The 113,085-nt window shown below is 74.6% G+C and carries 105 protein-coding genes, 1 tRNA gene and 1 pseudogene (2 of these 107 cut by a window edge); 48 read left to right on the forward strand and 59 right to left on the reverse strand.

The features are described 5' to 3' along the window. Positions 1-196, reverse strand: the 5' portion of a protein-coding gene (locus tag AB2U05_RS11890) for a VOC family protein (RefSeq protein WP_045699824.1). Its footprint begins 194 nt before the window's first position; the window shows 196 of its 390 coding nt (coding positions 1-196); the start codon lies at positions 194-196; the stop codon falls past the left edge of the window. A gap of 100 nt (positions 197-296) precedes the next feature. Between AB2U05_RS11890 and AB2U05_RS11895 the strand changes: the two genes are divergently transcribed. From AB2U05_RS11895 to AB2U05_RS11925, 7 genes are all read left to right on the forward strand, one after another. Then, positions 297-1,073, forward strand: a complete 777-nt coding sequence (locus AB2U05_RS11895) for a TetR/AcrR family transcriptional regulator (protein ID WP_045699822.1) — start codon at positions 297-299, stop codon at positions 1,071-1,073. Positions 1,074-1,394: 321 nt separating this feature from the next. Beyond that, positions 1,395-1,853: a hypothetical protein gene (locus AB2U05_RS11900; RefSeq protein WP_052706692.1), complete on the forward strand. Its 459-nt coding sequence runs from the start codon at positions 1,395-1,397 to the stop codon at positions 1,851-1,853. Next, positions 1,840-2,640, forward strand: a complete 801-nt coding sequence (locus AB2U05_RS11905; protein ID WP_244178897.1) for a class F sortase — start codon at positions 1,840-1,842, stop codon at positions 2,638-2,640. Before AB2U05_RS11900 ends, AB2U05_RS11905 begins: the two co-directional genes overlap by 14 nt. A 129-nt stretch (positions 2,641-2,769) precedes the next feature. Further along, positions 2,770-3,579, forward strand: a complete 810-nt coding sequence (locus AB2U05_RS11910; RefSeq protein WP_157882167.1) for a hypothetical protein — start codon at positions 2,770-2,772, stop codon at positions 3,577-3,579. Beyond that, complete coding sequence (cseB, locus tag AB2U05_RS11915; protein ID WP_369183184.1) at positions 3,576-4,382, forward strand: two-component system response regulator CseB; 807 nt, start codon at positions 3,576-3,578, stop codon at positions 4,380-4,382. The genes AB2U05_RS11910 and cseB overlap by 4 nt, the downstream gene beginning before the upstream one ends. Further along, positions 4,379-5,578 (forward strand): sensor histidine kinase, encoded by a 1,200-nt coding sequence (locus tag AB2U05_RS11920; RefSeq protein ID WP_369183185.1) that lies wholly within the window; start codon positions 4,379-4,381, stop codon positions 5,576-5,578. Before cseB ends, AB2U05_RS11920 begins: the two co-directional genes overlap by 4 nt. Positions 5,579-5,686: 108 nt before the next feature. Then, complete coding sequence (locus tag AB2U05_RS11925; protein ID WP_045705359.1) at positions 5,687-6,091, forward strand: tautomerase family protein; 405 nt, start codon at positions 5,687-5,689, stop codon at positions 6,089-6,091. A 12-nt stretch (positions 6,092-6,103) separates the two neighbouring features. Here the strand turns inward: AB2U05_RS11925 and AB2U05_RS11930 are convergent, their stop codons facing one another. Then, positions 6,104-7,039: an oxidoreductase gene (locus AB2U05_RS11930; protein WP_045705361.1), complete on the reverse strand. Its 936-nt coding sequence runs from the start codon at positions 7,037-7,039 to the stop codon at positions 6,104-6,106. Positions 7,040-7,121: 82 nt separating this feature from the next. Here AB2U05_RS11930 and AB2U05_RS11935 point away from each other — a divergent pair, with 82 nt between their 5' ends. Then, the gene (locus AB2U05_RS11935; protein WP_045705363.1) at positions 7,122-7,730 is read left to right on the forward strand and encodes a TetR family transcriptional regulator; all 609 of its coding nucleotides are present in this window, start codon (positions 7,122-7,124) and stop codon (positions 7,728-7,730) included. A 6-nt stretch (positions 7,731-7,736) separates the two neighbouring features. Here AB2U05_RS11935 and AB2U05_RS11940 read toward each other — a convergent pair whose 3' ends face one another. The 9 genes from AB2U05_RS11940 to AB2U05_RS11980 all read right to left on the reverse strand — a co-directional run bounded on the left by AB2U05_RS11940 (position 7,737) and on the right by AB2U05_RS11980 (position 16,730). Further along, positions 7,737-7,976 carry a hypothetical protein gene (locus AB2U05_RS11940; RefSeq protein WP_045710732.1) on the reverse strand — a complete coding sequence of 80 codons (240 nt, stop codon included), beginning with the start codon at positions 7,974-7,976 and terminating at the stop codon, positions 7,737-7,739. Between the two features lie 671 nt (positions 7,977-8,647). Next, positions 8,648-9,214, reverse strand: a complete 567-nt coding sequence (def, locus tag AB2U05_RS11945; protein ID WP_078861136.1) for a peptide deformylase — start codon at positions 9,212-9,214, stop codon at positions 8,648-8,650. A gap of 139 nt (positions 9,215-9,353) precedes the next feature. Continuing rightward, a complete protein-coding gene (locus AB2U05_RS11950) occupies positions 9,354-10,340 on the reverse strand; it encodes a tetratricopeptide repeat domain-containing protein (RefSeq protein WP_045705370.1) in 987 nt (328 codons plus the stop codon). Between the two features lie 257 nt (positions 10,341-10,597). Beyond that, positions 10,598-11,935, reverse strand: a complete 1,338-nt coding sequence (locus AB2U05_RS11955) for an HD-GYP domain-containing protein (protein ID WP_369185941.1) — start codon at positions 11,933-11,935, stop codon at positions 10,598-10,600. Between the two features lie 101 nt (positions 11,936-12,036). After that, the gene (locus tag AB2U05_RS11960) at positions 12,037-13,527 is read right to left on the reverse strand and encodes an HD-GYP domain-containing protein (RefSeq protein ID WP_369183186.1); all 1,491 of its coding nucleotides are present in this window, start codon (positions 13,525-13,527) and stop codon (positions 12,037-12,039) included. A 380-nt stretch (positions 13,528-13,907) separates the two neighbouring features. Beyond that, positions 13,908-14,291, reverse strand: a complete 384-nt coding sequence (gene rsrA / locus AB2U05_RS11965) for a mycothiol system anti-sigma-R factor (protein WP_045703738.1) — start codon at positions 14,289-14,291, stop codon at positions 13,908-13,910. Further along, on the reverse strand, positions 14,288-14,926 hold the full coding sequence (locus AB2U05_RS11970; RefSeq protein WP_045703751.1) for a sigma-70 family RNA polymerase sigma factor: 639 nt from the start codon (positions 14,924-14,926) through the stop codon (positions 14,288-14,290). The genes rsrA and AB2U05_RS11970 overlap by 4 nt, the downstream gene beginning before the upstream one ends. A gap of 399 nt (positions 14,927-15,325) precedes the next feature. Then, positions 15,326-15,961, reverse strand: a complete 636-nt coding sequence (locus AB2U05_RS11975; protein ID WP_369183187.1) for an alpha/beta family hydrolase — start codon at positions 15,959-15,961, stop codon at positions 15,326-15,328. 22 nt (positions 15,962-15,983) lie between these two features. Further along, positions 15,984-16,730 (reverse strand): SOS response-associated peptidase, encoded by a 747-nt coding sequence (locus AB2U05_RS11980; RefSeq protein ID WP_369183188.1) that lies wholly within the window; start codon positions 16,728-16,730, stop codon positions 15,984-15,986. A gap of 132 nt (positions 16,731-16,862) precedes the next feature. Here AB2U05_RS11980 and AB2U05_RS11985 point away from each other — a divergent pair, with 132 nt between their 5' ends. From AB2U05_RS11985 to hisN, 5 genes are all read left to right on the forward strand, one after another. Continuing rightward, positions 16,863-17,591 carry a M50 family metallopeptidase gene (locus tag AB2U05_RS11985; protein WP_369183189.1) on the forward strand — a complete coding sequence of 243 codons (729 nt, stop codon included), beginning with the start codon at positions 16,863-16,865 and terminating at the stop codon, positions 17,589-17,591. A gap of 68 nt (positions 17,592-17,659) precedes the next feature. After that, positions 17,660-18,991, forward strand: a complete 1,332-nt coding sequence (aroA, locus tag AB2U05_RS11990) for a 3-phosphoshikimate 1-carboxyvinyltransferase (RefSeq protein ID WP_045703730.1) — start codon at positions 17,660-17,662, stop codon at positions 18,989-18,991. A 15-nt stretch (positions 18,992-19,006) separates the two neighbouring features. Then, on the forward strand, positions 19,007-20,062 hold the full coding sequence (gene rsgA, locus AB2U05_RS11995; RefSeq protein ID WP_045710734.1) for a ribosome small subunit-dependent GTPase A: 1,056 nt from the start codon (positions 19,007-19,009) through the stop codon (positions 20,060-20,062). 118 nt (positions 20,063-20,180) lie between these two features. After that, a complete protein-coding gene (locus tag AB2U05_RS12000; RefSeq protein ID WP_045703726.1) occupies positions 20,181-20,504 on the forward strand; it encodes a multidrug efflux SMR transporter in 324 nt (107 codons plus the stop codon). 32 nt (positions 20,505-20,536) lie between these two features. Further along, positions 20,537-21,334, forward strand: a complete 798-nt coding sequence (gene hisN / locus AB2U05_RS12005) for a histidinol-phosphatase (RefSeq protein WP_045703724.1) — start codon at positions 20,537-20,539, stop codon at positions 21,332-21,334. A gap of 98 nt (positions 21,335-21,432) precedes the next feature. Here hisN and AB2U05_RS12010 read toward each other — a convergent pair whose 3' ends face one another. The 4 genes from AB2U05_RS12010 to AB2U05_RS12025 all read right to left on the reverse strand — a co-directional run bounded on the left by AB2U05_RS12010 (position 21,433) and on the right by AB2U05_RS12025 (position 28,622). Further along, positions 21,433-22,908, reverse strand: a complete 1,476-nt coding sequence (locus tag AB2U05_RS12010; RefSeq protein WP_045703722.1) for a catalase — start codon at positions 22,906-22,908, stop codon at positions 21,433-21,435. Positions 22,909-23,084: 176 nt separating this feature from the next. Further along, entirely contained in the window at positions 23,085-25,076 is a 1,992-nt protein-coding gene (locus tag AB2U05_RS12015) for a sel1 repeat family protein (protein ID WP_369183190.1), read from the reverse strand. 372 nt (positions 25,077-25,448) lie between these two features. Beyond that, a tRNA-Met gene (locus AB2U05_RS12020) sits at positions 25,449-25,522 on the reverse strand. A gap of 64 nt (positions 25,523-25,586) precedes the next feature. Further along, positions 25,587-28,622 (reverse strand): UPF0182 family protein, encoded by a 3,036-nt coding sequence (locus AB2U05_RS12025; RefSeq protein WP_369183191.1) that lies wholly within the window; start codon positions 28,620-28,622, stop codon positions 25,587-25,589. Positions 28,623-28,799: 177 nt separating this feature from the next. Between AB2U05_RS12025 and AB2U05_RS12030 the strand changes: the two genes are divergently transcribed. After that, complete coding sequence (locus AB2U05_RS12030; RefSeq protein ID WP_045703720.1) at positions 28,800-29,372, forward strand: PPA1309 family protein; 573 nt, start codon at positions 28,800-28,802, stop codon at positions 29,370-29,372. A gap of 12 nt (positions 29,373-29,384) precedes the next feature. Here the strand turns inward: AB2U05_RS12030 and AB2U05_RS12035 are convergent, their stop codons facing one another. From AB2U05_RS12035 to AB2U05_RS12050, 4 genes are all read right to left on the reverse strand, one after another. Beyond that, complete coding sequence (locus tag AB2U05_RS12035; protein ID WP_045703718.1) at positions 29,385-30,512, reverse strand: PDZ domain-containing protein; 1,128 nt, start codon at positions 30,510-30,512, stop codon at positions 29,385-29,387. A gap of 58 nt (positions 30,513-30,570) precedes the next feature. Further along, complete coding sequence (locus AB2U05_RS12040; protein WP_045711491.1) at positions 30,571-30,762, reverse strand: hypothetical protein; 192 nt, start codon at positions 30,760-30,762, stop codon at positions 30,571-30,573. 213 nt (positions 30,763-30,975) lie between these two features. Continuing rightward, positions 30,976-31,416 carry a molybdenum cofactor biosynthesis protein MoaE gene (locus AB2U05_RS12045; protein ID WP_244179030.1) on the reverse strand — a complete coding sequence of 147 codons (441 nt, stop codon included), beginning with the start codon at positions 31,414-31,416 and terminating at the stop codon, positions 30,976-30,978. A gap of 96 nt (positions 31,417-31,512) precedes the next feature. Then, positions 31,513-32,562, reverse strand: a complete 1,050-nt coding sequence (locus AB2U05_RS12050; protein WP_045703745.1) for an NAD-dependent epimerase/dehydratase family protein — start codon at positions 32,560-32,562, stop codon at positions 31,513-31,515. 299 nt (positions 32,563-32,861) lie between these two features. On the opposite strand from AB2U05_RS12050, the gene AB2U05_RS12055 reads away from it, so the two are divergent. Both AB2U05_RS12055 and AB2U05_RS12060 read left to right on the forward strand, forming a co-directional pair. Continuing rightward, positions 32,862-34,385 (forward strand): zinc-dependent metalloprotease, encoded by a 1,524-nt coding sequence (locus AB2U05_RS12055; protein WP_045703742.1) that lies wholly within the window; start codon positions 32,862-32,864, stop codon positions 34,383-34,385. Further along, positions 34,382-34,969: an NUDIX hydrolase gene (locus AB2U05_RS12060; RefSeq protein WP_369183192.1), complete on the forward strand. Its 588-nt coding sequence runs from the start codon at positions 34,382-34,384 to the stop codon at positions 34,967-34,969. The genes AB2U05_RS12055 and AB2U05_RS12060 overlap by 4 nt, the downstream gene beginning before the upstream one ends. 73 nt (positions 34,970-35,042) lie before the next feature. Here AB2U05_RS12060 and AB2U05_RS12065 read toward each other — a convergent pair whose 3' ends face one another. Continuing rightward, a complete protein-coding gene (locus AB2U05_RS12065) occupies positions 35,043-35,672 on the reverse strand; it encodes a M48 family metallopeptidase (protein ID WP_045703710.1) in 630 nt (209 codons plus the stop codon). Between the two features lie 324 nt (positions 35,673-35,996). On the opposite strand from AB2U05_RS12065, the gene AB2U05_RS12070 reads away from it, so the two are divergent. The 3 genes from AB2U05_RS12070 to AB2U05_RS12080 all read left to right on the forward strand — a co-directional run bounded on the left by AB2U05_RS12070 (position 35,997) and on the right by AB2U05_RS12080 (position 39,898). Continuing rightward, positions 35,997-37,085, forward strand: coding sequence for a ThiF family adenylyltransferase (locus AB2U05_RS12070; RefSeq protein WP_052707710.1), 1,089 nt, complete (start codon positions 35,997-35,999; stop codon positions 37,083-37,085). A gap of 507 nt (positions 37,086-37,592) precedes the next feature. Next, positions 37,593-38,198, forward strand: a complete 606-nt coding sequence (locus AB2U05_RS12075) for a dihydrofolate reductase family protein (protein WP_369183193.1) — start codon at positions 37,593-37,595, stop codon at positions 38,196-38,198. 242 nt (positions 38,199-38,440) lie between these two features. After that, positions 38,441-39,898 (forward strand): ABC1 kinase family protein, encoded by a 1,458-nt coding sequence (locus tag AB2U05_RS12080; RefSeq protein WP_369183194.1) that lies wholly within the window; start codon positions 38,441-38,443, stop codon positions 39,896-39,898. A 114-nt stretch (positions 39,899-40,012) separates the two neighbouring features. Here AB2U05_RS12080 and AB2U05_RS12085 read toward each other — a convergent pair whose 3' ends face one another. From AB2U05_RS12085 to AB2U05_RS12100, 4 genes are all read right to left on the reverse strand, one after another. Beyond that, a complete protein-coding gene (locus AB2U05_RS12085; RefSeq protein WP_107073200.1) occupies positions 40,013-40,411 on the reverse strand; it encodes a hypothetical protein in 399 nt (132 codons plus the stop codon). Next, positions 40,408-40,725: a WhiB family transcriptional regulator gene (locus tag AB2U05_RS12090; RefSeq protein ID WP_341846055.1), complete on the reverse strand. Its 318-nt coding sequence runs from the start codon at positions 40,723-40,725 to the stop codon at positions 40,408-40,410. The genes AB2U05_RS12085 and AB2U05_RS12090 overlap by 4 nt, the downstream gene beginning before the upstream one ends. Positions 40,726-40,944: 219 nt before the next feature. Next, the gene (locus tag AB2U05_RS12095; protein ID WP_045710585.1) at positions 40,945-41,406 is read right to left on the reverse strand and encodes a hypothetical protein; all 462 of its coding nucleotides are present in this window, start codon (positions 41,404-41,406) and stop codon (positions 40,945-40,947) included. Between the two features lie 319 nt (positions 41,407-41,725). Further along, positions 41,726-43,894, reverse strand: coding sequence for an ATP-dependent helicase (locus AB2U05_RS12100; protein WP_045705212.1), 2,169 nt, complete (start codon positions 43,892-43,894; stop codon positions 41,726-41,728). A gap of 287 nt (positions 43,895-44,181) precedes the next feature. On the opposite strand from AB2U05_RS12100, the gene AB2U05_RS12105 reads away from it, so the two are divergent. After that, the gene (locus AB2U05_RS12105) at positions 44,182-44,439 is read left to right on the forward strand and encodes a mycoredoxin (RefSeq protein ID WP_045705197.1); all 258 of its coding nucleotides are present in this window, start codon (positions 44,182-44,184) and stop codon (positions 44,437-44,439) included. 40 nt (positions 44,440-44,479) lie between these two features. On the opposite strand, the gene AB2U05_RS12110 is transcribed toward AB2U05_RS12105, so the two are convergent. The 6 genes from AB2U05_RS12110 to AB2U05_RS12135 form a co-directional block, all read right to left on the reverse strand. Continuing rightward, positions 44,480-45,346 carry a GntR family transcriptional regulator gene (locus tag AB2U05_RS12110; RefSeq protein ID WP_045705199.1) on the reverse strand — a complete coding sequence of 289 codons (867 nt, stop codon included), beginning with the start codon at positions 45,344-45,346 and terminating at the stop codon, positions 44,480-44,482. A gap of 284 nt (positions 45,347-45,630) precedes the next feature. Further along, a complete protein-coding gene (gene nudC / locus AB2U05_RS12115) occupies positions 45,631-46,581 on the reverse strand; it encodes an NAD(+) diphosphatase (protein ID WP_045705201.1) in 951 nt (316 codons plus the stop codon). Positions 46,582-46,668: 87 nt separating this feature from the next. Beyond that, positions 46,669-48,072, reverse strand: a complete 1,404-nt coding sequence (locus tag AB2U05_RS12120) for a dipeptidase (RefSeq protein ID WP_045705203.1) — start codon at positions 48,070-48,072, stop codon at positions 46,669-46,671. A 134-nt stretch (positions 48,073-48,206) separates the two neighbouring features. Continuing rightward, positions 48,207-51,122: an FtsX-like permease family protein gene (locus tag AB2U05_RS12125; RefSeq protein WP_369183195.1), complete on the reverse strand. Its 2,916-nt coding sequence runs from the start codon at positions 51,120-51,122 to the stop codon at positions 48,207-48,209. Further along, positions 51,119-51,883, reverse strand: a complete 765-nt coding sequence (locus tag AB2U05_RS12130; RefSeq protein WP_244179053.1) for an ABC transporter ATP-binding protein — start codon at positions 51,881-51,883, stop codon at positions 51,119-51,121. The genes AB2U05_RS12125 and AB2U05_RS12130 overlap by 4 nt, the downstream gene beginning before the upstream one ends. A 122-nt stretch (positions 51,884-52,005) precedes the next feature. Further along, a complete protein-coding gene (locus AB2U05_RS12135) occupies positions 52,006-52,698 on the reverse strand; it encodes a PadR family transcriptional regulator (RefSeq protein WP_045704242.1) in 693 nt (230 codons plus the stop codon). A 76-nt stretch (positions 52,699-52,774) separates the two neighbouring features. On the opposite strand from AB2U05_RS12135, the gene AB2U05_RS12140 reads away from it, so the two are divergent. Continuing rightward, the gene (locus AB2U05_RS12140) at positions 52,775-53,749 is read left to right on the forward strand and encodes an endonuclease/exonuclease/phosphatase family protein (protein ID WP_063773601.1); all 975 of its coding nucleotides are present in this window, start codon (positions 52,775-52,777) and stop codon (positions 53,747-53,749) included. Here AB2U05_RS12140 and AB2U05_RS12145 read toward each other — a convergent pair. The 4 genes from AB2U05_RS12145 to AB2U05_RS12160 form a co-directional block, all read right to left on the reverse strand. Next, a complete protein-coding gene (locus tag AB2U05_RS12145; protein WP_369183196.1) occupies positions 53,746-54,936 on the reverse strand; it encodes a PP2C family protein-serine/threonine phosphatase in 1,191 nt (396 codons plus the stop codon). The genes AB2U05_RS12140 and AB2U05_RS12145 overlap by 4 nt on opposite strands. A 190-nt stretch (positions 54,937-55,126) precedes the next feature. Continuing rightward, positions 55,127-58,339 carry a UvrD-helicase domain-containing protein gene (locus AB2U05_RS12150; protein WP_369183197.1) on the reverse strand — a complete coding sequence of 1,071 codons (3,213 nt, stop codon included), beginning with the start codon at positions 58,337-58,339 and terminating at the stop codon, positions 55,127-55,129. Between the two features lie 57 nt (positions 58,340-58,396). Then, positions 58,397-61,729: an ATP-dependent helicase gene (locus tag AB2U05_RS12155; RefSeq protein ID WP_369183198.1), complete on the reverse strand. Its 3,333-nt coding sequence runs from the start codon at positions 61,727-61,729 to the stop codon at positions 58,397-58,399. Positions 61,730-61,813: 84 nt separating this feature from the next. Next, positions 61,814-62,191, reverse strand: coding sequence for an MGMT family protein (locus AB2U05_RS12160; RefSeq protein ID WP_045704238.1), 378 nt, complete (start codon positions 62,189-62,191; stop codon positions 61,814-61,816). Positions 62,192-62,329: 138 nt separating this feature from the next. On the opposite strand from AB2U05_RS12160, the gene AB2U05_RS12165 reads away from it, so the two are divergent. Beyond that, positions 62,330-65,131 carry a lysylphosphatidylglycerol synthase transmembrane domain-containing protein gene (locus AB2U05_RS12165; protein WP_244179051.1) on the forward strand — a complete coding sequence of 934 codons (2,802 nt, stop codon included), beginning with the start codon at positions 62,330-62,332 and terminating at the stop codon, positions 65,129-65,131. Between the two features lie 56 nt (positions 65,132-65,187). Here AB2U05_RS12165 and moeZ read toward each other — a convergent pair whose 3' ends face one another. The 5 genes from moeZ to AB2U05_RS12190 form a co-directional block, all read right to left on the reverse strand. Continuing rightward, the gene (moeZ, locus tag AB2U05_RS12170; RefSeq protein ID WP_045704236.1) at positions 65,188-66,366 is read right to left on the reverse strand and encodes an adenylyltransferase/sulfurtransferase MoeZ; all 1,179 of its coding nucleotides are present in this window, start codon (positions 66,364-66,366) and stop codon (positions 65,188-65,190) included. Positions 66,367-66,596: 230 nt separating this feature from the next. Beyond that, a complete protein-coding gene (locus AB2U05_RS12175) occupies positions 66,597-67,607 on the reverse strand; it encodes an NAD(P)-dependent oxidoreductase (RefSeq protein WP_045704233.1) in 1,011 nt (336 codons plus the stop codon). A gap of 122 nt (positions 67,608-67,729) precedes the next feature. Next, positions 67,730-68,890 (reverse strand): hypothetical protein, encoded by a 1,161-nt coding sequence (locus AB2U05_RS12180; protein WP_369183199.1) that lies wholly within the window; start codon positions 68,888-68,890, stop codon positions 67,730-67,732. Further along, positions 68,890-70,497: a DUF3492 domain-containing protein gene (locus tag AB2U05_RS12185; RefSeq protein ID WP_369183200.1), complete on the reverse strand. Its 1,608-nt coding sequence runs from the start codon at positions 70,495-70,497 to the stop codon at positions 68,890-68,892. Before AB2U05_RS12185 ends, AB2U05_RS12180 begins: the two co-directional genes overlap by 1 nt. A gap of 292 nt (positions 70,498-70,789) precedes the next feature. Then, positions 70,790-71,692 carry an alpha/beta fold hydrolase gene (locus tag AB2U05_RS12190; RefSeq protein WP_052706900.1) on the reverse strand — a complete coding sequence of 301 codons (903 nt, stop codon included), beginning with the start codon at positions 71,690-71,692 and terminating at the stop codon, positions 70,790-70,792. Positions 71,693-71,912: 220 nt separating this feature from the next. Between AB2U05_RS12190 and AB2U05_RS12195 the strand changes: the two genes are divergently transcribed. From AB2U05_RS12195 to AB2U05_RS12205, 3 genes are all read left to right on the forward strand, one after another. Further along, positions 71,913-72,572: a TetR/AcrR family transcriptional regulator gene (locus AB2U05_RS12195; protein WP_045700899.1), complete on the forward strand. Its 660-nt coding sequence runs from the start codon at positions 71,913-71,915 to the stop codon at positions 72,570-72,572. A gap of 134 nt (positions 72,573-72,706) precedes the next feature. After that, positions 72,707-72,934 (forward strand): DUF3107 domain-containing protein, encoded by a 228-nt coding sequence (locus AB2U05_RS12200; protein WP_045700901.1) that lies wholly within the window; start codon positions 72,707-72,709, stop codon positions 72,932-72,934. Between the two features lie 138 nt (positions 72,935-73,072). Next, a complete protein-coding gene (locus AB2U05_RS12205) occupies positions 73,073-73,390 on the forward strand; it encodes a hypothetical protein (RefSeq protein WP_369183201.1) in 318 nt (105 codons plus the stop codon). A gap of 6 nt (positions 73,391-73,396) precedes the next feature. Here the strand turns inward: AB2U05_RS12205 and AB2U05_RS12210 are convergent, their stop codons facing one another. Then, entirely contained in the window at positions 73,397-74,125 is a 729-nt protein-coding gene (locus AB2U05_RS12210; RefSeq protein WP_045700905.1) for a ferritin-like fold-containing protein, read from the reverse strand. Positions 74,126-74,823: 698 nt separating this feature from the next. On the opposite strand from AB2U05_RS12210, the gene AB2U05_RS12215 reads away from it, so the two are divergent. From AB2U05_RS12215 to AB2U05_RS12235, 5 genes are all read left to right on the forward strand, one after another. Beyond that, on the forward strand, positions 74,824-76,815 hold the full coding sequence (locus tag AB2U05_RS12215; protein WP_369183202.1) for a DEAD/DEAH box helicase: 1,992 nt from the start codon (positions 74,824-74,826) through the stop codon (positions 76,813-76,815). A 224-nt stretch (positions 76,816-77,039) separates the two neighbouring features. After that, positions 77,040-77,921: an alpha/beta fold hydrolase gene (locus AB2U05_RS12220; RefSeq protein ID WP_045700910.1), complete on the forward strand. Its 882-nt coding sequence runs from the start codon at positions 77,040-77,042 to the stop codon at positions 77,919-77,921. 382 nt (positions 77,922-78,303) lie between these two features. After that, the gene (locus AB2U05_RS12225; protein ID WP_157882214.1) at positions 78,304-78,462 is read left to right on the forward strand and encodes a hypothetical protein; all 159 of its coding nucleotides are present in this window, start codon (positions 78,304-78,306) and stop codon (positions 78,460-78,462) included. 307 nt (positions 78,463-78,769) lie between these two features. After that, positions 78,770-79,408, forward strand: a complete 639-nt coding sequence (locus tag AB2U05_RS12230; protein WP_078860533.1) for a DUF6758 family protein — start codon at positions 78,770-78,772, stop codon at positions 79,406-79,408. A 70-nt stretch (positions 79,409-79,478) separates the two neighbouring features. Next, a complete protein-coding gene (locus tag AB2U05_RS12235; protein WP_369183203.1) occupies positions 79,479-80,354 on the forward strand; it encodes a PHP domain-containing protein in 876 nt (291 codons plus the stop codon). A gap of 98 nt (positions 80,355-80,452) precedes the next feature. Here AB2U05_RS12235 and AB2U05_RS12240 read toward each other — a convergent pair whose 3' ends face one another. Then, a complete protein-coding gene (locus tag AB2U05_RS12240) occupies positions 80,453-81,100 on the reverse strand; it encodes a suppressor of fused domain protein (protein ID WP_078860535.1) in 648 nt (215 codons plus the stop codon). A 431-nt stretch (positions 81,101-81,531) separates the two neighbouring features. Between AB2U05_RS12240 and corA the strand changes: the two genes are divergently transcribed. Then, complete coding sequence (gene corA / locus AB2U05_RS12245) at positions 81,532-82,653, forward strand: magnesium/cobalt transporter CorA (RefSeq protein WP_045700916.1); 1,122 nt, start codon at positions 81,532-81,534, stop codon at positions 82,651-82,653. A 20-nt stretch (positions 82,654-82,673) separates the two neighbouring features. Here the strand turns inward: corA and AB2U05_RS12250 are convergent, their stop codons facing one another. Beyond that, positions 82,674-83,534, reverse strand: a complete 861-nt coding sequence (locus tag AB2U05_RS12250; RefSeq protein WP_369185942.1) for a DMT family transporter — start codon at positions 83,532-83,534, stop codon at positions 82,674-82,676. Positions 83,535-83,730: 196 nt separating this feature from the next. Between AB2U05_RS12250 and AB2U05_RS12255 the strand changes: the two genes are divergently transcribed. The 4 genes from AB2U05_RS12255 (at position 83,731) to AB2U05_RS12270 (ending at position 87,544) form a co-directional block, all read left to right on the forward strand. Then, positions 83,731-84,270 carry a hypothetical protein gene (locus tag AB2U05_RS12255; protein WP_369183204.1) on the forward strand — a complete coding sequence of 180 codons (540 nt, stop codon included), beginning with the start codon at positions 83,731-83,733 and terminating at the stop codon, positions 84,268-84,270. A 121-nt stretch (positions 84,271-84,391) separates the two neighbouring features. After that, positions 84,392-85,702 carry a CBS domain-containing protein gene (locus AB2U05_RS12260; protein WP_045700981.1) on the forward strand — a complete coding sequence of 437 codons (1,311 nt, stop codon included), beginning with the start codon at positions 84,392-84,394 and terminating at the stop codon, positions 85,700-85,702. Positions 85,703-85,826: 124 nt separating this feature from the next. After that, entirely contained in the window at positions 85,827-86,327 is a 501-nt protein-coding gene (locus tag AB2U05_RS12265) for a DUF1003 domain-containing protein (protein WP_369185943.1), read from the forward strand. A gap of 56 nt (positions 86,328-86,383) precedes the next feature. Next, complete coding sequence (locus tag AB2U05_RS12270; protein ID WP_369183205.1) at positions 86,384-87,544, forward strand: Mrp/NBP35 family ATP-binding protein; 1,161 nt, start codon at positions 86,384-86,386, stop codon at positions 87,542-87,544. A 60-nt stretch (positions 87,545-87,604) separates the two neighbouring features. Here the strand turns inward: AB2U05_RS12270 and AB2U05_RS12275 are convergent, their stop codons facing one another. The 4 genes from AB2U05_RS12275 to sigE all read right to left on the reverse strand — a co-directional run bounded on the left by AB2U05_RS12275 (position 87,605) and on the right by sigE (position 90,945). Beyond that, positions 87,605-88,282, reverse strand: a complete 678-nt coding sequence (locus AB2U05_RS12275) for a hypothetical protein (protein ID WP_045700925.1) — start codon at positions 88,280-88,282, stop codon at positions 87,605-87,607. A 234-nt stretch (positions 88,283-88,516) separates the two neighbouring features. Beyond that, positions 88,517-88,951 (reverse strand): sec-independent translocase, encoded by a 435-nt coding sequence (locus AB2U05_RS12280; RefSeq protein WP_045700927.1) that lies wholly within the window; start codon positions 88,949-88,951, stop codon positions 88,517-88,519. Between the two features lie 117 nt (positions 88,952-89,068). Further along, positions 89,069-90,106, reverse strand: coding sequence for a zf-HC2 domain-containing protein (locus AB2U05_RS12285; protein WP_369183206.1), 1,038 nt, complete (start codon positions 90,104-90,106; stop codon positions 89,069-89,071). Then, positions 90,103-90,945, reverse strand: coding sequence for an RNA polymerase sigma factor SigE (gene sigE / locus AB2U05_RS12290; RefSeq protein ID WP_244178948.1), 843 nt, complete (start codon positions 90,943-90,945; stop codon positions 90,103-90,105). Before sigE ends, AB2U05_RS12285 begins: the two co-directional genes overlap by 4 nt. Before the next feature lie 176 nt (positions 90,946-91,121). On the opposite strand from sigE, the gene AB2U05_RS12295 reads away from it, so the two are divergent. Further along, on the forward strand, positions 91,122-91,754 hold the full coding sequence (locus AB2U05_RS12295) for an O-methyltransferase (protein WP_045700929.1): 633 nt from the start codon (positions 91,122-91,124) through the stop codon (positions 91,752-91,754). A gap of 115 nt (positions 91,755-91,869) precedes the next feature. Here the strand turns inward: AB2U05_RS12295 and AB2U05_RS12300 are convergent, their stop codons facing one another. Beyond that, positions 91,870-92,037: a DUF3117 domain-containing protein gene (locus tag AB2U05_RS12300; RefSeq protein WP_078860537.1), complete on the reverse strand. Its 168-nt coding sequence runs from the start codon at positions 92,035-92,037 to the stop codon at positions 91,870-91,872. 310 nt (positions 92,038-92,347) lie between these two features. Here AB2U05_RS12300 and AB2U05_RS12305 point away from each other — a divergent pair, with 310 nt between their 5' ends. Next, on the forward strand, positions 92,348-93,148 hold the full coding sequence (locus tag AB2U05_RS12305; protein WP_045700931.1) for an enoyl-CoA hydratase-related protein: 801 nt from the start codon (positions 92,348-92,350) through the stop codon (positions 93,146-93,148). On the opposite strand, the gene AB2U05_RS12310 is transcribed toward AB2U05_RS12305, so the two are convergent. Both AB2U05_RS12310 and AB2U05_RS12315 read right to left on the reverse strand, forming a co-directional pair. Further along, positions 93,145-93,741: a DNA-3-methyladenine glycosylase I gene (locus AB2U05_RS12310; protein ID WP_045700933.1), complete on the reverse strand. Its 597-nt coding sequence runs from the start codon at positions 93,739-93,741 to the stop codon at positions 93,145-93,147. The genes AB2U05_RS12305 and AB2U05_RS12310 overlap by 4 nt on opposite strands. Beyond that, positions 93,738-94,172: a DivIVA domain-containing protein gene (locus AB2U05_RS12315; RefSeq protein WP_045700936.1), complete on the reverse strand. Its 435-nt coding sequence runs from the start codon at positions 94,170-94,172 to the stop codon at positions 93,738-93,740. The genes AB2U05_RS12310 and AB2U05_RS12315 overlap by 4 nt, the downstream gene beginning before the upstream one ends. Positions 94,173-94,367: 195 nt before the next feature. Here AB2U05_RS12315 and folP point away from each other — a divergent pair, with 195 nt between their 5' ends. Further along, on the forward strand, positions 94,368-95,180 hold the full coding sequence (folP, locus tag AB2U05_RS12320) for a dihydropteroate synthase (protein WP_045700990.1): 813 nt from the start codon (positions 94,368-94,370) through the stop codon (positions 95,178-95,180). Between the two features lie 7 nt (positions 95,181-95,187). Here the strand turns inward: folP and AB2U05_RS12325 are convergent, their stop codons facing one another. Further along, on the reverse strand, positions 95,188-95,997 hold the full coding sequence (locus AB2U05_RS12325; protein WP_045700938.1) for a TIGR00730 family Rossman fold protein: 810 nt from the start codon (positions 95,995-95,997) through the stop codon (positions 95,188-95,190). Between the two features lie 114 nt (positions 95,998-96,111). Continuing rightward, entirely contained in the window at positions 96,112-97,188 is a 1,077-nt protein-coding gene (gene dapE, locus AB2U05_RS12330; protein WP_045700944.1) for a succinyl-diaminopimelate desuccinylase, read from the reverse strand. 144 nt (positions 97,189-97,332) lie between these two features. Here dapE and AB2U05_RS12335 point away from each other — a divergent pair, with 144 nt between their 5' ends. Continuing rightward, positions 97,333-98,415, forward strand: a complete 1,083-nt coding sequence (locus AB2U05_RS12335; RefSeq protein WP_369183207.1) for a hypothetical protein — start codon at positions 97,333-97,335, stop codon at positions 98,413-98,415. Positions 98,416-98,721: 306 nt separating this feature from the next. Next, positions 98,722-99,519, forward strand: a complete 798-nt coding sequence (locus tag AB2U05_RS12340) for a hypothetical protein (RefSeq protein ID WP_052706683.1) — start codon at positions 98,722-98,724, stop codon at positions 99,517-99,519. Positions 99,520-99,592: 73 nt separating this feature from the next. Here AB2U05_RS12340 and dapC read toward each other — a convergent pair whose 3' ends face one another. Both dapC and fdxA read right to left on the reverse strand, forming a co-directional pair. Further along, a complete protein-coding gene (dapC, locus tag AB2U05_RS12345) occupies positions 99,593-100,750 on the reverse strand; it encodes a succinyldiaminopimelate transaminase (protein WP_369183208.1) in 1,158 nt (385 codons plus the stop codon). Between the two features lie 20 nt (positions 100,751-100,770). Further along, the gene (gene fdxA / locus AB2U05_RS12350) at positions 100,771-101,097 is read right to left on the reverse strand and encodes a ferredoxin (RefSeq protein WP_030061559.1); all 327 of its coding nucleotides are present in this window, start codon (positions 101,095-101,097) and stop codon (positions 100,771-100,773) included. Positions 101,098-101,228: 131 nt separating this feature from the next. On the opposite strand from fdxA, the gene AB2U05_RS12355 reads away from it, so the two are divergent. Further along, complete coding sequence (locus tag AB2U05_RS12355; RefSeq protein ID WP_369183209.1) at positions 101,229-102,242, forward strand: GNAT family N-acetyltransferase; 1,014 nt, start codon at positions 101,229-101,231, stop codon at positions 102,240-102,242. A 73-nt stretch (positions 102,243-102,315) separates the two neighbouring features. Next, a complete protein-coding gene (locus tag AB2U05_RS12360; RefSeq protein WP_369183210.1) occupies positions 102,316-103,212 on the forward strand; it encodes a transglutaminase family protein in 897 nt (298 codons plus the stop codon). A 4-nt stretch (positions 103,213-103,216) separates the two neighbouring features. On the opposite strand, the gene AB2U05_RS12365 is transcribed toward AB2U05_RS12360, so the two are convergent. Beyond that, the gene (locus tag AB2U05_RS12365; protein WP_045700953.1) at positions 103,217-103,846 is read right to left on the reverse strand and encodes a response regulator transcription factor; all 630 of its coding nucleotides are present in this window, start codon (positions 103,844-103,846) and stop codon (positions 103,217-103,219) included. A gap of 63 nt (positions 103,847-103,909) precedes the next feature. Here AB2U05_RS12365 and AB2U05_RS12370 point away from each other — a divergent pair, with 63 nt between their 5' ends. Beyond that, a complete protein-coding gene (locus AB2U05_RS12370) occupies positions 103,910-104,854 on the forward strand; it encodes a MerR family transcriptional regulator (protein ID WP_045700955.1) in 945 nt (314 codons plus the stop codon). After that, positions 104,848-105,327: a GNAT family N-acetyltransferase gene (locus AB2U05_RS12375; RefSeq protein ID WP_369183211.1), complete on the forward strand. Its 480-nt coding sequence runs from the start codon at positions 104,848-104,850 to the stop codon at positions 105,325-105,327. Before AB2U05_RS12370 ends, AB2U05_RS12375 begins: the two co-directional genes overlap by 7 nt. A 21-nt stretch (positions 105,328-105,348) precedes the next feature. Here AB2U05_RS12375 and AB2U05_RS12380 read toward each other — a convergent pair whose 3' ends face one another. Further along, on the reverse strand, positions 105,349-105,672 hold the full coding sequence (locus AB2U05_RS12380) for a hypothetical protein (protein ID WP_369183212.1): 324 nt from the start codon (positions 105,670-105,672) through the stop codon (positions 105,349-105,351). A 125-nt stretch (positions 105,673-105,797) separates the two neighbouring features. Here AB2U05_RS12380 and AB2U05_RS12385 point away from each other — a divergent pair. Further along, a pseudogene (locus AB2U05_RS12385) lies at positions 105,798-106,418 on the forward strand (XRE family transcriptional regulator); the annotation flags it as partial. Positions 106,419-106,521: 103 nt separating this feature from the next. Next, positions 106,522-107,250: a UTRA domain-containing protein gene (locus AB2U05_RS12390; RefSeq protein WP_369183213.1), complete on the forward strand. Its 729-nt coding sequence runs from the start codon at positions 106,522-106,524 to the stop codon at positions 107,248-107,250. Between the two features lie 13 nt (positions 107,251-107,263). Here the strand turns inward: AB2U05_RS12390 and AB2U05_RS12395 are convergent, their stop codons facing one another. The 4 genes from AB2U05_RS12395 to AB2U05_RS12410 all read right to left on the reverse strand — a co-directional run bounded on the left by AB2U05_RS12395 (position 107,264) and on the right by AB2U05_RS12410 (position 112,533). After that, positions 107,264-108,520, reverse strand: a complete 1,257-nt coding sequence (locus AB2U05_RS12395) for a sensor histidine kinase (RefSeq protein ID WP_369183214.1) — start codon at positions 108,518-108,520, stop codon at positions 107,264-107,266. A gap of 8 nt (positions 108,521-108,528) precedes the next feature. After that, positions 108,529-109,251, reverse strand: a complete 723-nt coding sequence (locus AB2U05_RS12400) for an ABC transporter permease (protein WP_045700965.1) — start codon at positions 109,249-109,251, stop codon at positions 108,529-108,531. Further along, on the reverse strand, positions 109,248-110,207 hold the full coding sequence (locus AB2U05_RS12405) for an ABC transporter ATP-binding protein (RefSeq protein ID WP_369183215.1): 960 nt from the start codon (positions 110,205-110,207) through the stop codon (positions 109,248-109,250). The genes AB2U05_RS12400 and AB2U05_RS12405 overlap by 4 nt, the downstream gene beginning before the upstream one ends. 172 nt (positions 110,208-110,379) lie before the next feature. Continuing rightward, complete coding sequence (locus AB2U05_RS12410) at positions 110,380-112,533, reverse strand: prolyl oligopeptidase family serine peptidase (protein ID WP_369183216.1); 2,154 nt, start codon at positions 112,531-112,533, stop codon at positions 110,380-110,382. 313 nt (positions 112,534-112,846) lie between these two features. On the opposite strand from AB2U05_RS12410, the gene AB2U05_RS12415 reads away from it, so the two are divergent. Continuing rightward, positions 112,847-113,041, forward strand: coding sequence for a DUF2304 family protein (locus tag AB2U05_RS12415; protein ID WP_030062563.1), 195 nt, complete (start codon positions 112,847-112,849; stop codon positions 113,039-113,041). Positions 113,042-113,072: 31 nt separating this feature from the next. Then, positions 113,073-113,085 carry the 5' portion of an N-acetyl-1-D-myo-inositol-2-amino-2-deoxy-alpha-D-glucopyranoside deacetylase gene (gene mshB / locus AB2U05_RS12420; protein ID WP_369183217.1) on the forward strand. Its footprint extends 914 nt past the window's final position, so only the first 13 of its 927 coding nucleotides appear in the window; the start codon lies at positions 113,073-113,075; the stop codon falls past the right edge of the window.

Below are 113,085 nucleotides of genomic sequence, written 5' to 3' on the forward strand. Positions count from 1 at the left end.
GGTCGCGGAAGTCCTCGGGGAGGACGTCGAGGCCCCGGCGCAGGTAGATGACGTTCATCCCGGCGTCCTCGCGGCCGAGCGAGACGAAGCCGTCCGCGGCCATCTCCTCCCGGAAGCCGAAGTGGTCGACGAGGAAGGCCGCGGAGGCGGCGGGGTCCTCGACGGTGAGCGAGACGGCAGAGCTGTTGATCTTCAAGACGAGTCCTCTCGGCGGCATGGGCCGCGACAAGGCCAGCAATTCTCCGTACGCCGTACACTATACATAGTACGGAGAATTGCTGTGACAGGATTCCGGCATGGCCACGAACCGGAGCGGAGCAGGAGACCCGGCCCGCACCCTCGCCCTGCTCTGGGGCGTGCCGACCGCCCCGGCCGCCGGCCGACGCGGCCCCCGCCAGGCGCACTCGCCGGCCGAGATCGCCACCGCCGCCGTCGAACTCGCCGACGCCGAGGGCGTCGAGGCCGTGACCATGCGCCGCGTCGCCCAGGCCCTCGGCCTCTCCCCGATGGCGCTCTACACCTACGTCCCCGGCAAGGCCGAACTCCTCGACCTGATGCTCGACACCGTGTACGCCCGGATGCCGCGCAGCACGCCCGCCGACGACGGCTGGCGCGCCCGGGCCACCGCCGTCGCCGACGACAACCTCGCCCTCCACCGCGCCCACCCCTGGATGGCGGCCGTCCCCACCAGCCGCCCGCCGCTCGGCCCCGGGCTGATGGCCAAGTACGAGTACGAGCTGCGCGCCCTCGCCGGCACCGGCCTGGACGACGTCGAGCTGGACGCCGCGCTGACCCACCTGCTGGGCTTCGTCCAGACCTGCGCCCGGATGGCCGCCGACGAGCGGGCCGCCCGGCAGGACAGCGCGATGAGCGACGAGCAGTGGTGGGCGGGCAACGCCGAACTCCTCGCCCGGGTCTTCGACCCGGAGCGCTACCCGACCGCCGCCCGGGTCGGCGCGGCCGCCGGCGCAGCCCACGGCGGCGCGTACAGCCCTTCCCACGCCTACGAGTTCGGCCTCGGCCGGGTCCTGGACGGCCTGGCCGCCCTGATCCGGGACCGCGGCGAGGAGTAGCGGCCGCGCGGCCCTCGCCGGCCCAACTCGCCCTGCCGACCAACTCGCGCTGCCGACCAACTCGCGCTTCCCGCCCGGGAATACGCCCCACCGCAACACCCCCGCCGCGCGCCGTTACACAGCCGATGGGCGGCCGTGACACGACCGGCCGCCGACCGCGACACGGCCCTCCTAACGTCGCTGTCGACGCCCCGGCCGTACCGAGGCCGCAGGGCGTCCGCGACGCGAACGACCGCGTCAGGCGCCGACGACGGACGTCCGCGACCGCGTCACGAACCGCCCTTCCGAGACCGACGCAGCACCCACGAGGAGACCCACCGCATGAGCACGAGCAGGAGCCGCACCTTCCGCTCCCCCGCCCGCCGTGTCCTGGCGGTCTGCGCCCTGACCGGCGCCGCCCTGCTGACCACGACGACCACCGGTCAGGCCTGGGCCGACGGCGCCCCGAAGCCCGTCGCGACCGCCCCCGGCGCCGCCGCCCCCGTCACCGCCACGCCCACCCCGGCCGGCACCCCCACCGCCATGCCCGCCCCGGCCCGCACGGGCAACGCCCCGGCCGTCTCGCCGCCGAAGACCGCCGTCCCCTCGCCGGTGGCGCCGGGCGGCGACCGGCCGCAGGTCCGTGAGGTGCCGAAGGGCGCCGCGAGGGCCGGCGACGGCTCCGGGGCCGGCTCCGACAGCTCCGGCCTGATGCTGGCGGGCGGCGGCGCCGTCGCCGCCGTGGGCGCCGGTGCGCTGGGCTTCGCCGTCCTGCGCCGCCGGGCCGGTGCGCGCGGCTGACACCGGTCCCGAGCCCGCCGGGCACCCCGGCGCCCTTCCCCCGTACCCGGCCGGCGGGGGAAGCGGCGCCGGGGCCGCCCCGCCGGCCGGGACCGGCGGAAGACGCCGCGGCCACAGCCGCAGCCGCGGCCACGGGCGGCGCCGCGCCGCCCGGCCCGCCCCGAGCCCCCTGCGCCGGACGGCCTTCGGCACGGCGGGCCTGCTCTGCCTGGTGCTCGGCACCTCGCTGGCCCTGGCCGGCCGGGGCGAGAGCCCGGTGGTGCGGATCGAGACCTCCGGCCACGGCGCCGCGGACACCCCGCCCCCGCCGGTCCGGGAAACCCCGGCGCCACCGCCCGTCGCCGCCTCGCCACCGACCCGGCTGCTGATCCCGGCCGCCGGGGTGGACGCGCCGGTGACCGGCCTCGGCCTGAACCCGGACGGGACCGTCGAGGTGCCGGCGGCCGACCACGGCGACGAGGTCGGCTGGTACCGCAACGGCCCCACCCCCGGTGAGACCGGCCCGGCCGTCCTGATCGGGCACTACGACACCGTGCACGGCCCGGCGGTCTTCCGGAACGTGCCGAAGCTGAAGCCCGGCGACCTGATCCGGGTCCGGCGCGCGGACGGCGGCACCGTGGACTTCAAGGTCAGCCGGCTGGTCCAGGCCGCCAAGGACCGCTTCCCCACCGAGCAGGTCTACGGCGACACCCCCGCGCCCGCCCTGCGGCTGATCACCTGCGGCGGGCGGATCGGCGCGGACGGCCACTGGACGGACAACATCATCGTCCTGGCGGACCCGGCCTGACCGGGGCCGTACCGCCGGACGCGGAACCTCCGGAGGCGGAACCGCCGACCGCTCCCCGTACGACCTACCACCGAGACGGACGCCCCCGCACCGAGGAACCGCCGCCGACCAGGAGGACGAGCACCGACCGTGGCAGCAGCACCCCGCCCCCGCCGCCGGCCGGGCGCCGTCCCGGTGGCCGTGTCGGCCGCCCTGGCCGGCCTCCTCGCGCTCGCCGCCCTGCTCCTCGGCCGGGAGGCCCCCGGCGGCCTGCGCGACGGCGGCCCCGTCCAGGCCGCCACCCCGCCGCCGGTGGCCAAACCGCTCTGGCCCGGCCTGGCCACCGCCCCGCCGCCGGTCGCGGCCGCCGCCGCCACCCCGCAGGCGCCGCCGCAGCCGATCCCCGACCTGACCGTCCCCGGGCACGACCTCACCACCGTCGACGTCCGCACCCTCCTCGCCAAGGACCCGGCGCTCACCGCGGACGAACAGCGCGCGCTCGACTCCTGCGCCGGGTGCGAGGTCCGCGCGCCGGAGTTCCGCGACCTCACCGGGGACGGCCGGCCGGAGCTGGTCACCGCCGTCGTCACCCCCGGACCGGTCGTGCTGCACGTCTACACCCTCGCCGGGGACCGCGTCCTGCCCATCCTGCGGGTGCGCGTCCAGAGCGGCTTCAGCGCCGAGACCGTCGACTCCGACCTGTGGCTGCGCGAGCCGACCAGCACCACCACCCAGACCCGCACCCACTACCACTGGGACGGCACCAGCCTCGCCCCGCTGGAACAGAAGGTGGACGGGATCGGCCTGCTCCCGCACACCGAACCGGCCGGCGACCCGCCGTACGGCGCCGTGCCCCAGCCGGTCCGCCCCACCCCCAAGGCACCCGGCGCGGTCGTCACCGCCACCCCCTCCCCCGTCAAACCGGCGGCCCCCGCCGTGTCCCCGGAAGCGAAGCGATGACCCCCGCAGCCCCCTCCGCGGCCAACCCCGCAGCCAACCCCACGGCCGCCTCCGCCGCCCCGGCCCAGCCGCACATCCTCCTCGTCGAGGACGACGAGGTGATCCGCGAGGCCACCCGGATGGCACTGGAGCGCTACGGCTTCCCCGTCACCACGGCCGCCGACGGCCTGGAGGGCCTGGAGGCCTTCCACGCCGTCCGCCCCGACCTGCTCCTGCTGGACGTCATGCTGCCGCTGCTCGACGGGGTCGGCCTCTGCCGCCGGATCCGCGAGGAGAGCCAGCTGCCGATCCTGATGATGTCGGCCCGCACCGACCCGGTGGACGTGGTCTCCGGCCTGGAGGCCGGCGCGGACGACTACGTGGTCAAGCCCTTCGAGAGCGCCGTCCTGGTCGCCCGCATCCGTACGGTGCTGCGCCGTGTCCGCGTCGTCCCCACCGCCCCCGACGCCCCCGCCGCCCCCGACACCCCCACCACCGAAGCGCCTGCCGGGACCCCGCAAGCCCCCGCCGCCGCCCTGCGCAGCTTCGACGGCCTCCAGGTGGACACCGACAGCATGGAGGTCCGGGTCCACGGCCGCCTCGTCCCGCTCACCCCCACCGAGCTGCGCCTGCTGCTGGAGTTCACCGCCGCGCCCGGCATCGTGCTGGAGCGCAGCACCCTGCTCGAACGCGTCTGGGACTACGAGTGGGGCGCCGACACCCGCGTCGTCGACGTCCACGTGCAGCGGCTGCGCGCCAAGATCGGCGCCGAGCGGATCGAGACCGTCCGCGGGTTCGGCTACAAGCTGCGGCGCCCGGCATGACCCTGCGCCGCCAGATCGCCACCGCCGTCGCCGCCATCTCCGTCCTGGTCGCGGTGGCCGTGGGCCTGCTGGTCCACCGGGCGATGATCCGTCAGCACGTCGACCAGGCCCGCACCGCCTCGCTCACCGCCCTCGACTCGGCCCTCGCCGGCTACGGCCGCGGCGACGGCCCGGCCGGCCCGGGCAGCGCGGTGGACGACCCGGCCCTGCCCGACCGGCTGCGCGCCCTCGCCGCCGGCGGCCACCGGGGCACCCTGCTCGCGGCGGACGGCCCGGGCGAGTCGATGTGGGCGGCCGCCCCGGTCCGCGACGGCGTGCTCTCCGTCCGGGTCGACTTCACCCAGGACCGCCGGGCCATCGCCGACCTGGACCGGATCATCCTGATCACCGTCGTCGCCGCGGTCTTCACCACCGTGCTGGCCGGCGTCCTGGTCGCCGACCGGATCAGCCGCCGGCTGCGCACCGCGGCCACCGCGGCCCGGGGCATCGCCGCCGGCGGCACCGACACCCGGATCGGCGAACTCGTCGACGGCCGCGACGAGGTGGCCGACCTGGCCGCCGCCGTCGACCTGATGTCCCGCACCCTGCACCGCCGGCTGGAGGACGAGCAGCGCTTCACCGCCGACGTCGCCCACGAGTTGCGCACCCCGCTCACCGGCCTGGTCACCGCCGCCGAACTCCTGCCGCCCGGCCGCCCCACCCAGCTCGTGCGGAACCGGGTCCAGGCGCTGCGCGGCCTGGTCGAGGACCTGCTGGAGGTCTCCCGCCTGGACGCCGACGCCGAGGCCCCCGACCTGTGCGCCGTCCCGCTGGAACGCGCGGTGCGCCGCACGGTCACCCTCACCGCACTGGACGTCGACGTCGACGTCACCACCGACCAGGAGGTCCGCACCGACCTGCGGCGCCTCGACCGGATCCTCGGCAACCTGCTGCTCAACGCCCACCGCCACGGCGCCGGCCCCGTCCTGCTGCGGGTCGATGGCCGCCGCATCACCGTCCGCGACCACGGCCACGGCTTCCCCGACGACCTGCTCCGGCACGGCCCCCAGCGCTTCCGCACCAACGCCCCCGAACGCGGCCGCGGCCACGGCCTGGGCCTCACCATCGCCACCGGCCACGCCCGCGTCATCGGCGCCGCCCTCACCTTCGCCAACCACCCGGACGGCGGCGCCCTGGCGACCCTCACCCTCCCCTAGCCTTCACCGGTCTGACGCCTCGCCAACTCACCATACCTACTAGTATGTACGGGCTGACCGCGTCCGATCGCGAGAGGAATCCGAGAGGAACCCGAGGAGGAACCCGAGATGCCCTTCGTCCGGATCGACGCCCTGCGGGCCGACAGCGCACGCCTGGACGCCCTCGGCCGCGCGGTGCACGAGGCCCTGGTGGAGACGATCGGCATTCCGCCGGACGACCACTTCCAGGTCCTGGTCGGCCACGACGGCGTCCACAGCACCCTGCGCTTCGGCGACTACCTCGGCGTGCACCGCGACGAGGGCATCGTCTACATCGCGATCACCCTGCGCGCCGGCCGGACGCCGGACCTGAAGCGGGCCCTCTACCGGCGGATCGCCGAACTCGCCGAGGCGTACGCGGGCACCGAGCCGCGGAACGTGTTCGTCACGCTGACCGAGAACGGGCCGGCGGACTGGTCGCTCGGCCACGGGCTGGCCCAGTACGCCCCGGCCCCACCGGACCACGGCGCATGACCCCGGCCGCCTTCACCCGGCCGCCGGGAACGGGAACGTGACCCCGGTCAGCCGCTCCGACAGCTCCCACAGCCGCCGCCCCGTCCCGGCGTCGTCGGCCGCCTCCGCCGGCCGTACGACCTTCGGGGCGCCGCGCAGCTCACCCGTCCCGCCCGGGCCGATGAACTGACCGCTCAGCGCCGCCGGGTCGGTCGCGGCGAACAGCTGCGGCAGCGCGCCGCGCTCGGGTGTCTGGGCGAGCGGGGTCAGCAGACGGCCGAAGAGCAGCTTCACCACCCCGACCGGGGAACCGGTCTGCAGGTTGGTGGCGGCGTAGCCGGGGTGCGCGAGCAGGCTACGGACCGGGCTGCCGGCGGCGGCCAGGCGCCGGTGGAGCTCCCGGCCGAAGACGGCGTTGGCGAGCTTGGACTGATTGTAGTGGCCCATCGGCGAGTACCGGCTCCCGCCGTCGAGGTCGTCGAAGGCGATGCGCCCCCGCCGGTGGTTGGTCGAGCTGACGGTGACCACCCGCGGGTCCTCGCCCTCGGCCAGCAGGTCGAGCAGCAGCCCGGTGAGCGCGAAGTGGCCGAGGTGGTTGGCGGCGAACTGGAGCTCGTGGCCCTGCGCGCTGAGGGTGCGCGGCGGCGCCATCACCCCGGCGTTGTTGACCAGGACGTCCGGGCGGACACCGTCCGCGCGCAGCCGCTCGGCGAAGGAGCGGACGCTGTCGAGGTCGGCCAGGTCGAGCCGGCGCACCTCCAGGGGGCCGCCCGGCCGGTCGGCGGCGATCCGCTCGGCCGCGTACCGCCCCTTGGCCTCGTCGCGCACGGCGAGGATCACCCGGCCGCCGCTGCGGGCGATCGCCCGGGTGGTCGCCAGCCCGAGGCCGCTGTTCGCCCCGGTGACGACGAACACCCGCCCGGTCTGGTCCGGAATCCGCTCGGTGGTCCATGCCTGAGACTTCGTCATGCGTCACACGTTGCCTCGCGTGTCACCAAGTGTCAAGGAGGTCATTCGACGCCACAGTCGGCGCGCTGTGTAGCATGACGGGGTGACCACCACCCCCACCGCGAGCCTGGCCGAGCGCAAGCGGCAGCTCGTCGCCGACGAACTGACCAGGGCCGCACTGGGCCTGCTGGCCCAGAAGGGGTTCGACGCGGTCACCGTCGACGAGATCGCGGCCTGCGCCGGCATGTCCAAGCGGACGTTCTTCCGCTACTTCGCCTCCAAGGAGGACGTGGTCGTCCAGTTCCTCGCCGGGCTGGGCGCCGGCATGCGCGCCGAACTCGCCTCCCGCCCGGCCGGGGAGCCGCCCTCCGCCGCCCTCCGGCACGCCGTCCGCGCCTGCGTCGACGCCTGCGCCGGCCAGGCCGAGCGCACCCTGCGCGTCGTCCGGCTGATCCTCGGCACGCCCGCCCTGCACGCCCGCTTCCTGGAACACCAGGCACAGTGGCGCGACGAACTCGCCGCCGAACTCGCCGCCCGGCTGGGCCTGGACGCCGCCGCCCTCCACCCCCGGCTCGCGGCCGGCACCGCCCTGACCGCCTTCGACGTCGTCCTCCAGCAGTGGAGCTCCGGCGACGGCAGCGAGGACCCGGCCGCCCTCACCGACCGGGCCTTCGCCACCCTCGCCCCCGCCCTCGACGCCACCCCGCGGTAGGGCCCGCTACGCCCGCAGCCGCGCCGCCGCACACCCCAGCACGGCCACCGCCACCAGCCCGCTCCACGGCAGCGCGCTCTCCCACAGGCTCCGCAGGTTCCACCCCAGGTCCGGCACCCACCGGTGCCCGGCCAGCGCGAACGCGACCAGCAGCCCCGACGCCGCCCGCCACCCACCCGCGCCGCCACACCGGCACCACGACCGCCCCGCGCCGCACCCCTCGGGCGCGCACCGGGAACCGGACACGGGCCGACCCCGCCTCCCACAGCACGGGACCGCCCCTACCCGGCCGCGTCCGGCAGCTGCGCCGGACACGCCCCGCCGGGGGCCGTCAGCAGCTCGAAGTGCCAGATCTCCTCACCGCCGCAGGCCGCCTCGGCGACCCGTGGCTCATCCACACCGTGCCCGGCGTCGGCTACCGCCTCACCCACCCCGAAGACACGCCGTGACCAGCGACGAAGCCCCCCGGGTCCGCCCCCGCCGGCTCACCGCCCGGATGCGCCTGACCCTCAGCTACACCCTCTTCGCCGTCACCGCCGGCACCCTCTCCCTCGCCGTCGTGTACGTCTGCATGAAGTACATCCCCAACTCCCCCCTCACCTCCGCCAACCCCCGCTACCGCTCCGACGCCCCCGCCCGCCAGCAGATCCTCGACTCCCTCCTCACCGCCTGCGGCTACGCCCTCGCCCTGCTCACCGCGGTCGGCATGGTCGGCGGCTGGTTCGGCGAGCTGCGCCTGGCCCCCGAGCCGGCCGGCGGCCTGCGCGCCGAGCTCACCCTGCCGGCCCGCCGACCCGTCGACCCGCCGACCCGTCGACCCGTCGACCCGTCGACCCGTCGACCCGTCGACCCGCGCAACGGCGAGGGCCGGTGCGGGGGATCCCCCGCACCGGCCCTCGTCAACCGCCGTCGACCGCTTACTCGTTCGGCACCGTGGCGTAGCGCGCCGTGCCCTCGGCCATCTGCCGCAGCGCGTCCTTGCGGTCCCGCTTCGACAGCTTGTCGATGTACAGCGTCCCGTACAGGTGGTCGGTCTCGTGCTGCAGGCAGCGGGCGAAGAAGCCGGTGCCCTCGACCCGGATCGGCTTGCCGTCCTTGTCGACGCCGGTCACCGCGGCGTAGTCGGGGCGCGGCAGCTCGGCGTACGCGGTGGGGACGGACAGGCAGCCCTCGTTGCCGTCGTCGAGCACGCGGCGCCGGTCGGCCGGGTACTCCTCCAGCACGGGGTTGATCACGTGGCCGATGTGGCGCACGCCCTCGTCGTCGGGGCAGTCGTAGACGAAGACCTTCAGGTCGACGCCGATCTGGTTGGCGGCGAGGCCGACGCCCTCGGCGGCGTACATCGACTGGAACATGTCGTCGATCAGCGCGGACAGTTCGCCGTCGAAGGCGGTGACCGTCTTCACCTCGCGGTGCAGCACCGGGTTGCCGACGACGGTGATCGGGCGGGCGGTCCCCTTGGTCAGGTCGGGCTCCTCGCCCATCACCTTCACGGGGGTCTCGGGCGCCGCCCCCTCCACGTCGTGCTCGTGGTCGTGGTCGTGCCCGTGCTGCTCGGCCTGCTCCGCCATGTCTTCCGCTTCCGTCGGTCTACGCGTACCTCACCAGGGTACTCAGCGGGGTTCAGCAGACCTCTTCGAGATCCCGGTACGCCCGGCTGTCCGGCGCGGCCCCCACCCAGCGGTCCAGCAGGGTGCGGACGAGGTGCGCGGGCGCGGCGATCCCGCACTCGCGCTCGACCAGCCAGGACATGCCGGCGGCGCCGCCCTGGCTGAGGTGGCTGAGGTGCCCGGGGTGGGCGGCGTCGCCGTCGTCGTGCGGGTCGTGGTGGGCGGCGAGGCCGTCGTCGGCGGCCATCCGGCTCTCCGAGCAGGCCCGGCACAGCAGCCGCACCGAGGACGTCCAGTCCTCGGCCGCGTACCCGGCGTCGGCGACGAGGCGCTCCAGCGCGTCCCGGTCGCCGGCGGTGGCGGCCTGCAGCAGCACCACGTACGTCGGCACGGGCGAGGGCGCCCACAGCTCGATCTCGTCGAAGACGGGGTAGGCGACCCCGTCGGTGACCCGCTCGCCGTGCGGGGCGCCGTCGTGCAGCACCACCTCGCCCCAGCGGCGGCCGGAGGACGGCAGCGGGATGGACAGCACCTCGATCCGGGCCGGGTCCAGCCGGCGGCCCCAGACCACCTCGGACTCGCCGTCCGGGGAGAGCCGCACCGGGGTGGTGCCGAGGTCGAGGGCGACCGGGCCGGTCTCGCCGGGGCCGCCGGGCAGCCGCAGGCCGTACGCCTGCCAGGCGCGGCGGGCCAGCGGCCAGTCCTGCAGGGCGGTGGCGGTGATGCCGAGGTTCCACCAGTCGGGGGCGCCGTGCTCGCGGTCGAGCAGGGCGACGGCGCGCAGGCCGGCCGAGCGGGCCTGCTCCCAGTCGCGGCGGAACTTGTGCAGCAGGGCGAGGTTGAACCAGGAGTCGGACAGCCAGGGCTCCAGGTCGGCGGCCATCACCAGCAGCGCGCCGGCGTCCTCGTAGCGGCCGTCGCCGATCAGCGTGAAGGCCCGGTCGGTCGTCTGCCGCCAGGTGGCGGACGGCCGGTGCCGTGCCCGGTGGAAGATCCTCACGTTCGTCCCTGCCGTCGTCGTCCGCTCAAGTCCCGGTGCACACCGCCCCGGTGGCGCCCCGTGGTGCCCGGGGCGGCGTACGGAGCCCGGTGCCCCGGGTCGGTGTTCCACGCTACGACCGCATCCAACCACGCCCGCCCCCGCCCGCGCTCCCCACCGCCGAGGTTGGGGTCCGCCCTCCCCAGCCTGCCCGTCCGGGGCCGCCTCCTCAACCCGTGCCGGGTCCCGGGGGCGCGGCGGCCCCGCGGACCGGGGCCTCAGCGGGCCTGGCCGCCGACCCGGGCCAGCGCGTCCACCACGCGCGCGTCGTAGACCCGCCCCCGGCCCAGCCGCAGCACCTCCAGCGCCTCCAGCCGCCCGACCGCCTCACCGACGCCCCGGCCGCGGGCGGCGGTCAGCAGGTCGTCGTGGGCGTTGGCGACCCGGATGATCCGGGCGGCGAGCGGGACGGGCCCCTCCCCGCCGGCCGTCCCGGCGCACGGGTCGGCCAGCCGGGCGACCTGCTCGGCGACCTGCCGGGGCACCCCGGTGCGGCTGATCACCTCGCTGCCCAGGCGGGCGATCCGCTGCTGCTCGGCGCAGGGCAGCACGGCGGTGGCGCCGTCCGGCACCGGTTCGACCAGGGACAGCTGGCCGACGTCGTGCATCAGCGCCGCGTACTCCAGCAGGGCCAGCTCGCGGGTGCCCAGGCCCAGCTCGCGGCCGAGCGCGCACGCCGTGTCGGCGACCCGGCGGGCGTGCCCGTGCGGGGTGTAGCCAGCCACCTCGGTGGCGCGGGCCAGCGAGGCGATGGTCTGCCCGGTGGTGGCGCGCACGGCGGCGGCCCGCCGGAACGACACCTGGGCGAGCAGCAGCGGGGTGCAGAACAGCGGCAGCGCCCACAGCCCGACCTCGCCGGCCGCGAGGCTGACCAGCATCCCGGTGGCGACGATCGCCGAGCCGATCCCGAACAGCGAGCGCAGCTCGTCCTCCAGCGCGGCGGGCAGGCGCAGCCCGGTCGCCGAGCGCCGCAGCACGGCGGCCAGGGTGGCGTCGCACAGGGCGGCGAGCGCGGCGACGGCGGTCAGGAACGCCCCGTAGGCGGGGCCGTCCGGGGAGAACCGGTCGATCAGGCCGCCGTTGTAGAGCGGCTGGAAGATCGCGGCGGCGAAGCCGGCCCCGAGCAGCCGGCGGGCGGCGCTGTCCCGGCGGGCCGGGTCGGCCCACGGCGGGCGCCGGTGCGGGCGGGGGCGCCCGGGGCGGGCCCCGGGGCCGGTCCGGCACCCGCCGGGCGGGCGACGCCGGGCGCGGATCGTCGGACGGGCCCCGGCGAGGCCGGGCAGCCAGGCCAGCGCCAGCCCGGCCCCGGTGACGGCGACCACCTGGAGCGTGCCGTGCGCGGTCGGCAGGCCGCGCAGCGGCCCGAGCAGGGCGTACGCGAGCGCGCCGGCGGCGCCGATGGGCGCCTGCTCGCGGTCCCCCGGAAGGGTGATCCGGACGCACTCGCCGAGCGCGATCAGCGCGGTGAACGCCAGCGCGACCCCGGGCTCCGCGAGCCCGCGCACGGCGACCGCGCCCAGCGCGAGCGCCAGCAGGACGGCCGCCGCCGCGTGCACCGCCCGCACCGCCCCGCCCCCGCCCCCGCCTGCGGCCGCCCGGGCCGCGCGCCCGGTAGGGGCCGTGCGCCCGGTACGGGCCGTGCGGGCCCGCGGCCCGGTCACGGCTGCCCGGCCATCGGCGCGCCCCCGCCCTGGGCGGGCACCCGGCCCGGCGCCGCCCGGGCCGGCTCCGGCACCCCGAGCGGGATGTCCGGCACGGCCCGGATGGCCTCGTCGGGCGGCGGCAGCACCGGCTGCCAGTCGTGCACGGCCAGCGCCTCGATCAGCGCCCGCACCATCACCGGGTCGAACTGGCTGCCCGAGCAGCGCTCCAGCTCCGCCACGGCCTCGGTGACGGGCCGCCCGCGCCGGTAGGAGCGGGTGGAGGTCATCGAGTCGAACGCGTCGGCGACGGAGATGATCCGGGCGAACTCGGGGATCCGCTCGCCGGCCAGGCCGCTCGGGTAGCCGCGCCCGTCCATCCGCTCGTGGTGGTGCAGGATGCCGGCGTGCGCCTCGCCGAGGAAGTCGATCCCGCGCACCAGCTCGTACCCGTACACCGGGTGGACCTCCACCGCCCGGCGCTCCTCCTCGGTGAGGGGACCGTTTCTGCGCAGCAGCTCGGTGGCCACGCCCAGCTTGCCGACGTCGTGCAGGATCCCCGCGAAGCGCAGGGTGCGCAGCCGCTCGGCCTCCATGCCGAGCTGAGTGGCGATCAGCACCGAGGCCCGGCCGACCCGTTCGCTGTGGCCCCGGGTGTACGCGTCCTTGATCTCCACCGCCTGCACCAGCGACTGCACGGTCGCCTGGTGGGCGTCCCGCTCGCGCTGCCCCTGGGCGAACACCCAGGCCGAGATGGACAGCGGCAGCAGCGCCAGCAGCGCGGCGAACGCCCCGTACGGGCCCTGCCACAGCACCGCGACCATCAGCCCGCCGGCCGCGTGCACCAGCACCGGCAGGCCGCACACCGAGCGGGCCCCGCGCAGCAGCACGCCGGGGTGGCGGCCCTCGGTGAGCATCAGCATCCCGCCCACCAGCACCCCGTTGACCAGGCAGAACGCCGCGACGGCGGCGAAGCCGGGCAGCAGCGCGGCCGGGAAGCGGGAGCCGAGCAGCAGCTCCGGGCCGCGCAGCAGGTGGAAGGCGACGGAGGACGCGAAGGCGCACAGCGCGAGCTGCGAGCCGTTGAACAGCTGCCGCCTGCGGGGGCGCGTCTGCCAATTCCAGCCGGGCGCGCGGCGAATGGACAGACACGCCCGGCTGCCCGGCGCGATCGGCCCGCCGAGCAGCGCGGCCGGCACGGCGACCAGCGCGGCGGCGGCCGGCGGGAGCATCAGCACCCCGGCGAACAGCACCGGGAAGAAGGCGTTCGCCCCGGTCCGGGCGGGCGCCCGCTCGGGGAGCGCGGGGCGGAGCAGGGCCCGGCGCACGAGGCGCAGGCAGGGGGTCGGCAGACCCTGGGCGAGCGACTCCCAGCAGCCGTGCAGGAAGGAGAGCAGGGCGACCTTCGGCCAGTCCACCGGGGCGGCGAGCCAGCGCGGCACCCCGGGCGCGAGGGGGGCCGGGAGCAGCGGCAGCAGACAGCACAGGGCCGCCACCGGGACGGCCACCGCGTAGCGCGCCGCCCCGGGCGCCAGGGGTTCGCCTCCACTGTCGGTAGCGATCTCGACCTCCCCGCCGTCCGGGCCCGCGTTGCCTCAGCACGCCGGGCCAACCGGCGGTGAGCGTCCGTCAGGAGGATAGGGCGCTCGTCGCACGCGGGGACGCATGATCGCGCAATGGCGCAGTTGGCGCACCGCCAACTCACCCGAACGAGTGAGGGCGCACGCGAGCAGAACGGGAGCGGCCCCGGGAGCGCATGCTCCCGGGGCCGCTGGACACCCGGTTCGAATCCTCCGGCAGGCGTCACCGACGCCCTGCCCCGCCCGGCCGACCACCCCGCACAGCCGTCACGCACCGTGACCGCGGCGCCGGGCGGGCCCCGCCGGCGTCACTCCGCCGGTGCGCCGGCCTCGACCGGCTCGCCCTCCGCCGCCAGGCTCGGCGCCGGCCGGGCGGACTCGACGTGCACCTCTACCGAGGCCGTCTCCACGACCACCACCGGCTCGCCCGAGCGCTGCCCGGCCCGGATCGAGTCGATCCTGGCCAGCACCTTGCCGCGCAGGTCGGCCGGGGTGTCGTCGCACCCGCAGGAGCGCTTGATCAGCGCCTTGATCGCCTGCTCCAGCCCGTACTGCTTCAAGCACGGCGAGCACTCGTCGAAGTGCTCGCGCAACTTGGCGCAGTCGCCCTCGGCCATCTCGTTGTCGAGGAATTCATAGAGGTGGTCGAGGACCTCGCCACACTCGGTTTCGTGCGGATCGCCGCAGCTCATGAGCCCGAGCCCTTCGCTTCCTGCCCTGCCCCGCTGCCGGCCGGGACGAGCCCGCGCTCACGGGCGTAGTCCTCCAGCATGCCGCGCAGCTGACGACGGCCGCGGTGCAGCCGGGACATCACCGTACCGATGGGAGTACCCATGATGTCCGCGATCTCCTTGTACGCAAAGCCTTCTACGTCCGCGAGATAGACGGCGATCCGGAATTCCTCCGGGATGGCCTGGAGCGCGTCCTTCACGTCACTGTCGGGGAGGTGGTCCAGGGCCTGGGTCTCGGCCGAGCGCAGACCGGTCGACATGTGCGACTCGGCGCGGGCCAGCTGCCAGTCCTCGATCTCCTCCGCCGCGGTGCGCTGCGGCTCCCGCTGCTTCTTGCGGTACGAGTTGATGAACGTGTTGGTGAGGATGCGGTACAGCCAGGCCTTGAGGTTCGTGCCCTCACGGAACTGGTGGAAGGACGCGTACGCCTTCGCGAACGCCTCCTGGAGCAGGTCCTCCGCATCGGCCGGGTTGCGCGTCATGCGCAGCGCCGCCGAGTACATCGGATCCAGGTAGCCCAGGGCGTCGCGCTCGAAGCGCTCCCGCCGGGCCTCCTCGCTCTCCTCCGCCGACACCCGGAAGGTGTCCTCGCCGATCGCCTCGGCCAGCTCCTCACCGGTGAGCGCCTCGCCCGCAGGCAGGGCCTCGCCCGGGCCACGGCCCGGCTCGGCCTCGTGCTCGGTCCCGACGACCGGACCCACCTCCTCGGCATGACGAGCGCGGCCCACGGCGGGCCGCCCAGAAATGGAGGATATCGGGCTGACGGGCTTCTCGCCCGCGTCGAGCCAGTCCGACCACGAGGGAGCGAACGCCGTGGCGGCCTCGCGCTCCTCAGGCCGTTCGGGGCACGCGATCGAACCCATCTGCCCTGCCTCTCACCGGTGACTCGTAGCTGCCGCTCACGCTGACGAAGGCGACAACCACCCGGAGCCCGCAGGCATTCCCGCCCGCACGCACCATTCACTCGCACGAGTGATCGACCCGGTACGTCCCGCTCACCCCAGCCGCAGCACGAAGTCCCCCACCGCCCCGCAGAGCAGGTCCAGCACCTCCTCCTGCCCCACCTCCGCCCGCTTCGGCACCTCGAACCCGTGGTTCCCGTACGGCAGCGCCACCAGCTCGTGCCCCGGCGGCAGCCGCGGGAACTCCCCCGGCCCGCCGAACGGGTCCGCCGGCCCCTGCACCACCAGCGTCGGCAGCCCCGACTCCAGCAGCTCCTCGGCCCGGCTCCGCTCCGGCCTCCCCGGCGGGTGCAGCGGGAACGCCAGCGCCACCACCCCCACCGCCCCGGTCGCCGCGCCCGTACGGCACGCCACCCGCGCCCCGGCACTGCGCCCGCCGACCACCAGCGCCGGCCCCCGGGCCGCCAGCAGCTCGGCCACCGGCCGCCAGCCCAGGTCCAGCGTCCTCGGCGCCGGCGCCACCTTCCGCCCCGCCACCCGCCACGGCTGCTCCACCAGCGCCACGGTGATCCCGCGCGGCGGCAGCGCGGCGGCCAGCGCCACCAGGTCCCGGGCCTCCACCCCGCCGCCCGCGCCGTGCCCCAGCGCCAGCACCGCCCGGGGCTCCACCGCCCGGTGGTACGTGATCCGGGCCTCGCCCGCCTCGGTGTCCACGAGCTCGACGGTCATCCCATGGCTCCCATTCGACAGTTCAGAAGAGTGTGGTCTCGACCTCGGTGTACGGCTCCACGAGCTCCGGGCCGTTGTTGCGGATGCTCCCCACCGCGGGCGACACCGGCGTGGCCAGCAGCGCCCCCGGCGGCGGCGGTATCAGCAGCCCGCGCAGCTCCTCCGGGTCGTCCGCCCCCGGATCCAGCCACGCGTCCCACGAACCCGCGTCCAGGAACAGCGGCATCCGCTCGTGGATCGGCGCCAGCAGCTCCTCCGCCTCCGTCGTCACCACCGCGAAGGTCACCAGCCAGGCCCGCGGATGGTCCGCCGGCACCGTCCGGTCCCGCCAGAACTCGTACAGCCCCGCCAGCGCCAGCGGCGCACCGTCCGCCCGGGACACGAAGAACGGCCGCTTGCGCGCCTTCCCCCGCGCCCCCGGCACCCTCTGCCACTCGTAGTAGCCGTCCACCGGCAGGATGCACCGCCGCGACGCGAACGCCTGCCGGTACGCCGGCTTCTCGTGCACCGTGTCCGCCCGGGCATTGATCATCTTCACCGCGGTCTCCGCCGAACCCGACCACTGCGGCACCAGCCCCCAGCGCAGCGCCCGCAACTGCCGCACCGCCCGCGGCTCGTGCTTCGCCAACCGCTCCAGCACCACGAAGGCACTGTTCGTCGGGGCGACGTTCCAGTTCGGGTCCAGCGTCTCCCCCGGATCCCAGAACTCCACGCCGAACAGGTCGACGAGGTCCTCGGGCCTGCTGCTGGCTGCGAAGCGACCGCACATGCGGGCCAGCTTGCCATGCCCGCCCTCCTCACCACTTCCTCATCCCCCGGCAGAACCACCCGCCCCCGCCCGCCCGTCCCCGCATGGGAGGCTGCCCCGAACGGCCCAACGCAGCGGACGGAGCCAAGGACCATGAGCACGCACCCGACCGACCACACCCTCGGCGACCTGTGGGACCAGGTCACCGGCACCCAGGCCGCCCCGCCCGGCTGGCTCGTCCTCACCACCGGCTGCGCCGCCCTGCTCGCCGTCCTCGCCCGCCCGATCTGGCACGTCGCCCGCAACGCCGTCACCATCGCCCACGAAGGCGGCCACGGCCTCGCCGCCCTCGCCACCAACCGCAAACTCGCCGGCATCCGGCTGCACTCCGACACCTCCGGCCTCACCCTCTCCTACGGCCGCCCCACCGGCCCCGGCATGGTCCTCACCGCCGCCGCCGGCTACACCGCCCCCGCCCTGCTCGGCCTCGGCTGCGCCGCCCTGCTCGCCGCCGACCGCATCACCCTGCTGCTCTGGCTCGCCATCGCCCTGCTGCTCGCCCTGCTCGTCCGCATCCGCAACGCCTTCGGCCTGTTCACCGTGCTGCTCGCCGGCGGCGCCTTCTTCCTCGTCTCCTGGTTCGGCACCGCCCAGATCCAGGCCGGCTTCGCCTACCTCGGCTGCTGGTTCCTGCTCTTCGGCGCCGTCCGCCCCGTCCTGGAACTGCAGCACCAGCGCCGCATCGGCTGGGCCCGCGACTCCGACGCCGACCAGCTCGCCCGCCTCACCCACGTCCCCGCCCTCGCCTGGGTCGCCGTCTTCCTGCTCACCGCCCTCGCCAGCCTCGCCCTCGGCGCCTCCTGGCTCCTCCAGCCCCTGTAGCCGACCGCCCGTCCCGCCATGCGGGCCAGCGCCGGAACGCCCCCGCGCCGCGGCCTAGACTGGCCCCCATGACCGAGACCCTGTGGCCCGCCCCCGTCGCGACCACCCCCGTGGACGCCACCGTCACCATCCCCGGCTCGAAGTCGGTCACCAACCGGGCCCTGGTGCTGGCGGCACTCGCCGACGAGCCCGGCTGGGTGCGCCGCCCGCTGCGCAGCCGCGACTCCCAGCTGATGGCGGACGGTCTGCGCGCCCTCGGCGTCGGCATCGAGGAGCAGGTCAACAACGACTCCGGCGGCTACGGCGGCGGCGAGGCCTGGCGGGTCATCCCCGCCCCCGCCCTGCTCGGCCCGGCCACCGTCGACGTCGGCAACGCCGGCACGGTCATGCGCTTCCTGCCCCCGCTCGCCGTCCTCGCCGACGGCCCCGTGCACTTCGACGGCGACCCGCGCAGCCACGAGCGCCCCCAGCACGGCGTCATCAACGCCCTGCGCGCCCTCGGCGCCCGGATCGAGGACGACGGCCGCGGCACCTTCCCCTTCACCGTGCACGGCACCGGCGGCCTGGACGGCGGCCCGGTCGAGCTCGACGCCTCCGCCTCCTCCCAGTTCGTCTCCGCCCTGCTGCTCTCCGGCGCCCGCTACCGGCAGGGCGTCGAGGTCCGGCACGTCGGCGGCCCGGTGCCGTCGCTGCCGCACATCCGGATGACCGTCGAGATGCTCCGCAAGGCCGGCGTCCAGGTCGACGCCCCCGAGGACGGCGGCGAGAAGGACGTCTGGCGGGTCACCCCCGGCGCCCTGATCGGCCGCGACCTCGTCGTCGAGCCCGACCTGTCCAACGCCGCCCCGTTCTTCGCCGCCGCCCTCGCCACCGGCGGCCGGGTCACCGTCCGCGACTGGCCCAAGCACACCACCCAGCCCGGCGACCAGCTCCGCGAGCTGTACACCCGGATGGGCGGCGCCTGCGAGTTCACCGACGAGGGCCTGCAGTTCACCGGCACCGGCCGCATCCACGGCATCGAGGCCGACCTGCACGACGTCGGCGAGCTCACCCCGGTGATCGCCGCCGTCGCCGCCCTCGCCGACTCCGAGTCCCACCTGTACGGCATCGCCCACCTGCGCCTGCACGAGACCGACCGGCTCGCCGCCCTCGCCAAGGAGATCAACGACCTCGGCGGCGACGTCAGCGAGACCGAGGACGGCCTGCGGATCCGCCCCCGCCCGCTGCACGGCGGCGTCTTCCACACCTACGAGGACCACCGCCTGGCCACCGCAGGCGCCGTCATCGGCCTCGCCGTGCCCGGCGTCCAGGTCGAGAACATCGCCACCACCGCCAAGACCCTGCCCGACTTCCCGCAGTTGTGGGCCGACCTGCTCGGCGAAGCGGCGGCGGGCAGCTGAGCGGAGACTGAAGCCATGCGCCGCTACGGCAAGGACGCCGACGAGGACGACATCCGCAACCGCCCCGCCCGCCGGGGCTCCCGGCCACGGACCCGCATCCGGCCCAAGCACGAGGACGCCGCCGAGGCGATGGTGCTCACCGTCGACCGCGGCCGGCTCACCTGCCTGGTCGACCCGGGGACGAAGCAGGAACGCGAGGTCGTCGCCATGAAGGCCCGCGAACTGGGCCGCAAGGGCGTCGTCGTCGGCGACGTCGTCAACATCGTCGGCGACCTCTCCGGGGACGCCGACACCCTCGCCCGGATCGTCCGGGTCGAGGAGCGCAGCTCCGTCCTGCGGCGCACCGCCGACGACGACGACCCGTACGAGCGGATCGTCGTCGCCAACGCCGACCAGCTCGCCATCGTCACCGCCCTGGCCGACCCCGAGCCCCGGCCCCGGCTGATCGACCGCTGCCTGGTCGCCGCCTACGACGCCGGCATGGAACCGCTGCTCGTCCTCACCAAGTCCGACCTCGCCCCGGCCGAACCGCTGCTCGAGTCCTACGCCCCGCTCGGCATCACCTACGTGGTCACCCGCCGGGACGAACTGGAGACCACCGGCGCCGAGGCCGTCCGCGAGCACCTGCGCGGCCTGTCCACCGTCTTCATCGGCCACTCCGGCGTCGGCAAGACCACCCTGGTCAACTCCCTCGTCCCGGACCGCCAGCGGCAGACCGGCCGGGTCAACGCCGTCACCGGCCGCGGCCGGCACACCACCGTCTCCGCCCTCGCCCTGCGCCTGCCCCCGCCGCCCGGCGCCAAGCCCGGCTCGAAGAAGGCCCTCGACACCGGCTGGGTGATCGACACCCCGGGCTTCCGCTCCTTCGGCCTCTCCCACATCGACCCGTCCCGGGTCATCCACGCCTTCCCCGACCTGGAGCCCGGCACCGTCGACTGCCCGCGCGCCTGCAGCCACGACGAACCGGACTGCGCCCTGGACGCCTGGGTCGCGGACGGCCACGCCGAGGGCGCCCGGCTGTACTCGCTGCGCCGCCTGCTGGCCAGCAAGGAGGCCCGCGAGGGCGACTGACGCCCGCGCCGCCCTCCGGCTTCCCCGCCGTTCGAGGTGTCGGACCGCGCCCGCCTGGTGATCATAGGAAAGTCGGGCCGGCGCGGGCCCGGCCCGTCGATCGACAGGGAGGGCACGGATGGCATGGGCCCTGGTGGTCCTGGCCGGCCTGCTGGAGACCGGCTTCGCGATCAACCTCAAGCTCAGCGAGGGCTTCACCAAGCTCTGGCCCACCGTCAGCTTCTGCGTGTTCGCCCTCGGCAGCTTCGGCCTGCTCACCCTCTCCCTCAAGAGCCTCCCGGTCGGCCCCGCCTACGCGGTGTGGACGGGCATCGGCGCGGCCGGCACCGCGATCTACGGCATGGCCTTCCTGGACGAGACCACCTCGGTGCTCAAGCTCGTCTCCATCTCCCTGGTGATCGCCGGCGTCATCGGCCTCCAGCTCAGCGGCACGGCCCACTGAAGCGGGGGAGGCCCTGGGCTAGGGTTTCGCCCATGGCCGACTACCACGACGATCTCCGACTCGCCCACGTCCTCGCCGACTCGGCCGACTCGGTCACCCTGGAGCGCTTCCGCGCCCTCGACCTGAAGGTCGAGACCAAGCCCGACCTCACCCCCGTCAGCGACGCCGACAAGGCCGCCGAGGAGCTGGTCCGCGGCGTCCTGCAGCGCGCCCGCCCGCGCGACGCCGTCCTCGGCGAGGAGTTCGGCCTGCAGGGCTCCGGCCCGCGCCGCTGGGTGATCGACCCGATCGACGGCACCAAGAACTACATCCGCGGCGTCCCGGTCTGGGCCACCCTGATCGCGCTGATCGAGGACGGCCCGGACGGCGTCGAGCGCCCGGTGGTCGGCATCGTCTCCGCGCCCGCGCTGCAGCGCCGCTGGTGGGCCGCCGAGGGCCTGGGCGCCTTCGCGGGCCGCAGCCTCGCCAAGGCCTCCCGGATCCACGTCTCCGGCGTCTCCCGGATCGAGGACGCCTCGCTCTCCTACTCCTCGCTGTCCGGCTGGGAGGAGCGCGGCCGCCTCGACCCGTTCCTGGACCTGACCCGGGCCTGCTGGCGCACCCGCGCCTACGGCGACTTCTGGTCCTACATGATGCTCGCCGAGGGCGCCGTCGACATCGCCGCCGAGCCCGAGCTGTCGCTGTGGGACATGGCCGCGCCCTGCATCGTCGTCCAGGAGGCCGGCGGCCGCTTCACCGGCCTGGACGGCATCGACGGCCCGGGCGGCGCCGACGCCGTCGCCACCAACGGCCTCCTGCACGAGGAGACGCTGCGGCGCCTCAGCGTCTGAGCGCCCCTTCGGCCCGGAGGCGAGCGGGCGAACAGCAGTGCGGGCCCCTTGACCAGTGGGAGCTGGTCAAGGGGCCCGCGGCCTTCCCGGTCCGGCCGTTACCGCTTGCGCAGCTCCCGGACCGCCGCCTCCAGCCGCTGCCCGTAATCGGCGTCGGCCTTGCGGAAGTTGTCGATCGCCCGCGCCACGATGTCCTCGCGCTCGGCCGAGACCTTGGCTATGAAGCCCGCCAGGTTGGCGATCAGCCGCTGCTTCTCCTCCTCGGAGTACAGCCGGTACAGGGCGCCGGCCTGCCCGAAGTCGTCGTCCTCGGCGTGGGCGGGCGCCGCGTGGGTGCCGGTGTGGCCGTCGACGGCGGTCGCGGCCCACAGCGGGCGGCCGGTCTGGACCGGGCCGCCGAAGCTGTTCGGCTCGTAGTTCTTCTGCCGCCCGTGCCGCCCGTCGTACAGGTACCCGTCGCGGCCGTTGGTGCGGGCCTCGGTGGCGTGCGGGCGGTTGACCGGCAGGTGGTCGGCGTTGATGCCGACCCGGTAGCGGTGGGCGTCGGCGTAGGCGAACAGCCGGCCCTGGAGCATCTTGTCGGGGGACGGGCCGATGCCGGGCACGAAGTGCGCCGGGGAGAACACCGACTGCTCGACCTCGGCGAAGACGTTGTCGGGGTTGCGGTTCAGCTCCAGCCGGCCGATCTCGATCGGCGGGTAGTCGGCGTGCGGCCAGACCTTGGTGAGGTCGAAGGGGTTGAACCGGTAGGCGGCGGCGTCGGCCGCGGGCATGATCTGCACCTGCACCGTCCAGCTGGGGAAGTCGCCGCGCTCGATGGCCTCGCGCAGGTCCCGCTGGTGGCTGTCCGGGTCCTCGCCGGCGAGGGCGTTGGCCTCGGCCTGGGTGAGGTTGCGGACGCCCTGGTCGGTCTTGAAGTGGTACTTGACCCAGAAGTGCTCGCCGGCCTCGTTCTGCCACTGGTAGGTGTGCGAGCCGTAGCCGTTCATGTGCCGGTAGGAGGCCGGGATGCCGCGGTCGCCGAACAGCCAGGTCACCTGGTGGGTGGCCTCGGGCGACAGGCCCCAGAAGTCCCAGACGTTGTCGGCCTCCTGCGAGCCGGTGTACGGGTCCCGCTTCTGGGTGTGGATGAAGTCGGGGAACTTCACGGCGTCCTTGATGAAGAACACCGGGGTGTTGTTGCCGACGAGGTCGTAGTTGCCCTCCTCGGTGTAGAACTTCACCGCGAAACCGCGCGGGTCGCGCACCGCGTCGGCCGAGCCGAGGTTGCCGGCCACCGTGGAGAAGCGCAGGAACACCTCGGTCTGCCGGCCGGCCTCGGCGAGGAACGCCGCCCGGGTCCAGGGCGTCACGTCGGCGGTCACCGTGAAGGTGCCGTACGCGCCGGCGCCGCGGGCGTGCACCACGCGCTCCGGGATCCGCTCCCGGTTGAAGTGCGCGAGCTTCTCGAACAGCAGCTGGTCCTGGACGAGGGCCGGGCCGCCGACGCCCGCCGTCTCGGTGTTCTGGTTGTCGGCGACGGGGGCCCCCGCCTCCGTGGTGAGGGTCGGGCGCAGCTCGTCCTGGGTGGTCATGGGGGTGCCTCCGCGTCATCCGGTCGTCGTGCTGACACGATCCTAACTTAGACATTGTCCAAGTCAACACCGATACCAATCCCCTGGCATGACCCGTCCCGTCCCGGGAACCACCCGCCGCGACCACCGCCGCACCGGCCCGGCCCGCACCCCAACTGCCGCCCCCGGCAGGGAAATCAGGCGCTCAACTCCGCGTGCAGCGCGCCGAGCAGCCGCCCGGCCCGCTCCGCCACCTCGGCCGGCCCGTAGTCGATCGCCCGCCGGCACCAGTTCTCCGCCTGCACCGGCTCGCCCCGGCGCAGCGCCAGCAGCGCCAGACGCAGCGCCGCCCGCCCGTGCCCCGCGTCGGCGGCCCGGGTGTACCAGAGCATCGCCTCCGCCTCACTGTCCTGCCGCGCCAGCAGCAGCCCCAGGTTGAACGCCGCACTGCGGCTGCCCGCCTCCGCCGCCCGCCGGTACCAGCTCTCGGCGATCTCCAGCGCCCCCCGCTCGGCCGCCCGCACGCCCATCCGCACCTGCGCCCGCCGGTGCCCGGCGTCCGCCGCCACCGCGTACCAGTGCTCCGCCTCGGCGTCCGCGTCCCCGCGCCGGTCCAGCACCGAGGCCAGCCGGAACGCCCCCTCCGCCGACCCGCCCGCCGCCGCCTGCCGGTAGCGCTCCAGCGCGCCCGCCAGGTTGCCGCGCTGCTCCTGGACGACGGCCAGCTGCAGCGCCGCCTCGCCGTGCCCCTCCGCGGCCGCCCGCGCGTACCACTCCTGGGCCTGCCGCTGCTCGCCGCGCCCGGCGTGCAGCACGCCGAGGTTGAACGCGCCGTCGACGCTGCCCGCCTCGGCGGCCTTGGAGAACCACGGCTCGGCGCCGGACTCGTCGCCGCGCTGCAGCAGCACGACGGCCAGCGCGTTGCAGGCCTCCCGGTGCCCGGCGTACGCGGCCCGGCGGTACCACTGCTCGGCCTGCTGCTCGCGGCCGGCGCCGGCGCACAGCAGCCCGAGGTTGAAGGCGCCGTTCTGGTCTCCGGCGTCCAGCGCGGTGCGGTACCAGTGCTCGGCCTCCCGGGCGGCGCCGCGCCCGGCGTGCAGGGCGCCGAGCGCGTTGGCGGCGTTGCCGTCGCCGGCCTCGGCGGCCTCCTGCCACCACTCGGCGGCGGCCGTGAGGTCCCCGGAGTCGCGCAGCAGGAAGCCGAGCGCGCAGGCGGCCCGCGCCTCGCCGTTCTGCGCGGACTGCCGGTACCAGCGGGCGGCCTCGTCCAGCAGCGCCTGCTCGCCGCCGGAGCGCTCCTCCAGCAGCACGCCCAGGCGCAGCGCGGCGCGGGCGTGGCTGCGGGCGGCGGCGGTGCGGTACCAGGCCTCGGCGGTGTCCTTGTCGCCGGCGGCCTCGCGCATCCGGGCCAGCCGGTAGGCGGCCTCGCGGTGCCCGGCGTCGGCGGAGACCTTGAACCAGCGCTCGGCCCGCACGTCGCGCCGGTGCTCCATCAGGTCGCCCAGCGCGTAGGCGCCGAGCGGGTGGCCGTGGTCGGCGGCGAAGTGCAGCCAGTACTCGGCGGCCTCCTCCTCGCCCTGGTCGCGCAGCTGCAGGCCGAGCGCGTGCGCGGCCGGGGCGCTGCCGGCGACGGCGGCCTGGCGCCACCACTGGCCGGCCTCGGCGCGGTGGCCCTGCTGGTGCAGCAGCACGCCGAGGTTGTTGGCGGCGGCGCGCAGCCCGGCGGCCGCGGCGCGGCGCAGGTAGGCCTCGGCGTCCTCCAGCTCGCCGCGGCGCAGCAGCAGGGTGCCGAGCCGGCAGGCGGCGTCCGGGTCGCCGCCGTCCGCGGCCTGCCGGTGCCGGGCCTCCAGCGCGGCGGACTCGCGGGCGGCGAGCGCGGTCTCGAAGCTGGTCGGGTCCAGGCCGGCCGGGTCGAGCGCGGCGCCGGCCGGGCCGTCCGCGGCGAGGGCGCCGCCCTGCGGGCCGTAGCTGCCGACCTCGGCGGCGAACTGACGGGTCGGCACGTGCACCAGGCTGTCCGGCCCGGACCCGCCGGTCTGCGGGCGCTCGGAGAGTCCGCTGGTGCGCTGGGCGGGCAGGGCACCGGGGCGGCTCTCGGGGCTCTCGGTGCTCTCCGCCCAGGCGTCGGTGTCCGCCTCGACGGCGGCCGCCGGCTTGGCGCCCGGGCCGTACTTGCCGATCAGCCTCATGCCGACTCCCGCTCCCCCAGAGTGACGCGGCACCGCGCCCCGGCCCGTCGCCGGGGGGACTCCCAGGGGAGGCGCCGGACCGGACGACCGGTCAGCAGCCGTGCACCGTCCCCCATGTGTCCCATCGTCGCATCACCCGCAACCCGCGTACACCTGCCCCGGCCGAATTCGGGCGGGGCCGACCCGAAGCCGACGAAATTGCTTCGGCGCTTTGTCGATTTCCCGACACACCGACCCCACAAACCCCACTGCCGTCCTCCTTGGCGACGGTCGATAGTACCGGAGCGGTTCCCCCCGCTTGCGGGGGAGAATCCCGCGGCGGGAACGCAGAAGGCCCGGAGGACGAATCCTCCGGGCCTTCCGGCTACTGAGTAGCGGGGACAGGATTTGAACCTGCGACCTCTGGGTTATGAGCCCAGCGAGCTACCGAGCTGCTCCACCCCGCGTCGGTGGTTAAACCATAGCACGGTCGCGGGGTGGAACGGAAAACGGTTTCCGCAGCTGGGAGGCCTACGGCCGGGGGCTCGCCGATCCCCCCGCCGCCGGGGCGGCCGGCGGCGGGGGCGCCGTGGTGCCCCCCGGAGTCGGCGCCGGGGCGCCGCCACGGGCCGCCTCGGCGGCCTTCAGCGCGTCCCCGAGCGCCTTCTGCGCGGTGCCGTACGCCGCCCAGTCGCCGTTCTTGAACGCCGTCTGGCTGTCGTTGTACGCCTTCTCCGCGTCACCGAGCGCCTTCTGCAGCTCCGGCGAGATCGTCCCGCCCGGCACCGGGGTGGCCGGCGCGGTGGGCGCCGGCGTCGCCGATCCGGTCGGCGCCGGCGTCGCCGGGGCCGTCGGGCTGGTCGGGGTCCCCGGCGCGGTCGGCGTGCCGCCCTGCGTGGACGAGGTCGACGGCGCGACCGGCGTCACCGGCGGCGTCCCGTCGCCGAACAGCTTCTTCAACGCGTCCTCAAGGGTGTTCTCGAACGCCACGTTGTCGTCCCCGTACACCGCCAGGACCTTCTGCATCGTCGGGTACTTGGCGCCGCGCCCGCGCACGTACACCGGCTCGACGTTCAGCAGCCCGCCGCCGACCGGCAGCGTCAGCAGGTTCCCGTACTCCAGCACCGTGTCGCCGTTCTTCAGCGCGTAGATCTGGTTCGCCACCTCCTTGCGGGAGTTGAACTTCGACTGCACCAGACCCGGGCCGGGGGCACCGGACTCGCCGGTCATCTTCAGCACCCGGATCTTCCCGTAGTCGTCCCCCGGGTCCGCGTTCACCGCCATGAACGCCGCCAGGTTCGGCCGGTCGTTGGGCACGAACGAACTCGTCAGCGAGAAGCTCGCGTTCGCGGCGTCCGGCATCCGCACCGTCACGTAGTACGGCGGCTGGACCTGCTTGGTGTCACTGGTCGGGTCCACCGGGACCTGCCAGATGTCACTGCCGTTGAAGAACGAGTTGGAGTCCGTCACGTGGTACTGGCCGAGCAGGTCGCGCTGCACCTTGAACATGTCCTGCGGGTAGCGCAGGTGCGGCAGCAGCGACTGCGGGATGTCCGCCTTCGGCTCGACCGTGCCCGGGAAGGCCTTCATCCAGGTCTTCAGCACCGGGTCCTTCTCGTCCCACTGGTAGAGCTTCACCTCGCCGGTGTACGCGTCCACCGTGGCCTTGACCGAGTTGCGGATGTAGTTGACCTGGTTGGCGACGGCCAGCAGCTCACCGCGCTGGTTCGTCAGCGAGTCCTTCGTCGCGGTGCCCAGCGTCGTCTTCGACGAGAACGGGAAGCCGTCCGAGGTGGTGTAGCCGTCCACCACCCACACCACGTGCTTGTCCATCACGACCGGGTACGGGTCGGCGTCGATCGACAGCCACGGCGCGACCTTCTCCACCCGCTCCTTCGGCGTCCGGTTGTAGATCACCTTGGCGCCGTCGGTGATCGCCCCCGCGTACAGGATCTGCGGCTCCGCGAAGCGCACCGCGTACGCGGCCCGCGTGATCGGGTTGTCCAGCGAGACGCCGCTCGCGCCCTCGTACGTCGTCTCGACGTTCACACCGGTCTTGACGTCGGTGTAGTCGATCTCCTTGTTCGAGCCGCCGACGATCGAGTACGACGTCGTCTTCTCGCCGTAGTAGATCCGCTGCTCGTAGTCCCCCAGCGTGCCCGTCGCCGGCAGGCCCGACTCGGTGAACACCGGCTGGCCCGTCGTGTCGACCTGGTTACCCTTGGCGACCACCGCGCCGTAGCCGTGGGTGTACTTGAAGTGGTCGTTGATCCAGTTGCGCTGCACCCCGTTCAGGTCCAGCTCGCGCAGGCCGATCACCGCGTCCTGCTTGCCCGCGCCGCTGCCGTACCGGTCCACGTCCAGCGTGCTCGGGAAGGCGTAGTAGTTGCGCTGCTGCTCCAGCGACTGGAACACCGGCGACACCACGTTCGGGTCCACCAGCCGCACGTCCGCGACCGTCTGCGCGTCCGGCTTCAGCGCGTCCGCCGTCGTCGACCCCTGCGGGGTGTACGAGGTGGTCTGCGCGTCCGCGATCCCGTACGCCTGCCGCGTCGCGTCGATGTTCTTCTGGATGTACGGCGTCTCCTTGGCCTGCTCGTTCGGCTTGACCTGGAACTGCTGCACGATCGCCGGGTACAGCCCGCCGATCAGCACCGCCGACAGCACCATCAGGCCCAGCCCGATCAGCGCCGGCGCCCAGGTGCGGCGCACCGGCGTCAGGAAGAACAGCACCGCGCAGATGACCGCCACGAAGAACAGGATCGTCTTCGCCGGCAGGAACGCGTTCGCGTCCACGTAACGCAGGCCCGTCCAGCCCGAGACACCCTTGTACGAGCCGGTCTTCACCGCCAGCGCGTACCGGTCCAGCCAGTACGCCGCCGCCTTCAGCAGCACGAACACGCCCAGCAGCACCGCCAGGTGCCCCTGCGCGCCCGCACTCGCCCGCCGGCCCGGGCCCTGCAGCCGCAGCCCCCCGTACAGGTAGTGCACCATCGTCGACGTCAGCAGCGACACGATCACCGCGCTGAACGCGAAGCCCAGCACGAACTCGTAGAACGGCAGGTCGAACGCGTAGAAGGAGACGTCCATGCCGAACTGCGCGTCCTTCTCACCGAAGGACGTCGAGTTCACCCACATCAGCCAGGTCCGCCACTGACCGGACGCGGCCGCGCCCGCCACCAGCCCGATCACCAGCGAGATCCCGATCAGCGCCCAGCGCTTGAACGGCGCCAGCCCCGCCCGGTAGCGGTCCAGGCTCTGCTGCTCGACCGACATCGCCGACAGCGGCGGCCGCAGCCGGTGCGCCAGCCAGATGTTGAAGCCGACGACGGCCGCCATCAGCAGGCCGAACACCGCGAACAGGCCGACCTTCGTCCACAGCTGCGTGGTGAACACCGACGAGTAGTGGACCGACCTGAACCACAGCCAGTCCGTCCAGAACCCGGCGAACATGACGAACAGCAGGAACAGCACCGCGAGCACGCCCAGGGTCAGCAGGGCGACCCGCGCCCGCCGGGAGGGCGGGCCTACCCTGCGCCGGAAACCCGGCCCTGAGCGTTCCGGCATCTGGAATACCACGGTGGCACCTCAGCTGTGTCGTCTGGAGTCGGTCGGTCTTCAGAGCAACTTAACCAGGCTTTGGCCGAGTTCCCACCGTTAGCAGACGGTTACTACACCCCGCACCCGGCGGCCGCCCCGCCCCACGAGGCGCCCGCGGGCCGCCCGACGTGTGAGGATTGGGGCATGTCCGACGCGTCTGCATTCAGCAACTCCCCCGACGACGTCTCCAAGCTCCCGGCCGCCTCCCCGCTCACCCGGGCCGCGCTGGAGATCGACGAGTACGCCGCCTCCCTCGGCTGGGACCTCCCCGCCCGGCTGTTCGCCCTGGTGGACAGCGCCGCCCTGCGCAAGGCCGACCCGCGCATCGCCAAGCAGCTCGGCCTCGCCGACGACGACGCGGCCGGCCTCACCCCCGTCGAGCAGGAGGAGATCCCGGCCGGCATGGAACTCGACAAGTTCCTCGCCACCATCGCCTGGCCCGACGCGGTGGCCGGCTGCGCCCTCGTCGTCGAGCGGCAGATGCTGCCCCCCGGCGCCGAGCAGTCCCGCCCGCGCGGCGCCAGCGACGCCCAGCTCGCCGAGTGGGTGGCCAACCACCCCCAGCGCGAGGAGGTGCGGATCACCGCCGCCGTGCTGCGCGACGGCAAGAAGGAGATCGCCCTGCGGCTGCGCTCCAAGGACGTCGCCCGCGAGGTGCTGACCGGGCCGGACCTGGTGCCCGGCCTGACCGAAGCGCTGCTGGCGACCTTCTCCTAGCGGGCCTGAGGACTACTTGGCGCAGGACGGCAGCGCCGAGGCCTGCCCGGAGCGGATCTGCTCCAGCGACTTCAGCGCGCCGTCCAGCGTGTCCGTCCTGACCAGGGTCAGCCCGGACGGCACGTTCTTCGCCGCCTCGGCGCAGTTCGAGGACGGGGTGAGGAAGTACTCGGCACCGGCGTCCCGGGCCGCGATGATCTTCATCGCTATCCCGCCGATCGGGCCGACCTTCCCGTCGTCGTCGATGGTGCCGGTGCCCGCGACGAACTTCCCGCCGGTGATGTCACCGCCCGGGGTGAGCTTGTCGATGATGCCGAGCGAGAACATCAGCCCGGCGCTCGGGCCGCCGACGTCCTGCAGGCCGATGTCGATCTGGAACGGGTAGGTGTGCCGGATGCCGGTGCCGATGCCGACCGCCGCGAGGTCGGCCCGCTCCGCCGGGGCCTTCGGGTCCAGGTCGCGGACCTTCACGGTCGGGACGGTGACGTCGGTGCGGGCGCCGGGCGCGGCCGGCTGGGCGGCGGCGGCCGGGCCGCCCGCCGCGTCCTTCACCCGGGGCACCACGGTGAAGACCGCGGACTCGCCCGGCTTGTGCTTGGTGACGGCGGCGACCACCTGGTCGACCGAGGTGACCGCGGCGCCGTCCACGGCGACGATCTGGTCCCCCGCGTGCAGCCGGCCCTCGGCGGGCGCGCCGGCGGTGACCGACTTGACGATCAGCTCACTGCCGACCGGGACGCCCAGCTGCTTGAGCGCGGCGGTGCGGGCGCTGTCCTCGGAGGAGGCGAACTCCTCGGCGTTCTGCTTCTTGGCGTCGGCGTCCGTCTGCCCCTTCGGGTAGACGTTGTCGTGCGGCACCACCAGCACGTCGTCGCGCAGCCAGCCGATCACCGCGTTCACCAGGCTGGGCTCGTACCGGGCCCCGGTCACCTGGACGGTGGTCATGTTGAGGTGCCCGGTCGTCGGGTACGAGTCGTGCCCGGTGATGGTGATCACCGGCTTCCCGCCCTGGTCGCCGAGCGTGTTGTACGTCGGGCCCGGACTCATCTCCGTGTACGGCACCTTCATCAGCACCGAGACGCAGAGCAGCGCTATGAGCAGCAGGGTGGCAGCGAGCATCGTCGCGGAGCGGCGTGGCATGCCTCGACAGTACGGGACGCCGGCGACGCGGCGCCCGCCGGGCCGGGGCTTCGGGCCGCTACCGGCCCGAGTGCTCCCGGGAGGCGGCGGCGCCGGCGGTGGTGCGTTCCATCGCGGCCATGAAGCGCCGGTGCTCGGCGAGCGAGGCCGGGTCCCCCGTGGCCCTCGGGGCCCGCTGGGCCCAGCCGGCCCACACGGCGGCGAGCAGGACGGCGATGACCGGAATGATCAACCAGGCGAGCGCACTCATGTCGGTACTCCCAGCTCGTCGTGTCTACGAGCAGATTAACCACTCCGGCGGACAACGCCGACGGCGCCGTCCGGGTTACGGCACCGCCGATCGGCTCACTTCCAGGGAGTATTCGAGGCCCCCGCCCGGGCCCGTTCGAGTGAGGACCCGGCGCGCCTCACCCGGCGACCGCGCAGCGTGTGCAGAACGCCACCGTCCGCACCCGCCGCGGCCTCAGCACGCCCCGGCGCCGACCCACTCCTCCTCGCCGTCCGCGAAGACCTGGTGCTTCCAGATCGGCACCTCGTGCTTCAGGTCGTCGATCAGCCGGCGGGCCGCCGCGAAGGCCTCGCCGCGGTGCGCGCAGGAGACGGCGACGATCACGGCCTTGTCGGTGATCTCCAGCCGGCCGACCCGGTGCACCGCGGCGAGCGCCAGCACCGGGAAGTCCGCGACGACCTTCTCGGCGACCCGGCGCATCTCCTGCTCGGCACTCGGGTGGCAGCTGTACTCCAGCGCCGTCACCGACTTGCCGCCGTCGTGGTCGCGGACCGTCCCGACGAAGACGGTCGTCCCGCCGGCCGCGTCGTCGCCGACCGCCTCGTACACCTCGTCCAGGGAGAGCGGGGTGTCGCGGACGGCGAGCAGGCGGATGGGGTCGTGGTTCTCGGACATGACCCCATGATTGCCCATCCCCGCCCGCCCACGACAAGGGGTTTCCACATCACGATGTGGCAATTCCGCATCGTGAGAAGCGCCCTCCGCGGTGGGTCAGAACCGACGCCGCTTCCGGGCCCGCCGCACCAGCGCCGCCGTACCCACCAGCGCCACCGTCGCCCCGGCCGCCCCCAGACTCGTCGCCGCCTCCTTGCCCCCCAGCCGGCGCCCCGCCACCGCGTGCTTGCCCGACACCTGCGCCAGCAGCTCCGCCAGCACCTGCTCGTTGGTGAACCCCGGACGCCAACCCGCCTCGTGCAGCCGGCTGCCCGACACCACCCACGGATACATCGTGTACGCCAGATCCCCCGCCGGAGCCGGAGTCAGCCCCAGCCGGTGCAACCGCGCCGCCGTCCCCAACGCCAACGACGCCGGCAACTCCATCCGCCGGATGCCCGACAGCCGCTCCACGTCCTCCTGCTCCAGCCAGCCGTCACAGCCGACCGTCACCTCGCCCTCGACCAGGCCCAGCGCCGCGTACTCCAACGCCCCCGCCAGATCGTCCACGTGGCAGAACTGCCAGCACGGGCGCGAACCCGCCACCACCAGCAGCCGCGGCGCCTCGAAGTGCCGGGTCAGCACCGTGTCCACCCCCGGCCCCACCACCACCGCCGGGCGCAGCACCGTCACCTGCAGCCCCGGATGGGCCCGCGGCGCCCGCCTCGCCAACCGCTCGATCTCCAGCAGGTCCCCGACCAGCGAGGCCTCCTCGGTCGCCCGCAGCTCCGAGTCCTCCGCCAGCGGCACCTCGTTGTCCGCCAGCGCCCCGTAGACCATCGCCGACGTGCACAGCACCACCCGGTGCACCCCCGCCGCCGCGGCCGCCGTCAGCACCGTCTGCGCGCCCCGCACGTTGTACGCGCTGCGCGCCCGCGGATCCGACTCCATCCCGAAGTCCATCGCCAGGTGCACCACCACGTCCACCCCGGCCAGCCGCTCCGCGACCGCGGGGTCCCGCACGTCCAGCACCCGCCACTGCACCCCCGGCACGTCACCGCGCCGGTCGTCCACCGCCAGCACCCGGCGCACGTGCGGCGAGGCCACCAGCCGGGCCGCGACCCGCTCGCCCAGCACACCCGCGGCACCGGTCACCGCCACGGTCAGCGGCCGCCCGCCGTAGGCTGGAGGCGGCGACGCCGTGGTGTCCGGGGCGTCCTCTCCTCCGGTCAGCCCAGAGCGAACGTCCGAAGGCGGGGAACTCACCGGCCATCCTCCACGGTTAGCTTATGTGCGTACGGACGTGTGTCACGTACGTCCATCCTGCCCGAGGCGAAGGCCCCGCGGTGCACCCGGCGCGGGCCTGCCGCACGGGAGCCGCGCACGAGTCCCCCACTGAGCCGGTGCCCCGGGCGGGCAGCACATCCCGCCACACCCGCATGACGGCCGACCGGATCGAGGACCCCGTGAGCGACCTTCCCTTCGGATTCGGCGTTCCGCCCGAGGAGCCCGAGGACGGCAAGGCCAAGCCCGACGACGCGCAGAAGAAGAAGGACCAGGGCCCCACCGAGCCCGCCGCCGGCGGCCAGCAGCCGTTCGGCTTCGGCACCGGAAACCCCTTCGGCGCCCTCTTCGGCATGCCCGGCATGCCCGGCACCCCGGGCGCCCCCGGCGGCGCCGACAACCCCTTCGCCGCGATGTTCGGCGGCCTCGGCCCGAACGACCTGGGCGCCGCCTTCCAGCAGCTCGGCCAGATGCTCTCCTTCGAGGGCGGCCCCGTGAACTGGGACCTCGCCACCAACATCGCCCGCCAGACCGTCATCGCCGAACCCGCCGAAGGCAAGACCAAGGACCGATCGGTCAGCGCCGCCGAACGCTCCGCCGTCGCCGAAGCCGTCCGCCTCGCCGACCTGTGGCTCGACGGCTCCACCGAATTCCCCTCCGGCGCCGGCACCGCCGTCGCCTGGAGCCGCGCCGAATGGATCGAGGCCACCCTCCCGGTCTGGAAGGACCTCGTCGACCCCGTCGCCGAACGCGTCGGCACCGCCATGGGCGGCGTCCTGCCCGAGGAGATGCAGGCCATGGCCGGCCCCCTCATGGGCATGATGCGCTCCATGGGCGGCGCCATGTTCGGCACCCAGATCGGCCAGGCCCTCGGCGCCCTCGCCGCCGAGGTCGTCGGCTCCACCGACATCGGCCTGCCCCTCGCCCCCGCCGGCAAGGCCGCCCTGCTGCCGCAGAACGTCGCCGAATTCGGCGAGGGCCTCAACGTGCCCACCGACGAAGTCCGGCTCTACCTCGCGCTGCGCGAAGCCGCCCACCAGCGCCTCTTCGCCCACGTCCCGTGGCTGCGCGCCCACCTCCTCGGCGCCGTCGAGGCCTACGCCCGCGGCATCAAGGTCGACACCACGCGCATGGAGGAACTCGTCGGCCAGCTCGACCCGAGCAACCCCGAAGCCCTCCAGGACGCCCTCGCCGGCGGCCTCCTCCAGCCCGAGGACACCCCCGAGCAGAAGGCCGCCCTCGCCCGCCTGGAGACCGCGCTCGCCCTCGTCGAAGGCTGGGTCGACGCCGTCGTCCACGCCGCCGCCGCACCCCACCTGCCGCAGGCCGACGCCCTGCGCGAAACCGTCCGCCGCCGCCGCGCCGCCGGCGGACCCGCCGAACAGACCTTCGCCACCCTCGTCGGCCTCGAACTGCGCCCCCGCCGCCTGCGCGACGCCGCCCGGCTGTGGGCACTGCTCGCCGACGCCCGCGGCATCGAAGGCCGCGACGCCCTCTGGGAGCACCCCGACATGCTGCCCACCGCCGCCGACCTGGACGACCCCGACGCCTTCGTCCACCGCGGCAGCGGCGACCTCGAAGGCGGCATCGACTTCGACGCCCTCGACAAGCTGCTCGGCGAAGCCGCCGCCGGCAACACCGGAAAGCCCGACCTCACCAAGAACGACGACGGCGACACCGACGGAAAGGGCGAGCCCACCGCATGACGTCCACCCACCCGGACACCCCCGCCCTGCACGCCGACGCCGTCCGCACCCTGACCGACTGGCGCCCCGCCGAACAGGAACAGGACCAGCTGCGCCGCGACTACCTGGCGCACCTCGACGAGCAGCCCGAAGGCCTCTACCGCGCCTGCCTGCCCGCACACATCACCGCGAGCGCGGCCGTCGTCGACCCGGCGGCCGGACGGGTACTGCTCACCCTGCACCCCAAGGTCGGCATGTGGCTGCAGATGGGCGGGCACTGCGAGCCCGGCGACCCCAGCCTCGCCGCGGCCGCGCTGCGCGAGGCCGTCGAGGAGTCCGGCATCCCCGACCTCACGCTGCTGACGGCGGACGGCGTGCCCGTCCCCGCCAAGCTCGACCGGCACCAGGTCCGCTGCACCGGCAAGGACCGGCCGGAGAACACCCACCTGGACGTCCAGTACATCGCGCTGGCCCCGGCCGGCGCGCAGGCACTCATCAGCGAGGAATCGCTGGACCTGCGCTGGTTCGACTACGACCACCTGCCGGAGCTCACCGACCACTCGGTGCGCGACCTCGTCGCACGCGCCCGGCAACTCACCGGCTGAAGCACGACGACAACGAGGGGCGCGGGCCCGTACGGCCCGCGCCCCTCGCCCGTCCCTCCCCCGATCCCACCGCTCAGCCGCAGGAACCCGCCGGATCCACCCCGGGCCCCTCGCTCCGGGCCCCCGGAATGTGCGGCAGACGGGCCGCCGACACCACACCCTCCAGATAGCCGCGCGCCCGCTCCGTCCGGGGATAGGCCTCCAGCAGCGCCCAGAACGCCGGCCCGTGGTCCGGCACCAGCAGGTGCGCCAGCTCGTGCAGCAGCACGTAGTCCAGGACGTACTCCGGCATCCCCTGGAGCCGGTGCGACAGACGGATCGTCCCCTCGGCGGGGGTGCACGAGCCCCAACGCGAGTTCTGGTTGGTCACCCAGCGGACCTGCACCGGCTGGGCCCGGCCGCCCAGATAGGCCGCCGACAGGTCACGGGCCCGGGCCATCAGGGCATCGTCACCCAGAACCCGCCGCTTCTCCTGGGCCGCGAGCTTCTCCAGCATCTGCGCCACCCAGCGCTGCTCCTCGGCGTGCGACATCCGCGCCGGAATCAGCACCACCGTGCGGTCGCCCTCCCGGTACGCCGACACCGTCCGGCTGCGGCGGGCACTGCGGCGCACCTCGACCCGGCTTCGGTCGTGCGGCTCGGCGGGCCCGGCCCCCGTCTGCTGCTCCTGGTCCGGGCGCCCGCGCGTGCTCGGCGCCGCCACTTGCGACCCGGACGCTGCACGGGCACGCCGACGCGACGCCGATGGATGGGAGTCCCGCTCGGCTGCCATGCCACACGACGTTACCCGCTACCACCGACAGAAGTCCGGTGCCCAGGCCGAAATCTTTCATGGAGTGATCGGGAACGAAAGGCCGACAGCGGGTGTCCGGAAATCGACGCCCGGGGGGATCGCCAGTTATCCACAGGGCCTGCGAACAGATCATGTGATCATGACTCCGGGCCTGTGGATAACTTTCCGCACGACGTCGGCCCGATGGTGTTAGCTGCGATCAGCCGTCCGGAAACGATCGGAAGGAAGATCGCCGTGCGCCTTGCCCTGAAGCCCGCCCTGTCCCGCAGCTGGCGGGACTCCGAGACCCTGCAGTTCGGCACCGTCACCCGCTTCGCCGGCGTGCTCGGCAACGCCGACAAGACACTCTGCGCCTTCCTCGCGCTGCTCGACGGCACGCGCGACCGACCGATACTCCTGGACGCCGGCGAACGCATCGGCCTCGGCCGCGAACCCGCCGCCGCTCTCCTCACCGAACTCGAGGAAACCGGGCTGCTGGACGACGCGGAAGCATCCGGCAACGCGCTCGAACGCTTCCCGAAGGCACACCGGGACCAACTCGGGCCGGACCTCGCCTCGCTCTCCCTCGTCCACTCCAGCCCCGGCGCCGCGCCGACCGTCCTCGCCCGCCGGGCCGACCTGCGGATCGAGGTCCGCGGCGCGGGACGGGTCGGCGCCGCCGTAGCGGCGGTGCTCGCCGCCGGCGGCGCCGGAACGGTCACCGTGGCGGACGGCGGGCGGGTGCTCCCCGGCGACTGCTCCCCCGCGGGCATCCCCGCCAAGGACGTCGGCCGGCTGCGCTCCACGGTCGCCCGGGAGGCGGTGCAACGGGCCTCGGCCCGGCCACTGCTGCCCGCCCCGCGCCGAAAATCCGGCGAGGCACCGCCCGACTTCGTGGTGCTCGCGCCACGGGACGGCAGCGCCGCCTTCGCGGGCGGGACGTACGAGGCCCGCCTGCTGCTGCGGGCCGGCGTGCCGCACCTGTACGTGGGCGTCGTCGAGGAGTTCGGCATCATCGGGCCGCTGGTGATCCCCCGGATGTCGGCATGCGGGCACTGCCTGGTGCTGCGCCGCGAGGACGAGGACGCCGCCTGGCCGCGGGTCCTGGCCCAGCTGGCCCAGAACGGGCCCGGCCGGGCCCGCACCCCGGCCTGCGACACGGCCCTGGCGACGGCCGTCGCCGGCCTCGCGGCGCTCCACGTCCAGGTCTACCTGGACGGCGGGCGGCCGCCGAGCGTCGACGGCTGGTGCGAGGTGTCGGCCGGCGACGGCATGCCACGGCGGCTGCGGCTGCGCGGACACCCGGACTGCGGCTGCCTGTGGCAGCCGCTGCCCCCGGGCTAGAGGAGACGAGGAGGAGAAGGCACGAACGACGACGGGCGCGGTCCCGGCGGCTGCACGGCTCGGCAGCCACCGGACCGCCCCACGGCACCACGGGCACGCCCCGGCCGGACGAGCCGATGGCCGGGCCAGCCCGAGGTCCGATCGCCCCCACGGGGCCGGAGGCCGGGTGCGCCGCCGGAGGGCAGAAGCACGCCCTCACGGCCCGCGCCCTGCCAAGGGCAGGGCGCGGGCCGGCGATGAACCGGGGAGGCACGCCGGGGAGACACGCCGGGGAGCCGCCACACAAGGTACGAGGCGGGCGCCAGGAACGAGCGCGAGCGGTGGGTGGGTGGGTAGGCGGCGTGGCGGCGGGTGGTGGGTGGCGGCGGGCGGGGGGGGAGGGGGGAGGGGGAGGGCCCGGGAGGTGAATATGTGACCTACCTCACGAGTTGCGAGCGATGATTCTCCGAGGGCCAGCCGGTCCACCCCTCGCAACCCCGAACACCCCAGGAAGCCAGAGGAACACCCATGCGCATCGTGATCAACGAGTTCATCAGCCTCGACGGCGTCGTGCAGGCCCCCGGCGGCCCGCAGGAGGACACCGAGGGCGGCTTCGCGCACGGTGGCTGGTCCCACCCGTTCTTCGACCCGAGCACCCTGGGCCCCTTCATCAACGACACGCTGGCCGACGCCGACGCCCTGCTCTTCGGCCGCCGCACCTGGCAGACGATGGCCGCCGCCTGGCCCGGGCGCGCGGGCGACCCGTTCGCCGACCAGATGAACGCCATCAAGAAGTACGTGGTCTCCGACACCCTCACCGAGGCCGACCTCACCTGGACGAACACCACCCTCGTCCCCGGCCCGGAGGCCGCCTCCTGGGCTCGCGCGCAGCGCGCGGCGGACGGCCGCGACCTGCTGGTCATGGGCAGCCCGACGCTGGTCCGCTCACTCCTGAGCGCGGACCTGGTGGACGAGCTGCGCCTCATGGTGATGCCGGTGGTGCTCGGCGGAGGCAAGACGATCTTCCCGACCGACGGCGTCCGCCGCGCCTTCGAGCTGGTCTCCTCCGAGACTGCCAAGACGGGCACCCAGGTGACCACCTACCGCCGCGCCGCCGACGCCACCACCGCCTGACGCCCACCACCCACGTAGGAAGTCGGCCTGTCCGACTTCCTACGCCCCCCGCCCACCCGGTCCCACCGGGCCTCGCCGCCCCCTCCGGCGCCGACCGCGCCACCACCGCCTCCCGGGGCCCCGCCCACGCCCACCTCCCGGCCCGACGAAATACCGGCAGGCCCGGGACGGGGAGCGGGCACAATGGCCTAGTGATGGTGGGGGCCCGTCCGGCGTCGGGGGGCCAAGGATTGGAGGCCCGGGTGAGCGATCTTCCACGCAAGGCAGTGACCCGCACGGCACGGCTCGCCGCCCTGCCGCTGGGAATAGCGGGCCGCGCCACTCTCGGCCTGGGCCGGCGCATCGGCGGCCGCTCCGCCGAGGTGGTGACGGCCGAGCTCCAGCAGGCCACCGCCGACCAGCTGTTCAAGGTCCTCGGCGAGCTCAAGGGCGGGGCGATGAAGTTCGGGCAGATCCTGTCCGTCTTCGAGGCCGCGCTGCCCGAGGAGGTCGCCGGGCCGTACCGGGCCGCGCTGACCAAGCTGCAGGACGCCGCTCCCCCGATGCCCTCCGCCACGGTGCACACCGCGCTCGCCCAGCGGCTCGGGGACGACTGGCGCAAGCTGTTCGTGGAGTTCGACGACCGCCCGGCGGCGGCCGCCTCGATCGGGCAGGTGCACCGGGCGGTCTGGCACGACGGCCGCAAGGTCGCCGTCAAGGTGCAGTACCCGGGCGCGGGCGACGCGCTGCTCGCGGACCTGAACCAACTGAGCCGGGTGGCCTGGCTGTTGGGCCCGCTGATCCCGGGTCTGGACATCAAGCCGCTGATCTCCGAGCTGCGCGAGCGGGTCTCCGAGGAGCTCGACTACGAGCTGGAGGCGCAGGCGCAGCGCCGGCACGCGGAGGAGTTCGCGGACGATCCGGAGATCGTGGTGCCGGCCGTGGTGGCGCAGGCCGACCAGGTGCTGGTCACGGAGTGGATGGACGGCACCCCGCTGGCCGAGGTGATCGCCCGCGGCACCCAGGAGGAGCGCGACCGCGCCGGGCAGCTGCTGGTCCGGTTCCTGTTCGCCGGGCCGTCCCGGACGGGCCTGCTGCACGCTGACCCGCACCCGGGCAACTTCCGGCTGTTGAAGGATGACGGCCCGGTGTCCGGCTGGCGGCTGGGCGTGCTGGACTTCGGCACGGTGGACCGGCTGCCGGGCGGTCTGCCCGAGCCGATCGGGGTCGGGCTGCGGATGGCGCTGGACGGGGACGCGGCGGGCGTGCTGCGGATGCTGCGCAAGGAGGGCTACGTGAAGCCCTCGATCCAGTTGGACGCGGATGCGGTGCTGGACTATCTGCTGCCGATCATCGAGCCGGCTTCGGTGGACAACTTCCACTTCACCCGGACGTGGATGCGCGCGCAGGCGGCCCGGATCGCCGATCCGCGTTCCCCCGCCTACAACCTGGCGAAGCAGTTGAACCTGCCGCCGGCCTACCTGCTGATCCACCGGGTGACGCTGAGCACCATCGGGGTGCTGTGTCAGTTGGGTGCGCGGGCGTCGTACCGGCAGGAGCTGCTGCAGTGGCTCCCCGGCTTCGCCGCGACGCCGCCCGAGGCCCCTCCCGCCAAGGCCGCCAAGACCGCCGGGACGGCCAAGCCCGCCGGCACGGCCAGGAGCCCCAAGAGCGCCGCCGCCGGGACCACCGTGGCCAAGGCCCCCCGCCGCAAGGACTGATGCCTCGCCGAGGCCGCAACGACCGCAGGCCGCTCCCCGCGAACGGGGGGCGGCCTGCGGCACGACAGGGGATGGTCCTGGCGGCGGTGGCGACGGCCACCGCGCGGCGCGGGACTACATCAGGGCGACGGCGAGCGCCTTGCGGGCCCGCATCGAGGCCCGCTCGGCCCGCTGCCGGAGCCTGCGGGCCCGGATGACCCGGGTGACGAGCCGTTGCTCCTCGGCCTCGTGGAGCCTGTCTTGCATATGGGCCCGGGCCAGGGATTCGTGGAGCAGTTGCATTTCGAGGGTCCTGTTCTGGATCTGGAGTTCGGTGGTCTGCTCGGCGCGGACGGTCGGATCGATGGCGGCGGGGGTCATGTCGTGGTCCTGCTCGTGGTGCGTCGTCGGGAAGGGGGCGGTGCGGGCCAGCGCGTCGGTCTTGGCGGCGGCTATCCGTACGGATCGGCGGAGGGCGGTGTCCAGCGGGGGCTGCTCTCCCCGGCGGACGGCCCTGGCGTCGGCGGGATTCACGCCATGACCTCGGTCTTGCGCGGGCGGCCACGCGGCCGCTTGCGGGCCACGACGACGCCCTGGACGAACAGCTCGCCGCCCCAGACGCCCCACGGCTCGCGCCGCTCCAGGGCGCCGGCCAGGCAGGCCTCCTTCACGGGGCAGGTGCCGCAGAGGGACTTCGCGTACTCGACGTCGGCGGGCGTCTCGGCGAAGAAGACCTCGGGGTCGAAGGCGCGGCAGGGGATGGGGAGGCCGAGGGCCTCGGCCTGCTCGATGGAACCGAGCTGCATGGAAAGAACCTCCGGGGGGTCGGCCTGGTCGGCCTTGGTGATCTGGCTTGTCGGCGGTACGGACGGGGTGGGCGGTGTGATGACCGTGGACACTGTTTGCGTCTTCCTCGTCTTCTCAGTGGTTCCGGACCAGTGGACTGGTGGTGCTGGGCCGGAGGCCCCGGGGGGCCTGGGTGGTCTTGCGTACCGGACAAAACAGAAGGGCCGCGGATCCCGGTGTGACGGGTTCCGCGGCCCTGGAGGTGCCGACCTGAGGCTGGCTCAGGTTCGTTCTCTCCAGGGTTCAGGCCCGCGGAAGGCCCGCATCCGGATGGCCTCGGCGCCGACGAAGGCGGCCTTGGCCTGCTCAATCTGCTGCTCGTTCTGCTTCTGGGTGGCTCCGGCACCGATGACCTGCGCATAGCCGCCGTGCTTGGCGGCGGCTACTGCTGCCTTCGGTGCCTGGGTCGGTCGCTCGTCGCGCATCGGACGCGACGTGCCGAACGACTCCGCCCAGTCACGGGACAGACCGGTCTCGACACTGGTGCCTTCGACGTTCCGGCCGCCCGTGACGCAGAGATCAGTGTGTCCAAGGACACTGACAGCGGGGACGACGGAGGCACCGGTGGTACCGAGACCCAGACCGGTTCCACCGAGCTCGGCGAACGCCCGCAGGCGGGCGGCGCGCAGGGAGGCGGCAACAGCGGTCTGGCCAGTCATTTTGGTGATCATGATGTTTCCCACTGAACTCGCCTCCTCTCGGCGTCTCGCGGAGCCTGGTCTCCCTGGCCCCGAATCTTCGGATGTCTGTCTCGGTCAAGCGTGTGAAGCGCGTGAAGCTGTGAAGCGTGTGAAGCTGTCGGGCCCGGGGGATTCGGCACAGGTGTGACCCGTGCGATCGAGTCCCCTTGACCGCTCCGGCAGGCTATTGCGCTCCCGGTACGCCGCGCAAACTATTTTTCACGGCGGGTTTCGCGGTGTGAACCGCGGTGCTTCCCGCGGCGGGCTCCACGCGGGGTCGAAAGCCGTTCGAGCAGTCCCTCAGGACCGTGCCCGCGCCGGCTCACGCCGAGTCGGCCGGTTCGCCGTCCTCGACGGCCTCCGGTTCCTCCTCGGGCTCCTCCCCCGCACACAACGAGAGCACGGCAGCCCCGTACTTGTCCAGCTTCATGGCGCCGACCCCGGAGATCAGGGCCAGTTCCTGGCGGCCGGCGGGCACGTCCTCGGCGATCGCCATCAGCGTCGCGTCGGTGAACACGACGTAGGCCGGGGCGCCCTGCTTCTTCGCCTGCCGGGCCCGCCACTCGCGCAGCCGCTCGTACAGCCCCTCGTCCATCGTGGAGGGGCAGTCCTCGCAGCGGCGCAGCTTGCGCTCGACGGCCTCGGTCAGGACGCGGTCGCAGACCCGGCACTTGACCGGTCCGCGGACCCGCCGGGCGGCGGAGCGCTCGCCGGGTTCGACGCTCCCCCGGCCGCCTCGCCCGCCGGTGCGTGCGCCGGGCGCGGCGGAGCCGGGGCGCAGTCCGTCGAGGAAGCGGCTGGGTTTGCGGCTGGCGCGGCCGCCCGGGGAGCGGGAGAGGGCCCAGGAGAGGGAGAGGTGTTTGCGGGCGCGGGTGACGCCGACGTAGAGGAGGCGGCGTTCCTCCTCGATCTGTTCGTCGGTCTTGGCGTAGATGATCGGCAGGGTGCCCTCGGTGAGGCCGACGAGGTAGACGGCGTCCCATTCGAGGCCCTTGGCGGCGTGCAGGGAGGCGAGGGTGACGCCTTCGACGGCGGGGGCGTGCTGGGCGGCGGCGCGGGCGTCGAGTTCGGTGACGTAGGCGGCGAGGTCGGCGCGGCGGCCTTCGGCGGTGCAGGTGCGTTCGAATTCCTCGGCGAGCCGGACGAGGGCGGCGAGGGATTCCCAGCGGTCGCGGACGGCGCCGGAGCCGGCGGGCGGTTCGGGGGTGAAGCCGCGGGTGGCGAGGACGGCGCGGACCTGGCCGGCGAGGTCGGGGGCGCCGGCGGTGAGGGGGTCGTCGGCGGCGCGGGCGGCGCCGCGCAGCAGGACGCCGGCGTCGCGGACCTCGGGGCGTTCGAAGAACCGTTCGGCGCCCTTGAGCTGGTAGGGGACGCCGAGGTCGGCGAGGGCCTGTTCGTAGACCTCGGACTGGCCGTTGGTGCGGAAGAGGACGGCGATCTCGCTGGCGCGCACGCCGGTGGCGAGGAGGTCCTTGATGCGGCGGGCGGTGGTCTCGGCCTCGGTGGGTTCGTCGTCGTACTCGGTGTAGACGGGTTCGGGGCCGGTTTCGCGCTGGGAGACGAGTTCGAGGCGGTGTCGGGCGGCTTCGCCCCGGGCCTGGGCGAGCAGGCCGTTGGCGAGGTGGACGACCTGGGGGGTGGAGCGGTAGTCGCGGACGAGTTTGACGACGGTGGCCTCGGGGTGGCGGCTGCGGAAGTTGAGCAGGTAGTCGGGGGTGGCGCCGGTGAAGGAGTAGATGGTCTGGCTGGCGTCGCCGACGACGCAGAGGCTGGCGCCGCCGCCGGGGCCGGTCCACTGGTCGAGGAGGCGCTGCTGGAGCGGGGAGACGTCCTGGTACTCGTCGACGGTGAAGTGCCGGTACTGGGCGCGGACCTGGTCGGCGATGTCGGGGCGGTCTTCGAGGATGGCGGCGGTGAGGAGCAGGACGTCCTCGAAGTCGATGTTGCCGCGGCGGCTCTTGGTCTCTTCGTAGACGCGGTAGACCTGGGCGGTCTCGGCGGGGTCGCGGGGGGCGTCGCGGCCGGATTTGGCGACGGCGGCGGGGTAGTCGTCGGGGCCGGTCTGGGTGACCTTGGCCCATTCGATCTCGGCGGTGAGGTCGCGCAGTTCGGTGCGCTGGACGCGCAGGCCGCAGCGGCCGGCGGCTTCGGCGACGAGTTGGACCTTGCGTTCGAGGAGTTGGGGGGTGGGGCCGCCGACGGCGCGGGGCCAGAAGTACTGGAGTTGGCGCAGGGCGGCGGCGTGGAAGGTGCGGGCCTGGACGCCGTCGGCGCCGAGTTGGCGAAGGCGGCCGCGCATTTCGCCGGCGGCGCGGGCGGTGAAGGTGACGGCGAGGACCTGGGCGGGCTGGTAGACGCCGCTGCGCACGCCGTAGGCGATGCGGTGGGTGATGGCCCGGGTCTTGCCGGTGCCGGCGCCGGCGAGGACGCAGACGGGGCCGTGCAGGGCGGTGGCGACGGCGCGCTGTTCGGGGTCGAGCCCGGCGAGCACGGCGTCGGGGCCGGTGGCGGCGCCGGGGTCGGCCCAGTGGTGGGGGCCGGGGTTGGCGTCGTACGGGCTGCCGCTCAAGAGGTCTTCCTGCATGCGTTCCATCCTCTCAGCCCGGGGGGACAACGGGGGCGGGGTTGTCCACAGGCCCGGTGTGATCGCAGGATGATCGCTCCGCGTTCGCGTGCGCCCGGGTCAGCGGGCGGACCGGCGAACCGGCTGGAATGCCCGCCGTGCGGTGGGTGTTGCGGAGACCGTACGACCCACTCGAACCCGAAGGAGCCCTCTCGATGTCCGGCAGCGTGACGATGTACAGCACGACCTGGTGTGGCTACTGCAACCGCCTCAAGAGCCAGCTGGAGCGCGAGGGCATCGGCTACACCGAGATCAACATCGAGGAGGACCCGGCGTCGGCCGCGTTCGTGGAGTCGGTGAACGGCGGGAACCAGACGGTTCCGACTGTGCTGGTGACGCCGGTGGGCGGCGGCGAGCAGGTCGTGATGACCAACCCGAGCCTGCTGCAGGTGAAGAAGGCCCTGGCGGCCTGAGTCGCCGCGAGGCTCCTGGTCCGGCCCGGTTCGGCGCGCGTCACGGCGCGTCGGCCCGGGCCGGTTCCGTGCCGGCGGTCATCCGGCCCGGGTCGACGGGCGCGGCGGGGGCGGGCAGGGTGGTGCGGGCGCCGAGGTCGCCGACGCCGTAGACGAGCCGGCAGCGGTCGGCGGAGTAGCGGGTCTCGATGACCCGGACGGGCCCGCGCCGGTCGTAGGTGACGCGGGTCTGGACGACCAGCGGTACGCCGGGGCCGCCCTGGAACCACTGGGCTTCCTCGGGGCCGGGCATCCGGGCGACGAGGTGGTCGACGGCGCCGATCTCGGTGCGGCCGAGTGCGGCGAGCACGGTCTCGTCGCCGCCGTCGACGGGGTCGGGTTCCATCAGCGGGGTGCCGGCGGCGAGTCCGGCCCGGTAGTGGCTCTCCTCGATGGAGTAGGGCTCGCGGTCGAGCAGTCGCAGTTGGCGGCGGACGACGATGGCTTCGCCGGGGCGCAGGCCGAGGCGTTCGGCGATGTCGACGCGGGCGCGGACGATGGTCATCTCGAAGTCGGTGCCGAGTTCGCGGCCGGCGTCGGCGGCTTCGCCGAGGTAGACGCCGGAGGGGGCGGCGAGGCAGTCGCGGGGCGCGGGGGCGAGGGTGGGGCCGTAGGCGCGGTGGTCGAGGACGGGGTGTTCGCGCAGGTAGGTGCCCTTGCCCTGGAGGCGGACCAGTCGGCCTTCGTTGACGAGGACGTCGACGGCGAGGCGGACGGTGTTGCGGGCGACGCCGTACTGGCGCTCCAGTTCGCTCTCGACCGGGAGGGCGGCGTCGGTGGTGAACTCGCCTTCGGCGATGCGGCGGCGCAGGTCGGCGGCGAGGCGCTGGTATTTGGGGGATTGGGCGGTGCCCCGGGGGATCGTCACGCGAGTGAATGTAGCGAGCGCGGTGACCGGGTTTCAGCCGTTTCCGGCAATGTCGTCCGTGCGGGTTGACGGCGGTTTCCCGGCTGTGCCGGGTGGTAGCAGAACTGGCCCGTCCGGCCACGAACTGATGATGTGATCGGGGATCGTGAAGGAAAAAGGGGGCGCGCGATGAGAATCGCACGCCCCCTCTCCGAACAATCCGGAAATCCTCTGCGGAGCCCGCCGGAATCCGTACGGGAACATCGGGACCAACGGGACTATCGGGCCCAACGGGCCCAACGGGACTACCAGCGCACCGCCGCCGGCAGCGGTTCGCCGTACCAGCGCTCGACCAGGTGCCGGGCGATCGAGATCCCGGACGGCGGCACGATCTCGCCCGCCTCCATCCCGGCCCGCAGTTCCTCGCGGGAGAACCAGCGCGCCTCGGCCAGTTCCTCCCCGTCCACGGTGATCGCGGTGCCCCCGGGCAGGGCCCGGCCCTCGAAGCCGAGCATCAGGCTGGACGGGAACGGCCAGGGCTGGCTGGCGACGTACCGGACGTCGCCGACCCGGACGCCGGCCTCCTCCTGCACCTCGCGGCGCACCGCCTGCTCGATCGACTCCCCCGGCTCGACGAAGCCGGCCAGCGTGGACCAGCGGCCCTCCGGCCAGAGCGCCTGGCGGCCGAGCAGGCAGCGGTCCTGCTCGTCGGTGATCACCATGATCACCGCCGGGTCGGTGCGCGGGTAGTGCTCGGCCGCGCAGGAGGTGCAGCGCCGCACGTGCCCGGCGCCGGCCTTCTCGGTCGGGTGCCCGCAGCGCGAGCAGAAGCTGTGCAGCCGGTGCCAGTGCTCCAGGGCGACGGCGTGCACCAGCAGGCCGGCGTCCCGGTCGGACAGCAGGGCGCCGACCTCGCGCAGTCCGGCCGGGCGGGCGTCGCCGTCCAGCCGGCCGGGCAGGCTCTCGCCGGCCAGCGCGAAGTAGGAGACGCCGTCCTCGTCGGTGCCCAGGAAGTACCGGTCCCCGGTCTGCGGTGCCTCGAAGGAGGGCAGCAGCACGAGTTCGGTGCCCCGCTCGGTGTCGACGACGAAGGCCTCGCCGCCGGCGATCGGCAGCACCCGGGTGGCCGGGTGGCTCCAGGCGGCGGCCAGCCACGGCTCGTCGAACCGGTGCTCGGCCGCCCGGTCCACCCCGGCCCGGGCCAGTGCCAGGTGGGTCGGACGCTCGGTCTCAGGCACGGTGCTCACAGGTTCCATCCCCACGTGGTGAATCATCCGGATGAGTGATCTGACTGCCAGGGCGCGCGGTACGGGTGCGCGCGGTACGGGTGCGCGCGGTACGGGTCACGCGCCGGGCCGGAAGTTCTCGGCCAGGTCGCCCCACAGGTAGGCGGCGGTCTCCACGCCCTTGGCCAGCAGGTCCAGTTCGACCTTCTCGTCCACCGAGTGCCAGCCGTCCGAGGGCACCGAGATGCCGAGGAACAGCACCGGCGCGCCGAGAACGTCCTGCAGGTCGGCGGCGGGGCCGGAGCCGCCCTCGCGGGTGAACAGCACCTTCTGCTCGAAGGCCCGCTCCATCGCGCGCACGGTGGAGCGCAGCGCCGGGTGGTCCAGCGGGGTCAGGCAGGGCCGGGTGGCGCCGGGGAAGGCCAGCTCGTAGCGGATGCCCTCGGGGACCCGCTCGGCGACCCAGGCGCGCACGGCCTCGCGGATCTTCTCGACCTCCTGGCCGGCGACCAGCCGGAAGGACAGCTTGAGGTGCGCGGAGGCCGGGACGATGGTCTTGCCGCCGGGGCCGGTGTAGCCGCCCCAGATGCCGTTGACCTCGGCGGTGGGGCGGGCCCAGATCCGCTCCAGGGTGGAGTAGCCGGCCTCGCCGCGCAGGCCGTGGGACTTGGCGACCCGCAGCCAGCCCTCCTCGTCGAAGGGCAGTTCGGCGAAGAGTTCGCGCTCGCGCTCGGTCAGCTCCACGACGCCGTCGTAGAAGCCGGGGACGGCGACCTTGCGGTCGGCGTCGTGCAGGCCGGCGGCGAGTTCGGCCGCGACGGCCGCCGGGTTGGGCACGGCACCGCCGAAGGAGCCGGAGTGGATGTCGGTGTCCGGCCCGTACAGGTCGATCTGGGCGTCGGCGAGGCCGCGCATGCCGGTGCAGACGGTCGGGGTGGTCTCGGCCCACATGCCGGTGTCCGAGATGATCACGACGTCGGCGGCCAGCCGCTCGGCCTCGCGCCGGACCAGGGCGGCGAAGTTCGGCGAGCCGGACTCCTCCTCGCCCTCGATCAGCAGCTTGAGGTTGACGGCCGGCGCGGTGCGGCCGGTGGCGGCGAGGTGGGCGCGCACGCCGAGGGTGTGGAAGAACACCTGGCCCTTGTCGTCGGCGGCGCCGCGGGCGTACAGCCGCTTGCCGACGACGGTCGGGGTGAACGGCTCGGTGGCCCAGCCGTCCTCCTTGGCGGCGGGCTGCACGTCGTGGTGCCCGTAGACCAGGACGGTCGGCGCGGACGGGTCCCCGGAGGGCCACTCGGCGAACACCGCCGGCAGGCCGTCCGTCTCCCACACCTCGGCGACCGGGAAGCCGGTGTCGCGCAGCTTGGCGGCCAGCCACTCGGCGGAGCGGCGCACCTCGCCGGCGCGGCCGGGGTCGGCGGAGACCGAGGGGATGGCCAGCCATGCGGAGAGGTCGGCGAGGAAGGCGGCCTGGTGCTCGGCGATGTAGGAGCGGACGGCGCTGTCCGGGGTTCTCGTCATACCGACGACTGTAGTTCGCCCGTGCGGGTGCCCGCCCCGGCCGTCGGGTCGCCGGGCGCCGCGACGGCTGTAACCTGCGTCACCCCCGCCGCGGCGCGGGCGCGGGCGGGGGTGGCGCGGGGGCGGGCGGGGGGTCAGCCGGAGCGGCGCAGCAGGGTGATCCGCGAGCGGGTGAGCAGGGTGGCGAGGCCGGCCGCGAGGAGCGGCAGCACCACGACGGTGAGCCCGATGGTGAGCCAGGGCAGGACCACGATCGACCGGTTGGCGAGTTCCTCGGGGCTCATGCCGGGGAAGTCGGGCCGGGAGCCGAGTTTGCGCAGGGCGACGGCGGGGACGAGGCCGCAGACCACGCCGAGCAGGGTGCCCATGGCGGCGATGACTCCGCACTGGAAGCCGGAGAGGGTGCGGCGGATGCGGGGTTCGGCGCCGATGGCGGCGAGGGTGGTGAGGTCGCGTTGGGAGTCGGCGGCGGCGAGGCCGGTGGCGATGCCGGCGGCTCCGAGGGCGACGATGGCGGCGAAGACCTCGAGTCCGATGCTGACGAGGCCGGCCCTGGACTGGTAGCCGCGTTCGATGGTGAGCTGGTCGTGTTCGGTGAGTTTGGCGAGGGCGGCGGTGGTCTTCTGTTCGGCGCCGTCGCCGGGGGCGGTGGCGGGCAGCCAGACGGAGCCGGCGTCGCTGGTGGTGAGGCCGAGCCGGGTGGCGGTGTCGGCGCTGATGACGGCCTGGCCCTGGGCGGGCATGGCGGAGGGTGCGACGACGGCGTCGACGAGCAGTTCGACGGGGTCGGGCCGGGTGGCCGGGGTGCCGGCGGGGGTGGACTGGAAGGGTTCCTCGAGTTCGATGGCGACCTTGCCGTCCTTGCCGAGGTAGCGGGGGTCGAAGACGACGGCCTTGCCGGCGGCGAGGGCCTGGCCGGCAGCGGGGTCGGTGACGCCGTAGAGGTTGTGCAGCAGGGTGGCGTCGCCGGCGGTGAGGTCGCCGTAGTGGCTGCCGCGGCGTTGGGTGGAGTGGCAGCGGCTGTCGGTGGCGAGGATGCGGTCGATCTCGGCGGGGTCGGCCTTGCCGCGCATCTCGAAGACGGGGCAGCGCTGGTCCTTGGGCAGTTTGACCTGGATGTAGCCGCAGGTGCCGCCGTCCGAGCAGTTGCCCTTGTAGTCGACGCGCCGGATGTCGGAGCGCCGGCCGAGGTCGGGGATGGAGTGTTCGACGGCGTCGCGCATCTGCGGGAGGGCGGTGCGGTCCGCGGTGGAGATCCAGCCGCCGCCGAGCATGACGGCGTTGGAGGGGCCGGCGGCGACGTACTCGCGGCGGCTCTGCTCGTCGTAGCTGGCGAGGTAGACGCTGACGGCGACGGATCCGGCGACGGCGGCCATGACGGCGGCGACGGCGGGCGCGGTGCGGCCGCGGTGGCGGACGGAGTCGCGCAGGGCGAGCCGGGGGCCGAGGGTGAGCCAGCGGCCGAGCTTGCCGAACAGGCCGACGAGGAAGGGGGTGAGGACGACCATGCCGAGTTCGGCGAGGGCGGAGCCGCCGAGGACGGCGAAGCTGCGGTTGGCGCTGCCGCCGATGCCGGGGACGGCGGAGCCGGTGTTGGCGCCGCCGGCGGTGCCGAGCAGGGCGAGGGCGGCGCCGCCGGCGACCATCAGCAGGCCGAGGACGGCGAGTTTGCGGCTGGCGGGTTTGACGGTGTCGCGGCTGGTGAGCGCGGAGACGACGTCCTGGCGGGAGGCCTGGACGGCGGGGACGACGGCGGCGAGCAGGCCGGTGACGAGGCCGACGAACAGGATGCCGAGCAGGTCGAGCGGTTGGACGTTGAAGTGGCCGAAGCGGGATCCGGCGTAGTCCTCGGCGTGGTCGCGCAGCAGGGCGACGAGGCCGACGCCGAGGGCGATGCCGACGGCGGCGCCGGTGAGGCCGAGGACGATGCCGCCGCCGAGGACGACGCCGCGGACGTTGGCGCGGTCACCGCCGGCGGCGGCGAGCAGGCCGAGTTGCCGCCGGGAGCGCCTGGCACCGACGGCGAAGGCGGGGCCCGCGAGGAGCACGATCTCCAGCAGGGCCATGCCGACGACGGTGCCGAGGATGACGACGGGGGTGCGGTTGAAGAAGGACGGCTGGCTGCCGGCGCGCCGGTCGATCTCGGTGTAGTAGGGGACGTCGGCGCGGGCGGGCGGGTCGAGCAGGACGGCGCGGGAGGTGGCGGTGAAGCCGTGGTCGTTGAGTTCGAGGACCTTGTGCCAGTCGAGGGTGGCGCCGGCGGGGAGTTTGACGAGCCACCGCGCGGTGGTGGTGGTGGTGGTGTCGCGGAGGGCGGGTTTGGTGTCGGCGCCGGTGGCCCGGGCGAGCGGGGCGATCAGGGCGCCGGGGCGGGCGATGATCTCGGTGGCGCCGAGTTCGCCGGGGTATTCGGCTTCGGCGGTGATGGTGAACTGCCGGTCGAGGCCGCGCAGGCCGGTGCGGTCGCCGAGCTTGAGGCCGGAGCGTCGCAGGAATTCGCTGGTGGCGGCGATTTCGCCGTCGGCGGTGGGGGCGCGGCCGTCGACGACGGTGAGGTGTCCGCGCCAGACGGGGTCGGTGAGGTCCTTCTCGGAGGTGTGGGTGCTGAGCAGGCCCTGGGTGCTGGTGGCGGCGCCGTAGGGGCCGTCCGCTTCGGGGACGAAGGTGGTGCCGGCGGGCAGCAACTGCCGGGCCAGTTCGGCCGGTTCGGTGTCGCGGCTGCGCTGCTGGGCGGGGGTGAGGGGGGCGGGTGCCTGGCCGTCGGCGGTGTGGCCCGGGGTGGAGGGCAGGCTGAAGCCCTTGTCGGGGTCGGGTGCCTGCAGGACGGTCATGCCGCGCTGGACCATGTGGAGTTCGGCGTCGGCCTGGCCGATGGTGCGCTCGACGTGTTCGACGGGGGTGAGTTCGCCGCTGCGGTAGAAGACGTCGGCGCCGGTGACGCCGAGGACGGGCAGGGCGACCATGGCGATGACGAGGGCGCTGCGGCCCTTGGCGCGCAGGGCGTCGCGGCGGGCGATGCGCAGGGCGAGGCGCCAGGCGCCGGGCTTCACCGGTCCCCCTGCTTGCTGTTGGTGGCGGCGGTGACGAGGAGGCTGGCGGCGTCCTGGCTGGCGGTTTCGTCGACCATCCGGCCGTCGCGCAGGAAGACGACGCGGTCGGCCCAGGCGGCGTGCCGGGCCTCGTGGGTGACCATCATGGCGGCGGCGCCGGCGTCGCAGCGGGCGCGCAGGACGGCGAGGACGGCTTCGCCGGTGGTGGAGTCGAGGGCGCCGGTGGGTTCGTCGGCGAGGACGAGGCGGCGGTCGCCGATGAGGGCGCGGGCGATGGCGACGCGCTGCTGCTGGCCGCCGGACATGTCGTCGGGGTAGCGGTCGGCGAGTTCGGGGATGCCGACCTCGGTGAGGGCGGCGACGGCTTCGCGGCGGGCGGCGCGGGTGGAGAGGCCGTCGAGTTCGCGGGGCAGGGAGACGTTCTCGGCGGCGGTGAGCGCCGGGATGAGGTTGTAGTCCTGGAAGACGTAGCCGACCGAGCGGCGGCGGACCTGGGCGAGCTTCTTGCGGCCGAGGCCGCCGAGGGCGACGCCTTCGACGAGGACCTGGCCGTCGGTCGGGGTGTCGAGGCCTCCGGCGAGGGTGAGCAGGGTCGACTTTCCGGAGCCGGAGGGGCCCATGACGGCGACGAACTCGCCGGGGTGGACCTTGAGGTCGACGCCGCGCAGGGCGTGGACCTCGGCGGCTCCCTGGCCGTGGACGCGGCTGACGTTCTCCAGGTGCAGCACCGGCGTGGGCCGGCCTTCTTCGATGCGGGACACGTTTCCCCCCTCTTGTCGTACGGGTCGTACGGTCGTACGGGTCGTGCTGGCTGCGGGGCCCGGCGGCGGCGCCGGGCCCGGTGGTGCGGCGGTGGTGCGGCGGTGGCGAGGCGGCGGGGCGCTCAGCCGCGGGTGCGGCGCAGCCCCTTGACGGCGCTGACGGCACTGACGGCGCTGACGGCCTTGGCGGCCTTGCGGGCCTTGCCGGACGGCGCGCCGGGTTCGGCGGCGCCGTCGCGGGCGGCCCGGGCGGCGCGGGCCTGCAGGAGTTCGGCCTGCTGGGCGAGCCGGGTCTCGCAGTGGTCGAGCCAGCGGATCTCGGCCTCGGTCTGGAAGATCAGCTGGTCGAGGACGAGGAGCCAGGCGAGGTCGTTGCCGGTGGCGGGGCCGTCTGCGGCGGCCTCGCCGGCGAGGGCGCGGCCCTTGAGCCGGGTGTAGTCCTGCAGGGCCTTGATGCTGTGGCGGCGCTGGCCCTGGACGACGGCGGAGACGTCGACTCCGGGGACGGTGACGGCCATGGCGAGCTTGATCGCCAGTTCGTCGCGCGGCGGGTTGGTGCGGGGCACGGGGGTGTCGAACCAGGCGCGCAGTTCGGCGCGGCCGGCGTCGGTGGCGGCGTAGAACTGGTGGCCCTCGCCGTCCTCGCCGGCGGGCTCGACGAGGCCGTCGCGTTCCAGCCGGGCGAGGGTGGTGTAGACCTGCCCGACGTTGAGCGGCCAGGTGGAGCCGGTGCGCGCCTCGAATTCGGTGCGCAGTTGGTAGCCGTAGCGCGGGCCCTGGTCGAGCAGGGCGAGCAGGCCGTGACGGATGGACATACTCGGTATGTATACCCGGTATGCCCTGCGGCCTCAAGCCGCGCCGCGCCGCCGGGCGAGCGGGTAACGTCGCGGTGTGAGCCAGTTGCGCATCGCCACCTTCAACCTGTTGCACGGTCAGCCGCTCGCCCCGGACGGCGCCCCGCGGCCCTATCCGGCCGACCCCGGCGCCCCGCTGGCCGAGGCGGTCGCCGCACTGGACGCCGACGTGCTGGCGCTGCAGGAGGTGGACCGCCACCAGGCCCGCTCCGGCGGCACCGACCAGGCGGCGGTGGCGGCCGCGGCGATGGGCGCGGGCGACTGGCGCTTCGCCGCCGCCCTGCACGGCCGCCCGGCGCCGGTGGCCGGCTGGCTGCCGGAGCCGTCCGCCCCGAACGGCCTGCGGGTCTACGGGCCCGGCGAGGTCGGCGACGGCGCCCCGCCCTCGTACGGGACGGCGCTGCTGACCCGGCTGCCGGTGCGGCACTGGCGGGCCCGGCGCTTCGCCCCGGCGCCGTTCGGGCTGCCGCTGCGGGTGGCCGGCCGGCGCGGGCTGACGCCGGTGCCGGACGAGCCGCGGGTGGCGCTGGCCGCGGTGCTGGAGGGCGGGCGCGGGCCGTTCACCGTCGTCGCCGCGCACCTGTCGTTCGTCCCGGGCTGGAACATGGCGCAGCTGGCCGGCATCCGGCGCTGGATCGCGGACCTGCCGCAGCCGTACCTGGTGCTGGGGGACTTCAATCTGGTCGGGGCGGTGCCGCGCACGGTGCTGGGCGGGGCGACGGTGCTGGAGCGGACGTCGCCGCGGGTGCGGGTGCGGGAGCTGAGGGCGGCCGGCCGGGCGCGGCCGCAGCTGTCCGGGGCGGCGCGCCGGCGGCGGGCGCGCGGGCCGCGGCCCCGGCTGCAGGGCTGGTACGACCTGGCGCGCACCCCCACCTACCCTTCGCACCGGCCGGCGGTGCAGTTCGACCACGTGCTGGCGGTGGGGGTGCCGCGGGCCGCGGTGGGCCCGGCGGCGGCGCCGCGGTCGGCGGTGTCGGACCACCGGCCGCTGCTGGTGCGGGTGTCGCTCTAGAGGGGAGCCTGGCTGCGGGCCAGGACGCCGCCCTGGTGGGGCAGTTCGGGGCCGGACGCCGACTCGTACTGCAGGAGCAGCATCGCGGCGTCGTCGCCGAGCTGGCGGCCGACGTGGCGCACCACGTCCTCGTGCAGCCGTTCCAGGACGTCGGCGGGGCGCTCGGCGGCGCAGCGCGGGAGGCGTTCGGCGAGCGGGTAGAAGGCGCCGGTGCGGTCGCGGGCCTCGATCACGCCGTCGGTGAACAGCAGCACCCGGTCGCCGCCGCGCAGGGCGATCCGGTGCACCGGCGGGCGGACGTCGGCCGGGTCGAGGACGCCCAGCGGCGGTACGGTGTCGGCGAGTTCGAGCGGGTGGACGTCGGCGCCGCGCAGCAGCAGCGGGGCGGGGTGGCCGCAGTTGACGATCTCGGCGGCGCCGTCCGGGGTGACGCCGATGAGGACCAGGGTGACGAACTCCTCCTCGACGCCGGGGTGGTCGTTCTCGTGCAGGGCGCGGTCGAGGCTGACGGCCAGCCAGCCGGCCACCCGGTCGAGGGCGGGTTCCTGGTGGGCGGCCTCGCGGAAGGCGCCGAGCACGGCGGCGGCGGTCTCGACGGCGCCGAGGCCCTTGCCGCGCACGTCGCCGACGACGGCCCGTACGCCGTGCCGGGTGTTGACGACCTCGTACAGGTCGCCGCCGATGCGGGCGTGTGCGGCGGCGGCCTCGTAGTGGACGGCGGCGCGCACGGTGCCGACCCGTTCGGGGACGGGCCGCAGCAGCACCCGGCGGGCGATCGAGGCGACCAGTTGGGCGTCGGCCAGGGCGCGTTCCTGGCGCAGCCGCAGGGTGGCGCTGACCCAGCCGATGGTGGCGACGAGCAGGATCGCGAAGACGCTGGCGACGTGCACGGACTGGCCGAGCGCGTCGCCGCGGATGGCCATCAGGAAGGCCGCCGCCTCGGTGCACAGGCCGATGGCGAGCGGGTACCAGGTGCGGCGGCTGACCACGGCGGCCAGCGCGGGCACGGCGGTGAGGGCCGGTTCGACCGTGACCTCGGTGCCGCTGACGTAGTCGAGGAGGACGATCAGCGCCATGCCGACGAGCGGCAGCACGAGTGCCGTCCGCGGCCAGGTGCCGGTCGTGCCGGGTGCGGGGCCCGGGGTCGGCCCGGTGAACCGCTCTCTGATCCATCCGGTCGCGCTCAACTTCGGTCTCTCCAGCAGAAGACGCGGATGCCGCTGGCACCTGCGGTGATGACTGAGGGTTAGGTGAGGCGGGCCTCGCCGGCGGCCGGAGCTCGGGGGTTGACCGGTTACCGACCCCACAATAGGCACGAAACGTGCATGACGCACAGGTTTCGGGCGCTGCCGTGATGACTTGGATGCTCTGAGTGACTCATTCTTCACTGTTCCCGATCAGGAGCCGTTCCAACTCTTTTCGGTCGGGAAGTCCTGTCGGGCGGACGATCCGTCCGCTGCGGACGTACAGGAACGACGCCGTGACCTGCTCGGGATCGACGCCCGTCTGCTCGGCCCAGGCGAGCCGGTAGACCGCGAGCTGCAGCGGGTCGGCGGTCTCCTCGCGGTGCGTCTTCCAGTCCACCACTTCGTAGCGTGACGCACCACCGGATTCCGACATCCCGTCACCGTCCCGGTAGACCGCGTCGATCCGGCCGCGCACCACCCTCCCCGCCAGCACCAGCTGGAACGGCGCCTCGACCCGGTACGGCTTGCGCTGCGCGTACTCGGTGCGCAGGAACGCCTCCTTGAGCCGTTCCAGGTCCTGCTCGTCCTCGATGCCGTCGTCGTCGGCGCCGGGCAGCGCGCCGGGCCCGACCAGCAGCAGCGGCTCGATCCGGGACTGCACCCAGGCGTGGAAGCGGGTGCCGCGCCGGGCGGCGGGCTGCGGGGGGCGGGGCATCGGGCGGGCCAGGTCGCGGGCGAAGCCGTCCGGGTCGGCGGCCAGCCGCATCAGCTGGGTGGCGGACAGCGCGGCGGGCAGCGGCACCTCGCGGGCGGTGCGCCGGGAGCGCTCCAACTCGCCCAGCAGCGCGGTCAGATCGCGGTCCCAGGAGGCGACCTGGCGCTGGTCCTCGACGGCCATCGGCTCGGGCTCGGGTGCCGGCCCGCCCGCGAGGCGGGCGCGCACCACCTCGGCGACCCGGCGGCGGGCGTGCTGGGCGGCCGGGTCCAGCGGCAGCGGCCAGGGCCGTTCGACGGCGGCGGCCAGCGCCGGGTTCGCCGCGCCCGGCTCCGGCTGCGGCGCCCAGTGCTCGACCTCGCCGCCGCCGGGCCGCTCGCAGTGCTCGCGCAGCAGCTCCAGGAACGCGGACGGCCCGCGGACGGTCTTCTGGCTCGGCCCCCACCAGTGCCCGGAGGCCAGCAGCAGCGCGCGGGGGCGGGTGAACGCGACGTAGCCCAGGCGCAGTTCCTCGGTCGCCGAGTGCTCGGCCAGTTCCTTCCGGAACGCCGTCATCGCCTTGCCGTTCCACCCGCCGCGCACGTCGGGCAGGGTGGCGGCGTCGCCGCGCAGGGCGTGCGGGAGCACGCGCTTGGTGCTGGTCCAGCGTTCGCGCGGGCTGCCGGACGGGAACGCGCCCTTCACCAGGCCGGGAACGGCCACCACGTCCCACTCCAGGCCCTTGGACTTGTGCGCGGTGAGCACCTTCACGGTGTCCTCGCCGCCGGGCAGGCTGCTGTCCAGGCCGCGCTCGTACTCCTGGGCGGCGCGCAGGAAGCCGAGGAAGGCGCTCAGGCCCGGATCGCCGTCCAGGTCGGCGAAGGAGGCGGCGACGTCCAGGAAGGCGTGCAGGGTCTCCCGGCGCCGGGCGGCCAGCGCCTGCGGGGAGGCGGCGAGTTCGACCTCCAGGCCGGTGACGGCCAGCACCCGGTGCAGCACGTCCATCAGCGGGTCGGCGAGCGAGCGGCGCAGCTCGCGCAGCTCCCGGGCGAGCCGGGCGAAGCGCACCCGGGCCTCGGCGGAGAAGGGCAGCTCGTCCGGCTGGTCGGCTTCGACGAAGGTCTCCACCGCGTCGGCCAGCGAGACCACCTCGGTCGGGTCGGCCTCGGCGACGGCGGCGGCCAGCGCCTCGACGCCCTCGGGCCGGGCGCCGCGCACCAGGTCGGCGGCGCGGCGGCCGAGGAGCGCGAGGTCGCGCGGGCCGATCCGCCAGCGCGGGCCGATCAGCAGGCGCACCAGGGCGGCGTTGGCGGTCGGGTCCTGCAGCACCTCGCAGACGGCCACCAGGTCGGCCACCTCGGGCAGTTGGAGCAGTCCGCCGAGGCCGACCACCTCGACGGGCACCTCGCGGGCGACGAGCGCGGCGTGGATGTCGGGGAAGGCCGCGCCGCCCCGGCACAGCACGGCGATCCGGCCGGGCGCGGTGCCGGTGCGCACCAGGTGGGCGATCGAGTCGGCGAGCCAGTCGACCTCCTCGGCGTGGGTGTCCAGCAGCGCGGCCCGCACGTGGCCGTCGTGTTCGGCGCCGGGGGCCGGGCGCAGCGCCTCGACGCCCTCGTGCATCTGCCGCAGCGGGGCGGCGAGTTCGTTGGCGAAGGCGAGCAGCCGGCCGCCGCTGCGGCGGTTCTCGCTGAGCGCGTAGCGGTCGGCGGGGGTGCCGTCGGCCTGCGGGAAGTGGCGGGGGAAGTCGTCGAGGTTGGCGACGGAGGCGCCGCGCCAGCCGTAGATGGCCTGGCAGGGGTCGCCGACCGCGGTGACCGGGTGTCCGGCGCTCGTGCCGTCGCGGGCGGCGCCGAAGAGGCCGGCGAGCATGAGGCGCTGGGCGACGGAGGTGTCCTGGTACTCGTCGAGGAGGACGACCTTGAACTGGCCGCGCAGGAGTTCGCCGACTTCGGGGCGCTGCTGGGCGAGGCGGGCGGCGGCGGCTATCCGGTCGCCGAAGTCCATCAGCCCGGCGGACTGCTTGCGGTGCCGGTAGTCCTCGACGAGGCGCAGCAGTTCGAGGCGGGCGCGGGCGGTGGCGGGGACGGCGCGCAGGTCGTCGTTGGTGAGCTTGACGGTGGCGAGGGTGTCGAGCAGGTCCTCGTCGAAGGCGCGCAGGGCGGCGGGCTCGACGAGGTGTTCGGCGAGTTCGCCGTCGAGGGCGGTGAGGTCGGCGACGAGGTTGGCGAAGGTGCCGGTGAGGGCGGGGAAGGGGCCGCGGGCGGTGCGCAGGACTTTGGCGGCGAGCTGGAAGCGGGTGGCGTCGGCGAGCAGGCGGGTGTCGGGTTCGATGCCGATGCGCAGGCCGTGTTCCTTGAGGAGGCGGCCGGCGAAGGCGTGGTAGGTGGAGATCTCGGGGTCGCCGAGCGGTTCGGCGCCGTCCCGGTCGGTGATGCCGGCCCGCAGGAGGGCGGTGCGGACGCGTTCGGCGAGTTCGGCGGCGGCCTTGTTGGTGAAGGTGAGGCCGAGGACCTCTTCGGGCCGTACGGCGCCGGAGCCGACCAGCCAGACGACCCGGGCGGCCATGACGGTGGTCTTGCCGGAGCCGGCGCCGGCGACGATGACGGCCGGTGCGAGGGGGGCGCCGATGGCCGCCATCTGCTCCCGGTTGAACGGGATCCCGAGCAGGTCCTTGAGCTGGTCGGGATGGCTGAGCACGGCGGTCACCCCGCAACCGTAACGGGCCGGGCCGACAACCCGGGCGCCCGCCCGAGGTGACCCCCGCTACTCGACGAGCTGCGCGCCGTCGCGCTGGGCGGAGCAGCTGCGGCGGAAGGCGCAGCGGTCGCAGCCGCCGCCGGTCTGCGGGACGAAGCGTTCGGCGAGGACCTTCCCGGCGGCCTCGGCGAGCAGGTTCTCGATCCACGGGTCGCCCTCGGGCGGGTCCTGGCGCTGCACCTTGGGGGCGTCGGGGGCGGCCTTGGCGGCGGCCTCGCGCAGGTGGACGAGTTCGGCGCCGCCGGTGGCGGGGGGCCGTTCGGTGAAGCCGGGCAGGTCGTTGAGGGCGCCGGCGCGGACGGCGAGCTGGTAGACGGCGAGCTGCTTGTGCTCGGGCAGCGACTTGTCGGTGGGGATCTGCTTGCCGGTCTTGAAGTCGACGACGTAGGCGCGCCCGGCCTGGTCCTTCTCGACCCGGTCCATGGAGCCGCGGATGCGCACCGAGACGCCGCCGGTGTCGAGGGTGACGTCGAAGCCGTGCTCGGTGGCGACGACGTCGCGGCCGCGTTCGAGGACGTGCCAGTTGAGGAAGCGTTCCAGGGCGGCGCGGGCCTCGGTCTTCTCCTGCCGGGACTTCCAGGGGGCGTCGAAGGCGAGGGCGTCCCAGACGGTGTCGAGGCGTTCCATGAGGACGGCGAGGTCGGCGGGGGTGCGGCCGGAGCCGACCTCGTCGGCGAGGGCGTGGACGACGTTGCCGAAGCCCTGGGCGGCGCTGCCGGCGGCGCGGGCCCCGACCTCCTTGTCGAGGAACCACTGCAGCGAGCAGTTCTCCAGCTGTTCGAGGCCGCTGCCGGAGAGCCGGACGGGCAGGTCGGGGCTGCGCAGCGGTTCGGGGGCGGCGGTCGGGTCGTCCAGGCCCCACCAGCGGTCGGGGTGGGCGGCGGGGACGAGCGGCAGGCCGTCCTCGTCGGTGGCGGCGGCGAGGGTGGCGAGGCGTTCGGCGGCGGCGCGGCGCAGTTCGGGCGAGCGCGCGGGGTCGACGGTGACGGCCCGCAGTTCGGCGACCAGGGCGGCGACGGACAGCGGGCGGCGGGGGCGGTGGGTGACGTCCTCAACGGTGACGGGCGGGGTGCGGCGCACCACCTTGCCGGTCCTGGGGTCGACGTCCTCGCGGTAGAGCTCGCGCAGGAAGCGGGAGGGTTCGTCACCGTCGTCGGCGGGGGCCTTGACGGCGGTGACGACGAGGCGTTCCTTGGCGCGGGTGGCGGCGACGTAGAAGAGGCGGCGTTCCTCGCCGAGGAGGGCGGCCGGGGAGAGCGGTTCGGCGAGGCCGTCGCGGCCGATCCGGTCGGCTTCGAGCAGGGAGCCGCGGCGGCGCAGGTCGGGCCAGAGGCCGTCCTGGACGCCGGCGACGACGACCAGGCGCCATTCGAGGCCCTTGGAGCGGTGGGCGGTCATCAGCCGGACGGCTTCGGGGCGCACGGCGCGGACGGTGAGGGTGTCGGCGGCGATGTCCTGGGCTTCGAGTTCGGCGAGCAGGTCGAGGGCGCTGCGGTGGCCGGTGACCTGTTCCTCGGCACGGGCGGCGGTCTCGAACAGGGCGCACAGGGCGTCGAGGTCGCGGTCGGCGTTGCGGCCGGCGGCGCCGCCGCGCAGGGCGGCGCGTTCGAGGCGTTCGCGCCAGCGGCGGCTGCCGTCCCACAGTTCCCAGAGCGCTTCCTCGGCGGTGCAGCCGCCGGCGAGCTGTTCGCGGACCTTGCGCAGCAGGGTGCCGAGGTCGCGGGCCCTGCGGGCGTAGGAGGGTCGGGCGGTGGCGGGGTCGAGGGCGACGAGGCGTTCGGGTTCGGCGAGGGCTTCGCGGACGAGTTCGTCGGCGGGGCGCGGGGCGGTGCCGGGGCGGCCTTCGGCGCGCAGGGCGGCGCGTTCCTCCTCGCGCAGGGCGCGGCCGAGGTGTCGCAGGTCGGAGCCGTCGAGGCCGCCGAGCGGGCCGGTGAGCAGGGCGTGGGCGGTCTCGGTGGTGAGCGGGTCGGGGGCGTCCGGGTCGCCGTGCTTGTCGCGGGCGGCGAGCTCGGCGCAGGTGCGCAGGGCGAGCAGCAGCTGGGCGACGGCGGGTTCCTCGCGCAGCGGCAGGTCGTCGCCGTCGATCTCCAGCGGGACGCCGGCCGCGCCGAGGGCCCGCCGTACGCCGGGGATGGAGCGGGCGCCGGCCCGGACCAGGACGGCCATCTCGCCCCAGGGGACGCCGTCCTCGAGGTGGGCGCGGCGCAGCAGGTCGGCGATCGAGTCGAGTTCGGCGCCGGGGGTGGGGTAGGTGTAGACCTCGACCCGGCCGCCTTCGCGGGAGGGGAGCAGGGCGCGGTGCTGGGCGAGTTTGTCGGCGGGCAGGCGGCCCATCGGCATCCGGCGGGCGAGTTCGCGGGAGGCGGCGAGCAGGACGGCGCCGGAGCGGCGGGAGACGCGCAGCACCTGGACGTCGGCGGGGCTGCCGTCGGCGCGGCGGAAGGTCTGCGGGAAGTCGAGGATGCCGTTGATGTCGGCGCCGCGGAAGGCGTAGATGGACTGGTCGGGGTCGCCGACCGCGACGAGGTCGTGTCCGCCGCCGGCGAGGCGGCGCAGCAGCCGGACCTGGCTGGGGTCGGTGTCCTGGTACTCGTCGACGAAGACGACGTCGTAGCGCCGGCGCAGTTGTTCGCCGATCTCGGGGCGTTCGGCGAGCAGGACGGCGCGGTGGACGAGTTCGGCGTAGTCGAGGACGCCGCGCAGGTCGAGGACGTCGAGGTAGTCGGCGAGGAAGTGGGCGGCGGCGGCCCAGTCGGGGCGTTGGACGCCGTGCGCGAAGCGTTCCAGTTCGGCTTCTCCGAGGCCGAGTTCGCGGCTGCGGGCGAGGACGGCGCGGACTTCGTCGGCGAAGCCGCGGGTGGTGAGGCAGGCGCGCAGGTCGAGCGGCCAGGAGATCCGTGAACTGCCGAGGCGGGCGTCCTCGGCGCCGCCGGCGAGGAGTTCGCGGACCATGACGTCCTGCTCGGGGCCGGAGAGCAGCCGCAGGGGTTCGGCGTAGTCCTGCGGGTCCTGGTGGGCGCGCAGGAGGGCGTAGCAGAAGGAGTGGAAGGTGGTGGCCTGCGGGGCGGCGGCGGTGCCGAGGCGGCCGGACATCCGGTCGCGCAGCTCCATGGCGGCCTTGCGGCTGAAGGTGAGGACGAGGATCCGCTCGGGGTCGGTGCCGTGTTCGATGCGGCGGGCGACGGCTTCGACGAGGGTGGTGGTCTTGCCGGTGCCCGGCCCGGCGAGGACGAGCAGCGGGCCGCCGCGGTGCTCGACGACGGCGCGCTGGTACTCGTCCAGAACGGGCGGGTCGGGCTGGGCGAGCGGGCTGCGCACGAGCCGGTAGGGGGAGGTCACGGGCTTCCTGGGGTGGAGCAGAGGGGCATGGCCGGGGCGGGCCCGCCGGGGGCCCGCCCACATCGAGCCTACGATCCTGCCCCGTCATTCCCGTCCGTGCGGGGGTTTCGCGGAAGTCGGCCGCCCGTCCCAGCGGGCCCGGCGCAGGTCGACCCGGGGCGGGTCGGTCCGCTCGCGCAGCGGGGTGCCTTCGGCGCGGTAGCGGGCGAGGGCGCGCTGTTCGTGGCCGGGCAGCAGGCGGCCGTCCGCGCGGATCACCCGCCACCAGGGCACCGGGCCGCCGTACAGGGCCATCACCCGGCCGACCTGTCGGGGGCCGCCCTGGCCGAGGTATTCGGCGACGTCGCCGTAGGTCATCACTCGGCCGGGTGGAATCCGCTCGGTCAGGTCGAGCACCAGTTCGGCGAAGCGGGGCAGCTCGCCCGCCGGGCCGTCCTCTGTTACGTCCGTCACCTGCGGCATTCTTCCGCACCAGGGTGGCGCCGGGGCCCGGCCCGAACGATCCGCCGCGCCCGATCCGGCCCCTGTCCAGCACGGGGGCGCGGGACATGCCACCATCTTCCGGGGCGGTGAGTGGTGATACGAGGACAACAAGACCAGATGACCGGGACGGCTGACGTGGGCGTGGAGAAGGGCTCCGACGAGTCCGCCTCCGCCGTACCCCCGCAACACCCGGCTCCCGAGGAGCCGGGCGGGGGCCGGCCGGGGGCCGGGGCCGTGCCGGAAGTCTCCCTGATCAAGGACTCGACGATCAAGACCCCCGCACCGCCCGCCGCCGAGCAGACCGAGCGATCCGAACCGGCCGAGCGGCCCGAAGAGGCCGCGGAGGCCGCGGAGGCCGAGGCCCCCGGACAGGCCGAGGCGCCCGGACAGGCCGGGCCCGGGGCCGCGGCCCCGCCGCCCGAGTACCACGACCCGCTGGACGACGCTCCGCACCTGGACGTCGACGAGCCGCTGCTCGCCGCCCGCGCGCACCGCCCGTCCGACCTGATCCGCTTCCTGGTCGGGGTCCTCGGGATCGTCGCCGTCTTCGTGCTGGCCGGCATCGCCACCTCGACCACCACCGGCATCGAGCAGGACATCAACAACAACGCGCCGCACTTCTCCGCGGTGCTGTCCACCATCACCGGCCTGCTGTCCAGCGTCGCGGTGCTCGCCGTGCCGCTGTCCTTCGCGGTCGAGCGGCTGATCAAACGCGACGGCCTGCGGGTCGCCGACGGCGTGCTCGCCTCGGTGCTCGCGTACGGCGTCTCGCTGGGCATCGACTGGTGGGTCGCCGAGGGCGCCTCCGAGCACATCCGGGACGCGCTGACCAGGCTGCCCGCGAACAGCGACGGCGCCCTCACCGACCCGGTGCACGGCTACCTGGCGCCGGTGATCGCCTACATGACCGCGGTCGGCATGTCGAGCAGACCGCGCTGGCGGGTGGCGCTGTGGGCGGTGGTGCTGTTCAGCGGCATCACCGAGCTGCTCGGCGGCTACACCACGCCGCTGTCGCTGATGCTCACCGTGCTGATCGGCTGGTCCGTCGCCTACGGCACGCTGTACGCGATCGGCTCGCCGAACATCCGCCCCACCGGCCAGCACCTGATGATCGGCCTGCGCAAGGTCGGCTTCACCCCGGACGCCGCGCACCGCGCCCCGGACGCGCCCGGCGGCACCCGCCGCTACCACGTCACCCAGCAGGACGGCCCGCCGCTGGACGTCCACATCATCGACCGCGAGCAGCAGGCCTCCGGATTCTTCTACCGGGCGTGGCGGCGGCTGCGGCTGCGCTCGGTGGCGGTGCGCCGCAGCCCGCAGTCGCTGCGCCAGGCGCTGGAGCAGGAGGCGCTGATCGCGTACGCGGCGGCCGCCTCGGGCGCCCGGGCGCCGCAGCTGGTCGCCACCTCCGAGCTGGGCCCGGACGCCGCGATCCTGGTGTACGAGAACGTCGGCGGCCGCACCCTCGACGAGCTGGCCGAGGAGGAGGTCACCGACCGGGTGATGGCCTCGCTGTGGCGCTCGGTGGCGGCCCTGCACGAGCGCCGGATCGCGCACCGCCGGCTGACCGGCGAGTCGCTGCTGGTCTCCGACCAGGAGCACGCCTACCTGGTCAACCTGTCCGGCGGGGACATCGCCGCCACCGACCTGACGCTGCGCATCGACGTCGCCCAGCTGCTCACCACCTTCGCGCTGCGGATCGGCCCGGAGCGGGCCGTGGCCACCGCCAACGCGGTGCTCGGCGCCGACCGGGTCGCGCAGGCGCTGCCGCTGCTCCAGCCGGTCGGGATGAGCCGCTCCACCCGGGTCGACCTGGCGCGGCTCACCAAGGAGCGCAAGACCGCCGCCCGGGCCCGGGCGCTGGAGCAGGTCGCGGCCGGGGAGCGCACCCAGCAGCAGGCCGAGGAGGACATCGCGGCGGCCGGCGAGGACCTGCTGAGCCGCCTGCGCGGCCAGATCCTGCAGATCGCCCCCGAGGCGCCGATGGAGCCGGCGAAGCTGGAGCGGCTGAAGCCGAAGAGCCTGATCATGGTGATCGCGCTCACCTTCGCCGCCTACCTGGCGCTGACCACGATCAAGCCGGCCCAGCTGAAGCTCTCCCAGATGAACTGGGCGTGGGCGGCGGCCGCGCTGCTCGCGGCCGCGTTCAGCTACGTCGCCGCCGCGATGAGCCTGACCGGCTTCGTGCCCGAGCGGCTGCCGTTCCGGCGCACCGTCGCCGCGCAGCTGGCCGGCTCCTTCGTGAAGCTGGTCGCGCCCGCCGCGATCGGCGGCATCGCGCTCAACACCCGCTACCTGCAGAAGGCCGGCATCCGCCCCGGCCAGGCGGTGGCCTCGGTCGGCGCCTCCCAGCTGGCCGGCCTGGCCGGGCACCTGCTGCTGCTGTTCAGCTTCGGCCTGATCACCGGCAGCCAGACCAACGGCGACCTCTCCGCCTCCCGCGCGGTGATCATCGGCGTGCTGACGGCCGCCGTGCTGGCCCTGGTGGTGGCGGCGGTGGCGCCGCTGCGGCGGTTCGTGCTGGGCCGGCTGCGCTCGCTGTTCTTCGGCGTGGTGCCGCGCATGCTCGACCTGATGCAGACGCCCAGCAAGCTGATCACCGGCTTCGGCGGCATCCTGCTGCTGACCCTGTCCTTCACCGCCTGCCTGGACTTCTCGGTGCAGGCCTTCGGCGGCAGCGTCAGCTTCTCGGCCGTCGCGGTGGTCTTCCTGACCGCGAACGCGGCCGGCTCGGCGATCCCGACGCCGGGCGGCATCGGCCCGGTCGAGGTCGCCCTGATCGGTGCCCTGACGGTCGCGGACGTGTCCCCCGCCGTCGCCACCCCGGCGGTGTTCCTGTACCGGGCGCTGACCTTCTGGCTGCCGGTGATCCCGGGCTGGATCGCCTACAACATGCTGCAGCGCCGCCACGCGCTCTGAGCGGACGAAGGGAGGGCCCCGCCGATCCGGCGGGGCCCTCCCTTCACGTCAGCCGCTCAGTAGACCGGCTTGTGCGGCTCGATCTGGTTGACCCAGCCGAGCACGCCGCCGCCGAGGTGGACGGCGTTGGCGAAGCCCGCGGCCTTGACCACGGCCAGCACCTCGGCCGAGCGCACGCCCGACTTGCAGTGCAGCACGATCTTCCGGTCCTGCGGCAGCTTCTCCAGCGCGTCGCCCATCAGGAACTCGTTCTTGGGGATCAGCACCGCGCCGGGGATGTTGACGATCTCGTACTCGCCGGGCTCGCGGACGTCGATGAGGTAGATGTCCTCCTTCTCGTCCTGCCACTGCTTGAGCTGCGACGAGGTGATCGTCGAGCCGGCGGCGGCGGCCTGCGCCTCCTCCGACACGACGCCGCAGAAGGCCTCGTAGTCGATCAGCTCGGTGACCGTCGGGTTCTCGCCGCAGACGGCGCAGTTCGGGTCCTTGCGGACCTTCACCTGGCGGTAGTTCATCTCCAGGGCGTCGTAGATCATCAGCCGGCCGACCAGCGGGTCGCCGATGCCGGCGAGCAGCTTGATCGCCTCGTTGACCTGGATCGAGCCGATGGAGGCGCAGAGCACGCCCAGCACGCCGCCCTCGGCGCAGGACGGCACCATGCCCGGCGGCGGGGCCTCCGGGTAGAGGCAGCGGTAGCAGGGGCCGTGCTCGGCCCAGAACACGCTGGCCTGGCCGTCGAAGCGGTAGATCGAGCCCCACACGTACGGCTTGCCGAGCAGCACCGCGGCGTCGTTGACCAGGTAGCGGGTGGCGAAGTTGTCGGTGCCGTCGACGATCAGGTCGTAGCCGGAGAAGATCTCCATGACGTTGTCGTTGTCGAGGCGCTCCTCGTGCAGCACCACGTCGACGTAGGGGTTGATCTCCTTGACGGAGTCCCGCGCCGACTCGGCCTTGGACCGGCCGATGTCCGCCTGGCCGTGGATGATCTGGCGCTGCAGGTTGGACTCGTCGACCACGTCGAACTCGACGATGCCGAGCGTGCCGACGCCGGCGGCGGCCAGGTACATCAGAGCGGGCGAGCCGAGGCCGCCGGCGCCGACGCACAGCACCTTGGCGTTCTTCAGCCGCTTCTGCCCGGCCATGCCCACGTCGGGGATGATCAGGTGGCGGGAGTACCGGCGGACCTCGTCGACGGTGAGCTCGTCGGCCGGCTCGACCAGGGGTGGCAACGACACGGGGACTCCGATGGGTGTCTTGTCAGGCGGCCGGGGCCGGCCTTCTGCGGGGTGGTTGCTCCGCCACGCGGGTGGCTCTTAGCCCAACAGTGTCACGCCCACGCGGTATTCCGAGACAGCCCGTCCACTGGACGAGACGGGCCGCGCCGGATCGTGGAACCGGCCGACCGGCCCCGGAAGGCGCCCCGGGCCTGCGCCGACAGGCCCGGGACGCCCTCCGGAGCACCTGGTCAGACCCGGCAGGCCGTCTCCAGCCAGACGTCCCCCAGCGACTCCTCCAGCGGCACCTGCGTCCGCCATCCGAGACGGTCCCGGGCGGTGCGCACGTCCGCCTGCCGCCACGCCACCGGCTCCCCCGGGACGGGCCTGCCCTCCGTGCGCGGCCCCTCCGGCCGGTGGCCCGGCAGGTACGGGCCGCCCTGGTGGTGATGGTGGCCGGGGAGGTGGTCGGCGTGCGGCCCGCCGGTCTGCGCCGGCAGCAGGACCTGCCGGTTCTCCTCGACGATCGACCCCTCGAAGCCGGACGCCCGCACCAGCAGCTGGGCCGCGTCCCGGGCCCGGACGGCGTGCCCGCTGCCGACGTTGATCACCCCGGTGGCGGCCGAGACCGCGGCCGCCTGGATCGCCCGGGCGACGTCCCGGACGTCTACGAAATCCCGGTATCCGGACAGGTCCGGCATCCGCACCTGGTTCTCGTCCCGCTCCAGCGCCCGGCGCAGCCCCTCGGCGAGCCGCCCGAACAGCGAGGCGGTCGGCGCCCCCGGGCCCACCACGTCGAACACCCGCAGCACCGCCGCGTCCAGGCCGGAGGCCAGCACCAGCTCCGTGCCGGCCAGCTTGGACACCCCGTACGGGCCGACCGGGCGCGGCTCGGCCTGCTCGGAGACCGGCACACCGCCGGGCACCGGCCCGTACTCGGCGGCCGAGCCGACGTGCACCAGCCGGGCCGGCTCCCGGCTGCGCCGGATCGCCTCGCAGACGGTGGCGACGGCCAGCGTGTTCGACCGGATCAGGGTCCGCGAGCTGCCGTAGGTGGCGCCCGCGCAGTTGATCACCACCTGCGGCACGACCGCGTCCAGGAAGCGGGCCAGCGCGCCCGGGCTCCCGGTGGTCAGGTCGAAGCGGATGTCGGCCGAGTCGCGCCGGCCGAGGACCGTCACCTGCAACTCCTGGTCCATCAGCAGACGGTCGGTGACCCGGCGGCCGATGAAGCCGTCGGCGCCCAGCAGCAGCACCCTCATCGGGGGTGTCCTTCCACGAAGCGAGGTCGGGGACGACCTGGCGGACTGAAACTACGAACGAACAGGGATTCGGCGAACAAGGGTTGCGGCCGGCAGGGTTGCGGCCGACCGGGATCCAGGCCTCAGCGGTGCGCCCCGGCCCGGCCGAGCACCGCCCAGGCGTGCCCGGCCAGCACGGCCGCGACCGCGCCGCCGCCGAGCAGCAGGGCCGCCGGGCCGGAGCGGCCGAGCGCGAGCACCGCCGCCGCGGCGGCGGGCCCGGCCGCAGCGCCCAGGGCGGCGGCCGCCGCCCGGCCGCAGCGCGCCAGCAGCGCGGGCAGCACCAGCAGCAGGCCCAGCACGCCCTGCGCCGCCCACTGCGCGGCGCCGGCCCGCTCGGCCGCCAGGTGCAGCAGCCCGCCGCCGTGCCCGGGCCCGGGGCGCGGCGCGACGGCGGTCAGCACGGCCAGCGCGGCGGAGCTCAGCACCGCGAGCACCGCCAGGTGCAGCGCGACGGCCACCGGCAGCACCGGCCGCATCCGGGCCCGGAACTCGGCCAGGGTGCCGGCCGCCGCGAGGTGGCCGCGCCCGACCTGCCGGTACCAGCGGGCGGCCCGCTCGGCCGACCCGGCGGACAGCGCCGCCGCGAGGGCCAGCGCGACCGCGGCCGGCCGGTCCGGGCCGGGGGCGGCCAGCGGGAGCAGCAGCAGCGCGGCCAGCCCCAGTCCGTGGCCGAGCGCGGCCGCCGTCCAGCGCGGGCCGGCCGGCGGGCGCGGCGGCCGGGGCGGGCCCAGCGCGTCCGGCGCCGGCGGCCCCGGGTGCGGCGGGCGGGGTCCGTCGAGCGGCTCGGCGGTCAGCGCGGGCAGCAGCACGGGCGCGACGGCGGCCGGCAGCAGCACCGCCGGGCCGCCGCCGAGCGCGGCCGCGGCCGTACCGGGCAGCGCGGCCAGGGCGGCGGCCAGCAGCGTCGCGCGGGTGGCGGCGCCGCACTCGCGCGGCGGCGCCGGGCGGGGCGCGGGCGGGCGGCGGGGCACCCGGGCGTACAGCTCCTCGGCGAGCGAGAACAGGTCGGCGTGCCGGCAGCGGGCGGCGGCGTCCGGGCCGAGCCCGGCCTCCTCCAGCCCGGCGGCGATCTCCAGCGGGTCGACGGCGTGCTCGCACAGCTCCCGGTGCTCGGCCATCAGCTCGCGCACCGGGTCCGCGCTGACCGCCGGGTCGGAGCCGGTGCCGGGGCCGGCCCCGGTCGTGGCCCCGGTCGTGGCCCCGGTGGCGGCACCCGCCCCGGCCGCCGCGCCGCCGGACATCAGCGGGCCTCCGCGAGTTCGCCCGCGTGCTCCCGGGCGGCCCGGTCGCCGCCCTCCTCGGGGTCGTCCTCGCCGCCCCGGCCCGCGCGCGGCCCGTCCGCGAGCCAGTACTCGGCGGGCCGGGCGAACGGCCGCGGCGCCCGGCCTCCCCCGCCGCCCCCGCCGCCGGGGAAGGCCGGGTACTGCGAGACCAGCTCCAGGTAGATCTCCCGGAAGGCGCCGACCACCGGCTCGACGGCGAAGCGTTCCTGCGCCCTCAGCCGCCCGGCCAGCCCGAGCCGGGCCCGCCGTTCCTCGTCGCGCAGCAGCGCCAGGCAGGCGCCGGCCAGCGCGCCCGGGTCGCGGGCGGGCACCAGCAGTCCGGTCGGGCCGACGACCTCGCGGGCCACCCCGACGTCGGTGGACACCACGGCCCGGCCGCTGAGCATGGCGTCCGCGAGCAGGCGGGGGCCGCGCTGGGAGAGCGCGGAGAACACCGTCACCGTGCCGCCCTCCCAGACCTCGGCGAGCGGGCCGGGCCGCCCGGCGAAGTCCACCGCGTCCGCCACCCCCAGGCGCTCGGCGACGGCCCGGCAGTGCGCCAGGTAGCCGGGCGCCGCCTCCTCGCCGTACAGCCTCAGGCGGGTGTCGGGCAGTTCGGCGCGCACCCGGGCGAAGGCGTGCAGCGCCAGCTCCGGGTCCCGCCCGGGCTCCAGGGCGCCGGCCCAGACCAGGGTCGGGTGCGCCGGCTCGGGCCCGGCGGCCGGGCGGTCGACGGCCGGGGTGCCCTCGTACACCACCCGGGTGCGGGCCGGGTCGGCGCCGCAGCGCAGCTGCCACTGCTGGTCGTGGGCGCTGCCGGGGGTGAGCACCGCGGCCTGCCGGTAGGTCTCCTCGGCGAGCGCCCGGAAGAAGGCGAGCAGCAGCGCGCGGACCGGCCAGCGGTAGGGCGCCTCGCGGTAGCCCAGGTACTGCTCGCGCAGGTGCAGGCCGTGCTCGGTGACCACGAACGGCACCCCGTGCAGGTGCCGGGCGACCAGGGCGGGCAGCACGGCCGGGCCGCCGCCGACCACGTGGCACAGGTCCACGCCGCCGAGGCCGCCGGGCCCGGTGCCGTACCAGGGGGCGGACAGCGGCCGCAGGCACTGCTCCAGCAGGTCCCCGGCGACCAGCACGTCGCACACCAGCGGGCTCCCGGCCGAGGTGTCCGCGCCGGGCAGCCGCCAGACCCGCTCCAGGACCCGCCGGGCGTGCGCGGAGGCGAGGAAGGCGGGCAGCCTGCCGTCCTCCCGGGCGAGCTCGGCCAGCCGGTACAGCCCGGCGCCGAACCCGGCCCGCTCGCGGGGCAGCACCAGGGCGCGCACCAGGTCCTCGTACGCCCCGGCGTACTGGCGTCTGCGCAGGGCGCCCGGGCGGCGGCCGCGCGGGGGGCGCCCCCACAGCGCCAGGTCGTGCGCCCCCCGCCAGACCGGCGAGAGGTGTTCGAGGGCGGGCAGGCCCCCGGGGCCGGTGAGCAGGTACAGCTCGAACTCGTGCTCCGGCAGGCCCTCGGCCAGCCGGTCGCACCAGCCGCCGGCGCCACGCCGGGCATGCGGACGGGCACCCTCGGTGAGCAGGGCAACGCGCACGGGAGACCTCCTGTTTGCCACCGTTGAATTCGCCCCTGGGCGGGGTCACGGGAGTCGCGGGGCCGTGCACCGGGACCCGGCCGCCGGCCGACTGCTCCGGCGTCGGCGGCCCTCCCCCACACCTGTTCGGTCCGGCAGCAGAAAGGTAGGACCGGCCCACGGCCCGCGATCGGTCACCTGCCTGGTTGCCACCTGAACGAGTGAACCGGCGTGACTTCGCGCCGAACCGGGCCGTTACCGGGCGGTATCCGGGCCCGCACGGGCGGCGGGGCGGGCGGCGGGGCGGGCGGGGTCAGCGCGCGGTGTGCGCGATCAGCTCCCGCACCGCGCGGGCGACCTCGTCCGGGTGCTCCATCATCGCCACGTGCCCCGAATCCGGCAGCACCAGCAGCCGGGCGTCCGCGAAGGCCGCGCAGGCCCGCCGGGCCGAGCGGTAGCCGACCAGCTTGTCGCGCAGCCCGTACACCAGCAGCACCGGCGCCGCCACCTGCTCGGCCTGCCGCCACAGCGCCTGCTCGCCGCGCTCGGTGTACGCGGAGACGATGCCGCGCGCCGAGCCGACCAGCGCCCGCATCGCGTGCGGCGCCTCCAGCCGGAGCCGGTACTGGTCGACCGCCTCGGCCCGGGCGGCCGGGCTCAGCCGGCCCGGGTCGCCGTAGACCAGCCGCAGCAGCTCCTCGGTCGCCGCCTCGGCGTCGAGCCGGCCCGCCTGCAGCCGGCGCAGCAGGGCGGGCACCCCCGGGACGGCGAGCACGGCGGTGGGCCAGGCGGTGCGCTGCGGCGGCAGCTCGGGCAGGGCCGGCGAGACCAGGGTGAGGCTGCGGACGAGGTCCGGGCGCAGCGCGGCTAGCCGGACGGCGACGGCGCCGCCGAGCGAGTTGCCGAACAGGTGGACGGGCCCGCGCCCGGCGGCCTCCAGGTAGCCGATGACGGCGCGGACGTGGCCGGAGAGGCTGAGGTTGCCGTCGCTGGGCGGGGCGGAGCGGCCGAAGCCGGGCAGGTCCACGGCCTCGCCGTCGAGCAGGCCGGCCAGGCGGTCCATGAGCGCCGTCCAGTTGGCGGCCGAGCCGCCGAGGCCGTGCACGAAGAGGGCGGGCTCGCGCCCGTCCGCGCCCTGGTCGGCGAGGCCGCGGTGCACCGCGAGCACCGCCCCGGGGACCTCGACGGTTCGGACCTGCTGCTCCGTGCTGCTCATGATGGACGATGGTAGTGAGCGCGGGCCGGGGGCGCCCGGGGCGGGCGGCGGTCCGATCCCTCGTCCCGGGCACTGCCGACGCCGAGGTCAGCGCCGTATTGTGGGCACCTGACAAGCGGGTCGCTCGGCTTTTCTCGCCTTCGCCGAACACGAACGCGGTTACCGAAAAGTAGAATCAGCCATCTTGTCGGCCCCGAAGAACCCCGAAGTGAGGAGCGCCGTGACGGCCATCCAGGAGGCGCAGGAGCGCCCGCGCGGTGCCCGCCTGCCGCGAAGCGCCCGCCGTGAACAACTGCTCGGTGCCGCCCAGGAGGTGTTCGTCGCGCAGGGTTACCACGCGGCCGCCATGGACGACATCGCCGACCGTGCCGGGGTGAGCAAGCCGGTGCTGTACCAGCACTTCCCCGGGAAGCTGGAGCTGTACCTGGCGCTGCTGGACAAGCACTGCGACGCCCTGGTCGAGTCGACCCGCGAGGCGCTGTCGACGACCAGCGACAACAAGCAGCGGGTGGCCAACACCATGGAGGCGTACTTCAACTACGTCTCCAGCGAGTCCGGCGCGTTCCGCCTGGTCTTCGAGTCGGACCTGACCAACGAGCCGGCCGTGCGCGAGCGGGTCGAGCGGGCCTCCGAGGCGAGCGCGACGCTGGTCAGCAAGGTGATCCAGGAGGACACCGACCTGCCGGAGGCGGAGTCGAAGCTGCTCGCCGCCGGGGTGTGCGGGCTGGCCCAGATCACCGCCCGGTACTGGCTGTCGCAGGGCCTGGAGATCCCGCGGGACGAGGCGGTCCGGCTGGTGGCCAGCCTGTCCTGGCGCGGCCTGAAGGGCTTCCCGATGCACGCCGGCGAGCCGGGCTCCGAGGGCTCTGCCCAGGACTGACGATCCGCTGGGGTTCGCCTGGGCGGTGATCCCGTGCTCTATGGTGAAGCCGTACGGCGCGGTCGCCGTGGACGCTTGTCCCAGGCGGTCCGGTGTCCGCGCGTGGAGGCTGCAACCCCGGAGGGACGGAAGCCGTGGAGGTCAAGATCGGCGTGCAGAACGCGCCGCGCGAGATCGTGATCGAGAGCTCGCAGACTGCCGATGAGGTCGAGAGCGCGGTCGCGAAGGCGCTGGAGGGCTCCTCGAAGCTCTTCTCGCTGACCGACGAGCACGGCCGCCGGATCCTCGTTCCGGCCGAGCGCCTGGCGTACGTGGAGATCGGCGAGCAGGCCGTCCGCAAGGTCGGCTTCGGCGCTCTCTGAGACGCCGCCCGAGCAGCTCGGCCCGGTGCCCCGTTCCCGTGAGGGAGCGGGGCACCGGCGCGTGTACGACCGGGTGGGTCGGGGTACGGCGAGAGGAGCGGCAGCGTTGCCGCACACCCGTTCCCCGGGGAGGCAGCCTTGCTGGTCGAGTCGATCGCCTTCGTCCTCGTCGGCCTGGTCACGGGCGGCGCCGCACTGCTGGCCCTGCCCTCGTACTTCCGGGCGGCCCGGGCGCTGACGCTCGGCACGGCCCTGGCGGGGGCGCTGCTCGGCGGGGCGGTCGCGCACTTCTGTGCGGACGGGCGCTACCCGGCGGTGGCGGTCGCGGCCTCGGCGCTGGCCTCGGGGGTGCTCACCTCGCTGCTGGCCCGGCCGGACCTCGCGGCCGGGCAGGCCCCGGCGCACCGGCACCACCCGCACCGGGCGGGCGCCCACCGGCGGCACCGGCCGGCGTGACGCCCGTCAGGAGGCGAGGCCGAGGGCGGCCATCCGCTTGGTGTGCGCCTCGGTGATCCGGTTGAACATCTTGCCGACCTCGACCAGGTCGAAGCCCTGCACCTGGACGCCGCCGACCAGCAGGTTGGACAGCGCGTCGCGCTCGGCGACCACGCGCTGGGCCTGGCTGAGCGCCTCGCCCATCAGGCGCCGGCCCCACAGGGCGAGGCGGCCGCCGGCCCGCGGGTCGGCCTCGATGGCCTGGCGGACCTTGTCGACGGCGAACTGGGCGTGGCCGGTGTCGGACATGACGCCGAGCACGAGGTCCCGGGTGTCGTCGTCGAGCCGGACGGCCACCTCGCGGTAGAAGTCCGTCGCGATGGCGTCGCCGACGTAGGCCTTGACCAGGCCCTCCAGCCAGTCCGAGGGAGCCGTCATCCGGTGGAACAGCTCCAGCGGCTCGACGAACGGCCGCATCGCCTCCTGCGGGTCGGCGCCGATCTCGGCGAGCCGGTCGTGCAGCCGCTGGTAGTGCTGGAACTCGGCGGAGGCCATCCGGGCCAGCGCGGCCTTGTCGGCGAGGTCGGGCGCCAGCTTGGCGTCCTCGGCGAGCCGCTCGAAGGCGCTCAGCTCGCCGTACGCGAGCGCGCCGAGCAGGTCCAGCACCGCCGCCCGGTAGCCGGGGTCCGCCGAGCGCTCCGCCCAGTCGCCGATCGAGCCGGCCGCGCCGTCCTGCGTCTCACCAGAGGTCTCCATGACCCGCCACCTTAGTCCCGCCCGGCCGCCCGCCCCACCACCCGGGCGCACCCGGGTGACCGGCCGGATCGCCCGGTCGCGGGCCGGTCACCGGGGGCGATGTCAGACGCATCACGTGTTCGAGTCGTCGCCTGACTGTATGGTGGTACGGAGCCCCGTCGTGCTCGCACGGTGTCACCGCCTTCCCGGTGCCCCGCGTGAGCCGCCCCGTACCGGCACCGTCCCCTCGGACGTGTCCGCACCGGAGGCACGGGTACTCACGTACGCGGATGCCCGGTCGGAGAGCCGATCGGCTCCGACCATGGCTTGGACTTCAAGCCTTGGCACCGCATCAGTGGCCGAGCGAGGGCCGCCGAGACCACGCCCCCTGGCGGAGGTCCCGCGCAGGTCCCTCACGGGAATCCTCCCCGACGCCGCCGGCGACGCGCCCCGCAACAGGGCCGCGCGCACCGGCCGGCCGCAGGGACCGGCGCGGTTGTGCGTCCGCGCAGCTGTTATCGGGGCCGCACAGGCCCGTACGCAGCCGCGCGGCTGCCCGCCCGCCGCTCGCTCTCGGCCCCTCCGAAAACGGAAGAGGCAGCACCCTGTCCACCACCGCTGAACCCATCAAGACGACGTTCCGGGACCTCGGGATCCTCCCGGAGACCGCCGAGGCCCTGGAGTCCGTCGGCATCGTCCATCCCTTCCCCATCCAGGAGATGACCCTCCCGGTCGCGCTGACCGGCCACGACGTCATCGGCCAGGCCAAGACCGGCACCGGCAAGACCCTCGGCTTCGGCCTCCCGCTGATCGAGCGGGCCGTCGTGCGCGCCGACGTGGACGCCGGCCGCGCCACCGAGGAGCAGCTCTCCGACTTCCCGCAGGCGCTCATCGTCGTCCCGACGCGCGAGCTGTGCACCCAGGTCACCAACGACCTGCAGACCGCCGGCAAGGTCCGCAACGTGCGGGTCCTGGCCGTCTACGGCGGCCGGGCGTACGAGCCGCAGGTCGAGGCGCTGACCAAGGGCGTCGACATCGTGGTCGGCACCCCGGGCCGTCTGCTGGACCTCGCCGGGCAGAAGAAGCTGAACCTGTCCAAGGTCCGCGCGCTCGTCCTGGACGAGGCCGACGAGATGCTCGACCTGGGCTTCCTGCCCGACGTCGAGAAGATCATCACCATGCTGCCCGCCAAGCGGCAGACGCTGCTGTTCTCGGCCACCATGCCGGGCCAGGTCATCAGCCTCGCCCGCCGGTACATGAGCCAGCCGACGCACATCCGGGCCGCCGCCCCGGACGACACCGGCGCGACCGTCGCCAACATCGAGCAGCACATCTTCCGCGCGCACTCGCTGGACAAGGTCGAGATGGTCTCGCGCATCCTGCAGGCCGAGGGCCGCGGGCTGGCGATGATCTTCTGCCGCACCAAGCGCACCGCCGCCGACGTCTCCGACCAGCTGACCCAGCGCGGCTTCGCGGCCGGCGCCGTCCACGGCGACCTCGGCCAGGGCGCCCGCGAGCAGGCCCTGCGGGCCTTCCGCAACGGCAAGGTCGACGTGCTGGTCTGCACCGACGTCGCGGCCCGCGGCATCGACGTCGAGGGCGTCACGCACGTCATCAACTACCAGTGCCCCGAGGACGAGAAGACCTACCTGCACCGGATCGGCCGCACCGGCCGCGCCGGCGCCTCCGGTACGGCCGTCACCCTGGTCGACTGGGACGACATCCCGCGCTGGCAGCTGATCAACAAGGCGCTGGACCTGCCGTTCAACGAGCCGGAGGAGACCTACTCCACCTCGCCGCACCTCTACGAGCTGCTGAAGATCGCGCCGGGCACCAAGGGCGTCCTGCCGCGCTCCGAGCGCACCCGGGCCGGGCTCGGCGCCGAGGAGATCGAGGACCTCGGCGAGACCGGCGGGCGGGGCGCGCGCTCCGGCCGCGGCGGCCGCGGCGGGCAGGGCGGCTCGGGCCGTCCCGGCGCCGCCGCCGAGACGCCGGCCGAGGAGAAGCCGCGCCGCACCCGCGAGCGCCGCCGCACCCGCCGCGGCACGGCGGTCGACGGCGAGGCCGTCGAGACGGCCGCCGCGACGGTGACGGCCGCTCCGGCCGTCGAGGGCGCCGAGGGCGAGGCCGCGCCGCGCCGCCGTCGCCGCCGTTCGCGCGGTGGCGCCGCGGGCGAGGCCGCGGTGGTCGAGGCCGCCGTCGTCGAGGCCGCCGTCGTCGAGGCTCCGGCCGCCGTGGACGCTCCGGTCGAGGAGAAGCCCGCCGCCCGGACCCGTACGCGGACCCGCAAGCCGAAGGCGGAGACCGTGGTGGAGGCCGTCGAGGCCGCCGCCGTGGTCGAGGCCCCGGCCGAGGCGAAGCCGGCCACCCGCACGCGCACCCGCAAGCCCAAGGCGGAGACCGTGGTGGAGGCCGTCGAGGCCGCCGCCGCGGCGGAGGCCCCGGCCGAGGCGAAGCCCGCCGCCCGCACGCGCACCCGCAAGCCCAAGGCCGAGGCCGTGGTGGAGGCCGTCGAGGCCGCCGCCGCGGTGGAGGCCCCGGCCGAGGCGAAGCCCGCCGCCCGCACGCGCACCCGCAAGCCGAAGGCCACGGCCGAGGCCGCCCCGGAGGCTCCGGCCACCGAGGCCCCCGCCGCCGAGGTCCCGGCCCCGCGCAAGCGCACCCGCACCCGCAAGGCGGCGGCCACCCCGGAGACCACCCCGGAGAGCTGACGCAGCACCGTCCCCGAGGGGGCGGGTCGGGCCCCAGCGGCCCGGCCCGCCCCCTCGGGCGTTCCGGCACCACCGGCCCGGGCGGCAACCGGCCCCCAGCGGGCCGGGCCGGCGCGCGCCGCGGGCGCGGGGCAATAGGCTCGGGGGTTGGTGGCCGGGTGGGCCGAGGAGAGCGGGAGGCAGCTCGTGAGCGCGTGGTGCGGGGTCGTCGTCGGGGGGCACCTGTGAGTACGCCGCCGTTCCTGACGCTGCCCGGGTGCGCGCGGGCCGAGCGGGTCGCCACCGCGCGCGGGGCCTTCGCGGCGCTGCGGGCGGAGCCGGACGGACCGGTGCGCGGGTCTGCGCTGCTGGTGCCGGGGTTCACCGGCAGCAAGGAGGACTTCATCGGGCTGCTGGAGCCGTTGGCGGCGGCCGGGTACCGGGTGACCTGCGTCGACCAGCGCGGGCAGTTCGAGACCGGCGGGCCGGACGATCCGGCCGCGTACGGCGTCGCGGAGCTGGGCGCGGACGTCCGGGCGCTGACGGCGGCGGTGGCGGCGGAGAGCGGCGGCCCGGTGCACCTGCTGGGGCACTCCTTCGGCGGGCAGGTCGTCCGGGAGGCGGTGCTCGCGGCGGCCGCGCGGGGCCCGCTGCCGTGGCGCTCGCTGAGCCTGGTGTCGACCGGGCCGGGCCCGATCGACCCGGCCGAGGCGGCCCGCACCAAGCTGCTGCTGGACGCGCTCCCGGTGATGGGCCTGGAGGAGATCTGGCAGGTGATGCGGCAGCTGGAGGCGCGGAGCGGGCAGCCGGCGCGGGTGCCGGAGCCGGCCGTCGCGGAGTTCCTGCACCGCCGCTGGCTGGCCAACGTGCCGACCGCGCTGGGCGTCACCGGCGCCCACCTGGTGGCCGCGCCGGACCGGGTGGACGAGCTGGCCGCGGCCACCGCCGGGGTGCTGCCGGTGCTGGTGCTGTCCGGGGTGCGGGACTACGCGTGGCCGGTGCCGGAGCAGAGCCTGATGGCCGAGCGGCTGGGTGCCCGGCGGGTGGTGGTCGAGGACGCCGGCCACTCCCCCGCCGCCGAGTTCCCGGCCGAGACGGCCGCGGCGCTGGCCTCGTTCTGGGGCTGACCCGACCGGGCCGCGTGCCGCCCCGTCCGTAGTGGTCTGAACCACTTTTCCGGTTCGACCGTTATCGGCACGCGACAAAAGTCGTTAGTTACGGTAATCTTTGATTCTGTCCGGGAATCATCGCCGACCCCCACGAGGGCGCCGATCAGCCGAAACCTGGACTTCACGGAGGGGCAACGGCCCGGTAGCACCGCCACGCCACCGTGGTTCACGAGGCAGTAGACGCACCAGGCAAGCCCAGGGGGAGCCCTTGCCGCAGCAGACCGCCGCACGCACGACCCGCCCGGCCCGGCCGTTCCGCCGGACCCGCAGCATCCCGAGAGGGCTGACCACGACTCAGCCGCCGACGCCCCGCCCGACCGGGGCAGAGAAGGAGACGCCCATGACCAAGGCCATGCGCTTCGAGATCGTCCGCCTGGACGACACAGACGGCTCCGCCACCGACCGCGTGATCGCCGACGCCGACACCGTCCGCGAGCTCGTCCAGGCCGCCGCCCGCACCGGCGAGCGCCTGCTCATCCGCCCGTGCCCGACCGTCTGAACCGGCGCGGCGCCCCCGACCGCGAGGTCGCACCCGCCGCCGACGAGCCGGGATCGTCCGATCCGGACGTTCCGATACCCGACTGACGCCCCGTCACCGCGATCGCCGATGACGGGGCGTCAGTGCGTCCGGCCCCGGAACCCGGAACGTTTGCCGCCGTCCGCGACGGGACATCCCCCAACGGGAACCGCCCGCGCCACGCCCAACCCGCGCCGGCCGGGCGTCCGCCACCGACAGGTGCCGCCGAGCCCTCCGTACGGGTGACCGTCCTTGACGCGGCGGTCCGGAGGGAGGAGCGTTGTCGGCTATGAGGGGCGAGCCCAGCTGCCCGAGGTGCGCCGGTCGGGTCCGCGCCCCCGGTCTGTTCTCAGACACCTGGCAGTGCGACCGGCACGGAGCCGTGCACCCGATGCAGCCCGTGCTGCCCCCGAGCGTGGAGGCCCTCGGCGTCGCCGTGGCCCGCTCACAGGTCCCCGTCTGGCTGCCCTGGCCGCTCCCGGTCGGCTGGCTCTACACCGGCATCGCGCACGCCGGGGACGACGTCTCCGGCGCCCGGGCGACCGCCGTGGCCTGCTCCGGGCCGGCGCCGCTGGGCGGCTTCGGCGAACTGGTGCTGGTCGCGGAGGAGCTGGGCGTCGGGCTCGGCGCCCGCTACGCCGGGCTTCCGGGGCCGGACCCGGGCGACTCGGTCGGCCTGTACAAGCCGGCCGACGCCAAGCTGATGGCCGCCGGGCGGCCCACCCCGATGTTCCACGTCGCGGACGCCCCGGCCGACCGCGCGGTGTTCGTCGGCGAGGCCCGCGGGTTGTGGCTGTGGGCGATCGCCTGGCCCGAGCAGTCCGCCCTGGTGATGTACGACGAACTGGTGCTCACCGACCTGCGCGAGGCCGGCGCCGAGCTGGGCCTGCTGCCCTGCGGGGCGCTCTCCCCCCGGCTGCTGGGCTGACGGGCACCGGAGTTCACGGCCTATCCTGGGCGGCACCGCGGCACCCCCGAGCCTCCCAGGAGCCCGCCCCGTGCGCATCGACCTGCACGCCCACAGCAACGCCTCCGACGGCACCGACACCCCGGCCGAGCTGGTCGCGGCGGCGGTCGCCGCGGGCCTCGACGTCGTCGCGCTGACCGACCACGACACCGTGGCCGGGCACGCCGGGGCCGCCGAGGCGGTGCGCGCGCTGCCGGACGGCACCCGGCTGACGGTCGTCCCGGGCGCCGAACTGTCCTGCGTGGTGGACGGCATCAGCATGCACCTGCTGGCGTACCTGTTCGACCCGGCGGAGCCGGCCTTCGCGGCCGAGCGGGAGCTGGTGCGCACCGACCGGTTCCGGCGCGGGCGGGCGATCGTCGAGCGCTGCCGCGAACTGGGCGCGGACATCAGCTGGGAGCAGGTGCGGCGGATCGCCGGCGACGGCTCGGTCGGGCGGCCGCACATCGCGAGCGCGCTGGTGGAGGCCGGCGTGGTGGCCACCGTCTCGGACGCCTTCACCCCGCAGTGGCTGGCCAACGGCGGCCGGGCGGACGTCCGCAAGCACGAGACCGACCCGGTCGAGGCGGTCCGGCTGGTCCGGGCGGCCGGCGGCGTGCCGGTCTTCGCCCACCCCGGCGCGGTCAAGCGCGGCCGGACGGTGTCGGACCGGGTGATCGCCGACCTCGCGGCGGCCGGGCTGGCCGGCCTGGAGGTCGACCACACGGACCACGACGAGCAGACCCGGCTGCGGCTGCGCGGCCTGGCCGCCGACCTCGGGCTGCTGGCCACCGGCTCCAGCGACTACCACGGCCACCGCAAGACCGTCCGGCTCGGCGAGCACACCACCGACCCGGAGGTGTACCAGGCGCTGCTGGCGCAGGCGACCGGCGCGCCGGTCATCGACGCCGTGACGGTCGGGCGCTGACCACGCCGAGGCGCCGCACACCGGCGCGCGGGGGCGCGGTACGGGCGTGCGGTCGGCCCGCGCGCCCGGCCCGGGAGCCGGCCGCGCCCGACCGCCCGTCAGTCGAGCGTGACGCCCCGGCGGTCCGGGTCGCGCAGGTCGGTGCCCCGGTCCAGCCAGCGCTCCTGGAGCGCGGCCGCGCCGTGCACCCGCTTCCAGCCGGCCTCGTTGGGGGTCATCGGCAGCAGCGGCAGGAAGCGCACCGGCTCGGCCGGCTCGGCCAGTTCCAGGTCCTCGACCAGTCCGCCCGGCTCGGCGGCCAGCACCGAGGTGAACGGCGCGCCCTCCCAGAGCGGGGCGCCGAGGTCCAGCGAGCCGCCGGGGGCCAGCACCAGGCCCTCGACCTGCGGGGTCGCGGCGAAGGTGGCCAGGCTGCGCAGCACGCCGTCGCGTCCGCCGCGCACCGTCAGCACCAACTCGACGCGCGGGCCGCGCACCTGGTCGACGACCGGGGAGGTCGGGTCGGCCATCGGCGCGGCGGACATCCCGAGGGTCGTGTAGCGGACCAGGCCGTCGGCGTCCGGGCCGAAGCGCAGCACCTCGATCCGGTCGGCGCCGAGGAAGGTGACGGCGGCGCGGCCGCTCGGTTCGCCGAAGGTGGCGATCAGCCGGGCCTCGACGGCGGCCAGCACCGCCTCCCGGGAGAGTTCCGGGGAGTCGCCGTGGGGGCCGTGGGAATCGCCGAAGAGCGGGAATTCGTGCGCCATGCCGGTGAGCGTAACCCCCGCCCGGATCGGGGCCGAGGGCGGGCCGGTGGCCGTCCGCGCCAAGCTTGCGTCAAGGCTCGGGCAAGGCCGGGAAACCCCGGAGCGGTGGTGGCCGGTCGGGTGTTAGGGTGAGCGACTGGCCACCGGGATGCGATGCCTCGCCCCGGGGCGGCGGCGCGAAGGAGGTGGTTGCGGTGGATACCGGCCGACCATGCAGTACCGGCAGCTCTGCCCGGCCGCGCCTTCCCCGAACCCCTCGCCCCACGGGCTGAACCGACCGCAACGGTCTCGGTAGCCCAGGGCCGCGGCGGCGAACGGACCGGCCGGGAGAGCACCTTCGTCCCCCCGTCACCGGTGTTCCTCGCCGTCGCACCACGGTCCCGCCCTTCTTCGCGCCGCCGTGCGACGGCCCCTGCCCCAGGGAGCCTGCCTTGTCGATGATCAACAGCCTGCGCGCCGCCGTCCGCCCCCACCGCCGCCGCGCCGTCGACGGCTCCTACGACACCCTCCCCGAGGGCGCCGGCACGGCGGTCGTCGACTGCGCGGTCTACCAGCACGGCCGGCGCAGCGGCGAGGCCTGCAGCCCGCGCGAGGCCGCCCGCCGGGTCCGCGCCGAGCACCAACTCCCGGACGGCACGGGCTCGTTCAGCTGGATCGGGCTGCACGAGCCGACCGGGGAGGAGTTCGAGGGCATCGCCCAGCGGTTCGGCCTGCACCCGCTCGCGGTGGAGGACGCGGTGCACGCGCACCAGCGGCCCAAGGTGGAGCGCTACGACGACGTCCTGTTCGCCGTCTTCAAGACCATCCGCTACGTCGAGCACGACCAGCTCACGCCCACCAGCGAGGTGGTGGAGACCGGCGAGCTGATGGTCTTCGCCGGGCGGGACTTCGTGATCACCGTCCGGCACGGCGGGCACGGCTCGCTGCAGGAGCTGCGGCACCGGCTGGAGGCGGACGCGGACGAGGCCGGGCTGCTCGCCAAGGGCCCGTCCGCGGTGCTGCACGCGATCGCCGACCACGTGGTGGACAACTACCTGCTGGTCGCCGAGCGGCTGCAGAACGACGTGGACGAGATCGAGTACGGCGTGTTCTCGGCCAAGGGCGCGCGCAGCGCCGACGTCGGCCGGGTCTACCAACTCAAGCGCGAGGTGCTGGAGTTCAAGCGCGCCGTGGTGCCGCTGCTGCGCCCGATGCAGCAGCTGTCCGAGCCGCAGCAGGGCCTGGTCGGCCCGGACATCCAGAAGTACTTCCGGGACGTCGCGGACCACCTGGCCCGGGTGACCGAGCAGGTGCACGGCTTCGACGAGCTGCTGAACTCACTGCTCCAGGCGAACCTGGCGCAGGTCTCGGTGGCGCAGAACGAGGACATGCGCAAGATCACCGCCTGGGCGGCGATCTTCGCGGTGCCCACCATGATCACCGGCGTGTACGGGATGAACTTCGACTACATGCCGGAGCTGCACCAGCCGTGGGGCTACCCCGCGGTGCTCGGCGGGATCGCGGTGATCTGCGTCGGGATGTACCGGGGCTTCCGCCGCAACGGCTGGCTGTAGGGCCTGCCGGCCGGCCTGCCTCAGCGCCGCCCGCCGCGGACGACCAGGACCAGGCCGAGCAGGATCAGCAGCACCGCCGGGACGGCGGCCACCGGCGGCCACTGGCCGAGCCAGAGCGCGGCGATCGCGGCCGCGCCCGGGGTCTCCAGCAGGATCGCGGTGGAGGTGATCGACGGGCCGAGGCTGCGCACCACCCGGTTGCTGAGCGAGTGGCCGAGCAGCTGGGCGGTGACCATCAGCAGCGCGATCTGCCACCACGCCCCGGCCGGCCAGCCGGACAGCCGCGTCCCGGTGGCCAGGCAGATCGCCAGCAGGCCGACCGACGTGGTGGCGTAGCAGACCAGGGTGTACGCGGTGGTGCTGACGGTCCTGCGGACCTCGGCGCCCAGCAGCATGTACCCGGCCGCGGCCAGGCCGGCGGCGAGGGCGAGCGCGTCGCCGAGCAGCGCGCGCGGGGACAGCGAGAGGTCGACGCCGGTCAGCACCAGCACCCCGCCGAAGGAGACGGCCGTGCCGAGCCAGACCATCCGCGGCGCGCGGGCGCCGAACAGCCGCATCAGCAGGATGGTCCACAGCGGGGTGGTGGTGACCAGCGCGGTGGCCGAGGCGACCGAGGTCATCCGCAGGCTGGGCATCCAGAGCGCGAAGTGCACGGCCAGCAGCGCCCCGGCGGCGACGGCCAGCAGCAGGGCCCGGCGGCCGATCCCGCGCAGCTCGGCGCGGTGGCGCAGCAGCGCGTAGGGGCCGAGGACGCCGACCGACATGACGTTGCGCCAGAGGGCGATGGCCAGTGCGGGCGCGGCGGTGGCGGAGATCAGCGGGCCGGAGAGGGAGATCCCGGCGATGGAGACGGCGAGCAGCAGCAGGTCGACGGCGGGCAGCGGGTGCGCCGGTCGCGCGGCGGTGGCGGTGGCGGTGTCGGTCGCGGGGGCGGTCGCGGGCCGGGCGGCGGGCACGGCGCTCCTTCGCTGGTCACGGAGTCGGGGCGGTCTTACCGTAAGGCCCGTGGTGCGCTGATGGAACTGTCTCTCACCGAGTGAGACCGGTCGCGAGACCGGAGGCCGTACGCTGTCGGCCATGGACCGTACGCCCGCCGCCGCGACCGCCGACGCCTTCCTCGACCAGGCCCTGCTGGAGGAGGCCGCGAAGAAGTCCGGCCTGCTGTGGGTCCGCGCGGACGGCGAGGCCCATTCCCGGGCCCTGTGGCACGCCTGGCACGACGGCGCGGTCGTGGTGGTCGGCGGGGGCGGCGAGCAGCCGCTGCACGGCCTGGCCGCGGGCGGCGGGGCCGAGGTCACCGTGCGCAGCAAGGACAAGGGCGGCCGGCTGACCGGCTGGAGCGCCCTGGTGTCCGAGCTGGCGCCGAACACCGAGGCCTGGCTGGGCGCGGTCGAGGAGCTGAAGGGCAAGCGGCTGAACGCGCCGGACACCGACGCGATCGCCGAGCGCTGGGCCCGCGAGTGCCGGGTGCTGCGGCTGGAGCCGGTCGGGGCGCTGGTCGAGCGCCCGGGCGCGATGCCGGACGGCTCGCACGCGGCCGCGCCGATGCCCACGCCGGCCACCACCCGCCGCCCGATCCCGGCGGGCCTGCCCAAACTGCTGTTCAAGCGCCGATAAAGGTTCACGCCGGGGACTCCGCAGGCGGCTACCGTGCCGGGTACCCGACAGGTGGGTAGCCTTGGCCGCGGGTGTGCTCGGCGCACCCTTCGTCACGGCGTCGAGCGAGTCGAGGGAGTTCATGGCAGGGCCAGGCACCCGGGTCTTCATCTCCCATCTGTCCGCCCTCGCGGTCTTCGACCCGAACGGCGACCAGGTGGGCCGGGTCCGGGACGTGGTCGTCTCGCTGCGGCTGGGCGGCCGTCCGCCGCGCGTGCTGGGCCTGGTGGTGGAGGTGGTCGGCCGGCGCCGGATCTTCCTGCCGATGACCCGGGTGACCAGCCTGGAGTCCGGCCAGGTGCTGACCACCGGCGTGATCAACCTGCGCCGCTTCGAGCAGCGCCCGTCCGAGACGCTGGTGCTCGCCGAGCTGCTGGACCGCACCGTCACCTGGTCCAAGACGGGTGAGGCCGTCACCGTGCTGGACGTCGGCATGGTGCAGACCCGGCTGCGCGAGTGGGAGATCAGCAAGGTCTTCGTGCAGGTCGGCCGGGCCGGCCGGCTACGCAAGGGCAAGGGCGAGCGGCTGACCCTGGACTGGCAGGACGTCACCGGCTTCGCGCTGCCCGAGCAGGACCAGGGCGCCGCCAACCTGCTCGCCACCTTCGAGCAGCTGCGCCCCGCCGACCTGGCCGGGGTGATGCACCACCTGTCCGCCAAGCGGCGGGCCGAGGTGGCCGCCGCGCTGGACGACGAGCGGCTGGCCGACGTCCTGGAGGAGCTGCCCGAGGACGACCAGGTCGAGATCATCGGCAAGCTGAAGGACGAGCGCGCCGCCGACGTCCTGGAGGCGATGGACCCGGACGACGCCGCCGACCTGCTCTCCGAACTGCCCGGCGACGAGGCGGAGCGGCTGCTCCAGCTGATGGAGCCGGACGAGGCCGCGCCGGTGCGCCGCCTGCTCTCGTACGAGGAGGACACCGCCGGCGGTCTGATGACCACCGAGCCGATCGTGCTGGAGCCGGACGCGACGGTCGCCGAGGCGCTGGCCCGCGTCCGGGTGCGCGACCACAAGCCCGCGCTGGCCGCCCAGGTGTTCGTCTGCCGGCCGCCGAGCGAGACCCCGACCGGCCGCTACCTGGGCACCGTGCACTTCCAGCGGCTGCTGCGCGAGCCGCCGTACGTGCTGGTCGGCTCGCTGGTCGACGACGACCTGGACCCGCTGCCGCCGGACACCCCGCTGCCGCTGATCACCAGCTACCTGGCGACCTACAACCTGGTCGCCGCTCCGGTGGTCGACGAGGCGGACCACCTGCTCGGCGCGGTGACCGTCGACGACGTCCTGGACCACCTGCTGCCGGAGGACTGGCGCGACGCCGCGCTGCACGCCCACGACGACGCGCACCACGACACCCGCCACGACGACTCGGAAGGGGTGACCGGTGGACGGTGACCGCAACGGACGGCCGGACGAATCCGCGCGCCGGCGGCTGCAGGGCGAACTGCGCTCGCTGCGCCAGCTGCGCGAACTGCGCACCCGCGAGGGCGCCCGGGAGCGGCGGGCGGAGACCGCCCCGATCACCGGGTCCAGCCGGGCCCGGCTCGACCAGCCGCGCACCGCGCGCCCGGGCCTGATCTCGCTGCCGACCTACGACCCGGAGGCCTTCGGCGTCCTGTCCGAGCGGATCGCCCGTTTCCTGGGCACCGGGCGGTTCATCGTCTGGATGACGGTGTTCGTCGTGGTCTGGATAGGGTGGAACACCCTGCTGCCGGCCGCCGCGCGCTTCGACGAGTACCCGTTCATCTTCCTGACCCTGGCGCTGTCGCTGCAGGCCTCCTACGCGGCTCCGCTGATCCTGCTGGCGCAGAACCGGCAGGACAACCGGGACCGGGTCAACATGGAGCAGGACCGGGCGCGCAGCGATCGCAGCATCGCCGACACCGAGTACCTGACCCGCGAGGTCGCGGCGCTGCGGCACGGGCTCGGCGAGGTCGCCACCCGGGACTTCGTCCGCTCCGAGCTGCAGTCGCTGCTCAGGGAAATGGACGAACGGCGGGGCGCCCCCGAGGCGTTGTGACCGGCGGCACGCTACCGGCCGGTTAACGAGTTCGCCCGGAGCCGTACCATCAAGGCATGGCCAACGAGACAGAGGTCGCGGCCGGCGTCACGGAGGAGTCCGTGCGCGAGGCACTCGCGACCGTCAACGATCCGGAGATCAACCGCCCGATCACCGAGATCGGGATGGTGAAATCGGTCGAGATCGGCGAGGGCGGCGCGGTGCGCGTCGCGGTCTACCTGACCGTCTCCGGCTGTCCGATGCGCGAGACCATCGTCACCCGGGTGACCGAGGCGGTCGGCAGGGTCGCCGGCGTGACCGGCGTCGAGGTCGAACTCGACGTGATGAGCGACGAGCAGCGCAAGGAGCTGTCGCAGCTGCTGCGCGGCGGCGCCCCCGAGCGGGAGATCCCGTTCGCCAAGCCGGGCACGCTGACCCGCGTCTACGCGGTGGCCTCCGGCAAGGGCGGCGTCGGCAAGTCCTCGGTGACGGTCAACCTGGCGGCGGCGATGGCCGCGGACGGCCTGAAGGTCGCCGTGGTGGACGCCGACATCTACGGCCACAGCGTGCCGCGCATGCTGGGCGTCGACGGCCGGCCCACCCAGGTCCAGGACATGATCATGCCGCCGCAGGCGAACGGCGTGAAGGTCATCTCGATCGGCATGTTCACCCCGGGCAACGCCCCGGTCGTCTGGCGCGGCCCGATGCTGCACCGGGCGCTGCAGCAGTTCCTCGCCGACGTGTACTGGGGCGACCTGGACGTGCTGCTGCTGGACCTGCCGCCCGGCACCGGTGACATCGCGATCTCGGTGGCGCAGCTCGTCCCGAACGCGGAGATCCTGATCGTCACCACCCCGCAGATGGCCGCCGCCGAGGTGGCCGAGCGGGCCGGCACGATCGCCGTGCAGACCCACCAGAAGATCGTCGGCGTGATCGAGAACATGTCGGGCATGCCGTGCCCGCACTGCGACGAGATGATCGACGTCTTCGGCACCGGCGGCGGCCAGACCGTCGCGGACGCGCTGACCCGCACGGTCGGCGCGCCCGTCCCGGTGCTCGGCTCGATCCCGATCGACGTGCGGCTGCGCGAGGGCGGCGACGACGGCCGCCCGGTCGTGCTCGCCGCGCCCGACTCCCCGGCCGGCGCCGCCCTGCGCGCCGTGGCCGGCAAGCTCGGCGGCCGCCAGCGCGGCCTGTCGGGGCTGTCCCTCGGGCTGACGCCGAAGAACAAGTTCTGATCCGGGTGTGACCGAGGGCCGGGCGGTCGTACCGCCCGGCCCTCGTCGTGCCCGCAGGCCTTACGGCCGGGTGTAGGCGGCCAGGTCGGGGACGGTGGCGAAGCCCGCGCCGTAGGCGCTGACGCCGCGCCCGTACGCGCCGAGCAGGACGCCGGGGGCCTCGCCGGCCAGCACCCAGCCGTACTCGGACTCCCGGTAGCGGAACGGCTGCGGCAGGCCGTTGACCGGCAGGCTGAGGGTGGACCAGCCGGGGCCGTCCAGGTCGTCGGCGAGGTCCCACGCGAGGGCACTCTGCTGGTCCATCCAGTCCTGGCGCAGCGCCCGGTCCAGCTGCCCCGGCCAGGTGGCGCCGAGCAGGCCGGAGCCGGCCAGCCAGGCGGCGGAGGAGGCGGAGGTGGCCTCCAGCGTGCCGGTGTTGTCGGCGCTGCGGCGGCTGTCCCGGCGGGCGACGGTGACCACGACCGCGAACCGGCGCATGTCGCGCGGCTCGTACTGTCGGGCCGGCTCCTCGCCGTGGCCGAGCGAGCCGTAGTCGACGCTGCCGGCCGCTCCGGCGCGCGGGCCGCCGGCGCCGGCCTGCATCAGGTAGCGGCGTCCGGTCCAGCCGTCGTCCAGGCCGTACCAGGGGAAGTCGGCGGACAGGTAGGGCACCAGCGGGTCCGCCGGCCCGGCCTGCCCGCCGACCACCGGGGCGCCGGCCGTGGCCGTCGCCCCTCCCGCCTGACTCGTCGCGTCCATCCCCGGGCCTCCTCAACCGCACGTGTGCCTGCCGCTGCCGCGCTCCATGGTGGCGTACCGCGGCGCCCCCGGGGGCCTTCCGGGCCCACTGCGGGCGGACTGTGACGGACGGCTCGGCGGGAGCAATCAGCACAATAGCCCCGGACGTGCCGCCGCCCCGCTCAGCCGGGCGGCCGGGCGGGGCGGTTCGCGTGTCGGAGCGGGGCGGAGCCGGGGCTCGGGTGGCGTCGCGGCTCAGGTGGCGTCGGGGTCGAAGGGCGGGCGCTCGCCGGGCTGCAGCGGCGCGCCGGTCGAGGCGGCGGCCGGGGCGGCCTTGTCGAAACTCACGCCGCCCGTCCGCCCGTTCACCGGCGCCGCGGGCTTGTCGTCCAGGACGGAGCGGATGTCGATGGTGTCCTTCATCCCCTTGAGGCCCAGCGGGTCCTCGCCGTCGCCCATGAGCTGCTTGCGGACGAAGGTCTTGGGGTGCAGGTCCTCGAACTCGAAGTCCTTGAACTCCGGGCCCAGCTCGCTGCGGATGTCCTCCTTCGCGTTGTCGGCGAAGGAGCGGACCTTCCGGATGAAGCCCATGGTGTCCTGGATCAGCTTGGGCAGCTTGTCCGGACCGAAGACGATGATCGCCAGCACGGCGAGGGTCAGGAGCTTCAGCCCGCCAACATCGGTGAACACCCAGGCTCCCTAGCGAATCGGACGACGTCCCTACAGCGTAATGGCCACCGGCGGGTCCCCGACCATCGAGGCGATGAAGCCGTGGTAAAGACCAGCCGGTGGCCGAATCGTCCAGCGTCAGCGGATCTGCTGGCGAAGCGCGGCCAGGCCGCCCGGGAGGCGTTCCGGGGTCGGCGGCGGAGTCGCCTCGCGGGTGGCGGCGACCGCGCGGGCCGGGAAGTCCACCGGCACCTGGGCGTTCATCGGGACGAGCCCGCCGCGGCCGCCCCGGTCGACCGGGCTGACCGAGGTGCCGGTCGGCTCCTCGCCCTGCAGGCTGAGCCCGCCGACGCCGCCGAGCGTCACCGCGGCGACCGAGAAGGCGCCCGCGGCGGCGAAGACCAGGCGGCGCCCGCGCGGCGCCGGGGTGCGGACGGCGGGCGAGCCGGCGCGCGGCCGGCCGGCGATTGCCGGGCGGGCGGCCGGCTCCGGACGGGCGACCGCCTCCGGGTTGTCGGAGCGCCGGCCGATCAGCGGCCGCAGCACCGAGCCGCCGCGCCCGAAGGCGCGCGGGTCGACCCCGGGCACGGGGCTGTCGGCGCCGAGCGCGCCCGCGCCGAAGGAGGAGCCGGCGCCGCGGCCGAAGGAGCCGCCGGTGAGCCGGCTGCCGCCGAGCGTGCCGGTGGCGGCGACCCCGCCACCGGGCAGGTCGTCGTCATCGTCGCGGCGGCCCCGGCCGGTCGGCCGGTCGAGGCCCGCCGGGCCGTCCTCGGGCAGCTCGGCGACGGCCATCAGCCGGGCCATCAGCCCGGCGGACGGGCCGGGCGTGCCGGTGCGGGTCAGCAGGTGCTTGACGGCGCGGCCCTCGTCGGCCTCGGCCAGGCACTGCGGGCAGGTCGCCAGGTGGGCCTGGACGCGCTCGCGCGAGTCGTGCCCGAGTTCGCCGTCCACGAAGGCGGACAGCCGCTCGCCGAGGTGGTGCTCCTCGGCGGCGGGCTCGGTGGGGCGCACCGGGACGGGGCGCAGTGCGGTCTCGGCGGGCAGCGCGAGCGCGGGCGGTGCGGGCTCGCCCTGGTCCTCGCCGCCGCGGCGGCCCGGAAGGGCCCAGCCCCGCCTTCCGGCGGACCGGCCGGACGCGTCCGACTGGCCCGGCCCGGACCGGCCGGTTGCGCTCACGATCGCCTCCGTCCGCGCCCGCTCGGCGCGGCCTCGACGGCACCGACCGCCACCGGCTCGGGCTCCTCCGAGCCGCCGCGGCGCTCGCGGCCGGGCGCCTGCCCGGGGGCGCGGTGCTTGAGCGCGGCGCGCAGGTGGGAGCGGCCGCGGTGGATGCGGCTGCGGACGGTGCCGAGCTTGACGCCCAGGGTGGCGGCGATCTCCTCGTAGGACAGGCCCTCGATGTCGCAGAGCACCACGGCGGCGCGGAACTCCGGGGCGAGGGTGTCCAGCGCCTGCTGCACGTCGGCGTCGAAGTGGGTGTCGCTGAAGTGCTGGGCCGGGCTGGGCTCGCGGGAGGCCAGCCGCTCGGCCGCGTCCTCGCCGAGCGCGTCGAAGCGGATGCGCTGGCGGCGGCGGACCATGTCCAGGAACAGGTTGGTGGTGATCCGGTGCAGCCAGCCCTCGAACGTGCCGGGGGTGTAGGTGGACAGCGAGCGGAACACCCGGACGAAGACCTCCTGGGTGAGGTCCTCGGCGTCGTGCTGGTTGCCCGTCAGACGGTAGGCGAGGCGGTAGACGCGGGCGCTGTGCGCCTCGACGATCTCCTCCCAGGTGGGCGGAGTCCAGCCCTGCGCGTCGGGGCCCTCGGCGAAGCCGGCGAGGGCGGGGGCCGCGGTGGTACCGGCGGCCGGCGTCCCGGCGGTGACGGGCTGGTCCAGGGGGGAGTGCGCGGGCTGGTTCATCACGGGCTTCGGCGTACGGGCCGACGTGGTGCCGCGGGAGTGCCGCCGCACGGGGACGTCGCCCTCGGCCACACCTCCTCGGTCGGCTCTTCTGCCCAGCAGGGCCACCACCATATCCACCTCACCCGTCAAGCCCGGATAAAAGTGTCCGGGAGGGGTCTCCCCCACCCGGTCCGCACTGACAACGGCCCGCCGCCGTACGCGGTTCCCGTCCGGCCAGTAATCTGTGGCAGGAAATATCGACATCCCCCGGCACCGGGCCGCGACCCGGGGCTCCGAAAGAGGCAGCCATCAGCGAGTTCGGGCCCGCGCGCGCGGCCCTCGCCGACACCTACGTGGGCGAGGACGCGGTGCTGACCTACGCCCGGGCGCAGTCCGCGCGGACCGGGATACGGGCGATCGGGCCGAGCGGCGGGGCGTGCCTGCGGCTGCTGGCGGCGGCGCTGGACGCCAAGGCGGTGGCCGAGATCGGCACCGGGACGGGCGTCTCCGGGGTCTACCTGCTGCGCGGGATGCGGCCGGACGGCGTGCTGACCACGGTGGACTCGGAGCCGGTGCGCCAGCAGCTGGCCCGCGAGGCGTACCAGGCGGCCGGGTTCGCGGCCAACCGGTCGCGGTTCATACCGGGCCGGGCGCTGGAGGTGCTGCCGCGGCTCGCGGACGGCCAGTACGACCTGGTGTTCTGCGACGGCGATCCGGCCGAGTCGCGGGAGTACCTGCTGGAGGCGCTGCGGCTGCTGCGGCCGGGCGGGATGGTCTGCTTCGAGGGGGTCTTCCAGGAGGGCCGGCTCGCCGAGCCGGAGCTGCAGGACCCGCAGACCGGCGCGGTGCGCGACCTGGTCCGGGACGTGCGGGAGAGCGACGCGCTGCTGCCCGCGCTGCTGCCGGTCTCTGACGGGCTGCTCTGCGCCGTCAAGCGCTGAGCGGCGCGGGGCGCGGCACGCGGCCGGGCCCGGGAGAACACGCGGGCCCGGGCCGACTCGTCGTCGCACCCGGGCCCGACGGCACGTCTCCAGGAGACGGCGAGCACCCGCTGGGTCAGCCGGTGACCTGCTTCAGGGCATCGCCCAGGGCTTCGGCCTCGTCAGGCGTGAGCTCCACCACAAGGCGTCCGCCGCCTTCGAGCGGAACGCGCATGATGATGCCCCGCCCCTCTTTGGTGACTTCGAGCGGGCCGTCACCCGTCCGCGGCTTCATGGCCGCCATGCTCGTTCCCCTTCCTGCAACCGCTCAGCTACGCACCGGCAGTCCGTCCACCGCCGGTATCGAACGCATTGATCGGAAGCCATTATCCCGCATGCCAAGGCCTGATGACCAACATCACTCTCGGTGCATCCACGGCCGGACCGGCCCCAACCATCGCAATTCGCGTCATAAGCCCCGGCGTGGCGGCGGTTCGGACACCACCGGAGGGTGCGATACCTCACACTCCCCATGCGGCCCCGCGCTCCGGCATCCTGACTCCCGACCGATCATCGCGGCTCACGCGCCGTCTCGCCCGAGGGAGCCCTCGTCCATGTCCGATTCCGTGCTGTACGAGCTGGACGGCGGCCTCGCCGTCGTCACCATCAACCGTCCGGAGGCGATGAACGCCCTGGACGTCGCGACCAAGGTCGCGTTGCGCGACACCATGATCGAGGCGGCCGCCGACCCGGCCGTGCGGGCGGTGCTGCTGACCGGGGCGGGCGAGCGCGCCTTCTGCGTCGGGCAGGACCTGAACGAGCACCTGACGCTGCTCAAGCGGGCCGAGGAGACCGGCGAAGGCGCGCTGCGCACCGTCGCCGAGCACTACAACCCGCTCGTGCGGGCACTGGCCGGGATGCGCAAGCCGACCGTGGCGGCGGTCGGCGGCGTGGCGGCCGGCGCGGGCGCCTCGCTCGCCTTCGCCTGCGACTTCCGCATCCTGTCCGAGCGGGCCGGCTTCAACACCGCGTTCGCCGGGATCGGCCTGACCGCCGACTCGGGCGCGTCGTGGACGCTGCCGCGGCTGGTCGGGCACGCGAAGGCCACCGAGCTGCTGATGCTGCCGCGGACGGTCAAGGCCGCCGAGGCGATGGAGCTGGGGCTGGCCACCAAGGTGGTCGCGCCCGAGGAACTCGCCGCCACCGCCCGGGTGTTCGCCCGCGAGCTGGCCGAGGGCCCGACCGTCGCGTTCGGCGCCATCAAGGCGTCGCTGGCCTACGGCGCCTCCCACTCGCTGGACGAACTCCTCGACAAGGAGGACGAGTTGCAGACGCTGGCCGGGGAGAGCGAGGACCACCGGATCGCGGTCCGCGCCTTCATCGCCAAGGAGAAGCCGAAGTACCTGGGGCGCTAACGCCGTTGCGGGCCGGTGCGGACGTGGCAGTCCGCCAGGTGGTCGTCGACCAGGCCGCAGGCCTGCATCAGGGCGTAGGCGGTGGTCGGGCCGACGAACCGGAAGCCGGCCTTCTTCAGCGCCTTCGCCAGCGCCGTCGACTCGGGCGTGACGGCCGGCACCTCGCCGAGCGTGCGGGGGGCCGGCCGGTCCGGTGCCGGGGCGAAGCCCCAGATCAGCGCGTCCAGGCCGCCGTCCAGCTCGCGGGCGACCTTCGCGTTGGCGATCGCCGCCTCGATCTTGGCCCGGTTGCGGATGATGCCGGGGTCGGCGAGCAGCCGCTCCCGGTCGGCCTCGCCGAACTCGGCGACCCGGGCGATCTCGAAGCCGGCGAAGGCGGCCCGGAAACCCTCGCGCCGGCGCAGGATGGTCAGCCAGGACAGGCCGGACTGGAAGGCCTCCAGGCAGACCCGCTCGAACAGCGCGTCGTCGCCGTGCACCGGGCGGCCCCACTCGGTGTCGTGGTAGGCCCGGTAGTCGTCGGTGGACTCGCCCCAGCCGCAGCGGAGCAGGCCGTCCGCGCCGAGCACCGCGCCGCCGGCGGGCTCGCTCACTGGTCGGCCGCCGGCTTCGCGTCCTCGGTGCGGTCCGCGGGCGCCTTGGTGAGGGCGACGGCCGGCTCGACGACCTTCGCGAACGCCTCCAGGCCGGGAAGCGGTTCGGTGAGGGTGTCCGGGTGGCCGGTCGCCTCGACCGCGCCGCGCAGGTGGGCGGCGGCCTCCAGCTCGGCGATCCGCGCGTCGCGGTAGGCGAGTTCGGCGCCGAGGCGGTCGAGCACGTCGTCCACCTCGTCCATCCGGTAGCCGCGCAGCGCCATCGGCAGGCGCAGCTCGTCGACGTCCGTCTTGCTCAGCGGACGGTCCTGCGGCAGCCGCGCGGCGATGCGGTCGGGCACCGCCTCCGGCATCGAGCCGCCCCCGCCGAGCGCCACCAGCGCGGCGCCGCCGACCACCACGGCCATGGCGACCACGATCACCCAGAACACGAGCTTTCCTCCCGAACTCCCGGTCGGCCCTCTCCGTGGGGCCCGGGCGCAGTGGTGCCCGGGATCGAACCGATCATGACAGCATGGTTCCCAGTGAGGCCGGGGGCCATCATCGCACCCGCAGCAGCTGTGGAGGAGACATCGGTGGCACTGCGCCTGGGACCGCGCGAATTCGGTGACGACGAGCTGGTGATCATGGCGATCGTCAACCGGACCCCGGACTCGTTCTTCGACAAGGGCGCCACCTTCGCCGACGAGGCCGCGTTCGCCGCCGCCGACCGGGCGGTGGCCGAGGGCGCCGCGATCCTGGACATCGGCGGGGTCAAGGCCGGGCCGGGCGACGAGGTGACGGTCGAGGAGGAGCTGCGGCGCACCGTGCCGTTCGTGGCGGAGCTGCGCAAGCGCCACCCCGAGGCGGTGATCAGCGTGGACACCTGGCGGCACGAGGTCGGCGAGGCGGTCTGCGAGGTGGGCGCGGACCTGCTGAACGACGCCTGGGGCGGGGTGGACCCGAAGCTCGCGGAGGTGGCCGCCCGGCACGACGTCGGCCTGGTGTGCACCCACGCGGGCGGCGCCGAGCCGCGCACCCGCCCGCACCGGGTCGGGTACGAGGACGTGATGGCGGACATCCTGCGGGTGACGGTCGGGCTGGCCGAGCGGGCGGTGGAGCTCGGCGTGCGGCGGGACGCGGTGGTCATCGACCCGGGGCACGACTTCGGCAAGAACACCCGGCACTCGCTGGAGGCCACCCGGCGGCTGCCGGAGATGACCGCGACCGGCTTCCCGGTGCTGGTCTCGCTCTCCAACAAGGACTTCGTCGGCGAGACCCTGGACCGGCCGGTGAACGAGCGGCTGCTCGGCACGCTGGCCACCACGGCGGTCTCGGCCTGGCTGGGCGCGCAGGTGTACCGGGTGCACCAGGTCGCGGAGACCCGCCAGGTGCTGGACATGGTCGCCTCGATCCGGGGCACCCGCCCCCCGGCGGTCGCCCGCCGGGGGCTGGCCTAGCGAGCGGTCAGATCTCGTTCGCGGGCCGGCGGGCGTCGGCGAGGATCTTCATGACCTCGTCGATCTCGTCGGTGATGTGGAAGAGCTCCAGGTCGTGCGGGGCCGCCTTGCCCTGCGCGACCAGGGTGTCCTTCAGCCACTCGTAGAGGCCGCCCCAGTAGGCGCTGCCGAAGAGGATCACCGGGAAGCGGGTGACCTTCTTCGTCTGGACCAGGGTGAGCGCCTCGAACAGCTCGTCCAGCGTGCCGAGCCCGCCGGGCAGGACCACGAAGCCCTGCGCGTACTTCACGAACATCGTCTTGCGGACGAAGAAGTAACGGAAGTTCAGCCCGAGGTCGACGAACTCGTTGAGGCCCTGCTCGAAGGGCAGCTCGATGCCGAGCCCGACGCTGAGGCCGCCGGCCTCGGTGGCGCCGCGGTTGGCGGCCTCCATCGCGCCGGGGCCGCCGCCGGTGATCACCGCGTAGCCGGCCTCGGCGAGGGCCCGGCCGATGGCCACGCCGGCCTCGTACTCGGGCGAGTCGGCCGGGGTCCGGGCGGAGCCGAAGACGCTGATCGCGGGCGGGAGTTCGGCGAGGGCGCCGAAGCCCTCGACGAACTCGGAGGTGATCCGCAGCACCCGCCACGGATCGGTGTGCAGCCAGTCGGTCGGGCCGGTGGTGTCCAGCAGGCGCTGGTCCGTGGTGCTCGTGCCGACCTGGTCCCGGCGCACCAGCACCGGGCCCTTCTGCTTCTCGGGCCAGGCCTTCTTCGTCCGGGGCGCGCCGACCTGCTCGGGCCCGTGTCCGTAGTGCTTCTCGTCTCCTGTGCCTGTCATGACGAAACCCTACGCCGACCTTCCCCCGTTTTCAGGCAACGGGGGAAGGTCGGTTGGGCGACCGGAAGGTGGCGTTCACCAGCCGATCGGATCAGCTGCTGACGGCCGTCCGGGTCAGCCGGCCAGCCAGCCCCGCAGCCGCTCCTCGGTCTCGGCGATGGCGCTCAGCGAGCACCACTCGTCCCGCTTGTGCGCGAGGTCCGGCTCGCCGGGGCCGTAGTTGACGGCCGGGACGCCGAGCGCGCTGAACCGGGCGACGTCCGTCCAGCCGAACTTGGCCCGGGCGCGGCCGCCGGTGGCCTCCAGGAAGGTCCGGGCGGCGGGCTGGGCGAGGCCGGGCAGGGCACCCGCGGCGAAGTCCGTCACGGTCAGCTCGAAGCCGTCGAAGACCTCGCGCACGTGCTTCTCCGCCTCGGCCTCGCTGCGGTCCGGCGCGTAGCGGAAGTTGATGGTGATCACGCACTCGTCGGGGATCACGTTGCCGGCCACGCCGCCGTCGATCCGCACCGCGTTCAGGCCCTCGTGGTACTCCAGGCCGTCGATCTCCACCCGCCGCGCCTCGTACGTCTCCAGCCGGGTCAGCACCTCGGCGGCGTGGTGGATGGCGTTGTCGCCGAGCCAGCTGCGGGCCGCGTGGGCGCGCACGCCGGTGAGCCGGATCTGCGCCCGCAGGGTGCCCTGGCAGCCGCCCTCGACCATCGCGCCGGTGGGCTCCATCAGCACCGCGAAGTCGGCGGCCAGCCAGTCCGGGTGGTCCTTGACGAGGTGGCCGAGGCCGTTGCGGTGGGCCTCCACCTCCTCGCAGTCGTAGAACACGTAGGTGAGGTCGCGGTTGGGCTCGGTCAGCGAGGCGGCCAGGCGCAGCGCGACGGCCACGCCGGACTTCATGTCCGAGGTGCCGCAGCCGTAGAGCCGGTCGCCGTCGACGTAGGAGGGCAGGTTGTCGGCGATCGGCACGGTGTCCAGGTGGCCGGCGAGCACGACCCGCTCGGCGCGGCCGAGGTTCGTCCGGGCGACCACGTTGTTGCCGTGGCGGTCCACGGTGAGGTGCGGGTAGCCGCGCAGGGCGGCCTCGACGGCGTCGGCGAGCGCCTGCTCGTCGCCGCTCACCGAGGGGAAGTCGACGAGCCGGGCGGTCAGCGCGCCGCCGTCGAGGGTGAGGTCCAGGGGCGTCGGGTTGAGGTCGCTCATGGCGGTCAGCCTAGTGCTCCCGCCGGGCGCCCTCCGTGGTCGCGCTGTGACACAGGTCGGGCACGGAACGGCAACCGGCGGCGCCGTACACCCGTCCGAGTGGGTACGGTGTCGGATCAAGGACAAGGCGCGAGAGGGGCGACGGTGGCCAGGAAGAGGAGCAGCGAGGAGCTGGGCGAGGACGGCGAGGAGTTCGAGCCCGTCGTCCGCCGCGGTCCGCTGCGCGCCCTGCTGTCCGTACTGGTCGGCCTGATCGGCCTCGCGCTGATCGCGGGGCTGGCGGTGGCCAGCATCTGGTGGTTCGGCTTCAAGCAGGGCGAGGACGAGGGCTGCCGGGTGAAGACCGCCACCGGCGAGGGCACCCTGGAGCTGCCGCAGGCGGCCAACGCCGCGACCATCGCGGCGGTGGCGCACGCCCGCAACCTGCCGGACCGGGCGACGGCGATCTCGCTGGCCACGGCCATGCAGGAGTCGAAGCTGCGCAACCTCGCGGGCGGCGACCGGGACTCGCTCGGCCTGTTCCAGCAGCGCCCGTCGATGGGCTGGGGCACCGCGGCGCAGATCGCCGACCCGGTGTACGCGACCAACAAGTTCCTGGACGGTCTGGTCAAGGTGCCCGGCTACACCCGGCTGCCGCTGACCGACGCCGCGCAGGCGGTGCAGAAGAGCGGCTACCCGCAGGCGTACGCCAAGCACGAGACCAAGGCGACGCTGCTGACCAGCGCGCTGGCCGGGCGGGAGCCCGCCTCCTTCTCCTGCGTGGTGCACGACTACGCCAAGCCGGATCCGGAGGACTCCCCCTCGGCCACCGCGGGCGCGCCGAGCGCCGGGGCCCCGGCCCCCGCGGCCGCGCCGCCGGACCGGGCGCAGGTGCTCTCGGACCGGGTGCGCCGGGAGTTCGGCCGCACGGTGACCCCGGCGACGGGTTACACCTCGACGATCAAGGGTGCGGAGAACGCCGTCTCGCTGACCCCGGATCCGGCCGCGGCCGCGCTGACCTCGGCGACGGACGGCGCCGCCGGCGGCGGGGTGGACGCCGAGCGGGCGGGCGGCTGGCAGGTCGCGCACTGGGCGGTCGCGCAGGCGCAGCAGCTGGGCATCGCGACGGTCGCCTACGACGGGAAGATCTGGCGCAAGGACGAGTCGGAGGACGGCTGGCAGTCGCAGTCCTCGGGGACGTCGACCAAGCTCGTCCAGGTCACCCTGGCCCCGTCCGGGAAGAGCTGACGCACTGGCGTTCGGGTTGCCGCCGGACGGGTGATTTCGGTCAACCCCGGTGGACCGGGCACCCGGTCCGGCCGACCGGGGTGGAGAACCATCACTCCCCTTGGCCGGGGCGCGCTCCGGGGTGTCGCGGGCACCCCGGAACGACCCCGTGCGGCGGTCATACGATCTGACGGTAGGTCCGACACTTTCCTTGCTCCGGCCGAAACCTTCTGGCTTCTCAAGCGGTAACAACTCGTCCGCCCGGTCGTCCACGCCCGGTCGTCCTCCCGGCGGACGGGACGGACCCAGACCCCTTCGAGGAGCCCCATGTCTCACCCCCTCACGCGCCGGATCGCCCAGGCCGCGCTCGTCGTGGCGGCCGGAGCCACCCCGCTGATCGCGGCCGGCTCAGCGTCCGCCCTGGGCGGGGACGCCCTGCTGCCCAAGAGCGACCTCGCGGCGCCGCTGGGCCAGCTGACCAACACCGACACCGGTTCCACCCTGCAGCACACCACCCACCAGCTGGGCCAGGCCGCCGGCACCACCGGCGCGGCCACCGTCGCCGCGGGCGTGCCCGCCTCCGCCGACGCCGCGGGCAACATCGTCGCCCACCAGCTGCCCGAGGCCAACGAGAAGGCCAGCTCGTTCACCGCCCCGGTCGACCAGACGGCCGCGACCACCGGCCAGCTCGCCCACGTCGCCCCGAAGGTCGCCTCCGCCCTGGCCGGCAAGCTCGGCGAGGCCGTCACCGGCAAGGCCATGGGCACCCGCAGCGCCGCCGCCAGCCCGGTCGGCGGGCTCGCCCAGACCGGCAGCGTCGCGCAGGGCCTGCCCGGCGCCGACAAGCTCTCCGGCGCCGTCCCGAGCACCAACGCCGTCACCGACGCGCTGCCGCTGGGCTCGGTGGAGCGCGCGCTGCCGCTCGGCTCGGTCGAGCACGCCGTGCCCGGCGGCCTGCCCGGCACCGACGTCCTGGGCCTGGCGGAGCACGGCTCGGCCAACCGCCTCGGCGGCGCCGACCTCGGCCCGAACAACCCGCTCTCCGGCCTCACCGGCGCGCTCGGCCCGGTCGGCGGCCTGCTGCACGGCGTGAACGGCGGCAGCATCAGCGGCCTGCCGCTGTAGCCCGCGGGTCGTTCCCGACCAAGGGCGAGGGGCCGGTGTTCGGACGCGAACACCGGCCCCTCGTCGCGTTTCCCTACGCCGGGCGCGCCGCGTTCAGCCGCGCCACGGCCGAGGCGACCCGCTCGTCGGTCGCGGTGAACGCGACCCGCACGAACCGCTCGCCGGCCGGCCCGTAGAAGTCACCGGGCGCCACCAGGATGCCCAGCGCGGCCAGTTCGGCCACCGTCTCCCAGCACGGCCGGTCCTGGGTCGCCCACAGGTACAGGCTCGCCTCGGAGTGCTCGATCCGGAAGCCGTACGCCTCCAGCGCGGAGCGCAGCGCCGAGCGCCGGGCCGCGTACCGCCCGCGCTGCTCGGCGACGTGCGCGTCGTCCGCCAGCGCGGCGACCGTCGCGGCCTGGACGGGCGCCGGCACGATCATGCCGCCGTGCTTGCGCACCTCCAGCAGCTCCTTGACCACCACCGGGTCGCCCGCCACGAAGGAGGCGCGGTAGCCGGCCAGGTTGGAGCGCTTGGAGAGCGAGTGGACGGCCAGCAGGCCCTCGTGGCCGCCGCCGCAGACGTCCGGGTGCAGGACGGAGACCGGGTCGGCCTCCCAGCCCAGCTCCAGGTAGCACTCGTCGCTGACCAGCAGCGCGCCGTGCTCCCGGGCCCACGCGACGGCGCGGCGCAGCTCGTCCGCGCCGAGCACCCGGCCGGTCGGGTTGGACGGCGAGTTCACCCAGAGCAGGCGCACCCGGGAGCCGTCCAGCTCGTCCACCGAGTCGTACTCGACCGGCTCGGCGCCGCACAGCCGTGCGCCCACCTCGTAGGTCGGGTAGGCCAGCCGCGGGTAGGCGACCTGGTCGCCGGGGCCGAGGCCGAGCTGGGTCGGCAGCCAGGCCACCAGCTCCTTGGAGCCGACCGTCGGGAGGACGGCCTGCGGGCCGATCCCGGCGCCGACCCGGCGGTGCAGCCAGCCGGCGATCGCCTCGCGCAGCTCCAGCGGGCCCCACACGGTCGGGTAGCCGGGGGTGTCGGTGTGGGCGGCCAGCGCCTTCTGGATCACCTCGGGGACCGGGTCCACCGGGGTGCCCACGGAGAAGTCGCACAGGCCCTCGGGGTGGGCGAGTGCGGTGGCCTTGTACGGCTCCAGCTTGTCCCAGGGGAACACGGGGAGTTTGTCGGAAACGCGGCGCGCCGCCCCCGGGTGGCCCGGGAACGGCGCGCGCGTGCTGTTCTCTGTGCTCACAGCTCGATTGCCACCGATCGTCAGTGGTCGGCGTTCTGCGGCGGCAGAGCGGCGATGAAGGGGTGGTCCCGCTCGATCAGGCCCAGCTTCGAGGCGCCACCGGGCGAACCCAGGTCGTCGAAGAACTCGACGTTCGCCTTGTAGTAGTCCTTCCACTCCTCCGGAGTGTCGTCCTCGTAGAAGATCGCCTCGACCGGGCAGACCGGCTCGCACGCGCCACAGTCGACACACTCATCCGGGTGGATGTAGAGCGATCGCTCGCCCTCGTAGATGCAGTCAACCGGGCACTCTTCGATGCACGCCTTGTCCTTGACGTCGACACAAGGCTGCGCGATGACGTAGGTCACGCTGTCGTTCCTCCTCGGAAGGGCCGTGGCGGCCCGTTCTGTTCTACTCGCGTGCGCGGTGAGCGCGGCGTCGTCGATGCCCGCCCCTAGTATCGCGGGTCGGAGACCGCAAATGCACAGGAGGTGGCCAGATGATCGTGGACGGGCCGGTCGAGCGGCGTCCAGAGGTCCGGATAGACCGCTCTGACGTGGGCCGACGGGTGTCCGTCCGGCGGATCTCGGAATTCGTGGACGAACGTCCGGTGTTCCGGGATTCGATCGGTGTGCTCACATGGTGGGACGACCACGGGCTGACCGTCGTCCCCCGGACCGGTGAGCCGGTCTCCTTCCCCGAACGGCTGCTGGTCGCCGGCAAGACCGTCCCGCTGTTCCCCGCGCGACGCGCCCCGCTGCCCGCCGCCACGCCCGTCGAACTCCAGCGGACCGCCGGGCGCGGCTGGCCCGCCGTCGAGAACGAGGCGCTCGGCGCATGGACGCTGCGCGCCTCCGCCGGCTTCACCCGGCGGGCCAACTCCGTCCAGGCGCTCGGCGACCCCGGGCTGCCGCTGCCGCGGGCCCTGGACGCCGTCCGCGCCTGGTACGCGGCGCGCGGGCTGCCCGCCTACGTCGAGGTCCTCACGCCCGGCTCGCCCGACGACCTGCGCGCCGAACTCGACCGGCTGGGCGTCCGGTACGCGCCCACCCTCGTGCGCACCGCCCCGCTGGCCGGCCTCACCCGGATCGGCGGCGGGCACGACCGCGTCCGGCTGGCGCGCACCGCCGGGCCGGACTGGATGTCCGTGTACCGCCGGGTCGGCGCGGACCCGGCGGTCGAGGAGGCCGCCCGGCAGGTGCTGCACGGCGGGCCGTCCGTCTGGTTCGCCCACGTGCCCGGCGCCCCCGGGCAGCCGCCGCTGGCCATCGGACGCTGCGTCATCGACGGGCCCTGGGCCTGCTTCGGCGCCATCGAGGTCCAGCCGCACGCCCGGCGGGCCGGGCTGGCCACCGCGGTCATGGCGGTGCTCGCGGCGCGCGCCGCCGAGGAGGGGGCGACCGGGGCGTACCTGCAGGTCGAGGCGGAGAACGCGGGCGCGATCGCGCTCTACGACGAGCTGGGCTTCACGACCAGTCACACTTACCACTACGCGCTCCTCCCGCAGGCGTAGCGCGCCCGTCCGCCCGCCCCGCCGCCAGCCCGCCAGCCCGCCAGCCCGCCGTACGAAAGCCGTCGCCGTCACCGTGACCGAGCAGAGCAGAGACCGCTTCCGGACCGCCGCCCGCGCCGAGCAGCCCGACCCGGTGCTGCTCTGTCTGCTCGCCGCCGCCGAACACCCGCCGGCGCCCGAACCGGGTGGGCTCGGCGCGCCGGACCCCGGCGTCGGCCCGGACGCCCTGCTGGCCGCCTGCGAGGCCGCGCTCGACCGGCACGCGGCCGCCGTGCGGCGCGCCGTCGCCGAGCGGCGGCCGACCGGGCCCGAGGAGACCGCCGCCCTGCTCGCCGCCGTCCTCGGCGGGCGAGAGGGCTTCCACGGGCGGCAGTCCGACTACCGGCGGCTGGAGTCCTCGCTGCTGCCCGAGGTGCTGCGGCGCCGGCGCGGTCTGCCGATCATGCTCTCCCTGGTGTGGACGGCGGTCGGGCGGCGGGCCGGGCTGACCGTCCACGGCATCGCGCTGCCCGGGCACTTCATCGTCGCGGTCGGCGGCGGCGCGGGCGGCGCGGCGGGCGGCGGCGAGGAGTACGTGCTCGCCGACCCCTTCCACGGCGGACGGCTGCTCGACCCGGCCGACGTCGAACGCCTGGTCGCCGCCGCCGGGCACGAGTTCACCCCCGCCCTGCTCACCCCGGCCGCACCGCTCGACATCGTGCTGCGGGTGCTCGGCAACATCCGCGCCTGGGCCGCCGACCGGCCCGAGCACGCCCGCACCCAGCTCTGGGCCACCGAACTCGCCCTGCTGCTCCCCCGCCACCCCGCCCAGCTGCGCCTCGAACGCGCCGAACTCCTCGTCCGGATGGGCGACTTCCTCGGCGGCTCGGCCGAGATGGACGACTACGCGCAGATCCTCGACACCTTCGACCCGGACGCGGCGGCGAAGGTCCGGCAGGAGGCCCGGGCCGCCCGGCACCGGCTCAACTGATGCTCTACAGCCAGCCCTTCTCCCGGGCGATCCGGACCGCCTCGGTACGGTTGCGGGCCTCGGTCTTCTGGATCGCCATCGACAGGTAGTTGCGGACCGTACCCTCCGACAGGTGCAGCCGCTTGGCGATGTCGGCGTTCACCGCGCCGTCCGCCGCCGCGCCCAGCACGTCCCGCTCGCGCTGCGTCAGCGGGTTCGCGCCCTCCGCCAGCGCGGCCGCCGCCAGCGCCGGGTCGATCACCCGCTCCCCGCGCAGCACCCGGCGGATCGCCTCCGCCAGTTCGGACGCGGGCGCGTCCTTCACCAGGAACGCGTCCGCCCCCGACTCCATCGCGCGGCGCAGGTACCCCGGGCGGCCGAAGGTGGTCGCGATCACCACCTTGGTGCGCGGCGCGCTGCGGTGCAGCTCGGCCGCCGCCTCGATGCCCGTCATCCCCGGCATCTCGATGTCCAGCACCGCGACCTGCACGTCGTTCGCGAGCACCGCCGCCACCACCTCGTCCCCCCGCCCGACCTGCGCGACGACGTCGATGTCCCCCTCCAGCCCGAGCAGCGCGGCCAGCGCCTCCCGGACCATCCCCTGGTCCTCGGCCAGCAGCACGCGGATCAGGGAACCGTTCTCGTTCTCGCTCATGGCCACGACCTTAGAGGGCCGCGGGGTTGAGTCTCCCGTAGGGGGAGACGCCAAGGTGGAGCCATGGACGGCACCGACCCCCTCTACACGATCGGCGACCTGGCCCGGCGCACCGGACTCACCGTCAAGGCCATCCGGTTCTACGCCGACACCGGCCTCGTGCCGCCCACCGACCGCAGCCCGGCCGGCTACCGGCTCTACGACGTCCGCGCGCTCGCCCGGCTCGACCTCGTCCGCACCCTGCGCGACCTCGGCCTCGACCTGCCCGCCGTCCGGCGGGTGCTGGAGCGCGAGGCCCCGCTGCACGAGGTCGCGGCGGCGCACGCCGAGGCGCTGGCGGTGCAGATCCGCACCCTGCGGCTGCGCCGCGCCGTCCTGCTCGCGGTCGCCCAACGTTCCTCCACCCCTGAGGAGATGAGACTCATGCACAAGCTCGCCAAACTGTCGGACGCCGAACGCCGGCGCCTGATCGAGGACTTCATCGACGAGGCCTTCGGCGGCCTCGACGCCAACCCCGAGTTCGTCGCCATGATGCGCGGCGCCATGCCCGAACTGCCGGACGAGCCACGGGCGGAGCAGGTCGAGGCGTGGGTGGAGCTCGGCGAACTCGTCCAGGACCCGGACTTCCGGGCGGCGGTGCGGAGGATGGCCGAGCACCAGGCCGCCGAACGGGCCTCGGGGGACACCAGCGGCCTGCACCACGCGCTCACCGCGACCGTCCGGACGGTCATCGGCGACGCCCTGGCCACCGGCATCACCCCCTCCTCGCCCTCTGCCGCCCCCGTCCTCGACACCCTCACCGCCGCCTACGCGGAAACCTTCGGCCGCCCCGACGACGCCGAGCTGCGCCACTGGCTCCTCGGCCGCCTCGAAACGGCGAACGACCCGCGCGCCGAGCGCTACTGGCAGCTGCTCGCCGTCATCAACGGCTGGCCGGCGCCCGAGAGCCTGGCCGAGGTATTCCAGTGGTTCACGGCCGCCCTGCGGGCCAGACTGACGGCGTGCTGACCCTCGAACCCCTCCGCCCCGACCACGCCGACGCCCTGCTCGCCTTCGAGCTCGCCAACCGGGCGTACTTCACCCGCACCGTCCCCGACCGGGGCGACGCCTACTTCGCCGAGTTCCCGGCCCGCCACGCCGCCCTGCTGGCCGAACAGGCGGCGGGCATCTGCCACTTCCACGCCATCGTCTCGGAGGGCACCCTCGTCGGCCGCGTCAACCTGATCGACGTCGAGGACGGCAGCGCCGAACTCGGCTACCGCATCGCCGAATCCGCCGTCGGCCGAGGCCTCGCCAAGGCCGCCGTGGCCGAGGTCCTGCACCTCGCCACCACCACCTACGCCCTGACCGCCCTCACCGCCAGGACCACCCTGGACAACCCGGCCTCGATGGCGGTCCTCACCCACCACGCCTTCACGCCCGTCGAGGAGTTCCTCCTCGACGGGCGCCCAGCCCTCCGCTACCGCCGCGCCCTAGCATAGGAAGTCGGCCCCGCCGACTTCCTATGCAGCTCCCACCGGGACAACGTGGCGGAGATCAGCGACCCACTCGACACCGCCGTTGGGCGGGCGGAGGTAGAGCCGGCCGCCCACAACATCCATGAGGACACCGATCCGATTCGCCCGGCGGTCTTGAACCAACTCGCCGCACTCGGGGAAGTACGCCTTCGCCTCGCCCGTCCACGGCTCGATCTGGTGCAGGCGCCGGAGCCGGAGGTTCCCGTCAACAGTGAGCGTCACCAGGTTGTCGGCCACCTCCGCCACCTCCGCCGGAATCCGAGGCGCCCACGGCGTACTGATCTCCCAGTCCGGCGGCACGATGGCCACGGTCTCCCCCACCTCGGGCACCCACCCGCTCACGCCCGGGCCCCCTTCCGCAGCACCTCGACCAGCCCGGCCACCTCGCGCGGCGCCGCCGCCCCCAACTGGATGACCACCACCCCCGTGGTCCACGCCGGGAGTCCGGCGAAGTGCGGTCGCCTCGCCCGGTGTACGTTCGCGCTCTCGAAGCCGTCACAAGAATTCCGGTGGAACACCTCGGCTTCGAGGTTCCATTGTTGCCACCACGAGTCAGCGCCGACGGTAGAGGAGGTCACGACATGAGCAGTGTCGAGCGAGACGTCGATCCGAGCCGCGCTCCCGGACCGAGCAGCGAGAACTTCTCCGGGATCTGGCTCAGCCACTACGAGTTCTTCAGCAGCAGCCGCGAGGGCACCTTCACCGGGCTGCACCACGTCCTGTTCACCCAGCGCGGGAATCGCATCACTGCGCGGTCGCTCCCGGGCGCGTCCTCGAACCCCGACTCGCCGCTCTCGATCGATCTCACGGTCGACCGGAACGTCGTCACCGGCACCTGGACCGAGCAGACCGCGCAGGACGGCTACTACCAGGGCGCGCGCTACCACGGCGCCATACAGCTCCTGATCGACCCGACCGGCCGCTGCATGACCGGCAAGTGGGTCGGCTTCGGCAAGGAGTTCGAAGTGAACACCGGCCCCTGGGAGTTCCGCCTGCTCGACCGGTCCACGAACGCCACGACCGTCAGTCGGTTCAGCACTCCTCCGCAGATCTGACCGGAGTGGGAAGTCGGCCTGGCCGACTTCCCACTCCTCGCACCGCTACGCGGGGGGCTAGCCTGCCCTCACTGCCCCTCAGAAGTGGGAGCGTGAGCCAGCCATGCCCGTTGGAGCGCCGCCGACGTACACCGTCCTCGCCGACCACTACCGCCAGCAGGTGCTCTCCGGCGCGTTGCCACCGGGCGCGAAGCTGCCCGACGCCGCTGAGATCTGCGGGCAGTGGGGGGTGGCCGTCGCCACTGCCTCGCTCGCGCTCCAGCACCTCCAGGTGGAGGGCTACCTGCGCACCGGCCCGCGCGGCACCTTCGTGGCGGACGATCCGCGCGTCACCGCCAGCAGCCAGGAGCGGCTGGCCCGGGTCGGTCGCCGCGGGTCGTGGCTGATGGACGGCGAGACCAGCCGGGTCACGGCCGCCGAACTGGTCGTCCCGCCGCTGTACGTCGCGGACCTCTTCGACCTCGACGCCGACGATCGGATCATCCGCCGCGAGTACGTCGTCGGCCGGGGCCGGGCCCGAACGATGTTCGCCGTCTCCTGGTACCCCGCCCAGTTCGCGGCCGTGTGCCCGGACCTCCTCAACACCAACCCCACCCGCAACGACGGCGTGACCGCCCGCGTCCTCGAAGCCACCGGCCGCACCATCACCACCGGCCGCGACGACCTGCACGCCCGCGAGGCCACCCCGCGCGAGGCCGCCGCCCTCGCCCTCGCCCCCGGCGCCCCGATCCTCGCGCTGGTCCACCGTTGGTCGGACGACCAGGGCGTCATCGAGTACACCGAGTCCTGCCTGCCGACCCGCTTCACCATCGGCTACGACTACGCGCCCTGATCTCCTCGGCCGCTCAGCCCTGCGGGTGGGGCTCCGAGGCGACGGCGGCCGGGCGCAGCGGCACCGAGGCGCGGAGGCGGAAGCCCTTGCCGCGGTCGCCGGGGCCCGTCCACAGGCGGCCGTCGACCAGGGCGAGGCGTTCGCGAAGGCCGGAGAGGCCGTTGCCGGGCTGGGACTTGCCGGGGCCGGGGCCGTCGTCGGCGATCTCCAGGACGGCGTAGCGCTCGCCGGTCGCCTCCCAGGTCTCGTCGGCCGTCACGGTGCAGACGGTGGCGCCCTCGCCGTGGCGGACGATGTTGGTGACGGCCTCGCGCAGGGCCCAGGCGAGGGCGCCGGCCTCCTCGTTGGCGAGGGCGGGCCAGGTGTCCGCCAGGTCGGGCGCGACATCCAGGCGGACCTGGGCGGCGGCCAGGGCGGTACGGGCGGCGGCGAGTTCGACCGGCAGGGTGGGGCGGCGGAAGCCGGTGACCGCCTCCCGGACGTCGATCAGCGACTGCCGGGCGACCTGTTCGATGTCGGCGACCTGCGCCCGCGCCGCCTCGTCCTTGCCGGCGTCCATGAACCGCCCGGCCAGCTCGCTCTTCAGGGTGATCAGCGACAGCGAGTGCCCGAGCAGGTCGTGCAGGTCCCGGGCCAGCCGCAGCCGTTCCTCGGAGGCGGCGAGGTGGGCGACGGCCGCCCGGGCCTCGCGCAGTTCCTGCATGGTGGCGACCAGCCGCTGCAGGCCGGTCATCGCCACGCCGGACAGGAAGGCGCTGAGCGCGAAGGTGGAGGTGTTGTCGTTCCCGGCGTGGATCAGCAGGCCGGTCACGGCGGTGAGCGCGGCCATGCCCGCGAGCCCGCGCAGCGCGTAGCGCGCCGGCGCGATGATCGCCAGGCACACGGCCGCGTAGATGAACAGGGTCAGGAACGCGCCGCCGAGGACGAAGGAGGCGGCGACCGCGAGCACGGTCATGGTCGCGACGATCACCCGGCAGAGCCGTGGCTTCATCCCCGCCTGCGAGCGGAAGATCACCAGCAGGACGTAGGCGGCCACGAACCCCGCCAGGCAGCACCAGCCGAACACCCGGCCGGCCGTGCTGTGGTCCCCGTTCAGCAGGTTGCCCGCAGGGTAGGCCAGGTAGAGCATCCACAGCAGCATCCAGGCGACCTTGACCAGCAGCTGCCGCCGGGTCTCCACCGGGGAGCCGGGGACGTTCATGAACGACGCACGCGCCAGGCCCACCTGCATGTGGTCGTCGGTGCGGTGGGTCCGGCGCGTGTCACTCATGTCGATCATCATGCCTGGCGGGTGTCGCGGCGGTACAGGGCCGCCGCCGCGGCCACGAAGACCGCGAGGAAGCCGGCCAGCCCGGCCACCGCGGCCAGGTCCAGGGAGTGCCCCGGCTGGGTGAAGGTGGCCAGCTGGTTGTACAGGTGCACCGGGTTGATCCGGGCGTACGTCTCCAGGGTGCCCGTCAGCGGGAACCAGGTGCCACCGAACAGCGACATCACCATGTAGGTGATCATCACGATGGTCTGCACCGAGTCCGGCGCCGCCGCGTAGCCGAGCGCGACCCCGAGCGCGGCGAAGACGAAGCTGCCCAGCCACAGCGCGGCCGTCAGCCCGAGCCACTGCGCCGCGCCCAGCGAGACGCCCTGGCTGGCGCCGACCGCGAAGACCACCAGGATCGCCGGCAGCGTGGTCACCGAGCTCGCGGCGATCTTGGCGAGGGTGTACGCCCGGCCGGGCAGCGCGGTCAGCCGCAGCTGGCGCACCCAGCCGCTCTTGCGCTCCAGCGAGATCCGCTGCGCGCTGCCGGTCAGCACCGCGCCGACCGAGCCGAAGGTGGCCATCGAGACCATGAAGTACGTCTTCACGGGCAGGCCGCCGGCCAGCTTGTCGGTGCCGTAGGCGTGGATGAAGAAGAAGTACATCAGCGCCGGGTAGGCGACGCTGAACATCAGGTAGCGCCGGTTGCGCAGGGTCCGCAGGATCTCCAGCTTGATCAGGGTGGTCATCGCACGTCCTCCTTCGCGGCCTCGTCCAGTTCGCCGGTGATGGTCAGGAAGGCCTGCTCCAGGCCCAGCCCCGCGACCTCCAGCCCGCGCGGATACAGCCCGGAGCGGTAGAGCGCGGCGACGCTCGCGTCGGCGTCCGCCGTCCGGATCCGGACCGTCCGCACCCCGGGGACCCGGGCGGTGACGTCCAGCGACTGCACGCCGGGCAGCGTGCGCAGCACCCCCTCGTCGAAGAACTGGCCGGCGGCCGTGGGGAAGTCCGCGTCGTGGAGTTCGAAGGAGACCCGGCGGGCGCCGGCCCGCGCCTTGATCTCCGCGGAGCTGCCGTCCGCGATCAGCCGGCCCCGGTGCAGCACGAGCACCCGGTCGGCGATCGAGTCGGCCTCCTCCAGGTAGTGGGTGGCGAACAGCACCGTGCGCCCGGCGTCGGCCTGGGCCCGCATGCTCGCCCAGAACGCCTGCCGGACGCTGACGTCCATGCCGGTGGTGGGCTCGTCCAGCACGATCAGGTCGTTGTCGCCGGCGATGGCCAGGGCGAAGCGCACCCGCTGCTCCTGGCCACCGGACAGCTTGTCGACCCGCCGCTCCGCCAGCTCGGTGATCCCGGCGTCGGTCAGCACCCCCGTGACCGACCGACCGCGCGGGTGCACGTCGCAGGCGAGCCGGACCAGCTCGCGGACCTTGACGTCGGCCATCAGCCCGCCGCTCTGCAGCATCGCGCCGACCCGGCCGGCCTCGATGGCGGAGCGCGGCGTGCCGCCGAACAGGGTGACGCTGCCCTGGTCGGGCTCGCGCAGGCCGAGGAGCAGGTCCAGGCTGGTGGACTTGCCGGCGCCGTTGGGGCCGAGCAGGGCGACGGTCTCGCCCGGCCTCAGCACGAGGTCCAGCCCGTCCACCGCGCGCACCCGCCCGTAGTTCTTCCCCACGCCGCGGAAGGCGGCCACTTCGGCAACCATCGCTCCGCTCCTCTCCCCTGTCGGTGATGCGTCCGGTGCTGTTCGCACCACCTCAGAGTCCCGCGCGGGCGGGTGCCGGCGGCAGTGCCGGCCGTCGTGGCTTCCGCATGACGGATGTCATGCCGGCGGCCGGTACCCCCGTCACAGGAGTACCGGCCGCCGAAGGGGCTGGTCAGATCCCCAGGGAGCGCTTCACGAAGTCGACCTGGAGCAGCAGCAGGTTCTCCGCGACCTCCTCCTGCGGGGTCATGTGGGTGACGCCGGACAGCGGCAGCACGGTGTGCGGGCGCCCGGCGGCGAGCAGCGCCGAGGACAGCCGCAGGGTGTGGGCGGCGACGACGTTGTCGTCGGCGAGCCCGTGGATGATCATCAGCGGGCGCTCCAGCCCGGCCGCGTACCCGCCCAGCGAGTTGGCGGCGTACACCTCGGGCCGCTCGGCCGGGTCGCCGAGGTAGCGCTCGGTGTAGTGGGTGTCGTACAGCTCCCAGTCGGTGACGGGCGCGCCGGCGATGCCGACGTGGAAGACGTCCGGGCGGCGCAGCACGGCGAGCGCGGAGAGGTAGCCGCCGTAGGACCAGCCGCGGATGGCGACCCGGCCGAGGTCGAGCGGGAACTCCTCGGCGAGCGCCTGCAGCGCCTCCACCTGGTCGTCCAGGGTGGCCCCGGCGAAGTCGAAGGCGATGGACTTCTCCCAGGCCGGCCCGCGCCCGGGGGTGCCGCGCCCGTCCGCGACGACGACGGCGAAGCCCTGGTCGGCGAACCACTGCGAGTTGAGGTGCGGGTTGTGCGCCTGGACGACGCGCTGGCCGTGCGGGCCGCCGTACGGGTCCATGAGGACGGGCAGCAGCCCGTCGCGCTCGCGGTCGTAGCCGGTGGGCAGGAAGACGGCCGCGGGGATGCGGCGCCCGCCGGCGAAGCGGAAGACCGGGCGGGCGGTGAGGACGGGGGTCTCGGCGTGCGAGGCGATGACCGCGACGTCGTCGACGACGACGCCCTCGGGCAGGTCGCGGGCGACCTGGACGAGGCTGCCGGGCAGGTCGGGCTCGGCGGTGGCCCGGACGGTGATCCCGCCGGCGTGCACGGCGCTGGTGACGGAGGTGAACGGGCGGCCGTTGGAGGACTCCCAGGCGAGCCGCTTGCCGTCGTGGCCGATCCGGCCGACCGCGATCCAGCCGGGCTCGGGGTCGGTCTCCTCGGTGCCGCCGGAGGCGGTGAAGAACACCTCCTCGTCGGTGACGGCGACGACGGACCGCAGGTGCAGGTCGGCCCCGGTGACGGTCTGGTCGCCGACGACCAGCGCCCGCGCCCCCGACTCGTCGGAGATCCGCACCAGCTTGCCGTCCGGCGTCCAGGCCGGGACGCCGTCGAAGACCTCCAGCCAGGCGTCGTCCCGCTCCTCGTGCAGCACCTCGGTGGCGCCGGTGGCCGGGTCCAGGCCGAGGATCCGCTGGGCGCGCTGGTCGCGGGACTGGACGAGCAGCAGCGGCGCGCCGCCGGCGGACCAGTGCACCCGGGCCAGGTACGGGAAGGCCGTACGGTCCCAGACCACCTCGGTGCGGCCGCCGTGCAGGTCGAGCACCCACAGGGTGACCTCGGCGTTGGGGGTGCCGGCCGCCGGGTAGGCGACCTCGGCGGGCGCGCTGCCCGGGTTGGCCGGGTCGGCGATCCACCAGCGGCGCACCGGGCTGTCGTCGGCGCGCTCGGCGAGCAGCCGGTCGCCGTCCGGGGACCACCAGAAGCCGCGGGAGCGGCTCATCTCCTCCTGGGCGATGAACTCGGCCTGGCCCCAGGTGACGTTCGGCCCGTCCGGCTCGGCGAGCGCCCGGTCGCCGGTGCCGTCGGCGCGGCTGAGGCGCAGTTCGCCGGCGGTGTTGGCGTACGCGACGACGGAGCCGTCCGGGGCCGGGCGCGGGTCCAGCAGCGGGCCCTTCGCGGGCAGTTCGGCGGTGGCGCCGGTGACCAGGTCGGCGGTGAACAGCCGGCCGGAGAGCGCGAAGGCGGCGAGCCGGCCGGCGCCGTCCAGGGCGTAGCCGACGATGCCGGCGGAGCCCTCGCGGCTGCGCTCGCGGCGGGCCTTCTCGGCGGGCGAGAGGTCCTCCTCGCCGCCGCCGAGCAGCGCGGCCGGGTCGGCGGCGATCCGCTCCTCGCCGGTGGCGGTGTCGAGGGTCCAGAGCAGGTTGGCCCGGTCGCTGCCGGACTTCGAGCGGAGGAAGGCGACCCGCGAGCCGTCCGGTGCGACGGTGAAGGAGCGGGGCGCGCCGACGGTGTAGCGCAGGGTCCGCGCGTACTGCCGGGGGAAGGTGTCCGCAGGGGTGTGGGAGGTCATGGCACCAGACCCTACGATGCCGAACCACCGCCGCCACGGGTCTCCTGATCACTCGTTCGGAGCATCGCGGCCAAGTACGCCCCAAAGGGGTCCGTACCCCCTCCGACCGGCCCATGCGCCCCACCGGTGCGCCTGTACCCCGGCGCGCGCGGACTCACTGAATGTAATGCTCCCCTTACCCATCGGGTATGACTGGTCGCGCGGGTGATCGTCGGGCCCCGTCCCGTCCCCCGGTCACCCGGCCCCGGTTCCCGTACGGTCCCACCGCCGCCCTCCCCAGGGGGCGGCGCACCCGAGAGGGGTATGAGCCGACATGGCCATGAACATCTCCGCCGCCGTGCTGATGCTGGTCATCGTGGTGGTGCTGATCCGCCGCTCCGGCCTGAAGCTCGCGCACGCGATCGTCTGCGCGCTGCTCGGCTTCTACCTGGCGTCCAGCTCGATCGCTCCGTCGATCAGCCAGGTCACCAGCAACCTCGCCGGAATGATCAACGGCCTGAAGCTCTGACCGCCTCCGGCCGGTGGTTAGGCTTCCTCCCATGACCGCGACTA

Origin of the sequence: Streptomyces sp. Y1 (assembly GCF_041053115.1) — a bacterium.
Lineage (GTDB): Bacteria > Actinomycetota > Actinomycetes > Streptomycetales > Streptomycetaceae > Kitasatospora > Kitasatospora rubellomurina.

What these genes read in the sequence shown, in the direction of transcription:
- AB2U05_RS11895 (WP_045699822.1), top strand. Translation starts at nt 297, where the DNA reads ATGGCCACGAACCGGAGCGGAGCAGGAGACCCGGCCCGCACCCTCGCC.
- AB2U05_RS11900 (WP_052706692.1), top strand. Translation starts at nt 1,395, where the DNA reads ATGAGCACGAGCAGGAGCCGCACCTTCCGCTCCCCCGCCCGCCGTGTC.
- cseB (WP_369183184.1), top strand. Translation starts at nt 3,576, where the DNA reads ATGACCCCCGCAGCCCCCTCCGCGGCCAACCCCGCAGCCAACCCCACG.
- AB2U05_RS11920 (WP_369183185.1), top strand. Translation starts at nt 4,379, where the DNA reads ATGACCCTGCGCCGCCAGATCGCCACCGCCGTCGCCGCCATCTCCGTC.
- AB2U05_RS11925 (WP_045705359.1), top strand. Translation starts at nt 5,687, where the DNA reads ATGCCCTTCGTCCGGATCGACGCCCTGCGGGCCGACAGCGCACGCCTG.
- AB2U05_RS11930 (WP_045705361.1), bottom strand. Translation starts at nt 7,039, where the DNA reads ATGACGAAGTCTCAGGCATGGACCACCGAGCGGATTCCGGACCAGACC.
- def (WP_078861136.1), bottom strand. Translation starts at nt 9,214, where the DNA reads ATGGGCGAGGAGCCCGACCTGACCAAGGGGACCGCCCGCCCGATCACC.
- rsrA (WP_045703738.1), bottom strand. Translation starts at nt 14,291, where the DNA reads ATGAGCTGCGGCGATCCGCACGAAACCGAGTGTGGCGAGGTCCTCGAC.
- AB2U05_RS11975 (WP_369183187.1), bottom strand. Translation starts at nt 15,961, where the DNA reads ATGACCGTCGAGCTCGTGGACACCGAGGCGGGCGAGGCCCGGATCACG.
- AB2U05_RS11980 (WP_369183188.1), bottom strand. Translation starts at nt 16,730, where the DNA reads ATGTGCGGTCGCTTCGCAGCCAGCAGCAGGCCCGAGGACCTCGTCGAC.
- AB2U05_RS11985 (WP_369183189.1), top strand. Translation starts at nt 16,863, where the DNA reads ATGAGCACGCACCCGACCGACCACACCCTCGGCGACCTGTGGGACCAG.
- aroA (WP_045703730.1), top strand. Translation starts at nt 17,660, where the DNA reads ATGACCGAGACCCTGTGGCCCGCCCCCGTCGCGACCACCCCCGTGGAC.
- rsgA (WP_045710734.1), top strand. Translation starts at nt 19,007, where the DNA reads ATGCGCCGCTACGGCAAGGACGCCGACGAGGACGACATCCGCAACCGC.
- AB2U05_RS12000 (WP_045703726.1), top strand. Translation starts at nt 20,181, where the DNA reads ATGGCATGGGCCCTGGTGGTCCTGGCCGGCCTGCTGGAGACCGGCTTC.
- hisN (WP_045703724.1), top strand. Translation starts at nt 20,537, where the DNA reads ATGGCCGACTACCACGACGATCTCCGACTCGCCCACGTCCTCGCCGAC.
- AB2U05_RS12010 (WP_045703722.1), bottom strand. Translation starts at nt 22,908, where the DNA reads ATGACCACCCAGGACGAGCTGCGCCCGACCCTCACCACGGAGGCGGGG.
- AB2U05_RS12015 (WP_369183190.1), bottom strand. Translation starts at nt 25,076, where the DNA reads ATGAGGCTGATCGGCAAGTACGGCCCGGGCGCCAAGCCGGCGGCCGCC.
- AB2U05_RS12025 (WP_369183191.1), bottom strand. Translation starts at nt 28,622, where the DNA reads ATGCCGGAACGCTCAGGGCCGGGTTTCCGGCGCAGGGTAGGCCCGCCC.
- AB2U05_RS12030 (WP_045703720.1), top strand. Translation starts at nt 28,800, where the DNA reads ATGTCCGACGCGTCTGCATTCAGCAACTCCCCCGACGACGTCTCCAAG.
- AB2U05_RS12035 (WP_045703718.1), bottom strand. Translation starts at nt 30,512, where the DNA reads ATGCCACGCCGCTCCGCGACGATGCTCGCTGCCACCCTGCTGCTCATA.
- AB2U05_RS12040 (WP_045711491.1), bottom strand. Translation starts at nt 30,762, where the DNA reads ATGAGTGCGCTCGCCTGGTTGATCATTCCGGTCATCGCCGTCCTGCTC.
- AB2U05_RS12045 (WP_244179030.1), bottom strand. Translation starts at nt 31,416, where the DNA reads ATGTCCGAGAACCACGACCCCATCCGCCTGCTCGCCGTCCGCGACACC.
- AB2U05_RS12060 (WP_369183192.1), top strand. Translation starts at nt 34,382, where the DNA reads ATGACGTCCACCCACCCGGACACCCCCGCCCTGCACGCCGACGCCGTC.
- AB2U05_RS12075 (WP_369183193.1), top strand. Translation starts at nt 37,593, where the DNA reads ATGCGCATCGTGATCAACGAGTTCATCAGCCTCGACGGCGTCGTGCAG.
- AB2U05_RS12105 (WP_045705197.1), top strand. Translation starts at nt 44,182, where the DNA reads ATGTCCGGCAGCGTGACGATGTACAGCACGACCTGGTGTGGCTACTGC.
- nudC (WP_045705201.1), bottom strand. Translation starts at nt 46,581, where the DNA reads ATGGAACCTGTGAGCACCGTGCCTGAGACCGAGCGTCCGACCCACCTG.
- AB2U05_RS12120 (WP_045705203.1), bottom strand. Translation starts at nt 48,072, where the DNA reads ATGACGAGAACCCCGGACAGCGCCGTCCGCTCCTACATCGCCGAGCAC.
- AB2U05_RS12135 (WP_045704242.1), bottom strand. Translation starts at nt 52,698, where the DNA reads ATGTCCATCCGTCACGGCCTGCTCGCCCTGCTCGACCAGGGCCCGCGC.
- AB2U05_RS12160 (WP_045704238.1), bottom strand. Translation starts at nt 62,191, where the DNA reads ATGCCGCAGGTGACGGACGTAACAGAGGACGGCCCGGCGGGCGAGCTG.
- AB2U05_RS12165 (WP_244179051.1), top strand. Translation starts at nt 62,330, where the DNA reads ATGACCGGGACGGCTGACGTGGGCGTGGAGAAGGGCTCCGACGAGTCC.
- AB2U05_RS12175 (WP_045704233.1), bottom strand. Translation starts at nt 67,607, where the DNA reads ATGAGGGTGCTGCTGCTGGGCGCCGACGGCTTCATCGGCCGCCGGGTC.
- AB2U05_RS12180 (WP_369183199.1), bottom strand. Translation starts at nt 68,890, where the DNA reads ATGTCCGGCGGCGCGGCGGCCGGGGCGGGTGCCGCCACCGGGGCCACG.
- AB2U05_RS12190 (WP_052706900.1), bottom strand. Translation starts at nt 71,692, where the DNA reads ATGAGCAGCACGGAGCAGCAGGTCCGAACCGTCGAGGTCCCCGGGGCG.
- AB2U05_RS12210 (WP_045700905.1), bottom strand. Translation starts at nt 74,125, where the DNA reads ATGGAGACCTCTGGTGAGACGCAGGACGGCGCGGCCGGCTCGATCGGC.
- AB2U05_RS12215 (WP_369183202.1), top strand. Translation starts at nt 74,824, where the DNA reads ATGACCCTCCCGGTCGCGCTGACCGGCCACGACGTCATCGGCCAGGCC.
- AB2U05_RS12225 (WP_157882214.1), top strand. Translation starts at nt 78,304, where the DNA reads ATGACCAAGGCCATGCGCTTCGAGATCGTCCGCCTGGACGACACAGAC.
- AB2U05_RS12230 (WP_078860533.1), top strand. Translation starts at nt 78,770, where the DNA reads ATGAGGGGCGAGCCCAGCTGCCCGAGGTGCGCCGGTCGGGTCCGCGCC.
- AB2U05_RS12240 (WP_078860535.1), bottom strand. Translation starts at nt 81,100, where the DNA reads ATGGCGCACGAATTCCCGCTCTTCGGCGATTCCCACGGCCCCCACGGC.
- AB2U05_RS12255 (WP_369183204.1), top strand. Translation starts at nt 83,731, where the DNA reads ATGGACCGTACGCCCGCCGCCGCGACCGCCGACGCCTTCCTCGACCAG.
- AB2U05_RS12260 (WP_045700981.1), top strand. Translation starts at nt 84,392, where the DNA reads ATGGCAGGGCCAGGCACCCGGGTCTTCATCTCCCATCTGTCCGCCCTC.
- AB2U05_RS12270 (WP_369183205.1), top strand. Translation starts at nt 86,384, where the DNA reads ATGGCCAACGAGACAGAGGTCGCGGCCGGCGTCACGGAGGAGTCCGTG.
- AB2U05_RS12275 (WP_045700925.1), bottom strand. Translation starts at nt 88,282, where the DNA reads ATGGACGCGACGAGTCAGGCGGGAGGGGCGACGGCCACGGCCGGCGCC.
- sigE (WP_244178948.1), bottom strand. Translation starts at nt 90,945, where the DNA reads ATGGTGGTGGCCCTGCTGGGCAGAAGAGCCGACCGAGGAGGTGTGGCC.
- AB2U05_RS12300 (WP_078860537.1), bottom strand. Translation starts at nt 92,037, where the DNA reads ATGGCGGCCATGAAGCCGCGGACGGGTGACGGCCCGCTCGAAGTCACC.
- AB2U05_RS12305 (WP_045700931.1), top strand. Translation starts at nt 92,348, where the DNA reads ATGTCCGATTCCGTGCTGTACGAGCTGGACGGCGGCCTCGCCGTCGTC.
- folP (WP_045700990.1), top strand. Translation starts at nt 94,368, where the DNA reads ATGGCGATCGTCAACCGGACCCCGGACTCGTTCTTCGACAAGGGCGCC.
- AB2U05_RS12325 (WP_045700938.1), bottom strand. Translation starts at nt 95,997, where the DNA reads ATGACAGGCACAGGAGACGAGAAGCACTACGGACACGGGCCCGAGCAG.
- dapE (WP_045700944.1), bottom strand. Translation starts at nt 97,188, where the DNA reads ATGAGCGACCTCAACCCGACGCCCCTGGACCTCACCCTCGACGGCGGC.
- AB2U05_RS12340 (WP_052706683.1), top strand. Translation starts at nt 98,722, where the DNA reads ATGTCTCACCCCCTCACGCGCCGGATCGCCCAGGCCGCGCTCGTCGTG.
- AB2U05_RS12355 (WP_369183209.1), top strand. Translation starts at nt 101,229, where the DNA reads ATGATCGTGGACGGGCCGGTCGAGCGGCGTCCAGAGGTCCGGATAGAC.
- AB2U05_RS12365 (WP_045700953.1), bottom strand. Translation starts at nt 103,846, where the DNA reads ATGAGCGAGAACGAGAACGGTTCCCTGATCCGCGTGCTGCTGGCCGAG.
- AB2U05_RS12370 (WP_045700955.1), top strand. Translation starts at nt 103,910, where the DNA reads ATGGACGGCACCGACCCCCTCTACACGATCGGCGACCTGGCCCGGCGC.
- AB2U05_RS12390 (WP_369183213.1), top strand. Translation starts at nt 106,522, where the DNA reads ATGCCCGTTGGAGCGCCGCCGACGTACACCGTCCTCGCCGACCACTAC.
- AB2U05_RS12395 (WP_369183214.1), bottom strand. Translation starts at nt 108,520, where the DNA reads ATGAGTGACACGCGCCGGACCCACCGCACCGACGACCACATGCAGGTG.
- AB2U05_RS12400 (WP_045700965.1), bottom strand. Translation starts at nt 109,251, where the DNA reads ATGACCACCCTGATCAAGCTGGAGATCCTGCGGACCCTGCGCAACCGG.
- AB2U05_RS12405 (WP_369183215.1), bottom strand. Translation starts at nt 110,207, where the DNA reads ATGGTTGCCGAAGTGGCCGCCTTCCGCGGCGTGGGGAAGAACTACGGG.
- AB2U05_RS12410 (WP_369183216.1), bottom strand. Translation starts at nt 112,533, where the DNA reads ATGACCTCCCACACCCCTGCGGACACCTTCCCCCGGCAGTACGCGCGG.
- AB2U05_RS12415 (WP_030062563.1), top strand. Translation starts at nt 112,847, where the DNA reads ATGGCCATGAACATCTCCGCCGCCGTGCTGATGCTGGTCATCGTGGTG.